101 protein-coding genes, 1 tRNA gene and 1 other RNA gene (1 of these 103 only partly in view) are annotated in these 114093 nt (G+C 66.6%); 57 read left to right on the forward strand and 46 right to left on the reverse strand.

The annotated features are described in order from the left end of the window. Positions 1-416: 416 nt before the first annotated feature. Positions 417-542: a hypothetical protein gene (locus tag DK847_RS21015; protein ID WP_280956402.1), complete on the reverse strand. Its 126-nt coding sequence runs from the start codon at positions 540-542 to the stop codon at positions 417-419. Between the two features lie 210 nt (positions 543-752). Here DK847_RS21015 and DK847_RS11600 point away from each other — a divergent pair, with 210 nt between their 5' ends. The 20 genes from DK847_RS11600 to hypF all read left to right on the forward strand — a co-directional run bounded on the left by DK847_RS11600 (position 753) and on the right by hypF (position 19576). After that, complete coding sequence (locus DK847_RS11600; protein WP_193548195.1) at positions 753-1826, forward strand: hydrogenase small subunit; 1074 nt, start codon at positions 753-755, stop codon at positions 1824-1826. After that, positions 1823-3616 (forward strand): nickel-dependent hydrogenase large subunit, encoded by a 1794-nt coding sequence (locus tag DK847_RS11605; protein ID WP_111198688.1) that lies wholly within the window; start codon positions 1823-1825, stop codon positions 3614-3616. Before DK847_RS11600 ends, DK847_RS11605 begins: the two co-directional genes overlap by 4 nt. Before the next feature lie 10 nt (positions 3617-3626). Beyond that, a complete protein-coding gene (gene cybH / locus DK847_RS11610) occupies positions 3627-4373 on the forward strand; it encodes a Ni/Fe-hydrogenase, b-type cytochrome subunit (RefSeq protein ID WP_111198689.1) in 747 nt (248 codons plus the stop codon). Positions 4374-4598: 225 nt separating this feature from the next. Further along, entirely contained in the window at positions 4599-5225 is a 627-nt protein-coding gene (locus tag DK847_RS11615) for a HyaD/HybD family hydrogenase maturation endopeptidase (protein WP_111198690.1), read from the forward strand. Next, the gene (locus DK847_RS11620; RefSeq protein ID WP_111198691.1) at positions 5225-5497 is read left to right on the forward strand and encodes a HypC/HybG/HupF family hydrogenase formation chaperone; all 273 of its coding nucleotides are present in this window, start codon (positions 5225-5227) and stop codon (positions 5495-5497) included. Before DK847_RS11615 ends, DK847_RS11620 begins: the two co-directional genes overlap by 1 nt. Continuing rightward, positions 5494-5952 (forward strand): thioredoxin domain-containing protein, encoded by a 459-nt coding sequence (locus DK847_RS11625; RefSeq protein ID WP_111198692.1) that lies wholly within the window; start codon positions 5494-5496, stop codon positions 5950-5952. The genes DK847_RS11620 and DK847_RS11625 overlap by 4 nt, the downstream gene beginning before the upstream one ends. 16 nt (positions 5953-5968) lie before the next feature. Next, a complete protein-coding gene (locus DK847_RS11630; protein ID WP_111198693.1) occupies positions 5969-6805 on the forward strand; it encodes a hydrogenase expression/formation protein in 837 nt (278 codons plus the stop codon). Next, positions 6802-7023, forward strand: coding sequence for a rubredoxin (locus DK847_RS11635; RefSeq protein ID WP_111198694.1), 222 nt, complete (start codon positions 6802-6804; stop codon positions 7021-7023). Before DK847_RS11630 ends, DK847_RS11635 begins: the two co-directional genes overlap by 4 nt. A gap of 2 nt (positions 7024-7025) precedes the next feature. Then, positions 7026-7508, forward strand: a complete 483-nt coding sequence (hybE, locus tag DK847_RS11640) for a [NiFe]-hydrogenase assembly chaperone HybE (RefSeq protein WP_161957247.1) — start codon at positions 7026-7028, stop codon at positions 7506-7508. Further along, positions 7505-8386, forward strand: coding sequence for a hypothetical protein (locus DK847_RS11645; RefSeq protein ID WP_111198696.1), 882 nt, complete (start codon positions 7505-7507; stop codon positions 8384-8386). Before hybE ends, DK847_RS11645 begins: the two co-directional genes overlap by 4 nt. Beyond that, entirely contained in the window at positions 8386-8727 is a 342-nt protein-coding gene (gene hypA / locus DK847_RS11650; protein ID WP_111198697.1) for a hydrogenase maturation nickel metallochaperone HypA, read from the forward strand. The genes DK847_RS11645 and hypA overlap by 1 nt, the downstream gene beginning before the upstream one ends. Beyond that, a complete protein-coding gene (hypB, locus tag DK847_RS11655) occupies positions 8727-9500 on the forward strand; it encodes a hydrogenase nickel incorporation protein HypB (RefSeq protein ID WP_111198698.1) in 774 nt (257 codons plus the stop codon). Before hypA ends, hypB begins: the two co-directional genes overlap by 1 nt. A gap of 9 nt (positions 9501-9509) precedes the next feature. Beyond that, positions 9510-9749 carry a HypC/HybG/HupF family hydrogenase formation chaperone gene (locus DK847_RS11660; RefSeq protein ID WP_111198699.1) on the forward strand — a complete coding sequence of 80 codons (240 nt, stop codon included), beginning with the start codon at positions 9510-9512 and terminating at the stop codon, positions 9747-9749. Next, complete coding sequence (gene hypD / locus DK847_RS11665; RefSeq protein WP_111198700.1) at positions 9746-10906, forward strand: hydrogenase formation protein HypD; 1161 nt, start codon at positions 9746-9748, stop codon at positions 10904-10906. Before DK847_RS11660 ends, hypD begins: the two co-directional genes overlap by 4 nt. Next, on the forward strand, positions 10903-11967 hold the full coding sequence (gene hypE / locus DK847_RS11670; RefSeq protein ID WP_425358691.1) for a hydrogenase expression/formation protein HypE: 1065 nt from the start codon (positions 10903-10905) through the stop codon (positions 11965-11967). The genes hypD and hypE overlap by 4 nt, the downstream gene beginning before the upstream one ends. Next, positions 11968-13464, forward strand: a complete 1497-nt coding sequence (locus tag DK847_RS11675) for a sigma-54-dependent transcriptional regulator (protein ID WP_111198702.1) — start codon at positions 11968-11970, stop codon at positions 13462-13464. It begins immediately after the preceding gene. Between the two features lie 5 nt (positions 13465-13469). Next, complete coding sequence (locus DK847_RS11680) at positions 13470-14849, forward strand: sensor histidine kinase (protein WP_111198703.1); 1380 nt, start codon at positions 13470-13472, stop codon at positions 14847-14849. Next, the gene (locus DK847_RS11685; RefSeq protein WP_111198704.1) at positions 14842-15855 is read left to right on the forward strand and encodes an NADH-quinone oxidoreductase subunit B family protein; all 1014 of its coding nucleotides are present in this window, start codon (positions 14842-14844) and stop codon (positions 15853-15855) included. Before DK847_RS11680 ends, DK847_RS11685 begins: the two co-directional genes overlap by 8 nt. Beyond that, complete coding sequence (locus DK847_RS11690; protein WP_111198705.1) at positions 15852-17300, forward strand: nickel-dependent hydrogenase large subunit; 1449 nt, start codon at positions 15852-15854, stop codon at positions 17298-17300. The genes DK847_RS11685 and DK847_RS11690 overlap by 4 nt, the downstream gene beginning before the upstream one ends. A 2-nt stretch (positions 17301-17302) precedes the next feature. Then, a complete protein-coding gene (gene hypF / locus DK847_RS11695) occupies positions 17303-19576 on the forward strand; it encodes a carbamoyltransferase HypF (RefSeq protein ID WP_111198706.1) in 2274 nt (757 codons plus the stop codon). Positions 19577-19693: 117 nt separating this feature from the next. Here hypF and DK847_RS11700 read toward each other — a convergent pair. After that, positions 19694-19770: transfer RNA gene (locus DK847_RS11700), tRNA-Arg, on the reverse strand. 84 nt (positions 19771-19854) lie between these two features. Here DK847_RS11700 and DK847_RS11705 point away from each other — a divergent pair. Then, positions 19855-20904: a zinc-dependent alcohol dehydrogenase family protein gene (locus DK847_RS11705; RefSeq protein WP_111198707.1), complete on the forward strand. Its 1050-nt coding sequence runs from the start codon at positions 19855-19857 to the stop codon at positions 20902-20904. Positions 20905-20982: 78 nt separating this feature from the next. Then, positions 20983-23913, forward strand: coding sequence for a DNA polymerase I (gene polA / locus DK847_RS11710; protein ID WP_111198708.1), 2931 nt, complete (start codon positions 20983-20985; stop codon positions 23911-23913). 242 nt (positions 23914-24155) lie between these two features. Here the strand turns inward: polA and DK847_RS11715 are convergent, their stop codons facing one another. Next, positions 24156-25577, reverse strand: a complete 1422-nt coding sequence (locus DK847_RS11715) for a protein adenylyltransferase SelO (protein WP_111198709.1) — start codon at positions 25575-25577, stop codon at positions 24156-24158. 133 nt (positions 25578-25710) lie between these two features. Between DK847_RS11715 and ahcY the strand changes: the two genes are divergently transcribed. The 8 genes from ahcY (at position 25711) to DK847_RS11755 (ending at position 40376) form a co-directional block, all read left to right on the forward strand. Further along, positions 25711-27114 carry an adenosylhomocysteinase gene (gene ahcY, locus DK847_RS11720; RefSeq protein ID WP_111198710.1) on the forward strand — a complete coding sequence of 468 codons (1404 nt, stop codon included), beginning with the start codon at positions 25711-25713 and terminating at the stop codon, positions 27112-27114. Positions 27115-27207: 93 nt separating this feature from the next. Next, on the forward strand, positions 27208-29574 hold the full coding sequence (locus tag DK847_RS11725) for a sensor histidine kinase (RefSeq protein WP_111198711.1): 2367 nt from the start codon (positions 27208-27210) through the stop codon (positions 29572-29574). Between the two features lie 11 nt (positions 29575-29585). Next, positions 29586-31088: a tRNA (adenosine(37)-N6)-threonylcarbamoyltransferase complex ATPase subunit type 1 TsaE gene (gene tsaE, locus DK847_RS11730; protein WP_245414592.1), complete on the forward strand. Its 1503-nt coding sequence runs from the start codon at positions 29586-29588 to the stop codon at positions 31086-31088. Next, positions 31085-31801: a nucleotidyltransferase family protein gene (locus DK847_RS11735; RefSeq protein ID WP_111198713.1), complete on the forward strand. Its 717-nt coding sequence runs from the start codon at positions 31085-31087 to the stop codon at positions 31799-31801. Before tsaE ends, DK847_RS11735 begins: the two co-directional genes overlap by 4 nt. 3 nt (positions 31802-31804) lie before the next feature. Further along, on the forward strand, positions 31805-34801 hold the full coding sequence (gene addB, locus DK847_RS11740) for a double-strand break repair protein AddB (RefSeq protein ID WP_111198714.1): 2997 nt from the start codon (positions 31805-31807) through the stop codon (positions 34799-34801). Then, positions 34798-38136, forward strand: a complete 3339-nt coding sequence (addA, locus tag DK847_RS11745; protein ID WP_111198715.1) for a double-strand break repair helicase AddA — start codon at positions 34798-34800, stop codon at positions 38134-38136. Before addB ends, addA begins: the two co-directional genes overlap by 4 nt. A gap of 74 nt (positions 38137-38210) precedes the next feature. Next, a complete protein-coding gene (gene trxA, locus DK847_RS11750) occupies positions 38211-38531 on the forward strand; it encodes a thioredoxin (protein WP_111198716.1) in 321 nt (106 codons plus the stop codon). Positions 38532-38687: 156 nt separating this feature from the next. After that, positions 38688-40376: an LTA synthase family protein gene (locus DK847_RS11755; RefSeq protein ID WP_111198717.1), complete on the forward strand. Its 1689-nt coding sequence runs from the start codon at positions 38688-38690 to the stop codon at positions 40374-40376. 127 nt (positions 40377-40503) lie between these two features. Here the strand turns inward: DK847_RS11755 and DK847_RS11760 are convergent, their stop codons facing one another. The 5 genes from DK847_RS11760 to DK847_RS11780 all read right to left on the reverse strand — a co-directional run bounded on the left by DK847_RS11760 (position 40504) and on the right by DK847_RS11780 (position 44230). Next, positions 40504-40782 (reverse strand): HPr family phosphocarrier protein, encoded by a 279-nt coding sequence (locus DK847_RS11760; protein ID WP_111198718.1) that lies wholly within the window; start codon positions 40780-40782, stop codon positions 40504-40506. Position 40783: 1 nt separating this feature from the next. Further along, positions 40784-41182 (reverse strand): PTS sugar transporter subunit IIA, encoded by a 399-nt coding sequence (locus tag DK847_RS11765; protein ID WP_111198719.1) that lies wholly within the window; start codon positions 41180-41182, stop codon positions 40784-40786. A gap of 78 nt (positions 41183-41260) precedes the next feature. Further along, entirely contained in the window at positions 41261-41725 is a 465-nt protein-coding gene (locus tag DK847_RS11770) for an HPr kinase/phosphorylase (RefSeq protein ID WP_111198720.1), read from the reverse strand. Next, the gene (locus DK847_RS11775; protein WP_111198721.1) at positions 41718-43502 is read right to left on the reverse strand and encodes a stimulus-sensing domain-containing protein; all 1785 of its coding nucleotides are present in this window, start codon (positions 43500-43502) and stop codon (positions 41718-41720) included. The genes DK847_RS11770 and DK847_RS11775 overlap by 8 nt, the downstream gene beginning before the upstream one ends. Before the next feature lie 29 nt (positions 43503-43531). Then, positions 43532-44230 carry a response regulator transcription factor gene (locus DK847_RS11780; protein WP_111198962.1) on the reverse strand — a complete coding sequence of 233 codons (699 nt, stop codon included), beginning with the start codon at positions 44228-44230 and terminating at the stop codon, positions 43532-43534. Between the two features lie 110 nt (positions 44231-44340). Between DK847_RS11780 and DK847_RS11785 the strand changes: the two genes are divergently transcribed. The 3 genes from DK847_RS11785 (at position 44341) to DK847_RS11795 (ending at position 47585) form a co-directional block, all read left to right on the forward strand. Beyond that, positions 44341-45051 (forward strand): HugZ family pyridoxamine 5'-phosphate oxidase, encoded by a 711-nt coding sequence (locus tag DK847_RS11785; protein WP_111198963.1) that lies wholly within the window; start codon positions 44341-44343, stop codon positions 45049-45051. A 130-nt stretch (positions 45052-45181) separates the two neighbouring features. Beyond that, entirely contained in the window at positions 45182-46789 is a 1608-nt protein-coding gene (locus DK847_RS11790) for a phosphoenolpyruvate carboxykinase (RefSeq protein WP_111198722.1), read from the forward strand. A gap of 46 nt (positions 46790-46835) precedes the next feature. Next, positions 46836-47585, forward strand: coding sequence for a sulfite exporter TauE/SafE family protein (locus DK847_RS11795; protein ID WP_111198723.1), 750 nt, complete (start codon positions 46836-46838; stop codon positions 47583-47585). Here the strand turns inward: DK847_RS11795 and DK847_RS11800 are convergent. The 10 genes from DK847_RS11800 to DK847_RS11845 form a co-directional block, all read right to left on the reverse strand. Further along, the gene (locus tag DK847_RS11800; protein WP_111198724.1) at positions 47582-48166 is read right to left on the reverse strand and encodes a MarR family winged helix-turn-helix transcriptional regulator; all 585 of its coding nucleotides are present in this window, start codon (positions 48164-48166) and stop codon (positions 47582-47584) included. The genes DK847_RS11795 and DK847_RS11800 overlap by 4 nt on opposite strands. A 45-nt stretch (positions 48167-48211) precedes the next feature. Next, positions 48212-49696, reverse strand: a complete 1485-nt coding sequence (locus tag DK847_RS11805) for a glycerol-3-phosphate dehydrogenase (RefSeq protein ID WP_111198725.1) — start codon at positions 49694-49696, stop codon at positions 48212-48214. 13 nt (positions 49697-49709) lie between these two features. Beyond that, positions 49710-50717 carry a 2-hydroxyacid dehydrogenase gene (locus DK847_RS11810; protein ID WP_204508328.1) on the reverse strand — a complete coding sequence of 336 codons (1008 nt, stop codon included), beginning with the start codon at positions 50715-50717 and terminating at the stop codon, positions 49710-49712. Positions 50718-50742: 25 nt separating this feature from the next. After that, positions 50743-52299 (reverse strand): FGGY-family carbohydrate kinase, encoded by a 1557-nt coding sequence (locus DK847_RS11815; protein ID WP_111198727.1) that lies wholly within the window; start codon positions 52297-52299, stop codon positions 50743-50745. After that, complete coding sequence (locus tag DK847_RS11820; protein ID WP_111198728.1) at positions 52296-53414, reverse strand: ABC transporter ATP-binding protein; 1119 nt, start codon at positions 53412-53414, stop codon at positions 52296-52298. The genes DK847_RS11815 and DK847_RS11820 overlap by 4 nt, the downstream gene beginning before the upstream one ends. Continuing rightward, positions 53407-54480: an ABC transporter ATP-binding protein gene (locus tag DK847_RS11825; RefSeq protein WP_111198729.1), complete on the reverse strand. Its 1074-nt coding sequence runs from the start codon at positions 54478-54480 to the stop codon at positions 53407-53409. Before DK847_RS11825 ends, DK847_RS11820 begins: the two co-directional genes overlap by 8 nt. After that, complete coding sequence (locus tag DK847_RS11830; protein WP_111198730.1) at positions 54477-55334, reverse strand: carbohydrate ABC transporter permease; 858 nt, start codon at positions 55332-55334, stop codon at positions 54477-54479. Before DK847_RS11830 ends, DK847_RS11825 begins: the two co-directional genes overlap by 4 nt. Before the next feature lie 3 nt (positions 55335-55337). Then, positions 55338-56264, reverse strand: a complete 927-nt coding sequence (locus DK847_RS11835) for a carbohydrate ABC transporter permease (protein WP_193548196.1) — start codon at positions 56262-56264, stop codon at positions 55338-55340. Between the two features lie 95 nt (positions 56265-56359). After that, complete coding sequence (locus tag DK847_RS11840) at positions 56360-57799, reverse strand: extracellular solute-binding protein (protein ID WP_111198731.1); 1440 nt, start codon at positions 57797-57799, stop codon at positions 56360-56362. A gap of 33 nt (positions 57800-57832) precedes the next feature. Beyond that, entirely contained in the window at positions 57833-58843 is a 1011-nt protein-coding gene (locus DK847_RS11845) for a sugar-binding transcriptional regulator (RefSeq protein WP_111198732.1), read from the reverse strand. A gap of 110 nt (positions 58844-58953) precedes the next feature. On the opposite strand from DK847_RS11845, the gene DK847_RS11850 reads away from it, so the two are divergent. Genes DK847_RS11850 through derI form a run of 3 tightly spaced genes read left to right on the forward strand, consistent with a single transcriptional unit; the run spans position 58954 to position 61078 of the window. Beyond that, positions 58954-59874, forward strand: a complete 921-nt coding sequence (locus DK847_RS11850; RefSeq protein WP_111198733.1) for a sugar phosphate isomerase/epimerase family protein — start codon at positions 58954-58956, stop codon at positions 59872-59874. Then, positions 59874-60644, forward strand: coding sequence for a triose-phosphate isomerase (locus DK847_RS11855; protein ID WP_111198734.1), 771 nt, complete (start codon positions 59874-59876; stop codon positions 60642-60644). The genes DK847_RS11850 and DK847_RS11855 overlap by 1 nt, the downstream gene beginning before the upstream one ends. Next, the gene (gene derI, locus DK847_RS11860; RefSeq protein WP_111198735.1) at positions 60641-61078 is read left to right on the forward strand and encodes a D-erythrulose-4-phosphate isomerase; all 438 of its coding nucleotides are present in this window, start codon (positions 60641-60643) and stop codon (positions 61076-61078) included. Before DK847_RS11855 ends, derI begins: the two co-directional genes overlap by 4 nt. 123 nt (positions 61079-61201) lie before the next feature. Here the strand turns inward: derI and DK847_RS11865 are convergent, their stop codons facing one another. Next, entirely contained in the window at positions 61202-62206 is a 1005-nt protein-coding gene (locus tag DK847_RS11865; RefSeq protein WP_111198736.1) for a dihydroxyacetone kinase subunit DhaK, read from the reverse strand. A gap of 84 nt (positions 62207-62290) precedes the next feature. Here DK847_RS11865 and DK847_RS11870 point away from each other — a divergent pair, with 84 nt between their 5' ends. Together DK847_RS11870 and DK847_RS11875 are read left to right on the forward strand one after the other, a co-directional pair. Next, complete coding sequence (locus tag DK847_RS11870) at positions 62291-63436, forward strand: acyl-CoA dehydrogenase family protein (RefSeq protein ID WP_111198737.1); 1146 nt, start codon at positions 62291-62293, stop codon at positions 63434-63436. Next, positions 63436-64251, forward strand: a complete 816-nt coding sequence (locus DK847_RS11875) for an HTD2 family dehydratase (protein ID WP_111198738.1) — start codon at positions 63436-63438, stop codon at positions 64249-64251. Before DK847_RS11870 ends, DK847_RS11875 begins: the two co-directional genes overlap by 1 nt. Here the strand turns inward: DK847_RS11875 and DK847_RS11880 are convergent. The 9 genes from DK847_RS11880 to DK847_RS20785 all read right to left on the reverse strand — a co-directional run bounded on the left by DK847_RS11880 (position 64208) and on the right by DK847_RS20785 (position 79508). Beyond that, entirely contained in the window at positions 64208-64792 is a 585-nt protein-coding gene (locus DK847_RS11880) for an NUDIX domain-containing protein (protein WP_111198739.1), read from the reverse strand. The genes DK847_RS11875 and DK847_RS11880 overlap by 44 nt on opposite strands. After that, entirely contained in the window at positions 64789-68382 is a 3594-nt protein-coding gene (glgX, locus tag DK847_RS11885; protein WP_111198740.1) for a glycogen debranching protein GlgX, read from the reverse strand. The genes DK847_RS11880 and glgX overlap by 4 nt, the downstream gene beginning before the upstream one ends. Then, complete coding sequence (locus DK847_RS11890; RefSeq protein ID WP_111198741.1) at positions 68379-69995, reverse strand: alpha-D-glucose phosphate-specific phosphoglucomutase; 1617 nt, start codon at positions 69993-69995, stop codon at positions 68379-68381. Before DK847_RS11890 ends, glgX begins: the two co-directional genes overlap by 4 nt. A gap of 5 nt (positions 69996-70000) precedes the next feature. Then, entirely contained in the window at positions 70001-71431 is a 1431-nt protein-coding gene (gene glgA / locus DK847_RS11895; protein WP_111198742.1) for a glycogen synthase GlgA, read from the reverse strand. After that, complete coding sequence (glgC, locus tag DK847_RS11900; protein ID WP_111198743.1) at positions 71428-72690, reverse strand: glucose-1-phosphate adenylyltransferase; 1263 nt, start codon at positions 72688-72690, stop codon at positions 71428-71430. The genes glgA and glgC overlap by 4 nt, the downstream gene beginning before the upstream one ends. 175 nt (positions 72691-72865) lie before the next feature. After that, a complete protein-coding gene (gene glgB, locus DK847_RS11905; RefSeq protein ID WP_111198744.1) occupies positions 72866-75061 on the reverse strand; it encodes a 1,4-alpha-glucan branching protein GlgB in 2196 nt (731 codons plus the stop codon). A 15-nt stretch (positions 75062-75076) separates the two neighbouring features. After that, positions 75077-77521: a glycogen/starch/alpha-glucan phosphorylase gene (locus DK847_RS11910; protein WP_111198745.1), complete on the reverse strand. Its 2445-nt coding sequence runs from the start codon at positions 77519-77521 to the stop codon at positions 75077-75079. Between the two features lie 77 nt (positions 77522-77598). Then, complete coding sequence (locus DK847_RS11915) at positions 77599-78465, reverse strand: DMT family transporter (RefSeq protein ID WP_111198746.1); 867 nt, start codon at positions 78463-78465, stop codon at positions 77599-77601. Positions 78466-78584: 119 nt separating this feature from the next. After that, positions 78585-79508, reverse strand: a complete 924-nt coding sequence (locus DK847_RS20785; protein ID WP_193548197.1) for a ComEA family DNA-binding protein — start codon at positions 79506-79508, stop codon at positions 78585-78587. Between the two features lie 317 nt (positions 79509-79825). On the opposite strand from DK847_RS20785, the gene DK847_RS11935 reads away from it, so the two are divergent. Continuing rightward, positions 79826-81214 (forward strand): L-serine ammonia-lyase, encoded by a 1389-nt coding sequence (locus DK847_RS11935; RefSeq protein ID WP_111198747.1) that lies wholly within the window; start codon positions 79826-79828, stop codon positions 81212-81214. A 10-nt stretch (positions 81215-81224) separates the two neighbouring features. Beyond that, positions 81225-82994 carry an acyl-CoA dehydrogenase C-terminal domain-containing protein gene (locus tag DK847_RS11940; RefSeq protein ID WP_111198748.1) on the forward strand — a complete coding sequence of 590 codons (1770 nt, stop codon included), beginning with the start codon at positions 81225-81227 and terminating at the stop codon, positions 82992-82994. Positions 82995-83125: 131 nt separating this feature from the next. Here DK847_RS11940 and pgi read toward each other — a convergent pair whose 3' ends face one another. The 9 genes from pgi to DK847_RS11985 form a co-directional block, all read right to left on the reverse strand. Next, a complete protein-coding gene (gene pgi / locus DK847_RS11945; protein ID WP_111198749.1) occupies positions 83126-84742 on the reverse strand; it encodes a glucose-6-phosphate isomerase in 1617 nt (538 codons plus the stop codon). A gap of 2 nt (positions 84743-84744) precedes the next feature. Further along, positions 84745-87138 (reverse strand): phenylalanine--tRNA ligase subunit beta, encoded by a 2394-nt coding sequence (gene pheT, locus DK847_RS11950; protein ID WP_111198750.1) that lies wholly within the window; start codon positions 87136-87138, stop codon positions 84745-84747. After that, positions 87135-88205, reverse strand: a complete 1071-nt coding sequence (pheS, locus tag DK847_RS11955; protein ID WP_111198751.1) for a phenylalanine--tRNA ligase subunit alpha — start codon at positions 88203-88205, stop codon at positions 87135-87137. Before pheS ends, pheT begins: the two co-directional genes overlap by 4 nt. A gap of 108 nt (positions 88206-88313) precedes the next feature. Beyond that, positions 88314-88670: a 50S ribosomal protein L20 gene (gene rplT, locus DK847_RS11960; protein WP_111198752.1), complete on the reverse strand. Its 357-nt coding sequence runs from the start codon at positions 88668-88670 to the stop codon at positions 88314-88316. Positions 88671-88687: 17 nt separating this feature from the next. Continuing rightward, complete coding sequence (rpmI, locus tag DK847_RS11965; RefSeq protein ID WP_111198753.1) at positions 88688-88891, reverse strand: 50S ribosomal protein L35; 204 nt, start codon at positions 88889-88891, stop codon at positions 88688-88690. Positions 88892-89266: 375 nt separating this feature from the next. Continuing rightward, positions 89267-89818 (reverse strand): translation initiation factor IF-3, encoded by a 552-nt coding sequence (gene infC, locus DK847_RS11970; RefSeq protein WP_111198754.1) that lies wholly within the window; start codon positions 89816-89818, stop codon positions 89267-89269. Between the two features lie 120 nt (positions 89819-89938). Then, positions 89939-91408, reverse strand: coding sequence for a sensor histidine kinase (locus tag DK847_RS11975; RefSeq protein WP_111198755.1), 1470 nt, complete (start codon positions 91406-91408; stop codon positions 89939-89941). Then, positions 91405-92814, reverse strand: coding sequence for a dihydrolipoyl dehydrogenase family protein (locus DK847_RS11980; protein WP_111198756.1), 1410 nt, complete (start codon positions 92812-92814; stop codon positions 91405-91407). Before DK847_RS11980 ends, DK847_RS11975 begins: the two co-directional genes overlap by 4 nt. Then, entirely contained in the window at positions 92811-93617 is an 807-nt protein-coding gene (locus DK847_RS11985; protein WP_111198757.1) for a TVP38/TMEM64 family protein, read from the reverse strand. Before DK847_RS11985 ends, DK847_RS11980 begins: the two co-directional genes overlap by 4 nt. A 227-nt stretch (positions 93618-93844) precedes the next feature. Here DK847_RS11985 and rpmH point away from each other — a divergent pair, with 227 nt between their 5' ends. From rpmH to dapE, 9 genes are all read left to right on the forward strand, one after another. Next, entirely contained in the window at positions 93845-93979 is a 135-nt protein-coding gene (rpmH, locus tag DK847_RS11990; RefSeq protein WP_111198758.1) for a 50S ribosomal protein L34, read from the forward strand. Positions 93980-93997: 18 nt separating this feature from the next. Beyond that, positions 93998-94354, forward strand: coding sequence for a ribonuclease P protein component (gene rnpA, locus DK847_RS11995; RefSeq protein ID WP_111198759.1), 357 nt, complete (start codon positions 93998-94000; stop codon positions 94352-94354). Then, positions 94351-96126: a membrane protein insertase YidC gene (gene yidC / locus DK847_RS12000; protein ID WP_111198760.1), complete on the forward strand. Its 1776-nt coding sequence runs from the start codon at positions 94351-94353 to the stop codon at positions 96124-96126. The genes rnpA and yidC overlap by 4 nt, the downstream gene beginning before the upstream one ends. After that, positions 96123-96755: a ribosome biogenesis GTP-binding protein YihA/YsxC gene (yihA, locus tag DK847_RS12005; RefSeq protein WP_111198761.1), complete on the forward strand. Its 633-nt coding sequence runs from the start codon at positions 96123-96125 to the stop codon at positions 96753-96755. Before yidC ends, yihA begins: the two co-directional genes overlap by 4 nt. Before the next feature lie 106 nt (positions 96756-96861). Then, positions 96862-97752, forward strand: a complete 891-nt coding sequence (gene argB / locus DK847_RS12010) for an acetylglutamate kinase (protein WP_111198762.1) — start codon at positions 96862-96864, stop codon at positions 97750-97752. Beyond that, the gene (locus DK847_RS12015) at positions 97749-98447 is read left to right on the forward strand and encodes a pyrimidine 5'-nucleotidase (RefSeq protein ID WP_111198763.1); all 699 of its coding nucleotides are present in this window, start codon (positions 97749-97751) and stop codon (positions 98445-98447) included. Before argB ends, DK847_RS12015 begins: the two co-directional genes overlap by 4 nt. Positions 98448-98498: 51 nt before the next feature. Next, on the forward strand, positions 98499-99335 hold the full coding sequence (gene dapD / locus DK847_RS12020) for a 2,3,4,5-tetrahydropyridine-2,6-dicarboxylate N-succinyltransferase (protein WP_111198764.1): 837 nt from the start codon (positions 98499-98501) through the stop codon (positions 99333-99335). A gap of 87 nt (positions 99336-99422) precedes the next feature. Continuing rightward, positions 99423-99776: a DUF805 domain-containing protein gene (locus DK847_RS12025; RefSeq protein ID WP_111198765.1), complete on the forward strand. Its 354-nt coding sequence runs from the start codon at positions 99423-99425 to the stop codon at positions 99774-99776. Positions 99777-99943: 167 nt separating this feature from the next. Then, on the forward strand, positions 99944-101116 hold the full coding sequence (gene dapE, locus DK847_RS12030; RefSeq protein ID WP_111198766.1) for a succinyl-diaminopimelate desuccinylase: 1173 nt from the start codon (positions 99944-99946) through the stop codon (positions 101114-101116). On the opposite strand, the gene truA is transcribed toward dapE, so the two are convergent. From truA to DK847_RS12050, 4 genes are read right to left on the reverse strand one after another with little or no spacing between them, the layout of a single operon-like run. Beyond that, positions 101095-101847, reverse strand: a complete 753-nt coding sequence (gene truA, locus DK847_RS12035) for a tRNA pseudouridine(38-40) synthase TruA (RefSeq protein WP_111198767.1) — start codon at positions 101845-101847, stop codon at positions 101095-101097. The genes dapE and truA overlap by 22 nt on opposite strands. Next, entirely contained in the window at positions 101847-102752 is a 906-nt protein-coding gene (fmt, locus tag DK847_RS12040; RefSeq protein ID WP_111198768.1) for a methionyl-tRNA formyltransferase, read from the reverse strand. Before fmt ends, truA begins: the two co-directional genes overlap by 1 nt. Positions 102753-102756: 4 nt before the next feature. After that, positions 102757-103275, reverse strand: a complete 519-nt coding sequence (gene def, locus DK847_RS12045; protein ID WP_111198769.1) for a peptide deformylase — start codon at positions 103273-103275, stop codon at positions 102757-102759. 35 nt (positions 103276-103310) lie between these two features. Next, positions 103311-103730, reverse strand: coding sequence for a BA14K family protein (locus DK847_RS12050; RefSeq protein ID WP_111198770.1), 420 nt, complete (start codon positions 103728-103730; stop codon positions 103311-103313). 126 nt (positions 103731-103856) lie between these two features. Here DK847_RS12050 and ffs point away from each other — a divergent pair. From ffs to recR, 4 genes are all read left to right on the forward strand, one after another. Further along, positions 103857-103953, forward strand: an RNA gene (gene ffs, locus DK847_RS12055) — signal recognition particle sRNA small type. A 28-nt stretch (positions 103954-103981) separates the two neighbouring features. Next, the gene (locus tag DK847_RS12060) at positions 103982-105679 is read left to right on the forward strand and encodes a DNA polymerase III subunit gamma/tau (RefSeq protein ID WP_111198771.1); all 1698 of its coding nucleotides are present in this window, start codon (positions 103982-103984) and stop codon (positions 105677-105679) included. Further along, a complete protein-coding gene (locus tag DK847_RS12065; protein WP_111198772.1) occupies positions 105663-105986 on the forward strand; it encodes a YbaB/EbfC family nucleoid-associated protein in 324 nt (107 codons plus the stop codon). Before DK847_RS12060 ends, DK847_RS12065 begins: the two co-directional genes overlap by 17 nt. Further along, positions 105986-106591 (forward strand): recombination mediator RecR, encoded by a 606-nt coding sequence (gene recR / locus DK847_RS12070; protein ID WP_111198773.1) that lies wholly within the window; start codon positions 105986-105988, stop codon positions 106589-106591. The genes DK847_RS12065 and recR overlap by 1 nt, the downstream gene beginning before the upstream one ends. A gap of 388 nt (positions 106592-106979) precedes the next feature. Here the strand turns inward: recR and DK847_RS12075 are convergent, their stop codons facing one another. The 3 genes from DK847_RS12075 to pip form a co-directional block, all read right to left on the reverse strand. Continuing rightward, entirely contained in the window at positions 106980-108104 is a 1125-nt protein-coding gene (locus tag DK847_RS12075) for a DNA recombination protein RmuC (RefSeq protein ID WP_111198774.1), read from the reverse strand. A 309-nt stretch (positions 108105-108413) separates the two neighbouring features. Continuing rightward, positions 108414-108548, reverse strand: coding sequence for a hypothetical protein (locus DK847_RS21020; protein WP_280956403.1), 135 nt, complete (start codon positions 108546-108548; stop codon positions 108414-108416). A 116-nt stretch (positions 108549-108664) separates the two neighbouring features. Continuing rightward, positions 108665-109618, reverse strand: coding sequence for a prolyl aminopeptidase (pip, locus tag DK847_RS12080; RefSeq protein ID WP_204508330.1), 954 nt, complete (start codon positions 109616-109618; stop codon positions 108665-108667). Positions 109619-109732: 114 nt separating this feature from the next. Between pip and mscL the strand changes: the two genes are divergently transcribed. The 4 genes from mscL to DK847_RS12100 all read left to right on the forward strand — a co-directional run bounded on the left by mscL (position 109733) and on the right by DK847_RS12100 (position 112534). Continuing rightward, on the forward strand, positions 109733-110176 hold the full coding sequence (gene mscL / locus DK847_RS12085; RefSeq protein ID WP_111198776.1) for a large conductance mechanosensitive channel protein MscL: 444 nt from the start codon (positions 109733-109735) through the stop codon (positions 110174-110176). Positions 110177-110247: 71 nt separating this feature from the next. Next, entirely contained in the window at positions 110248-111441 is a 1194-nt protein-coding gene (locus DK847_RS12090) for a pyridoxal phosphate-dependent aminotransferase (protein ID WP_111198777.1), read from the forward strand. A 431-nt stretch (positions 111442-111872) separates the two neighbouring features. Continuing rightward, complete coding sequence (locus DK847_RS12095; RefSeq protein WP_161957248.1) at positions 111873-112244, forward strand: DUF4112 domain-containing protein; 372 nt, start codon at positions 111873-111875, stop codon at positions 112242-112244. Then, positions 112241-112534, forward strand: a complete 294-nt coding sequence (locus tag DK847_RS12100) for a hypothetical protein (RefSeq protein WP_111198779.1) — start codon at positions 112241-112243, stop codon at positions 112532-112534. The genes DK847_RS12095 and DK847_RS12100 overlap by 4 nt, the downstream gene beginning before the upstream one ends. Here DK847_RS12100 and DK847_RS12105 read toward each other — a convergent pair. Both DK847_RS12105 and DK847_RS12110 read right to left on the reverse strand, forming a co-directional pair. Then, entirely contained in the window at positions 112512-113150 is a 639-nt protein-coding gene (locus DK847_RS12105; RefSeq protein WP_111198780.1) for a MarC family protein, read from the reverse strand. The two genes, DK847_RS12100 and DK847_RS12105, sit on opposite strands and share 23 nt — an antisense overlap. A 44-nt stretch (positions 113151-113194) precedes the next feature. Continuing rightward, positions 113195-114093: the 3' portion of a trimethylamine methyltransferase family protein gene (locus DK847_RS12110; protein ID WP_111198781.1), read on the reverse strand. Its footprint extends 649 nt past the window's final position; the window shows 899 of its 1548 coding nt (coding positions 650-1548); its start codon lies off the right edge, out of view — the gene reads right to left on this strand; the stop codon is at positions 113195-113197.

A 114093-nucleotide genomic window follows, 5' to 3' on the forward strand; every position in this document is an offset into this window, starting at 1 on the left:
GGGCGCACACGCCCGAGGGCGAAGGTCCCACCGGCTGGGGCGCGCGCGCCGGCCTCACCTTCCTGTTCCCGGAGAAGTGAACGTTTCGTTGCGGCTTACCCGACGTGGTCAAGCCGAATGACGACCTGAGTGTTGCCAGTTCTGTGGCGCCGCACACGGGACCAAGCCAGCAGGATCAGTGATTTTGAATTCTGGCGCACCGGACGAGATAAAGATGAAAAGTGAGTTGTCTGGCTCAGACCTGATGGCTCGCATCGCGCGACCCGGCAAGCGCGTCCTGTAGGCGGGGTAATCGGTTTCGCCGATGTCCGGGGGCAGCGGCCGGTCCGGCGTCACCAGTTCCATCTCGTCCGCTCGTTCCGCCACGAATTCGGCAACCGCCGTGGTCGGGTGCGATCCGTTGTTGTCGACCAAGGTCACGGAGCGCGCAGTTGGCCATGCTCGGGCATGGCGCGCTGGAAGCCCTTGCCGTCCGGCATGGAGCCGGTGGCGACAATGATCCCGTCGGCACCGAGGCTGGCGACGCCACCGCCCACAGCCATCGCGGCTGGTACTGGAAAGTTGCTTTTCAATCGTTGCTTTCATTGGAATGTCATCTTGCAAGTGCGCACCGATGAAATTCCTCAAGTATCTGATTTAACGAGCAATATCTTTTGCATCGGGTCCGGCATCGTTCTTGCGTCGGGTTTCTCGAGGGATTTGGCATGGCGCGACAATCGGCCAGCCGCCTGCGAGAGGGAGGATCGCCACCGATGCTGGAAAGCTTTTATGACGTGATGCGGCGCCAGGGCATAAGCCGCCGCAGTTTCCTGAAATTCTGCAGCCTGACGGCGGCGTCCCTGGGGCTTGGACCGAGCTTCAACGCGACGATTGCCCATGCCATGGAAAACAAGCCGCGCATTCCGGTGCTGTGGCTGCATGGGCTCGAGTGCACCTGCTGCTCCGAATCCTTCATCCGCTCGGCGCATCCGCTGGTGAAGGACGTGATCCTGTCGATGCTGTCGCTCGACTACGACGACACCATCATGGCCTCCGCCGGCCACCAGGCCGAGGCGATCGTCACCGAGATCGTCGAAAAGAACAAGGGCAACTACATCCTCGCGGTGGAGGGCAACCCTCCGCTCAACGAGGACGGCATGTTCTGCATCATCGGCGGCAAGCCTTTCGTCGACCAGCTGAAATATGCCGCCTCCAACGCCAAGGCGATCATCTCCTGGGGCTCCTGCGCCTCCTGGGGCTGCGTGCAGGCGGCCCGCCCCAACCCGACGCGTGCCACCCCGGTGCACCAGGTCATCACCGACAAGCCGATCATCAAGGTACCGGGCTGCCCGCCCATCGCCGAGGTGATGACGGCGGTCGTCACCTACATCCTCACCTTCGAGCGCTTCCCCGAGCTTGACCGGCAGGGCCGGCCCAAGATGTTCTACAGCCAGCGCATCCACGACAAGTGCTACCGCCGACCGCATTTCGATGCCGGCCAGTATGTCGAGAGCTGGGACGACGAGGGCGCGCGCAAGGGCTACTGCCTCTACAAGATGGGCTGCAAGGGCCCGACGACCTACAATGCCTGCTCCACCGTGCGCTGGAACAACGGCACCTCCTTCCCCATCCAGTCGGGCCATGGCTGCATCGGCTGCTCGGAGGAGGGCTTCTGGGACAAGGGCGGCTTCTACGACCGCCTCACCAACATCAATGCCTTCGGCATCGAGGCCAACGCCGACAAGATCGGCCTGACGGCGGCCGCCGTCGTCGGCGGCGCCGCGGCAATCCATGCCGGCGTCACCGCCGTGAAGCGCGCCCGTGAATCAGGAGACAAGCAGTCATGACCGTACAGACGCCCAACGGCTTCATCCTCGACACGTCCGGCAAGCGCGTCGTCGTCGATCCCGTCACCCGCATCGAAGGCCACATGCGCTGCGAGGTGAACATCAACGACCAGAACATCATCACCAACGCCGTGTCCTCCGGCACCATGTGGCGCGGCCTCGAGGTCATCCTCAAGGGCCGCGACCCGCGCGATGCCTGGGCCTTCGTGCAGCGCATATGCGGCGTGTGCACCGGCACCCATGCGCTCACCTCGGTGCGCGCCGTGGAGGATGCCCTCAACATCTCCATCCCCGAGAACGCCAACTCGATCCGCAACATGATGCAGCTGACGCTGCAGGTGCACGACCATCTCGTGCACTTCTACCACCTCCATGCGCTCGACTGGGTGAATCCGGTCAACGCGCTGAAGGCCGACCCCAAGGCCACGAGCGAGTTGCAGCAGTCGGTCTCGCCGTCGAACCCGCGCTCCTCGCCCGGCTATTTCCGCGACGTGCAGAACCGGCTGAAGAAATTCGTCGATTCGGGCCAGCTCGGGCCCTTCAAGAATGGCTACTGGACCAACCCCGCCTACAAGTTGCCGCCCGAGGCAGACCTGATGGCGGTGACGCACTATCTGGAAGCGCTCGACTTCCAGAAGGACATCATGAAGATCCGCACCATCTTCGGCGGCAAGGACCCGCACCCCAACTGGATCGTCGGCGGCGTGCCCTGCGCCATCAACGTCGACGGCGTGGGCGCGGTCGGCGCGGTGAACATGGAGCGCCTCAACTACGTTTCCTCGATCATCGACGCCTCGATCGAGTTCGTGAACCAGGTCTACATCCCCGATCTCGTGGCAGTGGGCTCCTTCTACAAGGACTGGCTCTATGGCGGCGGGTTGTCAGGCAAGAACGTGCTGTCCTATGGCGACATTCCGGACAATGCCAACGACTACTCCGCCAAGAACCTGATGATGCCGCGCGGCGCCATCATCAACGGCAACCTCAAGGAGGTGATGGAGGTCGACCTGCGCGACCCCGAGCAGGTCCAGGAGTTCGTGCCGCACAGCTGGTACAGCTATCCCGGCGACCAGAAGGGCCTGCACCCGTGGGATGGCGTTACCGACCCGACCTTCGTGCTCGGCCCCAACACGGTGGGCACGCGCACCGACATCAGGCAGCTCGACGAATCCGGCAAGTACTCCTGGATCAAGGCACCGCGCTGGAAGGGCAATGCCATGGAGGTGGGCCCGCTCGCCCGCTACATCGTTGGCTATGCCCAGGGCAATGCCGAGATCACCGAGCAGGTGAACGGCCTGCTCGGCACGCTCAACGTTCCGGTCGATGCCCTGTTCTCGACGCTGGGCCGCACCGCGGCGCGGGCGCTCGAGTGCCAGTGGGCGGCGGGCAAGCTCCGCTACTTCATGGATAAGCTGATGACCAACCTGAAGAACGGCGACAGCTCCACCGCCAACACCACGAACTGGGACCCGTCCACCTGGCCGAAGGAGGCCAAGGGCGTGGGCTTCACCGAGGCGCCGCGCGGCGCGCTCGCGCACTGGATCAAGATCAAGGACATGAAGATCGAGAACTACCAGTGCGTGGTTCCCACAACCTGGAACGGCTCGCCGCGCGACGACGCCGGCAACATCGGCGCCTTCGAGGCGGCGCTGATGAACACCAAGGTCGAGGTGCCGGACGAGCCGGTGGAGATCCTCCGCACGCTGCACAGCTTCGATCCCTGCCTGGCCTGCTCCACCCATGTGATGAGCGAGGACGGACGGGAACTCACCAAGGTCCGGGTGCGGTAAGGGGGCTTCCATGGCACGCAAGGCAAGTGTCGATTCAGCCGCCCTCGCCCTGGCCGCCGCCCATGGCCAGGAGCAGGAGGCTGTCTACATCTACGAAGCGCCGGTGCGGCTCTGGCACTGGGTGAACGCGCTGGCCATCCTGGTGCTGGCGGTCAGCGGCTATTTCATCGGCTCGCCCTTCCCCACGCTCTCGGGCGAGGCGTCTTCGCATTACCTGATGGGCTATATCCGGTTCGCCCATTTTGCGGCGGGCTATGTCCTGGCCATCGGCTTCCTGTTCCGCATCTACTGGGCTCTGGCTGGCAACCACCACGCCCACCAGATCTTCGTGCCGCCGGTGCATTCGGCGTCGTGGTGGGACGGCGTCATCCACGAGGCCAAGTGGTACCTGTTCCTGGCGCGCGAGCCGCGCAAATACGTGGGCCACAACCCGCTGGCGACGCTCACCATGCACTTCGTCTTCATCTGGGTGATCGTCTTCATGATCTTCACCGGCTTCGCGCTCTATGGTGAGGGCGAGGGCATGGACTCCTGGCAGTACAGGCTGTTCTCCAGCTGGATCATCCCGCTGTTCGGGCAGAGCCAGGACGTGCACACCTGGCACCATCTCGGCATGTGGGCGATTGTCTGCTTCAGCCTCGTTCACATCTATGCGGCGGTGCGCGAGGACATCGTCTCGCGCCAGAGCATCATCTCCTCGATGATCTCCGGCTGGCGCATGTTCAAGGACCACCGGCCGCCCGACGACGGCCACTGAAGACCCGCCACACCGGTCTTGCCGAAGGCGCGGAGCAATCCGCGCCTTCTGTCTTTAGGTGGATAGAATCTATTCGTATTATGAAACATAATGAAAACATACTATCCATGTGGTTAGGGAGTTTCCAGCAACCATCAATCTTATCAATGGCTTGAAGCAGCCTTGACTCTGGCATGCAAGTTGCTGGTCACTGACAAAAGACAATAATCCGGCAGGAAGCACCAAATGGGAGAGGCACCCCGTGTCCTGATTCTGGGGATCGGCAATCTGCTCTGGGCCGATGAGGGCTGGGGCGTGCGCGCCGTGGACCAGCTGCACCGCAGCTACCGTTTCCCCGACCATGTGAAGCTGATGGATGGCGGCACCCAGGGCCTCTACCTGGTGCAGCACATCTGCGCGGCGGATGTGCTGGTGGTGTTCGACGCCGTGGATTACGGCCTCGAACCCGGCACGCTGATGCAGGTCGAGAACGACGAGGTGCCGCAGTTCATGGGCGCCAAGAAGATGAGCCTGCACCAGACGGGCTTCCAGGAGGTGATCGCCTCCGCCGACCTCCTCGGCCACAAGCCGGCCGAGATGCTGCTGATCGGCCTGCAGCCCGTGGAACTTGAGGATTATGGCGGCAGCCTGCGCCCGCTGTCGCGCGCGCGGATCGACCCCGCCATCGACATCGCGCTCGGCTATCTTGCGGACCGGGGCATCCTGGCCGAGCGCCGCGCCGCGCCACTGGGCGATGCCGAGACGCTGGCCAGCCCGGAAATGGCGATCGCACTCTACGAGGGCAACCGGCCCTCGCCGGAGGAGGCCTGCCGCACCGCCGACATACGCTTTCTCGTGCCGGAACCGCGCTGATGTGCATCGGCATTCCCATGCAGGTGATCGAGGCCGGTGAATTCGCGGCCCTGTGCCGCGGCAGCACCGGCACTGAGCAGGTGGACCTCGCATTGGTGGGGCCACAGCCCGCCGGCAGCTGGCTTCTCGTCTTCCTCGGTGCAGCGCGCGAGGTGCTGACGGCAGAAGACGCCGGCCTCATCGCCTCTGCGCTCGAGGCACTCTCGGCCGTCGCTCGCGGCGAAACCAACGTCGACCATCTCTTCCCCGATCTCACCGGAGCCCGCCCATGAAGGTCCAGGACTTTTCGCCGCTTCTCAGGTCCGTCATGGCGCGCCATGGCTTCACCACCGTGTCGGAGGACACGCTCGATGCGTTCCTCGCCGCCAGCCCCCTGTCGGTCATCTTCCTCTCGGGCGACTGGGAGCGGCTGGCCGAAAGCAACGACGTGGCGGCAGTGCTCCCCGAGCTGCAGAAGCTGGCACCGGGCCTTGCGGTGGCGGTGGCCGAACGCGGCGCCGAGCGCGCCCTGCAGCTGCGCTTCCGCTTCAACAAGTTCCCCGCCCTCGTGTTCATGCGCGGGACGGGCTACCTCGGCGCCATTCTCGGCATGCGCGGCTGGAGCGAGTATGGCGCGGAGATCGCCGAGATCCTGTCCCGCGCGGCGAGCGAGCCGCCGCCCTTCAAGTTCCCCGAGGCCTGCGCGCCGAAGACGCGCGACGTGCTCGACTCCCTCCACATCCACTGAACAGGGACACCCGCCCATGACCAGTCCGCTCTCCGCCCTGCTCGGCCCCGGATCGCAGCCCGCCGAGGAGGATGCCGTCCTCGAATACATGGAAATGCCGAACGGCATGATGTCCTATCACATGCCCGCCCTGCCGGAGCTTGAGGACACCGGCGCCATCGCCCCCGCACTCGCTTGCCTCGATGCCGTTCTCGCGGCCCTGCAGTCCTTCACCCCGGGCAAGGACACGGTGGGCGTCGCCCTCACCGATCTCGACGCCGCCAACCGGGCCTTCATCGACGAGGTGCTGGGTGAGGGCGAGGTCAGCATCATCGGCGGTGAACGCATGCAGGCGCAGGAGTCGGTCCTGGCCGGCGTGTGGCGGGTGCGCGAGACGACGGCCGATGGCGCGCTGCTGAGCGACCGCATCGAGATCGGCTGCCTGCCGCGCCGCCTGGCCGAACTCGCCTTCGCCGGTGCGGCACCTGCGGTGCGGCCGCCGGACGGTGTCTCGGCCGAGGGCCTGCTCGCCGCGCCCTCGCTGCTCGCCGAGATCCACAATGTGCTGGTCACCGGCACGCCGCCGCATGCCATCAACCTGAGCCTGCTGCCGCACACTGAAGAAGACTTGCTGCTGCTCGACAGTCACCTCGGCCGCGGGCCGGTGCACATTCTCTCCCGCGGCTATGGCAACTGCCGCATCTCCAGCACCGCGACCCGGCATGTCTGGTGGGTGCGCTACTATAATTCGCAGGACACGCTTATCCTGAATTCGCTCGAGGTGGCGGAGGTGCCGGACGTGGCGCTCGCGTCGCCCGAAGACCTCGAGGACAGCGCGCAGCGCCTCGCGGAGATTCTCGGGGTCTACCGGTGAAAGACAGCTTCTTCAGCGGCAGCTTCGGCGGTGACCTGGGCAAGATCACGCCGGCCACCCGGCTCGAGTGCAATGTGTGCTGGCACGTCTATGACCCCGCCGAGGGCGACGTGACGCGCCAGATCGAGCCGGGCACGCCCTTCGCTGCCCTGCCTCAGGACTGGAGTTGCCCTGTCTGCTCGGGCGACAAGTCGAGTTTCATGGTGCTGGAGGACTGAGGGTGGAGCAGGAGGTGCGCGCCCGGGCGGAGGAGGTCGAAGCGGTGTTCCGCCACATCGCCGCCACGCGCATGGAGGGCGTGCCCATCCTCAACCCCGCCCTCGCGGTGGAAGCTGCCGCGATGGAGGTGTGGGGCGAGGGCGTCATCCTCGCGCTGGTGACACCGTGGTTCATCAATGTCATGCTGCTGCCGGGCGCCGATGAGCGCCCCCATTGGGAGGACATGGCCGTGGGCCAGAGCACCGTGCATGCGTTGCCGGGCGGGCGCTTCTCCTTCATCGCCGGGCGCGAGGAGGGGATCGGCCCCTACCGCATGTGCTCGCTGTTCTCCCCCGTGCTCGAATTCGCCGACCATGAGACGGCCTGCGCGACGGCCGGGGCGGCACTCGCCGAAATGTTGCGCGAGGAGCAGGAGCCCGAGGTGCAAATGTCGCGCCGTGACCTGTTCCGCCGCGCCGTCCGCGAGGAGGCGGAACCGGCATGATCGCCGCTGCCGGCCAGCTGACGATCGAAACCGGTGCGCGCGTGTGCATCACCTCCACGCGGCCGAAAGCCCTCGGCCAGGTCTTCATCGGGCGCAAGCCCACCGAGGCCCTGGCGCTGGCGCCGCTGCTCTTCGCCGTGTGCGGCCCGGCCCAGGCCGAGGCCAGCGCCCGCGCGCTGTCCGCCGCCGGCGCCGATGTCCCGGCGGGACCCGGCGGCCGCGCCGTGGCCGCCGAGGCGATCCGCGAGCACCTGATGCGCATAGCCGTCGACTGGGCGGGCAGCCTCGGCGAGACGACGGATGCCGCCCTGCTGAAGGCCATCCACCACATGCCCCGCGCCGCGCCGGTTGAAAGAAGCCAGCAGGCCACGCGGCTGGTGACGCTGCTGGTGGCCCCATCCGACAGGCTGGGCGAACCCGGCTGGCACGCCGGCGCGAACAGCGTCGCGGCACGTCTCATCCGCAAGGTGATCGCCGAAGGCTGGAGCACGCTCGGCGGCGTCGACGGCCTGCAGGCGCAGGAGACATCGGCGCTCACCCTTGCGGGGGCTGACACGTCGGGGCCGTCCGGCAACGGGTTGCTGGCGCGGCTTATGGCGCGGGCGGCGCATCTGCGTCAGCTGCTCGCGGAACTCGACGCCGAGGAAAATCCCGAAGGTCCCGTCGCCACCTCGCGTGGCCTCCTCCACCACCGCGCCCAACTGCGTGACGGCGTGATCGCGTCCTATGACATCACGGCGCCGACCGACGTCAACTTTGCGCCTGGGGGGCCGGCGGAGCAGAGCCTTGCGGCCTGCGGCAGCATCGCGAAGATGCCGGCACGCCTGCTGATCGATGCCTTCGACCCCTGTATCCCCTATGAACTGAGGGCCGCCTGATGCACGAGATGTCGCTCTGCGAGAACCTCATCTCCGTCATCGAGGCCGAGGCCACGCGCCAGAACTTCGGGCGGGTCAGCAAGATCTGGCTGGAAGTGGGGCCCTTCTCGGGCGCCGAGCCCGAGGCGCTGCGCTTCTGCTTCGATGCCGTGTCGCGCGGCACGCTCGCGGAAGCGGCGGAATTCGAGATCGTCCCCACGCCGGGCACCGCCTATTGCATGGGCTGTGCCGAGAGTGTCGTGATCGGCGAACGTTACGACCCGTGCCCGCGCTGTGGCAGCCACGTGCTGCAGATCACCGGCGGCACCGAACTGCGCATCAGGGAACTGGAGGTGGCGTGATGTGTGTGACCTGCGGATGCCATTCCGATGCGGTGAAGATCGGCGGCATCGACTACACCTTCCCCGCCGTGACGCAGCCGGCGCTCGGGGCGCATGCCGCCAGCACCGAGGCGCGCCGCATCGTTCAGATCGAGCGCGACATCCTGTCGAAGAACGATGCCGAGGCCGAGGCCAACCGCGCCTTCTTCCGGGCCAATGGCATCATGTCGGTGAACCTGGTCTCCAGCCCGGGTTCGGGCAAGACCACGCTGCTGGTGCGCAGCGTGGCCGACCTCATGCCCATGATACCCGTGGCGGTGATCGAGGGTGACCAGCAGACCTCGAACGATGCCGAGCGCATCCGGGCCACGGGTGCGCCAGCCCTGCAAATCAACACCGGGCGCGGTTGCCACCTCGACTCGCACATGGTGGCCAGGGCCCTGCCGCTTCTGGCGCCGCGGCCGCAGTCCTACCTCTTCATCGAAAATGTCGGCAACCTCGTGTGCCCGTCGGCCTTCGACCTCGGCGAGGGCGCGCGCGCCGTCGTCATCTCGGTGACCGAAGGCGAGGACAAGCCGGTGAAATACCCGGACATGTTCGCCTCTGCCGATGTGGTGCTGGTCAACAAGATCGATCTGCTGCCCCACCTGTCCTTCGATGTCGCCGCATTGGAGGGCTCGGTGCGCAAGGTGAACCGCCGCGCCGAGATCCTGAAGGTCTCGGCCACCACCGGCGCGGGGCTGGAAAACTGGTATGGCTGGCTCGCCGCGCGGCGCGCCGCGCTGCTGGCGTAGGAGGAAACCATGTGTCTTGCCGTACCTGCCGAAGTCGTGAGCCTCGACCTCGAGACCCAGACGGCGGTCGTGGCGCTGGGCCAGGTGAAGAAGCAGATTTCCATCGCGCTCCTGGAGAGCGTCACCGTCGGCGATTTCGTGCTCGTGCATGTCGGCTTCGCGCTGAACCGCATCAGCCCGGAGGAGGCGGCCAGGACGCTGCAGCTGATGGCCGAGGCCGGGCTCCTCGGCGAGGAGGAAGCGGCATGAAATACGTCGACGAATTCCGCTCCGAGACACTGGCGCGCGATCTCGCCGCCACCATCGCGCGCGAGGCGGATCCCGGCCGCAGCTATGCCATCATGGAGTTCTGCGGCGGCCACACCCATGCGATCTTCCGGTACGGCGTGCAGGACCTGATGCCGGGAAACGTCTCCTTCGTGCATGGGCCGGGCTGTCCTGTCTGCGTGCTGCCAATTCCGCGTCTCGACAATGCCATCGAGATCGCCGAGCGCCACAAGGCGATCCTGCTGACTTATGGCGACATGATGCGGGTTCCCGCCTCGAAGCGCCGCTCGCTGCTCAAGGCAAAGGCCGGGGGAGCGGACGTCCGCATGGTCTATTCGGTGGCGGATGCCCTCAAGGTGGCGCGTGCCAACCCGGAAAGGCAGGTGGTGTTCTTCGCCATCGGCTTCGAGACCACGACGCCTCCCACTGCCGTGGCGCTGCTCACCGCAGAGCGCGAGGGGCTCGCCAATTTCTCGGTGTTCTGCAACCACGTGCTCACCCCATCTGCCATGCAGCAGATCCTCGACGTGCCCGGCCAGTCGATAGCCATCGATGCCTTCCTCGGCCCCTCGCATGTGAGTTCGGTGATCGGCTCCGCGCCCTATGAGCGCTTCGCGCGCGACTTCCACAAGCCGGTGGTGATCGCCGGCTTCGAGCCGCTGGACGTGATGTATTCCGCCCTCATGGCCATCCGTCAGCTGAACGAGGGCAGGGCGGAGGTCGAGAACCAGTACACCCGCGTCGTCACCCGCGAGGGCAACCTCAAGGCCCAGGCCATGGTGGCGGAGGTGTTTGAACTGCGCGACAGCTTCGAGTGGCGCGGCCTCGGCGCCGTGCCCGGGAGCGCGCTCCGCCTGCGCGAGCGGTTCCGCGCCTTCGATGCCGAAACCCGCTTCGCGCTGACGCCCTCGACCGGCACCGACGTCAAGGGCTGCGAATGCCCAGCCATCCTGCGCGGCCAGAAGAAGCCGCTCGACTGCAAGCTCTTCGGCACGGTCTGTACGCCCGACAATCCGGTAGGCAGCTGCATGGTGTCCTCGGAAGGCGCCTGTGCCGCCTACTGGAGCTATCGCCGCCACCAGGCGGGCGAACACATGCCGGCGGAAGACGAGGCGTTCGGCGAAGAGGCGGTGGCATGACCGACGCCACGCCACGGCCCATGGCCCGCCGCTTCCCGGTCCGCCTCGACATTGCCCGCGGCAAGGTGGAGATGACGCATGGCGGCGGCGGCCGCGCCGGCGCTCAGCTGGTGGAGGAAATCTTCTTCCGCCACTTCGGCAATGCCGAACTCGCCAAGGCGGCGGACCAGGCGCAGCTTTCCATCGCCGGCGGGCGCATCGCGGTGTCGACCGACAGCCACGTGGTCTCGCCGCTGTTCTTCCCCGGCGGCGACATCGGCACGCTGGCCGTCAACGGCACGGTGAACGATGTCGCCATGGCTGGCGCGCAGCCGTTGTGGCTCACCGCCGGCTTCATCCTCGAAGAAGGTTTCCCGCTCGCCGACCTCGACCGCATCGCCGCCTCGATGGCCCGCGCCGCGGCGGAGGCGGGGGTGGAGATCGTCACCGGCGACACCAAGGTCGTTGATCGCGGCAAGGCCGACGGCGTGTTCATCACGACGAGCGGCATCGGCGTCATCCCCGAGGGTGTGTCGCTGGGGGCCGCGCGTATCCAGGCGGGCGATGCCATCATCGTCTCCGGCAGCATGGGTGACCATGGCATGGCCATCCTGTCACGCCGCGAAAGCATCGACTTCGACAGCCCGGTCGAATCCGACTGTGCCCCCCTCAATGGCCTCGTCGGGGTGATGCTGGCGGTCGCGCCCAACCTCCACGCCCTGCGTGACCCGACGCGCGGCGGGCTGGCGGCCGTGCTCAACGAGCTCGCCCATGACAGCGGCACCGGCATGCTGATCGACGAGCAGGCGATCCCGGTGTCCGAGACGGTCCATGCCGCCTGCGAGCTGCTTGGGCTTGACCCCGTCAACATCGCCAATGAGGGAAAGCTCGTCGCATTCTGCCCGGCAGCCGAGGCTGATCGCCTGGTCGCCGCCATGCGCACCCACCCGCGCGGACGCGATGCTGCCGTCATCGGCCACGTCACCCCCGGCCAGGCGGGCCTCGTGCGCATGAGGACGCGCTTCGGCGGCGAGCGCGTCGTCGACTGGCTCAATGGCGAACAGCTGCCGAGGATCTGCTGAATGGCGGAACGTTTGCCCGTGCTGCTCATCGTCGACGACGAGGTCCGCAGCCTCGAGTCGCTCGCCCGCATCCTGCAGGATGACTTCGACGTGAAGACTGCCGCCAACGTCACGCGGGCGCGCGAGATCCTGCAGTCCGAATGGGTGCAGATCGTGCTGTGCGATCAGCGCATGCCGGACATGACCGGCGTCGAGTTTCTCGCCCAGCTGCGCGAGCAGTACCCGGATGTCGTGCGCATCATCATCTCCGGCTACACCGACACCGAGGACGTGATCCGCGGCATCAACCAGGCCGGCATCTTCCAGTACATCACCAAGCCCTGGCAGCCCGACAGCCTGTTGCTGACGCTGAAGAACGCCGCGCACCTGTTCGACCTCAGCCGCCAGAACGAGCTGCTGGCCACCGAGCTCAAGCTCTCCACCAGCCATGTCGAGGCGACGCTGGCACAGCGCCGCCAGAAGCTCAAGGAGCGCTACCAGTTCGAGGACGGCATCATCCGCGGCGAGGCGAGCCCGATGAACCTCGTCTGCGACCGTCTCCGCCAGGTGGCGCCCTTCGATATCTCGGTGCTGCTCGAGGGCGAGTCCGGCACCGGCAAGGAACTCGCCGCACGCGCGCTGCACTACAACAGCCTGCGCTGGAACAAGCCCTTCGTGGCGGAGAACTGCGGGGCGGTTCCGGACGAGCTGCTGGAAAGCGAACTCTTCGGCCACAGGCGTGGTGCCTTCACCGGGGCGGTTGCCGATCACGTCGGCCTGTTCGAGCGCGCCGACGGCGGCACCGTCTTCCTCGACGAGATCGGCGAGGTTTCGGCCGCCTTCCAGGTCAAGCTGCTGCGCGTCCTGCAGAATGGCGAGATCCGCGCGCTGGGAAGCTCCAAGCCGCAGAAGGTCGATGTGCGCATCATCGCCGCCACCAACAAGACGCTCGAGGAGGAGGTGCGCGCCGGCCGCTTCCGCGAGGATCTCTATTACCGCATCGCCGCCATGACCATCCACCTGCCGCCGCTGCGCGAGCGCAAGGACGACGTCACGGTGATCGCGCGCGCCTATCTCGCCGGCGCGGCCCAGGGCTTCGGGCGCGCCAGCGCGGTGCTGACACCGGAGGCCGAGGCCTGCCTCGCGCGCTATTCCTGGCCCGGCAACATCCGCGAACTGCAGAACGAGCTGCAGAAGCTGCTCATCCTGTCCGGCGAGTCCGGACGCATCGGCGCCGAGCTGCTCTCGCCGCGGATTCTGCGGGCGGCCCCGGCGCACGAGCCGGCGGGCGAGAGCATCGACGTCATGGACCTCGAAGGCTCGCTCAGGGACCGGGTCGATGCGCTGGAGGAGCGCATCCTGCGTGAGGCGCTGATCAGGAACCGCTGGAACAAGAGCAAGGCGGCGAAGGAACTCGGCCTGTCGCGCGTCGGGCTCAGGCTCAAGCTGCAGCGCCACAATCTCGAGAACGTGCATGAGCTGCCGGTGAAGCGGCGCAGCGCCGCCGCCAAGGACTGAACGCCGTGGCCCCGCGCGAGACACTCCCGCAGGCATCCTCCCGCCTCATCGACAGGGCGGGTGTCGCCGATGCGCTGCACACGCCGGCCCATACCGAGGAAGCCTGGATCGACGTCATCCACCGCATGGACGAGGTCTATGCCGACCTCGTGCAGAACCAGCAGCTGCTGGAAGACAAGAACTCGGAACTCGAGGAAGCGCAGATCTTCATCGACAGCGTGCTGGCCTCGATGACCGACGTGCTTGTGGTGTGCGACCTCGAGGGGCGCGTGGTGCGCGCCAACAAGGCGGCCGAGGCGATCCTCGGCGGCGGTCACCGCGGTCTCGAGGGCCGCGCACTGCGCAGCATCTTCGCACCCGGCTCGGCGCTGGGCGCCGATGCCCTGCTGGCGCGGCTGCTGAACGACGGGCACATCGCCGATGCCGATGCGATGCTGCTGTCCGCCGACGGTGCCGCGGTGCCGCTCTCGGTCAATTGCGCCACCCGCTTCGATCACCTGGGACGGCTCGTCGGCTTCGTGCTCATCGGCCGGCCCACGGGCGAGCTGCGGCGCGCCTTCGCGGCGCTCGACCAGGCCCACCGCAAGCTCACCAAGACGCAGGCGCAGCTTGTCTCGGCGGAGAAGATGGCGGCCCTGGGCCAGCTGGTGGCCGGCGTGGCGCATGAGCTCAACAACCCGATCAGCTTCGTCTTCGGCAACCTCCATGCACTGAAGCGCTATGCCCAGAAGCTCAACACCTTCCTCGCCGCCTGCGATGCGGCCCGGTCGCTGCCGGAGGTCAGGGAGCAGGCCGAGACACTGGGCATCCGCCGCATCATGCTGGACCTCAACCCGCTGGTCGACGGTACGCTGGAGGGCGCCACGCGGGTGAGCGAGATCGTGCAGGACCTGCGCCGATTCTCTTCGAGCCAGAAGGAGCAGTGGGAAAGCTTCAACCTGGTGCGCGTCGTGCAGACGGCCGCCGACTGGGTGACGAAGTCGGCCCGCAGCAAGCCGCAGCTGGTGGTCATGCCCACGGGCGCGCTGGAGGTGCGGAGCCTGCAGCGCGCCGTGCACCAGATCGTCGTCAACCTCGTGCAGAACGCCGTCGACGTGCTGGCCGGTGGCCGCGGCGGCCGGATCGAAATCGTCTGCGGCATCAGAGACAGGCTCGCCACCGTGGCGGTGACCGACACTGGCCCCGGTCTCAGGCCCGAGCACCTGAGCCGCGTCTTCGAGCCCTTCTTCACCACCAAGCCGGTGGGTGAGGGCACTGGCCTCGGCCTCTACGTGAGCTATAATCTCGCCCAGGAACTGGGGGGGCGGATCGACGTGGAGAATGTGGACGGCGGCGGCGCGCGCTTCACCCTGAGCTTCCCCGCGGAGGGCCACGAGGATGGCTAGGGAGGCCCGCAAGAGCCTGCTCTGGCTGCAGTCCGGCGGTTGCGGCGGCTGCACGCTGTCGCTGTTCTGCGCCGAGGGGCCGGACCTGGTGACCGCGCTCGACTCCATCGGCATCGACCTCCTGTGGCACCCCAGCATGTCGGAGGACTCCGGCGCCTCGGCGCTCGCGGTGATGGAAGAGGTGATCGCCGGGCGCCGCCACCTCGACATCTTCTGCCTCGAGGGCGCCGTGATGACCGGCCCCAACGGCAGCGGCCGCTTCCACATGATGGGCGGCAGCGGCAAGCCGATGATGTGGTGGATCGGCGAACTGGCCAGGGCGGCCGATCATGTTGTCGCCGTCGGGAGCTGCGCCGCCTTCGGCGGCATCACGGCGGCCAACGGCAACGCGACGGGCGCGCGCGGCCTCGTCTTCGACGGGCGCGCGGAGGGCGGCTTCCTTGGTAGCGGCTTCTCGGCGCGCGCGGGCACGGACGTCATCAACGTGGCAGGCTGCCCCACCCACCCGGGCTGGGTCATCGAGGCGCTGAGCCAGATTGCCTCCGGCCATTGGGACAACACGGCGGCGGATGGCTTTGGCCGCCCCCGCGCCTATGCCGATCACCTCGTGCATCACGGCTGTCCGCGCAACGAATACTACGAGTTCAAGGCCAGCGCCGAGCAGCCCTCCGACCTCGGCTGCATGATGGAGCACCTCGGCTGTAAGGGCACGCAGGCCCATGCCGACTGCAACACCAGGCCGTGGAACGGCGCGGGATCTTGCCTCAAGGGCGGCTATGCCTGCATCAACTGCACTGCGCCCGGCTTCGAGGAGCCGGGCCACGCCTTTGCCTCGACGCCGAAATTCGCCGGCATTCCCGTCGGCCTTCCCGCCGACATGCCGAAGGCCTGGTTCGTGGCGCTCGCCTCGCTTTCCAAGGCGGCAACGCCGAAGCGCCTGCGCGAGAACGCCGTGTCACATCGCCAGGTGGTGCCGCCCTCCGACCGCGGCCTCACCAAGAAATGACCCGCCGCATCATCGGTCCCTTCAACCGCGTGGAAGGCGATCTTGAGGTGAAGGTCGAGATCGCCGACGGCGCAGTGCGCGAGGCCTGGGTGACCTCGCCGCTCTACCGCGGCTTCGAGCACATCCTGCGCGGCAAGCCGCCGCGCGACGCACTGGTCTATGCGCCGCGCATCTGCGGCATCTGCTCGGTGTCGCAGTCGGTGGCGGCAGCGCGCGCCATCGCTGCGGCCCAGGAGCTCACACCGGTGCCGAACGGCCTCTTCGCCACCGACCTCATGCTGGCGGCGGAGAACGTCGCCGATCACCTCACCCACTTCTACATGTTCTTCATGCCGGACGTCTGCCGCGAGGTCTATGCCTCCGAGCCCTGGCATGCGGCGGCTGTCGAACGCTTCCGCGCCGTGAAGGGCGAGGCCGTACCGCCCTTCCTCGCGGCCCGCGCCGGCTTCCTGCATCTCATGGGCATCCTCGCCGGCAAGTGGCCGCACACGCTGGCGATCCAGCCCGGCGGGTCGACCCGCCCGGTGGAGGTGCAGGAACAGGTGCGGCTGTCGCTGATCCTCGCCGGCTTCCGGCAATTCCTCGAGCGCCAGGTATTCGGCGGCACGCTGGAGGCCTTTGCCGCGCTCTCGTCGCCTGACGATCTGGACGCATGGCATGCCGCCGACCCGGGGCGCGGCGATCTCCGGCGTTTCCTCACCATTGCCCGAAGCCTGGAATTCGAAGGCCTCGGCCGCGCCGCCGACCGGTTCATGAGCTATGGCAGCTTCGGTCCGGAGGACCGGCGGCTGTTCGCACCGGGAACGCTCGTCGCCGGACGGCGCGGCGCCGTGGAGCCCGCGCAGATCACCGAGGACGTGAGCCACGGCTGGATGGGCGTCGACACCGTGGCGCGCCATCCCTTCGACGGCATGACGGTGCCCGATGCGGACAATCCCGCGGGCTACAGCTGGTGCAAGGCGCCCCGCCTCGATGGCGCCACCATGGAGGTGGGTGCACTTGCCCGCCAGGCCATCGACGGGCAGCCGCTGGCGTTCGGCCTCGTCGCGTCGGGCGGCGGCAATGTGCTGAGCCGCATCGTGGCGCGCTTCATCGAGGTGGCGCGGCTGGTTCCCGCCATGGAGTCCTGGGCCCGGGCGCTCGACCCGCGCGAGCCCTTCTGCGACACCCGGGCCATCGCCGATGAGTGTGAGGGCATGGGCCTTGCAGAGGCCGCGCGCGGTTCGCTGGGCCACTGGGTGAAGATCCGCAAGGGCTACATCCACAACTACCAGATCATCGCGCCCACCACCTGGAACTTCTCGCCGCGCGACAGGGGCGGTGCGCCGGGGCCGCTGGAGCAGGCGCTGGCGGGTGCTCCGGTGCGGCCCGGCGAAACCGATCCCGTCGCGGTGCAGCACATCGTGCGCTCCTTCGATCCCTGCATGGTCTGCACCGTGCATTGACCATGGCCCATCGCATCCGCGTCACCGGCACGGTTCAGGGCGTGGGCTTCCGCCCCTTCGTCTGGCGCCTGGCGAGCGAGCTCGGCATTCGCGGCCAGGTGCTGAACGACGGTCGCGGAGTGGAAATCCTCGCCTGGTGCGAAGATCCGGAGGCCTTCGCCACGCGCCTGCGCCGCGAGGCCCCGCCCCTGGCGCGCATCACCGCGATCACCATCGCGGAGGAACGGCTTGGCCCGCCGCCGCAGGATTTCCGCATCGTTGAAAGCCACGCCAGCGCGCCCGCCACGGCGATCGCTGCGGATGCCGCCACCTGTCTGGATTGCCTGGCCGAGATCCGCGACCCCGCGCAGCGCCGCTTCGGCCATGCCTTTGCCAACTGCACCAATTGCGGCCCGCGGCTCAGCATCCTGCAGCGCCTGCCCTATGACCGGGCCAACACCTCCATGGCGGGCTTCGCCATGTGCCCGGCCTGCGCGTCGGAATATGCCGATCCCGCCGACCGCCGCTTCCATGCCCAGCCCATTGCCTGCCCTGCCTGCGGCCCGCGGCTGTGGCTCGCGGAAGGCGATGCGGTGCACGAGGGACGCATCGCGCTCGATCGTGCCGCGGAGATCATCCGCGGCGGCGGCATCGTCGCCGTCAAGGGGCTGGGTGGCTTCCACCTCGCGGCCGATGCGCGGCAGGAGGAGACCGTCGCCCGCCTGCGCCGCAGCAAGCGCCGGCGCTCCAGGCCCTTCGCCCTCATGGCGCGTGACCTCGCGGAGATCCGGCGCTTCGCGCGGCTCGATGCGCAGGAGGCGGCCCAGCTCGGCTCATCCGCCGCACCCATCCTGCTGCTGAATTCGGAGGGTGAAGCCCTGGCGCCGTCCGTCGCGCCCGGCCAGTCGACGCTCGGCTTCATGCTGCCCTACACGCCGCTGCATCACCTGCTTCTCGCACGCCTCGATGGTCCCATCGTGCTGACTTCCGGCAACCTGACGGACGAGCCGCAATGTGCGTCCAACGCCGAGGCGCAGGAGCGGCTGAGCGCCCTTTGCGATGCACTGCTGATGCATGACCGCGACATCGTTCAGCGCGTCGACGATTCGGTTCTGCGCATGGCGCGCCATGGCCCGATCGTCATCCGCCGCGCCCGTGGCCTCGCACCAGAACCCATCGCGCTCGCGCTGCCGGACGCCCCGTCGGTTCTTGCCCTCGGAGGCGATCTCAAGTCGTCCGCAGCGCTGTTCACCGACGGAAGGCTCACGGTCAGCCAGCACCTGGGCGATCTCTCGACGCCCCTGGCCCGTGCTGACTTCGCGAAGATGGTGGAGGTGCTGCTCGCCCTCAACGGCGCACGGCCAGCGCTCGTTGCCTGTGACCTCCACCCCGACTTCCACGCCTCGCACGTCGCCGCCGGCCTCGCGGCACGCTTCGATGCACCTTGTGTCAGGGTTCAGCATCATTACGCCCATGTCCTCTCCTGCCTCGCCGACAACGGCATCACCGCCTTCGCGACACCGGTGCTCGGCGTGGTGCTCGACGGCATGGGCCATGGCAACGACGGCACGGTATGGGGTGGCGAGTTCCTGCGCGTCGATCACGCAGGCTTTCAGCGCCTCGCGCATTTTCCGGTGGTGCCCCTCCCTGGCGGCGACGCCGCGGCGCGCCAGCCCTGGCGCAATGCCGTGGCGCAGCTTGATGCCACCCTGGGGTGGGAGGCGGTGGCTGGAAGCCCGGCGCTCCGCCACCTGGCAAGCAAGAATGCCACGGCGCTGCGCCGCAGCTTCGCGCTCTCCGGCGCGCATCGCACCAGTTCCGCCGGGCGCCTGCTCGATGCCCTGGCCGCCCTGCTCGGCCTGTGCGTGGATGAGCAGAGCTATGAAGGCGAAGCCGCCATGCTGCTCGAAGCCTGCGCCGCACGGAGCACGTCCGGTGGAAGCTATGGCGCGGAGCGTTGCGCCACTGGCCCATCCTGGGCGCCACTCTTGCGCGGCGTGCTGGATGATCTTGAAAGAGGCACAGCGGCGGAGATCATCGCAAGGCGCGCGCATGACACGGTGATCGCCGGCGTGGTGAGCCAGGTGGAAGCGATCCGCGACGCACATGCCATCAACCGCGTCGCGCTCAGTGGCGGCTGCTTCAACAACGTGCTGTTGTCCGATGGCATCAGCGACGCGCTCGCGGCCCGCGGCTTCTCCGTCCTCGTCCACCGCGGCCTCCCCCCGGGCGATGGCGGCCTTGCCGCCGGCCAGGCGCTGGCGGCACTTCAGGCGCGGAGCGAAGGATTGAACTGAAGCGCCGCGACCGACCCTCCAGCCGCCTTCATGGACTGGGTCCGGCAGAAGATCGAAACCGCCGCTATCGAGGCCCGCAAGGCCGCGGCCGGAAAAGTTAGTGGTTTTGTTCGCAAATGGCGCACCCGACAGGATTCGAACCTGTGACCTCTGCCTTCGGAGGGCAGCACTCTATCCAGCTGAGCTACGGGTGCAGCGCGTGGGGAGAGCTATACCCGATTGGCATGGCGTTCGGCAATGGCTGGCGCTAAGGGGCTGGTCCGGGGAGGTATCGTCACATGAAAGCAGCCATATTCGAAGCCTATCGGGGGCCCTTGGAGATCCGCTCCGTGCCGGATCCGCAATGTCCGGCGGATGGTGTGATCCTGAAGGTCGAGGCCTGCGGCGTCTGCCGGTCGGACCATCATGGCTGGAGCGGGGTCGACCCCGACGTGGCGCTGCCGCATGTACCTGGGCATGAATTCGCGGGCACCGTGCTGGCGGTGGGGCCGGGCGTCCGGACCTTCCGGGTGGGTGACCGCGTCACCGCCCCCTTCATCCTCGCCTGCGGCGACTGCCCGGACTGCCGGGCAGGGGAGCCGACAGTCTGCAACCACCAGCATGTGGTGGGCTTTTCCGGCTGGGGCGCTTTCGCGGAGCTGCTTGCCGTGCCGCGGGCGGATTTCAACCTGGTCAGGCTGCCTGATTCGCTGGGCTTCGCCGAGGCCGCCGCCATGGGCTGCCGCCTCACCACCGCCTTCCGCGGCCTCGTCGACCGGGCGGACCTGAAGCCCGGCGAATGGCTGGCGATCCACGGCTGCGGCGGGGTGGGGCTTTCCGCCGTGATGATTGGCCAGGCGCTCGGCGCCCAGATCATCGCCATCGACATCAATGCGGAAGCCCTCGCCATGGCGAAGGCGCTGGGCGCCAATGTCACGCTGAACCCATCGACGCTCGAGGACACCGCACTCGCCGTGCGCGAGGTGACGGGCGGTGGTGCGCATGTCTCGATCGATGGCCTCGGCATCACCGCGACGATCCACAATTCGGTGAGGAGCCTCCGCAAGCTCGGCCGCCATGTGCAGATCGGCCAGCCTTTGGGCCAGCATGCGAGCCCGCCCATGCCGCTGCTCGAAACCGTCTATGCCCGCCAGATTTCGATCCTCGGCACGCGCGGCATCGCCGCCTCCCGCTTTTCCTCGCTCCTTGGCATGATCGCCGGCGGGCGGCTCGATCCCGCGCGCATGATCACGAAGCGGATCGCCTTGTCCGAGGCGGGCGCCGCGCTCAAGGCCATGGATGGCTATACCGGCGTGGGCGTCACGGTGATCGACAGGATGAACGCATAGCGTCCTCTCCCGCGCGCGGGAGAGGACAATGGCTGACATCCGCTGGCATCTGCGGGGGCACGGTGGCATACTCTCGCCATGTCCAGCACCTCCCCCCTCAAGCCCGGCGACCATCTCTATCTCATCGATGGTTCTGGGTATATTTTCCGCGCCTACCATGCCCTTCCGCCCTTGACGCGCAAGTCCGACGGGTTGCCCGTCGGCGCCGTGCAGGGCTTCTGCAACATGCTGTGGAAGCTGCTGAAGGAGACCAAGGCGGGCGAGAAGCCCACCCACCTCGCGGTGATCTTCGATCATTCGTCCAAGTCCTTCCGCAACGACATCTACCCGCAATACAAGGCCCAGCGCCCTGAGCCGCCGGCGGACCTCCGCCCGCAGTTCGGGCTCATCCGCCAGGCCACCCGCGCCTTCAACGTCGCCTGCGTGGAACAAGCGAATTACGAGGCCGACGATTTGATCGCCACCTATGCGCGCCAGGCGGTGGAGGCCGGCGCCACCTGCCGCATCGTCTCCTCCGACAAGGACCTGATGCAGCTGATCCGCCCGGGCGTGGCGCTTTATGACACCATGAAGGACCGCGAGGTGGGCGAGCCCGAGGTGCTGGAGAAATTCGGCGTGACGCCCGACAAGGTGGTCGACATCCAGGCGCTGGCCGGTGACTCGGTCGACAACGTGCCGGGCGTGCCTGGCATCGGCGTCAAGACCGCGGCCCAGCTCATCACCGAATATGGCGACCTCGAAACGCTGCTGGCCCGCGCGCCCGAGATCAAGCAGCAGAAGCGCCGCGAGAACCTGATCGAGTTCGCCGAGCAGGCCCGCATCTCGAAGAAGCTCGTGGTGCTCGACGACCACGTGCCGGTGGAGCATGACGTGAGCGGCTTCGCGGTGGACAATCCGAAGGCCTCGCAGCTCATCGGCTTCACCAAGGCGCTGGAATTCACCTCCTTCACCAAGAAGGTGGCGGGCGAGCTCGACGCCGATTCGACCGCCATCGAACCAATCCCGGTGGAGGTGAAGTTCTGGCCTCCCGAGGGTGGTGAAGGCGTCCCGCTGCCCCCGCCGCGCTTCGCCGCCAAGAAGGCGGAGCCCGCGGCGGAAGCACAAGCTGCAACGGCCGATGTGCCGCCGAGCAGTGCCGATGCGGCCCTCCTCGCCATCCCCGTCACCCATGCCGATTACGAGACAGTAACGACGCTCGCCTCCCTCGAGGCCTGGTGTGCAGCCGCTTATGAGAAGGGCTATCTCGCGCTTGACACCGAGACGGATTCGCTCGACTCGATGCGCGCCAATCTCGTCGGCGTGTCGCTGGCAACCGCCCCGGGCCGCGCCTGCTACATTCCGCTGCAGCACAAGGCCTCTGGCGGCGGCCTCTTCGGCGGCGAGCTTGTCGAAGGCCAGGTGCCGCTCGACCAGGCCATCGCCGTGCTGAAGCGCGTGCTCGAGGATCCCTCCATCCTCAAGATCGGCCAGAACCTCAAATACGACATCGAGGTGCTGAAGCGCCATGGCATCGCGGTCGCCCCCATCGACGACACCATGCTCATCTCCTACGTGCTCGAATCGGGCGACGTCGGCCACGGCATGGACGAGCTGTCGCTCCGCCACCTCAACCACAAATGCATCGCCTTCAAGGACGTCGCCGGTTCCGGCAAGTCCATGATCACCTTCGATCGCGTGCCGGTGGCCGATGCCACGCGCTATGCGGCGGAGGATGCCGACATCACGCTGCGCCTCTGGCTGCTACTCAAGCCGCGGCTGGCGGCGCAAGGCAAGCTCGCGGTCTACGAGACGTTGGAACGGCCTCTCATCGCCGTGCTCGCAGCAATGGAGATGGAAGGCATCCTCATCGACCCCGAGCTGCTGCGCCGCCTGTCGAACGACCTCGCCACCGCCTGCGCCGGGATCGAGACCCACGTCTATGAGCTGGCCGGCGAGCGCTTCAACATCGGCTCGCCCAAACAGCTGGGCGACATCCTGTTCGGCCGCATGGGCCTGCCCGGCGGCAGGAAGACCGCCACGGGCGCCTGGAGCACCGACTCCGATGCGCTCGAGGATCTGGCAGGGCAGGGGATCGAACTCGCCCGCCGCGTGCTGGACTGGCGCCAGCTGTCGAAGCTGCGCTCCACCTACACCGATGCGCTGCCCAACTACATCAACCCGGAGACGAAGCGCGTCCACACGTCATACTCGCTCGCCGCCACGTCCACCGGGCGGCTGGCCTCGACGGACCCGAACCTGCAGAACATCCCCGTGCGCACCGAGGAGGGCCGCAAGATCCGCTCGGCCTTCATCGCGCCGGAAGGCTCCAAGCTCGTCAGCGCCGACTACAGCCAGATCGAGCTGCGCGTGGTGGCCCATGTGGCGGACATCGCGCAATTGAAGAAGGCCTTCGCCGAGGGCCAGGACATCCATGCCATGACGGCGTCGGAAATGTTCAACGTGCCCGTCGAGGGCATGGACCCGATGGTGCGCCGTCGTGCCAAGGCGATCAACTTCGGCATCATCTACGGCATCTCGGCCTTCGGCCTCGCCAACCAGCTCGGCATCGGGCGGGAGGAGGCGGGCGAATACATCCGCACCTACTTCAAGCGCTTCCCCGGCATCCGCGACTACATGGAGGCGACCAAGCAGGAGGCCCGCGACAAGGGCTATGTCGAGACCATCTTCGGCCGCCGCATGCATTTCCCGCGCATCAAGTCGCCCAACCCCTCGGAACGCGCCTTCCTCGAACGCGCCGCCATCAACGCGCCGATCCAGGGGGCCGCCGCCGACATCATCCGCCGCGCCATGATCCGCATGCCCGATGCGCTGTCCGAGGCGGGGCTTTCAGCCCGCATGCTGCTGCAGGTCCATGACGAACTGATCTTCGAATGCGTGGACGCGGAAGCGGAGACGACCATGGCTGTGGTCAAAAAGATCATGGTCTCCGCCCCCGATCCGGTGGTGAAGCTGAGCGTCCCCCTCCAGGTGGACGCGCGGGCAGCCCAGAACTGGGAAGCCGCCCATTAGGATTCACAATGTCAATCAGCAGAAAGCGCGATCAGGAGAGTATGCCTAGCATAGGTCTGACTGAAAGTCAAGGAATTTATTCTATCAGGCACCGCTAATGCACCCCTGCCGCCATCCCACCCCTCTCGGCCGTCATCCCGGCGAAAGCCGGGACCCCGCTTTCTTTCAGGGTGTGCTGACCCAAAGCGGGGCCCCGGCTTTCGCCGGGGTGACGGATTGAGTGAGCGGAGTGATGGCCGCGCCTACGTCCCGCAGAACGTCCGGTAACCCCCGTCAACCTCCGCCGGCGGCGCGGCATAGCGCTCCGCTCCCGGTTGCTCCTCGTAAGGGGTCATCAGCACCCGGAGCATTTCTTCGAACGGCCGATAATCCTGCCGCTCCACGCCGGCGCTGATCATCTCCTCGACGAGGTGATTGCGCGGGATATAGACCGGGTTCACCGATCGCATGAAGGCCCGGCGCTCTTCCGCCGACTGCGGGTCCCGCGCCAGCCGTTCGCGCCACGTCGGCAGCCAGTCCCTCAGCGCCTCCGGCTCCTCGTCATTGCTCAGTGCACGGAACGTCACCGTGAAGTCCGCCCTCACCATCTGCATCGCATCGAGCATCGCCTGGATAAGGTCGAGGTCGCCATCCTCCTCCGACACGAGCCCGATCTTCTTCCGGAACCCCGCCAGCCAATACTTGGTGTAGATCGCCGGGAAGGCCTCGATCCGCTCCGTGGCGATGCGGATCGCCTCTTCGCGGTCAGGCGCGATGAAGGCCAGCAGCGTCTCCGCCAGCCGCGCCAGGTTCCACTGCGCGACGGGCGCCTGGTTCGCGTAGGCATAACGCCCATAGGTATCGATCGAACTGAACACCGTGCCGGGGTCGTAAGCGTCCATGAAGGCGCAGGGGCCATAGTCGATGGTCTCGCCGGAGATGCTCGTGTTGTCCGTGTTCATCACCCCATGGATGAAGCCCACCTGCACCCAGCGCGCGACCAGCGCGGCCTGAGCCTCCATCACCGCATCGAGAAGCGCCAGTGCCGGGTTCTCGGCACCCTTCAGCTGCGGGTAGTGCCGGTCGATCACGTGGTCGACCAGCAGCTTCAAGGCTTCGAAATCCTGGCGCACCGCGAAGAACTGGAAGGTGCCCACCCGGATGTGGCTCGCGGCCACCCGGGTCAGCACCGCGCCCGGCAGCACCGCGTCGCGGTAGACGCGCTCGCCGGTGGTGGCGGCCATCAGCGCCCGGGTGGTGGGGATTCCCAGCGCGTTCATCGCCTCGCTGACGAGATATTCCCGCAGCACCGGCCCGAGGGCCGCCCGCCCGTCACCCCCGCGCGAGAAGGGGGTGCGGCCCGAGCCCTTGAGCTGGATGTCGCGCCGGCGGCCGTTCACGTCCACCACCTCGCCCAGCAGGATGGCCCGCCCGTCGCCCAGCTGTGGCACGAAATTGCCGAACTGGTGCCCGGCATAGGCCTGGGCCAGCGGGCTCGCCCCCGCCGGAATGGCGTTGCCGACCGCCACCTCCGCCGTCAGCAGGGCCGGGTCGATCGCCAGTTCCCGGGCCAAAGGCTCGTTCACCCTGACCAGCCGGGGGGTGGAAACCGGGGTGGGGGCCACCCCCACATGCATGGAGCCGGGCAGGCGGGCATAGGAATTGTCGAAGGCAATGGCGTTCATGGCCCTCAATATAGGGCAGGAGGGCCGGAAGTTCCTCCTTAAGAGGACATAAAGAATTCTTTATGTCCTCATGGACAGGGGGGCGGACCGCTGCTATAGACCCCGGCCAAATTCAGGACAGAGGACGAGACACATGAGCCGCCACGACTATCACGTTGCCGACATCAAGCTGGCCGACTGGGGCCGCAAGGAAATCGACATGGCCGAGGTCGAGATGCCGGGCCTGATGGCGACGCGCGCCGAATACAAGGCGCTGCAGCCGCTGCGCGGTGCGCGCATCTCGGGCTCGCTCCACATGACGATCCAGACCGCGGTGCTGATCGAGACCCTCGTGGCGCTGGGTGCGGAAGTCCGCTGGGCCTCCTGCAACATCTACTCGACGCAGGACCACGCCGCCGCGGCCATCGCCGCCGCCGGCGTCCCCGTCTTCGCCTTCAAGGGCGAGACGCTGAAGGAATATTGGGACTTCACCGCCAGGATCTTCGACTGGCCGGACGGCCAGCCCTCCAACATGATCCTCGATGACGGCGGCGACGCCACGCTCTACATTCTGCTCGGCTCCAAGGCCGAGAAGGACCCGAGCCTCATCGCGCATCCGAAGAGCGAGGAGGAGGAATGCCTCTTCGCCGCCATCAAGAAGCGCATCAAGGAACAGCCGGGCTGGTTCGACAAGGTGAAGGCCGCCATCAAGGGCGTCTCGGAAGAGACCACCACCGGCGTCCACCGCCTCTACGAGCTGCAGAAGAAGGGCGAGCTGCCCTTCCCGGCGATCAACGTGAATGATTCGGTGACCAAGTCCAAGTTCGACAACAAGTACGGCTGCCGTGAATCGCTGGTGGACGCGATCCGCCGCGGCACCGACGTGATGATGGCCGGCAAGGTGGCCGTGGTCGCGGGCTATGGCGACGTGGGCAAGGGCTCTGCCGCCTCGCTGAAGGGCTCGGGCGCCCGTGTCATCGTGACGGAGGTCGATCCGATCTGCGCGCTGCAGGCCGCGATGGACGGCTTCGCGGTGCAGACCATGGAAGACGTGGTCGGCACGGCGGACATCTTCGTCACCGCCACCGGCAACAAGGACGTGATCACCGTCGATCACATGAAGCAGATGAAGGACATGGCCATCGTCTGCAACATCGGCCACTTCGACAACGAGATCCAGGTCTCGGAGCTCCGCAACTTCAAGACCACCAACATCAAGCCGCAGGTGGACATGATCCACATGCCGTCGGGCGCCCGCGTCATCCTGCTGTCGCAGGGCCGCCTGGTGAATCTCGGCAACGCCACGGGCCACCCCAGCTTCGTGATGTCGGCCTCCTTCACCAACCAGACGCTCGCCCAGATCGAGCTCTTCACCTCGGCCGGCACCGGCAAGTACAAGAACGAGGTCTACGTCCTGCCGAAGCACCTCGACGAGAAGGTGGCGCGCCTCCACCTCGAGAAGCTGGGCGTGAAGCTCACCAAGCTGCGGGACGACCAGGCCGCCTATATCGGCGTCACCCCGCAGGGTCCGTTCAAGCCGGAATATTACCGCTACTGAGGATTCCGGCCCGCCCCGCTTTTGGTTATACCGAAGCGGGGCGGATGACCGGCTGATTCGGCAGGCCATCCCGGCACTTTGACCGGAGAAGACATGGACGCCGGTTTCGGCAGCAGCTTGGCGGGCGACGGGGTCGCCCTCATTGCCGTTTTGGCCGCCGCCGGCATTTTCGTCCTTTCCCGCCGCCTGCTGCGCCGCTGGGGCGGCACCTCCGACAGGCAACGCATCGCCGATCTCGAAGCCCGGTTGAACGAGGCCGAAACCGCCATCGCGGCGGAAGCCCATGTGCTCGTCATCTGGCGCGGCAAGCAGGCGCTGCCAGACCGCGTGCTGGGCTCCATGCATGGTGCGGCCACGCTGCCCGAAACGCCCGCGGCGCTCATCGATTTTCCCGCCTGGCTCGACCGTGATTCGGCCTCGGCCCTTGCCGATTGCCTCCACGACCTCCGCCAGGACGGCACCCCCTTCAACATCGCCATCAAGAGCCTCTCCGACGAGCTCCTGGAAGCTGACGGCCGCACGGCGGGCGGCCTCGCCACGCTGCGTTTCCGCCCGCTCGCCGGCGAGCGCCGCAAGATCGCCGACCTCGCGCATGAGGCGCACCGGCTGGGCAAGCAGGTGGAGCGCCTCAGCGCCGTGCTCGACGCGGCCCCATTGCCGGTCTGGCTGCGCGGCACGGAGGGAAAGCTTCTCTGGGTCAACCAGTGCTATGCCGCCGCCGTCGACGCGCAGGACCCCGATCTCGTGGTGGCGCAGGGCACCGAGCTCGCCGGCCGCGCCGCCATGGACCGCACGGCGGCCAGCGCCACGACGGGCTGCCTCGGCCGCATCCATGCCGTGGTTCAGGGCTCGATGCGCGCCCTCGATGTCTTCGAGGTGCCGGTCACCGGCGGCACCGCCGGCTTCGCCATCGACATGACGGTGCTGGAGAATGCCGAGAAGGAGCTGGACCGCCACATCAAGGCCCATACCTCGACTCTCAACAAGCTCGACACGGCGATTGCCATCTTCGGCCCCGACCAGCGTCTTCGCTTCCACAATGCGGCTTACGCCGAGCTCTGGCCGCTCGACCCCGAATGGCTGGGCAGCCACCCGCCCGATGCCGAGATCCTCGACCGGCTCAGGAACCAGCGCTGCATTCCGGAACAGGCCAATTACCGCGAGTGGCGGGCGAAGCAGCTCACCGCCTATACCACCATCGAGCCGCGCGAGGACTGGTGGCACCTGCCCGACGGCCGCACGCTGCACGTGGTCTGCGAACAGCATCCCTTCGGCGGCGTCACCTATCTCTACGAGAACGTCACCGACGAGCTGGCGCTCGAAAGCCGCTACAACGAGCTCATCGGCGTGCAGCGCGAGACGCTGGACAATCTCGAGGAGGGCGTCGCACTGCTGGGCTCCGACGGCCGCCTCAAGCTCTACAACCCCGCCTTCGCGCGATACTGGCAGCTCGACCCCGAGGCACTGGACGCCCAGCCCCATATCGAGGAACTCGCCCAGCACGGCAGCCAGCTCGCCGCGGATTCGAGCACCTGGGACGAGGTGCGCTATTCCGTGACGAGGCTCGACGCCGAGCGCAAGCCCGTCACCGGCAAGATCGACGTCGCCGACCGCATCCTGCAATTCGTCGCCGTGCCACTGCCTGATGGCAACTCGCTCCTCACCTTCGCCGACGTCTCCGACTCCGCCCGCATGGAGCGTGCGCTGCGAGACCGGGCCGATGCGCTGGAAGCGGCAGACCGCCTCAAGAACATGTTCCTCTCCAACGTGTCCTACGAGATCCGCACGCCGCTCACCTCCATCCTCGGCTTCGCCGAAGGCCTGCAGATCGGGCTTGCCGGACCGCTCACCGCGAAGCAGCAGGACTATGTGCGCGACATCCGCCGCTCCTCCACCGACCTCAAGACCATCATCGACGCCATCATCGACCTGACCGCCATCGATGCCGGCGCGCTTGAGCTGAAGCTCGAGCATGTCGAGGTCACCTCGCTGCTCGAGGCTGTCGCCGAGAAGCTGGCGAACCAGATCGACGAACGCGACCTCACCCTCAACATCGAGGTGGGGGCGGACGTGAACAGCTTCGTCGCCGACCCGAAGCGGGTGGAGCAGATCCTCTCGAACCTCCTCTCCAACGCCATCGGCTTCTCCGACCGCGGCGCCACCATCCGCATGGGGGCGAAGAAGACGCGCGGGCAATTGCAGCTCTGGGTCTCCGACCAGGGCCGCGGCATCGAGCCCGAGTTCCAGAAGCAGGCCTTCGACCGCTTCCAGTCGCGGCCCATTCCCGGCGGCCACCGCGGCCCCGGCCTTGGTCTTGCCATCGTGAAGAGCTTTGTGGAACTGCATGAGGGGCAGGTGTCGCTCCTCTCCAAGATCAACCAGGGCACCACCGTCCTCTGCACCTTCCCGCTCGACGGGCCCGGCAGCTCGCAGCGGACGGATGTCCGCAAGTCGGCCTGAAATCCATGCAAGTGACCCGCCGATTCGAGTCCACCGCGGCGCTCGAGGGCTTCGCCGCCCAGCTCTCGCTCTTCGCGAGGCCGGGCATGGTGCTGCTGCTGAAGGGCGACCTCGGCACCGGCAAGTCGACCTTCGCCCGCGCCTTCATCCGCGCGCTGGCAGGGGGTGCCGAGTTCGACGTGCCAAGCCCCACCTTCACGCTGGTCCAGACCTATGACGAGACGCGCGTGCCGGTGGCCCATGCCGATCTCTACCGCATCGGCTCCGCGCAGGAACTCGACGAGCTGGGCTTCGATGACCTGATCAGAACCCACGTGCTCGCCGTCGAATGGCCGGAGAAGATGCTCGATCAGGCTCATGCCGACAGGCTGCTGATCGAGCTCTCCGGTTCCGGCACCCATCGCGACGCGGTGCTCACCGCCGCGGGTGCGTGGGAACAGGCACTGGCCCGCAACGATGCGATGAATGGCTTCCTCGCCACCACCCGCTGGGCCACAGCGGAACGCCGCTTCCTCGAGGGCGATGCCTCCTTCCGCCGCTATGAGACGCTGCACCTGCCGGGTGAAGCCGCGATCCTCATGGACATGCCCGCGCGGCCCGACGGCCCGCCGGTGAAATATGGCAAGCCCTACAGCGCCATCGCGCATCTGGCGGAGGACATCCGCGCGGTGATCGCCATCAACAGCCTGCTCTGCGCGCGCGGCTATTCCGCGCCCCAGGCCGAAGCTTACGACCTCGCGCAGGGCTTCGCGGTGATGGAGGACCTCGGACGCCGTGTCTATGGCGGCATGATGCGCGCGGGCGAAGACATGCGCGAGCCGATGGCTGCCGCCGTCGCCGTGCTCGCCGACATGGCACAGCGCGACTGGCCGAAGGACTTGCCGGTCGACGGCCAGACCTATCGCGTGCCGCCCTATGATGTCGAGGCACAGCTGATCGAGGTCGACCTGCTTCCCTCCTGGTTCTGGCCGCATCTCAACGGCACGGCCATTCCCGCTGCAGCGCTGGCGGAATTCGAAGCTTTGTGGATGGAATTGCTGCCGCTCACCCAGAAGGGTCATCGCGTCTGGGCGCTGCGCGACTATCACTCGCCCAACCTGCTCTGGCTGCCGGAGCGTGAGGGCCTCGCCCGTGTCGGCATCATCGACACGCAGGATGCGCTGATGGGCCATCCCGCCTATGACCTCGCCTCCATGCTGCAGGACGCGCGCGTCGACATCGACTTCGCCTTCGCGGACGAACTCTACGCGCTTTACTGCGCGCTGCGGAAGGATGACCCGAATTTCGAGCGTGCCGAATTCGACGTCGCCTATGCCATTCTCGGCGCGCAGCGGGCGACCAAGATCCTCGGCATCTTCGCCAGGCTCTCGAAGCGCGACGGCAAGCATGGCTATCTCCGCCACATCCCGCGCGTGTCGCGCTATCTCGAGCGCAACCTCGCGCACCCGCGCCTGTCGAAGCTGAAGCACTGGTTCGACACCCATCTTCCCGCGGCCCGCCGCGAGGTTGCATGACGGACGGGCTCGGCAGCCGCGCCATGGTGCTGGCCGCGGGCTATGGCCAGCGCATGCGCCCGCTCACACTCACCCGGCCCAAGCCGCTGGTCGAGGTCGCGGGAAAATCCCTCATCGACTATGGGTTCGACCGCCTGCGCGCCGCGGGCGTTGAAGAGGCGGTGGTGAATGTGCACTATCTGCCCGACCAGATCGAAGCCTGGGCGCAGCGGCAAGCCGCGCCCCGCATCGTGATCTCCGACGAAAAGGCCGAGATCCTCGATACCGGCGGTGGTGTCGCGCACGCCCTGCCGCATCTGGGGGATAAGCCCTTCTTCGTCATCAACAGCGACAGCTTCTGGGTGGATGACGGCACCCCCGCGCTTGATCGCCTGCGCGCCGCGTGGGACGATGCGGCGATGGATTGCCTCCTCCTCCTCTCCCCGCTCGAACGCACCGTCGGTTATGACGGCAAGGGCGACTTCACGCGCGGTGCCGATGGCCGCCTCGCGCGGCGCGCCACGTCGCAGGGAACGCCGCTCGCCTATATTGGCGGCTATCTCGTGCACCCCCGCCTCTTCGAAGGCGCTCCCGCCGGTGCCTTCTCGATGAATGTGCTGTGGGACCGTGCCATTGCCGCGGGCCGCCTCTTCGGCATCGAGCATACCGGCCGCTGGCTGCATGTGGGAACGCCTGACGCGATCGGCCTCGCCGAAGCGGCGCTGAAGGCATGAGCCATGACAGCCGGCATACCGCGCCTCTTCACCATCGCGCCTGACAAGCCCTTCCTCCAGGTCCTTGCCGAAGCCGTTCTGAAAGGCTTTCCGTGTACGGACGGAAAGACCCCGGGCAAGCTCGATCTCGCGCGCTGGACCATCCTGCTCCCCACCCGTCGCGCCGTGCGCGAGCTGGAGGAGATCTTCTTCCGCCTGACCGGCGGCTCCGGCGTGCTGCTGCCGCGTATCCGGCCCCTGGGCGACATCGACGAAGACCTGCTGCAGCCCGAACATGGCGTCGCGGAACTCGGCACGCCGGTGAGCGTGCCGGGCCAGCTGCTGCTGCTGATGGACCTCATCGATGAATGGGCCGCCGCCAACCCCACCACGCGGCTCGCCCAAGAAATCGCCGCGGCGCCGCACCAGGCGGGCGGCCTCGCGCAATCCCTTGCCGAGCTGCTCGATGCGCTTGAAACCGAGGACGTGGACGTCACCAGGATCGCCGATCTCTATGGCCTCGAATCCGCCCGCCACCGTGAGGCGATCCTCGAGTTCCTGGCCATCGCGCGCGAGAAATATCCCCTGCGCCTCGCCGCGGAAAATGCCATGGGCCCGCAGGCGCGGCGCTCCGCCATCCTGCGGCGCGAGGCGCGGCGGCTGGAATTCACCCGCACCGAGCGTCCCTTCATCGCCGCGGGCTCCACCGGCTCCATCCCCGCCACCTGCACGCTGCTCAAGGCCATCGCGGGCCTGCCCAATGGCGCCGTGGTGCTGCCGGGCCTCGACCAGTTCATGGATGAGGCGAGCTGGACCGCCGTCGGCCCCACCCACCCGCAGCATGCCATGAAGCAGCTGCTGCAGCGCCTCAACGCCACGCGTCCGATGGTGGAAGAACTCGGCGCGCCGCCCGGCCCGCGCGCCTGGCTTGCCAGCGAGCTGATGCGGCCGGCGGAGGCTTCGCATCTCTGGCACGGTGCGCTGAAGGGACAGGCGCCCCGCGTCGCGAAGGCGATCGAGGGCGTTGAACTGGTCGAGACGCGCTCGGTTCCGGAACAGGCGCTCACGGCCGCTCTCATCCTGCGCGAATGCCTCGAAACGCCGGGGCGCAGCGCTTGCCTCGTTACGCCGGACCGCCAGCTGGCGCGGCGCGTGAAGGTGGAGCTGCGGCGCTGGAACATCACCATCGATGATTCAGCCGGTGAGCCACTGGTGCGCTTCGGTGGCGCATCACTCCTCAACCTGCTGCTTGAGGCGCTGCTGCAAGATTTCGCGGCGGAACCGCTGGCGGCCCTGCTGCGCCACGACCTCGCCGGCTTCGGCCTGCCGCCCGAGGAGGCGCGCCACCTCGCCAGCCTCATCGAGCTGGCGCTGCTGCGTACCGGCACGGGTGCGCCCGATATCGGCAAGCTCTCGCATGCCCTGCGCATCGCCACCGAAAAGGACAAACGCCGCAGCCTGCCGCTCGTCACGCGGCATGTCGGCGATGAGCAGTGGGAAGGCGCCATCGCGCAGGCCCAGCGCATCTCCGAGGTGCTCGCCCCGCTCACCGCCCATCAGCCCGGCACGCTTGCCGGGCATCTCGACCGGCTGGCGGCGGCCTGCGAGGCCATGGCGGGCGAGGCCTTTTGGGCAGGCGAGGGTGGCGATGTGCTGTCCGATGCCTTCGCGCTGCTGAAGCAGGAGTCGCGTTTCCTCAGGCACTGTGACCTCCGCCGCACCGCGGCCATCCTGCGCCACTGGCTCCATGGCCTCCCCGTGCGCAGCCAGCAGCGCAATCCGGCGCCGCTCTCCATCCTCGGCCTGCTCGAAGCACGCCTCATCCGCGCCGATGTCATGGTGATGGCCGGCCTCAACGAGGGCACATGGCCCGGCGCCACCGACTGCGGCCCCTGGCTCAACCGCCCGATGCGCGACGTGCTGGCCATGAAGCAGCCCGAGGCGCAGATCGGCCAGACGGCGCATGACTTCGTGCAGGCCTTCGGCAATGCGGAGGTCAAGCTCCTCTGGTCGCGCCGCATCGGGGACGCTCCGGGAACGCCGTCGCGCTGGCTGCACCGGCTGCTGATGATCCTCGAAACGGCGAAGCTCAAGCCGGCCCCCAGCAACTGGCCGCTCCATGCCCGCAAGCTCTCCGCGCCCGGCTCCGTCACGCCCATCGCCATGCCCAAGCCCCGGCCCGCCGTGGCGCTGCGGCCCAGGGCGCTGAGCGTCACCCGCATCGAGAAGCTGATCCGCGATCCTTACGCGATCTATGCGCGCTTCATCCTCAACCTCGAACCGGTAAAGCCCGTCTCCTCCGTGCCTGATCCCGCACGGCGCGGCACCATCTTCCATGATGCGATCGGTGATTTCCTGAACCGCTTCCCGAAGGATCTTCCCGCCGATGTGGCGGCGGAGCTGGAGACCGACGGCAGCCGCCACTTCCAGCAGATCGCGGATTATCCGGGCCTCGTCAGCTTCTGGTGGCCGCGCTTCCGCCGCATCGCGGCGTGGATCGCCGCGCAGGAGCCAGGCTGGCGCGAGGGTGTCGAGCGCGTGGTGGCGGAGCGCAATGGCGCGGTCACCTTCCCCGTGGCGGGCGCGGACTTCACGCTCTCGGCCCGGGTCGATCGCATCGACCTGATGGCGGACGGCTCTGCCCGCATCACCGACTTCAAGACCGGCGGCGTGCCGAGCCCGAAGGAGGTGGAGGTGGGGCTTGCCCCGCAGCTCACACTGCAGGCGGCGATCCTGGCGCGCGGCGGCTTCCGGGATGTGAACCCGAAACAGACGGGCCAGATCTGGTATGTGAAGTTGAGCGGCGGCAACCCCGCGGGCGAGGTGCAGGAGCTGAAGAAACTCCCCGTCATGGATCTGGCGGAAAGGCACTTTGCCGAGCTGCAGGCATTGCTCGCGAAATATGCGCGCGTCGAGCAGCCCTACTACCCGCGCACCATCATGAAGAAGGAGGATGATCCGAGCGACTATGATCACCTCTCGCGCTTCCAGGAGTGGACGCTCTCCGGGGGCGGTGCATGAGCCTCAACCCCGCTGCCAGCCTCGCCCAGCGCAAGGCGTCTGATCCAGCAGCCACCGTCTGGGTCAACGCCAATGCCGGCTCCGGCAAGACCCATGTGCTGGTCGACCGCGTGGTGCGCCTCATGCTCGGCGGTACCGAGCCCTCGCGCATCATGTGCCTCACCTTCACCAAGGCGGCCGCCGCAGAGATGGCCAACCGCCTGTTCGAGCGCCTGAGCAAGTGGATCGCGCTGGAAGATGCCGCACTCCGCGATGAATTGAAGAAGCTCGGCCTCGAACATGCCGACGATGCGCTGCTGCAGCGCGCCCGCCAGCTCTTCACCCGCGCGCTCGAAACGCCGGGCGGCCTCAAGATCCAGACCATCCACGCCTTCTGCGAACGCGTGCTGCAGCTCTTCCCCGTCGAGGCCAGCATCGTGCCGCACTTCACCATGCTCGACGACCGCGAGCAGCTCAGCCTGCTGCAGGAGGCGCGCAACACCGTGCTGTCGTCGGCCAAGGACGAGGCGACCGAGCTGGGTGCCGCGCTGCGCGACGTCGTCAACCGGGTGAACGCCGACGACTTCGACAAGCTCTTGACCGGCCTCCTCGCCAAGCGCGCCAACCTGCGTGCCCTGTTCGAGGAGGAGAGGGGGCTGGAGCGGGCGGAAAGCCTGCTGCGCGTGCACCTGTCGCTGGAGCAGGGGCTCACGCGGGAGAGCCTCGTCTCCGGCCTCACCTGCGATGTCGCGCGCTATCGTGATCTCGCGGACGCGCTGGATGGCGGAACCGACACGGAGCGGAAGACCGCGGCGAAGATCCGGGCTGCCTGTGTTGCGGGGCTGGTGAGGCTCACCGCGCTGCAGTCCATCCTGCTCACGGGCGAGGGCGAGCCGCGCAAGGCGGTGGCCAACAAGCCCACCCTGGCGAAGCATGTCTGGATCGAGGATTTCGTGAAGGCGGACCAGCGGCGCCTCGTCGATGCATTGGGCACCATGGGTGATCTCGAATGCCTCGGCGCCACGCTGTCGCTCCTGCGGCTGGGCAGCGCCATCACCCGCGGCTTCGAGACGGCGAAGCGGGCGCGCGGCGCCTATGATTTCGACGACCTTATCATCAAGACCGGCGAATTGCTGCAGGAGAGGCCGGATGCCGCCTGGGTGCTGTTCAAGCTCGATGGCGGCATCGAGCACCTGCTCGTCGACGAGGCGCAGGACACGAGCCCCATGCAGTGGCAGATCGTGCAGGCGCTGACGGCGGAATTCTTCGCCGGCGAGGGCCGCCACGGCCAGACGCTCCGCACCCTTTTCGTGGTGGGTGACAGGAAGCAGTCGATCTATTCCTTCCAGGGGGCGGACCCCAATGTCTTCGAGCAGGTGCTGGGCGAGGTGAAGGGCCAGGTCGAGGGCGTGGGGCAGGAATTCCGCGAGGTGGACTTCAGCGTCTCCTTCCGCTCCTTGGGCGAGATCCTGACAGCCGTCGATGGCGTCTTCCCGCCGGGCTCCGCCGCGCGCACCGGGCTCGATGGCGAGACGCCGCGCGAGTGGAGCCACGTGCCCAACCGCCGCGACGCGCCGGGCACGGTGGAGCTCTGGCCGCTGGTCGAACCTGTCGAAAAGCAGGAGCCGGAGCCCTGGCAGGCCCCCGTCGACCGCGAGCCCGCGCAATCGCCAAGGCGGCGGCTGGCGGAGAAGCTGGCAAAGACCATCAAGGGCTGGATCGGCCGCCGCATGCTGCCGGGGCGCAAGCGCCCGGTTGAGGCGGGCGACATCCTGATCCTCGTCCGACAGCGCAACAGCTTCTTCGATGCCATGATCCGTGCCCTGTGGAACGAGCAGGTGCCGGTGGCGGGCGCCGACCGCCTGAAGCTGGGCGAGAACATCGCGGTGCTCGACCTCGTGGCGCTGGCGCAGTTCGCCATCATGCCGGAGGACGACCACGCGCTGGCCTGCCTGCTCAAGAGCCCGCTGCTGGCGCGGCCCCTGACCGAGGACGAGCTGATCGCCATCGCAGCCGGACGCGGCGCGCTGTCGCTGTGGCAGAGCCTTCAGGCGCAGGAGTCTGAACCCTGCTGCCGTGCTGCGGCCTTCCTCCGTCCACTGATCGACGATGCGCCTGCGGCGCGGCCATTCGAGTTCTTCTCCGCCATTCTCGGCAAGGCGCGGCTCGCCATCGTGTCACGCCTCGGCAGCGAGGCGAATGACGCGATCGATGCCTTCCTCGACCGCGCGCTTGACTACGAGGAGGCGCATGGCACCTCGCTCGCCGGTTTCGTCAACTGGTTCCAGGCGGGCGAGATCGAGATCAAGCGCAACATGGAGCAGGGGGCGGGCGAAGTGCGGGTGATGACCGTGCATGGCGCCAAGGGCCTCGAGGCGCCCATCGTCATCCTGCCGGACACGACGAGCGACGAGCAGCCGCGCGGCGGCGAGTCCCTGTTGATGCTCGAGGGTGGCGGGGGCCATGCCCGCGTGCCGCTCTGGGCGGTGCCGAAGCTCGGGGCGTCCAGGGCCGTGAAGGCGCTGAAGGCGGCGCAGAAGGACGTGGCGACGGCCGAGCACCGCCGCCTGCTCTACGTCGCCATGACGCGTGCTTGTGACGAACTCTACGTCTGCGGTTTCCGCGGCGTGCAGGAACCCTCGGAAAACTGCTGGTACAACACCATCGCCGCCGCGCTGAAGCCGGGGATGACGGAACTCGACAACGGCCAGGGCTGGCGTCTCGGCGCGGCACCGGTCATGGCGGAGGTGCCGGCCACGGCGAAGCCCGTTGAAGCCCTTGCCTTGCCGGGCTGGGTGGCGCGCGAGGTCGCGGCGGTGCCGGTGACGGCCGCACCCCAAGCGCGCAAGCGGGCGGAGGCGCGGGTGGCGCGCGGCCTCCTCATCCACCGCATCCTGCAGAACCTCCCCGACCTGCCGGAGGCAGAGCGGGCGGGCCACATCGACGTCGCGGTGCGCCGCGCCGGGCATGACGCGGCACTGGCCACCCGGCTGAAGGCGCTCATCGCCGAGCCGGTGGTGGCGGAACTTCTCTCCGCCGATGGCCATTCCGAGGCATCCCTCATCACGGTGGGGCCCGATGGCGGCCCGGAGCGCCGCCGGCTGGACCGGCTGGTGATGACCGCCGAGGGCCTGCTTGTCGCCGACTACAAGACCGACCGCGAGGTGCCGGAGACGGCGGCCGCCTGCAACCCTGAATATCTCATGCAGCTGGCCACTTACCGTGAAGCCCTGCGGCTTGCCGGGCCGGGCCGGCCGATGCGCTTCTGCCTCCTCTACACCGAGGCGCCCCGGCTCATCCTGGTGCCGGACGCGCTCCTCGACCGCATGGCGGCCCTGCGCGGCGCCCGGCCTTGACCCCCGGGAGGGGGGCTCCTACCTTCCGTCAACCCGCAACGGCGAATCCCCGCCCCAGCCCGAAAGAGGTTCCCATGGCCACCCACAAGGTCTCCGACGCGTCCTTCGAAAAGGACGTCCTGCAGTCCGACACGCCCGTCGTCGTCGATTTCTGGGCGGAGTGGTGCGGCCCCTGCAAGATGATCGCCCCGGCGCTGGAGGAAATCGCCCAAAGCCTCGGCCCCAAGGCCAAGATCGTGAAGATCAACATCGACGAGAACCCCTCGGTGCCCTCGCAATACGGTGTGCGCGGCATCCCCACGCTGATGGTGTTCAAGGGCGGCCAGGTGGCCGCCACCAAGGTGGGCGCGGCGCCCAAGAACCAGCTCCAGAGCTGGATCGAACAGTCGATCTGACCGCTCCGGTTGTCCTGAGTTGATGATGGCCGCCCGCCCGGGCGGCCATTTTCCATGGGGCCGGGCCTGCCGCCTTGATGCTGCCATGAGCAGGTCTTCATACGACTGTCGCAATTCCGGAAACTGCACTAGTTTGCCCGGCGGGAGGACGAAGACGTGACGACAGCTGAGGCGGCCGCCGGAGAGGCGCCGGGCAGGGGCCGTGCCGTGCCCACATGGCTCACGGCGGCGGGCAAGCTGCTGTTGCAGCTCTTCATCATCTATCTGGGCCTGCTCGCCATCCATGCCTATCTCGGCTGGTGGTCGCCCGAGTACCTGACGGGCCGCAGCCTTTGGCACTTCTGGTTCACCCGCATGATCGTGCCCATGGTCATGCTCGGCGTCTTCGCATCCTTCGCCCGGCTGCTGCCGGCAGGTGCCATGCTGGGCGCGGCCCTGCTCTTCGTCGGCACGCTCTCGGCCATCAAGAAGGAATCGACCGGCGAGCCCTTCCAGATCAGCGATCTGTTCCTGGCGGGCCAGTCGGTGCACCTCCTGCATTACGTACACTGGCATCACTGGCTGCTCGGCGCGCTGATCGTGCCCGCCGCGATCTGGTATGTTCTCAACCTGCGTTTCCGCTGGTGGAGCCTGCCCATGGCGCTGCTCTGCGTGGCGCTGCTCTCCACCTATCGCATCCAGTGGGTGGCCAACTGGATCCACGACAACAGCTGGTGGATCGGCGTCGAGAACCTCACCTTCAGCCAGGCCGAGAGCGAGCGCATGAACGGGCTTGCCACGCACCTCTATTTCTCCACCGCGGGACTGCGCCTCAAGACCTACACGCAAGCCGAGGTGAAGCAGGCGATCGACGCGCTGCAGGCGCCGGGCCAGCCGCCGGCCGTTGCCGCCTCCGGGCCGGCGCCCGATGTCTATGTCATCCTCGGCGAGGCCTGGTGGCGCGACCCGCATGACACGGCCTCCCCGCTCGACCAGCTGAAGGCCGCGGGCTTCACGGAATCGATGGCGGTGTCACCGGTCTATGGCGGCACCACCCCCAATGCCGAGTTCGAGGCACTCACCGGCATTTCGATCAAGACCTTCCAGGACGGCATCATCCCCTACCAGCACTATGTGCAGTACATCACCGAAGGGGCGCGCGCCCTGCCGCGCATCCTCACCGAGAAGGGCTATGCCGCCACTGCCTATCACAACTTCACCCGCCGCTTCTGGCTCCGGGACCAGATCTACCCGAAGCTCGGCTTCGCCGATTTCGTGTCGATGGACCAGATGACGCTGACCATCCAGCCCAATGACTGGCCCACCGATGAAGGCCTCTACAAGGCCGTGCTGTCACGCATTGGCGGCGACAAGCCGCAGTTCCACTTCATCGTCACGGTGCAGACGCACGGCCCCTATGAGGCCGACGAGCGCGACGTGAAGGGCCATGAGGGTGTCACCGACTATCGCACCAGGCTGGATGGCGCGGCAAAGTCGCTCGCCGCCTTCAAGGCGGAACTCGATGCCAGGGGCCGGCCCTATGCACTGGTGCTGTTCGGCGACCATCTGCCGGGACTGCGCATGCACCAGCTTCACGATGGCATGAAATCTGAGCAGGACCCGCGGCTCCACCAGGTGCCGGTGCTGATCGCGTCCAACACCGACCAGCCGCAGGTGCTCGCCGATGCCATCCGCGGCCGCCCGCTCTATTGCCTCTCGCCGCTGGTGCTGGACTGGATTGGCCGGCCGGCGGAGGAACGCTACATGACCTACCTCGATGCCAGCTGCCGCAGCGCGGAAGACCCGAAGCTGCGCCCGGCGGAAGCGGTGATCCAGAACCAGCTGTTCACGCTGGATCCGCTTTAGGGATCAGGCACACCCACCCCGTCATCATGGCCGGGCTCGTCCCGGCCATCTTTTTCGCATCGCGAAAGAGGTTCGCCGTGACAAGCCCAGCGATGATGAACGTGTGTGATGTTGCGGCGACCCGCACTCACTCCTCGTCGAACTTGCTCTCGACGAGTTGCGCCAGCGCCTCCAGTGCCTCCTCGGCCTGGGCGCCCCTCGCCTCCACCATGATCGAGGTGCCCATGGCGGCGCCCAGCATCATCAGCCCCATGATCGAGGTGGCGGGCACCGACATGCCATCGCGCGTCACCGTGATCTCGGCGTCGAAGCCTTCCGCGCATTTGACGAACTTGGCCGAGGCGCGGGCATGGAGCCCCCGCTGGTTGGTGATTGCGAGTTCGCGGGCCGCCACCGTCGCCGACATCTCAGTCCCCCAGGATCTGGCTGGCGACGTTGATGTATTTGCGTCCCGCGTCCTGTGCGGCGGTCGCCGCCTTGTCGAGCGCATAGTCCTTGCGGATGCGGGCGAGCTTGACCAGCATCGGCAGGTTCAGCCCTGCCACCACCTCCACCTTGCCGATCTCGAGCAGCGAGATCGCGAGGTTCGAGGGCGTGCCGCCGAACATGTCGGTGAGGATGATGACGCCGGCGCCGCCATTGACGCGCTCGACGGCTGCGGCAATGTCGGCGCGCCGTGCTTCCATGCGGTCATCGGGGCCGATGGCAACCGTCTCGATCGCCTGTTGCGGACCCACCACATGTTCCATTGCCGACAGGAACTCTTCCGCCAGGCGGCCATGGGTGACCAGGACGAGTCCGATCATGATGGTCGTGAAACTCCGCGCTTTTCCCGCTCAGGGTGGCGCACAATGCCTCTAACGATCGCGCGATGCAACATCGTTTCAGGGCTGGACGAACTGGTCCAGCGCCGCCCTCAGCCGGGCCGGCGCCGAGGCGCTCTGCGGGTCGAGGAGGATCAGCGGCACGGCCATTCCGAGGATCTCCATGCGCGCCGCGCCGAGGTCCGGCAGGCGCTCGATCTCTGCGGCGGGTGTCAGCCGCACGGCGAGCCGCAAACGGGCTTCCGCGACAACGGCAAGTTCCGCAATGCCCAGTCCCCTGATCTCCAGCTTTCCCTTGAGGGCAGCTGGCGCGGAGGCGATGAGCCGGCCCTCCTGCTTGCGGATCACCACCTGGTCGTCGGCCACCAGCTGCGCGGCCCGCGCCGTGCCGGTGAGGCCAAGCCCCTGCTGGTCGACGAGACGCAGCGCCAGGTCGGACTTGCCGCTTCCCGGCTTGCCCACCAGCAGCACGCCGTCACCGCCGATGGCGAGGCAGGTGCCGTGGATGAGCGCTTCCTCATGCATTGGTGGCCGCCGGAATGCGCACGGTGAAGCGCGCGCCGAGGATGGGCTTCTCGCCGCTCTCATCCGGCTTGCCAAGCCGGTTCTCGGCCCAGATGCGGCCCTTGTGCGCGTCGACGATCTGCTGCGAGATTGACAGGCCGAGGCCGGAGTTTGACCCGAAGCTGCCCTCCGGCCTGTCGGTGTAGAAGCGCTCGAACACGCGCTCAAGGTTGTCGGGCGGAATGCCGGGCCCGAAGTCGTCGACACGGAACTCGACGTCCGGTCCCACGCGGCGCACCCGGACCTGCAGCTTGGTGCCGGGCCTGGTGAAGGAGCGTGCATTGTCGATCAGGTTGCGCACCACCTGGCCCAGCCGCGAGTCATGCCCCATCACGGTATAGGCCCTGGCGCGGTCCATGCCCGGCGGCGGCTTGGCGATCTCGAACTCGACTTCCGCCTGGGCCTCCTTGCGCGTGTCGTTGGCGAAGCTGGTGATCGATTCGAGCAGCTGCGACAGGTCGAAGGCCTGGGCCTCGCCGCGGGCCAGCTCGGCATCGAGCCGCGACGCATCGGAGATGTCTGTGATCAGCCGGTCGAGCCGCTTCACGTCATGGTTCACGATCTCCACCAGCCGCTCGCGTTGCTCCGGCGTCTTGGCATAGGCGAGTGTCTCGACGGCGCTCCTGAGGGAGGTGAGCGGATTCTTGAGCTCGTGTGACACATCCGCCGCGAAGGCCTCGATGGCGGCGATGCGGTTGTAGAGCGCATTGGTCATGTCGCGCACCGCACCCGAGAGGTCGCCGATCTCGTCGCCGCGCGCCGAGAAGTCCGGAATCTCAACCCGCTTGTTGATGCCGCGCCGCACCCGCTCGGCGGCGGCGGCGAGCTTGCGCAGCGGCAGCGCGATGGTGGAGGCGAGCAGGATCGACAGCAGGATGGTGACGAGCGCCACGAAGCCGAAGGTCATCAGCACCACCTGGCGCTCGGCGCGGAGCACATTGTCGATCTCGCCGCCGGTGGTGGAGAGCACGAGCGAGCCCAGAACGGCGCGGAAGCGCTGGATCGGCACGGCAACGACGACGATGATCTGGCCCCGGTCGTTGAGGCGGACGAGGCTCACCTTGGCGCCCTTCAGCGCGGCGGCCACCTCCGGAAAGTCCTTGCCGTTGTCGATGCCGTATTCGATCTGCTTGGGGTAGTCGTAGCTGAAGGTCCAGGTGACGAAGCGGTTCCACAGCGAGCGCATGCTGTCCTGTTCGCCATTGGGCGGCGGCAGGTCGGTCTGCACGATGTCGCCGCGCGAATAGAGGAAACGGCTGTCGACGACGAGGTTGCCGTCCTTGTCGATGATCCGTGCACGGACGGTGGTGTTGGCCAGCAGCCGCTTCAGCACCGGCCCCGCCGCCTCGGGGTCGATGGGGAAGTCGAGGCTCGACATCTGCTCGGTGTCGGGCAGCAGTTCCTCGTTCGAGTCGGCCAGCGAGTCGGGGTCGATGACGATCGAGCCGGTGTCGACCGTGGCCGAGCCCGCCACGGCGGCGGCGATGATCTGCGCCTGCGTGGTGAGGCTCTGCACGCGGGCGTCGATCAGGCCCTGGCGGAACTGGTTGAAGTAGAGGATGCCGGAGACGAGAACGATGAGGCCCAGGAGGTTCAGCAGCACGATGCGGCTGGTCAGCCGGTGCGGCCAGATGCGGCGCACCAGCCCCTGCCTCGGCGCAGCCTCGCGCTCCGCGGCGTCGGCGTCTTCGGCCTCGGCGCGGTCGGCGGTCTCCGGTGGCATCACCTTGTCAAGCATCGGCGGTCACCGGGCCCGAAGGTCCGGTCCTATTGCTCCTTGAAGCGGTAGCCCACGCCATAGAGCGTCTCGATGGCGTCAAACTCGGCATCGACCGCGTTGAACTTCTTGCGCAGCCGCTTGATGTGGCTGTCGATGGTGCGGTCATCGACATAGACCTGGTCATCATAGGCCGCATCCATCAGCGCGTCGCGGCTCTTCACGATGCCGGGGCGCTGCGCCAGCGACTGCAGGATCAGGAATTCCGTGACCGTCAGCGTCACGGGCTTGCCGTCCCAGGTGCAGGAATGGCGGTCGGGGTCCATGGCCAGCTTGCCGCGCTCGATCACCTTGGCGGCCTCGGTGGGGGCCGCCGTCACGTCGCGGTTCACGACGCGGCGCATCACGGCCTTGACGCGCTCCACCAGCAGGCGCTGCGAGAACGGCTTCTTGATGAAGTCGTCCGCCCCCATCTTGAGCCCGAAGAGTTCGTCGATCTCGTCGTCCTTGGAGGTGAGGAAGATGACGGGAAGGTCGGATTTCTGGCGGATGCGGCGCAACAGCTCCATCCCGTCCATGCGCGGCATCTTGATGTCGAAGATGGCCATGTCGGGCGGATTGTCCTGCAGGCCCTGCAGGGCTGCCGCACCGTCATTGTACTTCTGCACCGCATAGCCCTCGTTCTCGAGCGCCATGCCGACGGACGTCAGGATGTTGCGGTCGTCATCGACCAGCGCAATGGTGGGCATCTTCTTGTTCATCCCTTCAACTATGTCCTTCCATTGGCAGTAGGGGCGGAACTGGAACAAAATGTGGCAGACATGATAGGCATTCCGCACCGGAATTGCGAGGTATGTTCATGAGTGAACGCAGAAGTTTCAGCGCGGACGAGGCCCGCAACCTGCTCCGGAGGGCCCGCACGGGCACCCTGGGCACGCTGAATGCCGAGGGCGGCATCCCCTATGCCTCGCTCGTCAATCTGGCGACGGACGTCCGGGGCTGCCCGGTCATCCTGGTCTCGACCCTGGCCTGGCACACCCGCAACCTGCTGGCGGATCCCCGCGGCAGCGTCATGGTGGCCGAAATGCCGCCCGAGGGCGACGCGTTGACGGGCGCCCGGGTCACCGTCATGGGCCGCTTTTCCAGGGTCGAGGGCCGCGAGGTCAGCCGCCGCTATCTCGCCCGCCACCCCGCGGCGGAGCTCTATGCCGGCTTCGGGGATTTCGCCTTCTGGCGGCTGGAGCCGGAGCTCGCCCATGCCGTGGCCGGCTTCGGCCGGATCGAGACCATCCCCGCAAATGAGCTGTTCCCCTCAGCCGATGAGATGATCGCGCTGGAGGAGGGTGCAGTGCAGCACATGAATGAAGATCACGAGGACGCCATCCAGCGGTTCGCCGAAAAGCTTCTGGGTGCCACAGCCGGAGGCTGGAAAATCATGGCAATCGACCCTGACGGCGCGGATCTCCGCCGCGGCGAGGAGGTCCTCAGACTGCCCTTCGGCACGCCCGTCTATTCAGGTGGGGCCTTGCGTTCATGCCTCGCGAAACTGGGGGAGCAGACGCGAGTTTAGGTTTTAGTCTCAGATAATGATGTACGATACCGCATACTTTTGATGTAAACTAGGCTTTTCCATCATTTTGCTCTTGCAGGACCCCCCGGGCGGACTTAACAGTTGCCCTTACGGTTCACAGGAGCACGACATGGACACAGCCGCCGACGCCCTCATCCGCGCCCAGCTTGCCGATCTTGGGCTTGCCTGGCTGGACAAGATCTCGTGGAACGCGCCGGCTGCCGTGCTGTACCAGGATGCGATTTCGCGTGGCGAAGGCCTCGTCGCGGAAGGTGGCGGCCTCGTCGTCACCACCGGCCAGCACACCGGCCGCAGCCCCAATGACAAGTTCGTGGTGCGTGATGCCACCACCGAAAACACCATCTGGTGGGACAATAACAAGGCGATGAGCCGCGAGCAGTTCGAGACGCTGCGCAAGGATTTCATGGCCCATGCCCGCTTGAAGAACGTCTTCGTGCAGGACCTCGCCGGTGGCGCCGAAATGGCCTACCAGCTGCCCACCCGCGTCATCACCGAATATGCCTGGCACGCGCTCTTCATCCAGCACCTCCTCATCGTGCCGGAGGACCAGACGGGCTTCGCGCCCAAGCTCACCATCATCGACCTGCCCTCCTTCAAGGCAGACCCCGCGCGTCACGGCACGCGCAGCGAAACGGTGATCGCGCTCGATCTCGCCAACGGCCTCGTTCTCATCGGCGGCACGCAATATGCGGGCGAGATGAAGAAGTCGGTCTTCACCGTCCTGAACTATCTCCTGCCCGAGAAGGGCGTGATGCCCATGCACTGCTCGGCGAACGTTGGCCACAAGGGCGACAGTGCGGTGTTCTTCGGCCTCTCCGGCACCGGCAAGACCACGCTCTCGGCCGATCCCTCCCGCACGCTGGTGGGCGATGACGAGCATGGCTGGTCGGAGAACGGCCTCTTCAACTTCGAGGGCGGCTGCTACGCCAAGGTCATCAAGCTGTCGAAGGAGGCAGAGCCCCAGATCCACGCCACCACCGAAATGTGGGGCACGGTGCTGGAGAACGTGAAGATCGATCCCGCAACGCGCAAGCTCGACCTGCACGACGGTTCGCTCACCGAGAACACCCGCTCGGCCTATCCGCTTTCGGCCATTCCCAATGCGTCCAGGACCGGCACCGCGCCGATCCCCAAGACCATCGTGATGCTCACGGCGGATGCCTTCGGCGTGCTGCCGCCCATTGCCAAGCTCACGCCGGCGCAGGCCATGTATCACTTCCTCTCGGGCTACACCGCCAAGGTGGCGGGCACCGAGCGCGGCGTGACGGAACCGCAGGCCACCTTCTCCACCTGCTTCGGCGCCCCCTTCATCCCGCGCGATCCGGGCGTCTATGGCGAGCTGCTGCGTGACCTGATCGCCAAGCACGACGTCTCCTGCTGGCTGGTCAACACCGGCTGGACGGGTGGTGCCTATGGCGAGGGCCACCGCATGCCGATCAAGGCCACGCGCGCGCTGCTCAACGCTGCGCTCGAAGGCCGCCTCGACAACGTGCCGATGCGCACCGATGCCAATTTCGGCTTCGCCGTGCCGGAGGCCGTCGAAGGAGTCGACACCAAGATCCTGACCCCGCGTGAAACCTGGGCTGACAGGCACGCCTATGACGCGATGGCAAGGAAGCTCGTCGGCATGTTTGTCAAGAACTTCGCCAGGTTCGAAGCCAAGGTGGGTGCCGACGTGAAGGCTGCGAGCCCCACCGTGCAGCTCGCCGCCGAGTAACCTCCGCACGCTTGCAGATTCGGGGGCACGGGCTCATGAAGGGCCCGTGCCCTCCTCGTTTGATCAGTTCAGCATCCTGACGCTCGCCCTTACCGTGCTTGTCGCCGGCATCGCCGGCCTGGCACGCGGCTTCTCGGGCTTCGGCGCGGCGCTGATCTTCATGCCCGCCGGCAGCGCGCTGGTGGGACCCGCGGTGGCGGCCCCGGTGCTGCTCGTCGCCGACGGCGTTCTGTCCCTGGGCTTCCTGCCACGCGCCTGGCTGCTGGCGCGCCGCCGCGACGTCGCGTTGATGGCCTCCGGCGCCGTCATCGGCGTGCCACTCGGCGCGCTCATCCTGCGCCATGCCGATCCGCTGCTCCTGCGCTGGGTGATCTGCGGTCTCGCCTCGTCGATGCTGCTGCTGCTGCTCTCCGGCTGGCGCTATCACGGCACGCCGCGGGCACCCGTCACCGCGGCGGTCGGCGCCGTCGCCGGCCTCTTCGGCGGGCTGGCGCAGATGACGGGCCCGCCCGTCGTCGCCTACTGGCTCTCCGGCAAGGAGACGCATGGCACCGTGCGGGCCTCCATCATCCTGTTCTTCGGCGCAACCACGGTCTTCACCTTCATCAGCTATCTCGCCTCCGGCATCATCACGGCGCAGGCCCTCTGGCTCGCGGCCCTTGTCGCACCGGCCTATGCGCTCGGGTTGTTCACGGGTTCGCGCGCCTTCCATTTCGCCAGCCCGGAGGTGTTCCGCCGCCTGTGCTTCGCCCTGATCGCCGCCTCGGTGCTGACCAGCCTCCCCGTCTGGCGCTAGCTCGCGGGCTCGTGCGCGGCGCAGATGCGGGCCGCGTCGTCATTGGACAGCGCATCCTCGAACAGCATGCAGAGATGCGGTCCCTTCGCATCCCCGTCACGCCCCTTCTCGCGGAAGAAGCGGCAACTGGCGCAGAGGCCATAGCTGGCAAGTCCCGCCCGCTTCAGCTCGCGCGCCAGCAGCTCCTCGAGCCCGCGTTGCATGCGCCGCCGGGTCTTGCCGCCCAGCTCCTCCACCCCGGAAGAAAGCTCCATCCAGGGGTCCTTCGCCAGCACGGCAAGGCCCTGCTGCGTCAGCGTCAGCTGCACCGCCTTGCGCGCATTGCGCTTCGCCTTGGTGATCAACCCCTTGCGCTCCAGCGCCATCAGCGTCTGCGAGATGGTGCCCTTGGTGGCACCCAGATAGCGCGTCAGGGCCTGCGCCGTGTTGGAGAAGCGGTTGGCACGGGCGAGGTAGCGCAGCGCCTCGCGCTGCGCGGGGTTCAGGCCGTCCTCGTGCTCGCGCGCCCGCAGCACGCGGGCCAGCCGCTCCAGCGGCCAGGCGATCATGTGGCCGTCGCCCTCATCCTCGTCACTGCTCATGGCCGCGCATGGTTCCACAAAGCGGGGTCACGTGCGAGTGGAAATTCAGCCGCCCATGTAGCGCCGCACCGCCTCGCGCTGCCCTGCCGACAGGTGAAGGCCATGCTTGGTGCGCCGGTCCAGCACGTCTTCCGCCGTCAGCGCCCACTCGGCCCGGCGGAGATAATCGATCTCCGCCTGGTACAGCAGCCCGCCGAAATGCTGGCCGAGCCCGGAAACATCGCGCGCCCCGTTCAGCACGTCCGTCGTGCGCGTGCCGTAGAGCCTGGCATAGTGGTGGGCCAGTTCATCCGGCAGCCACGGCGTCGCCTCGCTGAGGCGTGACAGGAACCGCTCGAAATCGGCGTCCGGCATGTCGCCGCCGGGCAGGGGTGCCGCTGCGGTCCAGGCCGGCTTCATCTGGGGGAAGAACGGCTTCAGCTTCTCCAGCGCATGTTCGGCGAGCTTCCTGTAGGTGGTGATCTTGCCGCCGAACACCGAAAGCATCGGCGGTTCGCCCGCCACGTCGAAGACATAGTCGCGCGTGACCGCCGAGGGGTTCTCGGCATTGTCGTCGTAGAGCGGCCGCACGCCGGAGAAGGCGTGGATCACCTTGTCCCTGGTGATCGGTGACTTCAGGTAGCGGTTGATGGCGGCGAGCAGGTAATCCACCTCGCGTTCATCGATCGCCACGTCCTCCGCACGCCCCTCATAGGGGATGTCGGTGGTGCCGATCAGCGCCATGTCGCCCTCGTAAGGATTGACGAAGATCACGCGCTTGTCGTCGTTCTGGAACAGATAGGCCTGCGGCCCCCACCAGAATTTCGGCACGATGATGTGGCTGCCCTTGACCAGCCGCACGCGCCGCGGAGAATTCGACCCCGCCACGCCATTGATGACGTTCTCCACCCACGGCCCCGCAGCATTGGCAATGGCCCGGGCGCGCACTTTCGACTGCGCTCCATCCGCTGCGGTGAACTCCACCTCCCACGCACCATCGACGCGCCGCGCCGCCGTCGCCGATGTGCGCGTCATCACCAGCGCGCCGCGCTCCTTGGCGTCGAGCGCATTGAGCGACACGAGCCGCGCGTCATCCACCCAACAGTCGGAGTATTCGAAGGCGCGGGTGAATTCATCGCGGATCGACTTGCCTTCGGGATCGCGGCGCAGATCGATGTTGCGGCAGCCGGGCAGCTTCCTGCGGCCGCCGAGATGGTCGTAGAGGAACAGGCCCAGCCGCACCAGCCAGGCTGGCCGCTGCTCGGGTGAATGCGGCAGCACGAAGCGCATCGGCCAGACGATGTGCGGGGCGGCGTTGAGCAGCACCTCGCGCTCGATCAGCGCCTCGCGCACCAGGCGGAACTCGTAGTATTCGAGATAGCGAAGGCCGCCATGGATCAGCTTGCCGGAGCGTGACGAGGTGCCCTGTGCGAGGTCATCCTTCTCGCACAGGATGACGGAGAGGCCGCGGCCCGCTGCATCGCGCGCAATGCCCGCCCCGTTGATGCCGCCCCCGATGACGACCAGATCGACCGGCTTCAGCTCCTGCATGGCACCCTGTCCATCAGCACCGGTTGAGCGCGGGCTCACCCGCGAGATAGCGACGCACTTCCTCCGCCGCGAGGCCCGCGGCATAGCTCACCGTCTTGACCGAGGCGCCCGCGATGTGCGGCGTCAGCGTGACGTTGGGAAGCTTGAGGAAGCGGTTGTCCGGCGGCACGGGTTCCACGTCGAAGGTCTCGAGCATCGCGCCCTTGAGCTTGCCCGTCACCAGCGCCTCGTAGACATCGTCGTAATTCATCAGGGGCCCGCGCGCCGTGTTGATGAGATAGGCGCCGTCCTTCATCTGCGCGAGCGTGTCCTTGTTGATCATCTTCGTGGTCTCCGCCGTCACGCGCGGGTGCAGCGACACGACGTCCGACTCGGCCAGAACGCGCTCGAGCGAGCACTGGATCACGCCGTCGTTGAGATCATCGGCCGTCAACTGCACGTAAGGGTCGCTCACCAGGATGCGGCAGCCGAAGACCTTGAGGAACTTGACGACGCGGCGGCCCACCTCGCCATAGCCGATGAGGCCCACCGTCATCTCGGAGAGTTCCTGGCCCGTGAGGTCGGCGCGGTAGAGGTCGCCTCGCCACTCGCCGCGGCGCAGCGCGTCGTGGCCCTGCGTGATCTTGCGCGTCTCGTTGAGGATGGCGCCGATGGTGAATTCTGCGACGGCGGAGGCATTGCGGCCCGGCGTGTTGACCACCGTGATGCCGCGCTCGCGTGCTGCCTTCATGTCGATGTTGACGGGCCCGCCGCGCGACACGGCGACGAATTTCAGGTTGGGCAGCCGGTCCATGATGCCTGCAGACAGCGGGGCCAACTGCGTAACGAGAATCTCCGCATCACCCGTCAGCTCCACCACCTCGTCGGCGGACCCCATGTATTCCTTCAGGCCGTCCATGCCCTGCACCGCATAGCCATGCTCCATCGGCTCGTCGGGCCAGGGCATGTCGTGGGTGCGGATCGAGAGTTCGAACAGGCGGCAACGCTCGCGCAGCGCCTCCTCGAACATGGAAGAGAGCATGAAACGGTCACCGATGACGGAGATCTTACGAAGCACGATTAGCCACCATGGTGCGCCACAGGGGGCGCATTGTCTCGCGGGTTTCCTTGTAGATGCCGAAGGCGCCGTCGTAACGCGCCGTCAGCGATGGGTCGGGAACTGTCACCGCGCCCAGCAGCGGGTTCACCCACTCGGCAACGCAGGCATCCATGTCGGGATAGAGCTTCTGCTGCACCGCGGCCATCATGGCGGCACCGGCGGCACCCGCCTCCTCGCGCTGCACGCTGCGCACATTGGCCTTCAGCGCGCTGGCCAGCATCATGCGCAGCGCAGCTGAGCGCGCGGCACCGCCGGTGACGCGCACCTCGCGCGGAATCTCGCCCATGGCGGAGTAGCAGTCGCGCGAAGCGAAGCAGAGACCTTCGAAAACAGCGCGCATCAGGTCGGCATAGCCCATGCCGAGCTCGAGTCCGGTGAACATGGCCCGCGCCGCGGGCTCCATCACCGGACCGCGCTCGCCCGCCTGCGAAATGTAAGGGTGATAGATGGCGCGTGCGGGCTCCGCCTGCATGATGCGCTCGTCGAGGCCCTTCAGCAGGTCGCCGCGCGAGCGCTCGACGCCTTGCGAGGCGAGGACATCGCGCCCCACGTCCAGCAGCCAGTCGATGTTGAGCGTGGACGCCATGTTGGACTGGATCTGCGCATACATGCCGGGCACCGGGAAGCACATGGTATAGCCGGAGAGCTCGCTGTTGAGCTTCACATGCGCGGCGGACGGCGCGATCTTCATGTGCATGCCGGTGGAACCGACGATGGTGCAGCCGGTCTCGCCCTTCGGGTCATAAAGCCCGCCGCCGAGCCCGGTGCAGAGAACGTCGACATAGCCCAGCGTGATCGGCGTTCCGGCCTTGAGCCCCGTCAGCGCCGCGGCCTCGGGCGTCAGTGCGCCTGCGACCTGTGTTCCTTCCACCATCTCCGGCAGCAGCGACTTCGCATCCGATGCGCCCAGCACGTCGAGCACGTCTGGCGCATAGCTCCGCGTCCGGTATTGCCCGAAGGTGAAATTGCCTTCGGACGGGTCGGTGGCGCGAACACCCGTGAGCTTGAAATAGAGCCAGTCCTTGCAGTGGAAGCCCGTAGTGGCGCGCGCCAGCAGGTCAGGCCGGTTGCGCGTCATCCAAACGAGCTGCATGCTCATCTGGCAGGCATTCACGCCCGTTCCCGTGCGCTGGTAATGCGCGGGATAGTCCGCACTCTGGGCGAAGGCCTCGGTGATGGCGGCGGAGCGCGCGTCGAGCCACAGCCAGGCCGGCGCCACGGGCTCGCCCGCCTTGTCGATCAGCCACATGCCGTCGCCCTGGCCCGTCACCGAAATGGCGATCAGCCGATCACGCAGGTTCGGCACCTTGTCGGAGAGTTCCTTCAGCGTCGCGGCGGTGTCAACCCAGGTGCGGGCCATGTCCTGCTCGGCACCGCCATCGGGGAAGGTCTGGTAGCGGTTGGGGATCGCGGCCGCCGCGATCTGCTCGCCCGTGGTGCTGAAGGCCACGGACTTGATGACCGATGTGCCGGCATCGATGCCGATCAGCACGCCGTCCTTCATGCCAGCGCGTCTCCATGGGCGATGGCCTTGCCGGAAGCGGGATCGAAGAGGTGCAGGTCGCGCGCCGCCACCTTCAGCGCCACATCGCTCCCGGGCGCGCGCGCCACGCGCTCCTGCGACACCGAGACGACGGTGCGGCCCGCCACATCGACGGCCACATGCGTCTGGTCGCCCAGCCACTGGCAGGCCACGACCTTGCCCTTCACGGCCCCTTCGCCGAGGTGCAGCGCATGCGGGCGGATGCCCAGCGCAATCCTCGGATTGCGCGCCAGCGCCTCGCGCAGCTGCGGCGAGAAATCGGCCGCCGGGTAGGAGAGGGTGGCACCGCCTTCGACCGTGAAGGCAACCGTCTCGCCATTTGCCTTCACGTCCGCCGTGAACACGTTCATCGGCGGCTCGCCGATGAAGGTGCCGGTGAAGAGGTTGGCGGGCTTGGCCTTCAGTTCGGCGGGTGTTGCATATTGCTGGAGGACACCGCCTTCCATCACCGCGATGCGGTCGGCCAGCGCATTGGCCTCCGTCTGGTCATGGGTGACGAGGATGGTCGTGCAGTTGTGCTCGCGCAGGTAATGCTTGATGCGCCCGCGCAAGACCGCGCGCAGCTGCGGCTCCAGCTGCCCCATCGGCTCGTCGAGGAGGTAGAGCCCGGCATCGCGCACCAGCGCGCGGCCCAGGCTGGCGCGCTGCTGCTGGCCGCCGGAGACGGAGGTCGGATACTTGTTCAGGATATCCGCGATCTCCAGCATCTCGGCCATGGCCTTGACGCGCCTGTCCTGCTCGGCTTGCGGCAGCTTCGAGGCCTTGAGCGCGAAGGACATGTTCTCGCCGATGGTGAGCGGCGGATAGAGCGAATAGGCCTCGAAGGCCATCGCCACCCCGCGCGCCGCCGGCGGCAGCGTGTGGATGGGCTTGCCGCCCAGCGTGATGGAGCCGTTGGAGACCTCCTCGAAGCCCGCGATCATGCGCAGCGTCGAGGTCTTGCCGCAGCCGGAGGAGCCGAGCAGCGCCACGATCTCACCTGGCTTCACGACGAGGTCCAATGCCTTCACCGCATGCACGTCGCCCTTGCGGGAGTGATAGATCTTGTCGACCTTGGTGATGTCGAGCTCAGCCATCGAGGCGCTCCCCGGTCTGGCGGTCAAAGAGATGGGTGCCGGCGGCGGCGAAGCTGGCGCGCACCTTGGAACCGGCCTCCGGAATGTTGCTGGCGGTCGAGGGCAGCGATGCGAGGAACTCCCAGCCATTGGGGTTCTGCAGCAGCAGCACGGTGCGCTCGTTGAGCGGCGTCACGGCGATCACCTCGGCCTCGACGCCCTCCGAACCGATCGTCACCGATTCCGGCCGCACGCCGAAGATCACTTCACGTCCGGCGAAACCGCGATAACTGTCGGCCAGCGGCACCCGCGTGCCACCGAGAACGACATGGGTGCCGCCCTGGGTTTCGATCACCGTCTCGGCCGTGTTGATCGAGGGATCGCCGAACAACCGCGCCACGCCCAGCGTCGCCGGGCGCATGTAGATGTCCTCGGGCGAAGCCGTCTGCACGAACTGGCCATTGGCCAGCACCGCGATGCGGTCCGCCAGCGCCATGGCCTCCTTGTAGTCCTGCGTCACGTAAAGAACCGTGGCACCCGACTGGCGCAAGAGGCGCGGCAGCTCGAGGCGCATCTCGAAGCGCAGCTTGGCGTCGACATTGCGCAGGGGGTCATCGAGCAGCAGGATCTTCGGCGAGGCCGCCAGCGCGCGGGCCAGTGCCGTGCGCTGCTTCTGCCCGTTGGAAAGTTCGCGCGGGCTGTGGTTCAGCACATGGTCGATCTTCAGCAGCTTCGCCACCTTGGCCACACCGGCAGCAACCTTGCTCTCGTCCGCTCCCGCCGCGCGCAGCGGCGTTGCGATGTTCTCGGACGCATTCATGTGCGGGAACAGCGCGAAGTTCTGGAAGGCCATGCCCACACCGCGGTGCTCGGGCGCGATGTCGGACACATCATGGCCTGCGATCTCGATGGCGCCTGCGGTAGGCTCCTCGACGCCCGCGATCAGGCGCAGCAGGATGGTCTTGCCGGTGCCGGAGCCGCCGAAGATCACCACGATCTCGCCGGCTTCCGCCGAAAGGTTCAGCCCGTCGAAGACCTTGAAGGAGCCATAGGTCTTGGCGAGCGATTTGATGGCAAGCTGGCTCATCCCTTCACCGCACCCATGGAAAGTCCCTCGACGAGGTAGCGCTGCGCATAGAGCGCCAGCGCCAGCGTGGGCGTGATGGACAGGATGATGGCCGCCGCGATCTGGCCATACTGGATGCCCGACGCCGTCACGAAGGCGAGCGCACCCACCGTCACCGGCTGCTTGTCGGCGGAGGCCAGGATCAGCGCGAAGACGAAGTTGTTCCAGGCGAAGATGAAGGCCAGGAGGCCCGCCGCCGCGATGCCGGGCTTGGCGAGCGGGATCGAGATCCGCGTGAAGGTCTTCCACCAGCTGTTGCCGGCAATGCGGTAGGCATGCTCGATGTCGGGGCTGATGTCCTCGAAATAGCCGCGCACGATCCACAGGATCAGCGGCAGGCAGATCAGCTGGTAGACCCAGATGAGCCCGATATAGGTGTTGGTGAGGCCCAGCGTCTTGAAATAGAGGCTCAGGGGCAGCAGCACCAGCAGGGCCGGCGCGAAGCGGAAGGAGAGAAGCGTGAAGGCGATGTCCTCACCCAGCCTGAACTTGAACCGCGCAAAGGCATAGGCCGCCGGCACGCCCAGCACCAGCGAGAGCGCCACCGAGCACACCGACAGCAGCACCGAGTTGAACAGGTTCTGCATGAAGTTCAGCTGCAGGCTGCCGGCCGCGGTGCGGAGCTGGCCGGTGACGAGGGCCGTGTAGTTGTCGATGATCGGCGTGAAGGACAGCGACGGCGGAATGCGCAGGATCGTCTCGTTGGTCTGGAGCGACATCAGGAAGATCCAGACGATGGGGAAAAGGAAGAAGACGAGCACCAGCGTGACGGCCAGGCCGCGCAGGACTTTCTCGAAGGTCGATGTATGGTCCATGGGTCAGTGCGCTCCGTGGGCGCGTTCGCGAAGCTTGAGCCATTGCTTGATGAACACGTTCGACAGCGCATAGGTGATCGCCCAGAGGATGATCATCAGTGCTGCGGACCGGCCCACATTGGTGGCCTGGAAGAAGTCGAGATAGGCCTGCACCTGGAAGACGAGCAGCTTGTCGCCGGGGCCGCCTTGCGTCATCGCATAGATGATGTCGAACTGCTGGATCGAATCGAGCAGGCGGAACAGCGTCGCGGTGATGATGTAGGGCATCAGCATGGGGAGCGTGATGCGGAAGAACACGAAGCTCCGCGGCACGCCGTCGAGTGCGGCGGCCTCGAAGGGCGCTTTCGGCAGCGAGCGCAGGCCGGCCAGCAGCAGGATCATGATGAAGGGCGTGTAGACCCAGATGTCGACCAGCACGACGGTGAAGAGGGCCGTCGCGGGGTCGGATGCCCACTTGAAGTTCTGGATGCCGACGACACTGAGGAGATAGCTGAGGATGCCGAAATCCGGATGCGTCATCAGCTTCCACATCAGTGCGGCCAATGCGGGTGCCGTCATCAGCGGCAGCAGCAGCATGATCGAGGCGATGTTGTTGAAGCGCGACGGCCGCTGCAGGAGGAGCGCGATGCCGAGGCCCAGCAGCAGTTCGAGCCCCACCGTCAGGAAGGCATAGGTGAGCGAGATGTAGACGGTGTTCCAGAACTTCGGGTCGGTGAAGAAATTGATGTAGTTGTCGAACCAGATGAAGCCCTTCATGGCGGGCAGGTTCATCCGGTAGCGCAGCATCGAGTAATAGACGGCGGTGAAGAAGGGGATGAGGATCCCGATGCACATGAGCAGTGCAGGGAGCGACAGGATGTAGGGGAGCGCCCGGCGCATGAAGCGGCTCTGCTTCACGGGGCTCTGCATCTCTGTGGTGGCGGCTGTCATGCGGGAGGCCCGGACTTCCAGAAAAGGCGAAAAGGGGAAAAGGCGCGCGAGGCGTGCCGCAGGGAGACGGCGTCTCCCCGCGCGCCAGTTGTTACTTAACCGAGACCGGCTTCAGCCAGCTTCTTGTCCATTTCGGCGGCCATCGCATCGAGGCCTTCGTCGACCGCGATTTCCTTGGCCACCATCTTCTGCAGGTTCTCGGCCCACAGCGTGGTGAGGTCGAAGAACAGCGGCTGGGCGGTGAAGTAGATCTTGGCACCCGGTGCCGAGACTTCATACTGGTTGAGGTAGCCCGGATAGGACTTGTCGATGCGTGCGCGGAACTCTTCGTCCTTCCAGACGGAGGCGCGGACCGGGTTGACGAAGTCCATCTTGCGCGCACCGAACAGGTCATGCTCGACGGAGGTCGCCCACTGCAGGAAGTACCAGGTGGCGTCCTTCTGGGTGCCGGCATTGTTCATGGCCAGCGACCAGATCCAGACGTTCGGTGTGGGCGCCGAGGCCGCCGGGTTGGCCGCGAACGGCGCATAGCCCAGGTTGCCGGCTTCCTTGTTGTCGCCGCCGTTCATGAAGTAGCCGAGGATGTCGGCGTCGAAGATCATGGCGGAAGCGCCCGCACCGAGGTCGGTGCCGACCTGGTACCAGGTATAGGTCGACCAGTTCTTCGGGCCCGACTCCTGGATCATCTTCACCCAGTCCTTGTGGAAGGACTTGGAGCCCGCCGAGTTCATCGCCGCCTTCAGCTTGCCGTCGGTGACGTTGAAGTCCTTCTCGCCGAAGTTGGCATAGCCCGAGAGGAAGCCCGGGTGGATCGTCGCCCACGAGCGCGAGCCGCGCACGCCGATGCCGTAGGGCCCACCGAGGTCCTTGGTCAGCTTGGCCGAGACCTCGATCATCTCGCCGATGTTCTTCGGCGGCTGCACGCCCACCTTGTCGAACATCTTCTTGTTGTAGGAGATGTTGTTGAGTTCGAAGCCCCACGGGATGCACCACTGCTTGGCATCCGCCGAACCGAGCTCGCCGCCCGGCACGCCGTTCCACGAGGTGGACGCGCGCAGGCCCGGCAGTACGTCTTCCCAGTTGTAGTTGGGATTGGTCTTGGCCGGGTCCTTGATGAACTCGTTGAGGTCGGTGATCCAGCCGGCCGGGCCATAGGTCCAGGTCATGTAGGCGCCGGTCATGAAGGCGTCATACTCGGTCGAGCCGGAGGAGAGTGCCGCCGTCACCTTGTCGAAATAGACGTCCTCGGGGAAGATGTCCCACGAGATGTCCATGCCGGTCATGTCCTTGAACGTCTGGATATTGGCGATCATGGCATCGGCATAGGGGTGCTTGTTGAGCAGCAGCTTCAGCTTGGTGCCCTTGTACTTCATCCAGTCGAAGTCGGCAGCCATGGCGCGGGTCTGCGCCTGGGTCAGGAACATGCCGGCGGCCGAGGCGGTGAGGCCCAGCTTAGCCGTACCGTTGATCAATTCGCGGCGGCTCATCTTCTTCGCCACGAAGGCGTCGAAGAGGCCCTTTTCTTTCTCGAACATTCCCATTCCTCCGTTGGTTGTGGGGTCTTCTTGTTAGCCCGGTGCGGGTTTTCCGTTCTTCTTGCCGGGCTCACGTCCCGGTTTCAGCGAGACGAGGCGCTTGGCTGTCGCCTCGTCGGTGATCAGGCCGAAAAGAAGTCCGTGCGCAAGGATGGCGCGGATGGCCCGAGTTTTCGACGTGCCGCCGGCAAGGGCGACGATCCTGTGGCTTTTCAGATCGGCAAAGCGCGGCGCCATGGCGCGCGCCGAAACGGAATTCGGCAGGTGCTCGCCGTGTTCGTTGAAGAAGTGGCCCAGAAGCTCGGCGCAGGCGCCGGTCTTCATCACTTCCTCGACGTCCTCCTCGTCCACCATGCCGGCGGTGGCGATGAAGCTCTTGCGGTCCACCTCGCCGATGCCGGCGATGTAGAGTTCGGCCTCCTTCGCCATGGCGATGACGTCGGAGACGCCGTACTGCGCCTCCAGCACCTGGCGGTCCTTCTCGGTATTGGCAAAGAACGGCACTGGCATCACATAGGCCTCGGCGGCGGTGCGCTCGGCCAGGCGGTGGATCACATCGAAGGGGCTCGCCGCGAAGCGCCGCGTCAGGCCGCCGAGCAGCGAGACGAACCTGGTGCCGTTCGCGGCAACACTCGGCATGAGGTCGACGGCGGTGGCCAGCGTGCGGCCATGGCCCATGCCGATCATGCGGTACTTGGCCGATTCAATGAGGTTCCGCAGGTAGCGTGCCCCGGCCATGCCGAGGGTCCGCAGCGGCAGCGAACCTTCATCGATGTTGGGAACGACTTCGCAGAAGGCGAGACCGTAATCCGCCTTCAGCTTCTCCTCCAGCGCGATGCAGCCGGAGATCGGCCCCTCGACGAAAACCCGGATCAGCCCGTCGGCACGGGCCCGCGCGATCAGCCGATGCGCCTTGGTGCTCTGCACGCCGAGAAGCTCGGCAACCTCGCCCTGCGTCTTGCCGCCCGCAAAATGCAGCCACGCGGCGCGGGCCGCGAGTGCGGCCTCCTCGTCCACCTGAGGGGCTGGCTGGTGCAGCGTCAACGTCTTCCCATTTGGTCGTGAAAATTTTTTCTTGAGGTGCAATATTTTTCAGATAAGCTCCGGCGTCAACAAAATTCGATATTGCGCTGCAAAACAGCAGGCTTCGTCACATGGGATTTTCGCTTTCGGTCAATACCAACCCCTTCGTGAACCGCTTCGCGGAACCGGAGGATCTGATTGCAACGCTGGCGGATGAGGTGGGCATCGGCCACATCCAGCTGGTGCACGAGTTCATCAACCCCTCGTGGAAAGCGGCCACCATCAAGCGCCTCACCGACCGCATGGCAAAGGCCTGTGTGCAAAAGCGGGCGCAGATCACCTCGATCATGACGGGTCCCTATGGCCGGTTGAACCACTTCGCCCATCCTGATGCCGAGGTTCGGCAATACTATGTCGACTGGTTCAAGGGCATGGCGGAGATCGCGGGCGATCTCGGCGCCCCCGCCATCGGCACGCAGTTCGGCATCTTCACCTTCAGGGATTACGATGACGTCAGCCGCCGCGCCGAGCTGATGCAGGTGGCGCTCGACTGCTGGCGCGACGTGGCCGAACACGCCAAATCGCGCGGCCTCACCTGGCTGTTCTGGGAGCCCATGTCGGTCGGCCGCGAGCTGGGCCACACGCTGAAGGACACGCAGGCGCTGCAGGACTGGATCGACGCGGCGCAGCTGCCGCTCCCCTTGAAGCCCATGGTCGACATCGATCACGGAGATGTGACATCGCCCAACCCGGCGGACGTCGATCCCTTCGCCTGGGCGAGGGACTTCGCCACCCAGTCGCCCATCATCCACATCAAGCAGTCGACCATGAACAAGGGCGGCCACTGGCCCTTCACCGCGCAATACAACGAGAATGGCCGCATCACGCCGGAAAAGCTCATCGCCGCGGTCAAGGCCGGCGGCGGCACCGACAACGAGCTCTGCCTCGAACTCGCCTTCCGCGAGCGTGAGCCCGCCGACCGCAGCGTGGTGGCGGCGCTGAAGGAATCCGTCGCCTACTGGGCGCCCTACACGAAGACAGGATACAACTGATGAAGACGCCGTGGATCGGCACCAGCTGGAAGATGAACAAGACTCGGGGGGAGGCGCGCGCCTTCGCCGAAGCCCTGAAAGCCTCGCCCTTCGCCACCACCGCGAAGGCCCAGCCCTTCGTCATCCCGCCCTTCCCCTATATCGCCGAGGTGGCCGACATCCTGTCGGGCACCAGGGTCAAGATCGGCGCGCAGAACATGCACTGGGAGACCCAAGGCGCCTGGACTGGCGAGGTCTCGCCGTTGATGGTCAGGGACTGCGGCGCCACGCTCGTCGAACTCGGCCACAGCGAGCGCCGCACGCATTTCGGCGAGACCGACGAGACGGTCTCGAAAAAGGTGGCAGCGGCGGTAAAGCAAGGCCTCATCGCACTGGTCTGCATCGGCGACACGCGCAGCGAGTATGAGGCGGGCGCCACGGCGGACGTGCTGGCGAAGCAGACACGCTACGCGTTGCGCGACGTCGGCAGGGCAGCACCCGGCAAGGTCATCATCGCCTATGAACCGGTCTGGTCCATCGGCGAGGGTGGCATTCCGGCCGACCCGGATTTCGCCAATGCCCAGCACGCAAGGCTCAAGACACTCACGGCAGAGCTCACCGGCCAGCCGCTCCCCATCCTCTATGGCGGCAGTGTCAACCCGCAGAACTGTTGCGACCTGGCGGCCATGTCGGATATTGACGGGCTCTTCATCGGCAGGTCCGCCTGGGACCCCGCAGGTTACATCGGCATCATCGATGCCGTCATACGCAGATTGGGAGAGACAGCATGAAGATCGCACTGGGCGCCGACAGCGCCGGAAAGCCGCTCCTCGACGTGATCGAGGCGCACCTCAAGTCGAAGCCCGAGCACCAGGTGACGAACCTGAGCCAGCAGGGTTTCTATGCCGATCTCTCCGCCAACCTCGCCCACAAGGTGAAGGACGGCGAATACCAGCGCGGCATCCTGATCTGCGGCACCGGCATCGGCGTCTGCATCTCGGCCAACAAGGTACCGGGCATCCGCGCCGCGCTGACGCATGACACGTACTCTGCCGAACGCGCCGCCAAGTCCAACAATGCCCAGATCATCACCATGGGCGCCCGCGTCATCGGTCCGGAACTCGCCAAGGCCATCGTCGACACGTGGCTCGCCTCGGAGTTCGATCCCAAGGGCGCTTCGGCCGCCAATGTCGAGGCGATCAACAAGCTGGATGGCAGCTGCTGAGCCTGCGAACATCCTTACGTCTCATCATGGCCGGGCTTGACCCGGCCATCCTTTTGGGACGCTCGAGAAAGGATGCGCGGGTCAAGCCCGCGCATGATGATCGTGGGGGAGCGCAGTGAGGAACTAAAGTGAGCTGAACCCGAAGCTCGCAGCCGGCAGATCCAGATAATGCTTCAACTCCTGATCCAGCTTCATCAGCGAGATCGAGAAACCTGCCATCTCCTGTGACGTCAGCCACGAGCCGACGAAGCTGCGATAGACGGTGATGCCCTCGCGATCCAGGATCTGCCGCACCCGCCGGTTGGCGATCAGCAGTTCGAACATCGTCGTCGCGCCGAGATTGTTGATCAGCAGCGCCACCTCGTCACCTGAACGATAGGGCAGGTCCCGCAGGATCGGCGCCATCATCTGGTCGACGATGTCGTCCGCGGTGGTCAGCTTCTGCCGCTTCACCCCCTTCTCGCCATGCGCGCCCATGCCGATCTCGATCTCGTCATCACCGAGTTCGAAGGTGGGCTTCCCCGACTCAGGGAGTGACCCCGGCGACACCGCGACGCCCATCGAGCGCGTGTTGGCCTCCGCTTTCGCCGCCACGCGCGCCACCGCGTCGAGATCGCCCAGCTCGGCCGCCGCTCCACCCGCGATCTTGATCACGAACACGTCACCCGCAATGCCGCGCCGCTCGTCCGGCCGGTCGGGCGCGCCCACCGCCACGTCGTCGCGCACGCGGATGGTGCGCGTCTCGATGCCCTCGGCGGCCAGGAATTCCGCCGCCATGTCGAAGTTCATGGTGTCGCCGGAATAATTGCCATAGACAAAGACCACGCCCTTGCCCCGGTGAATGGCGCGCGCCGCCTCGCAGATGGTTTGTGGCGATGGCGAGGTGAAGACTTCGCCCGCCGCCGCGCCATCCGCCAGGTTCAAACCGAGAAATCCGCCGAAGATCGGCTCATGCCCGCTGCCGCCGCCCACCAGCAGCGCCACCTTGCCATCGGGAATCTGCTTCAGGAAGAAGGCGCCGTGCCCCTCCACCTTGCCCACCTTGCCGTCATAGCCCAGCACCAGGCCTTCCATCATCTCGTCGGTGGCGCGGCGCGGGTCGTTGAGAATCTTCTTCGGCGTCTTCATGGCTTGTTCCCCGTATTTTCACGAGCCATAACATGTGAGGTCTGCCACTTGAAGCCGCCCCGCGCCAAGCCCTATCCTCAACCCATGATGCATGACGACATTCGCGCCTCCGTCGCCAAGTTGTGCGAGGCCTATCCCGGCAGCTACTGGCGCGCGCTGGACCGCGACCGCGCCTATCCGGCGGCTTTCGTGGCGGAGCTGACGCGCGCGGGCTTCCTCGCTGCGCTCATTCCGCAAGCCTATGGCGGCTCCGGCCTGCCGCTCGGCGCCGCCGCGGCGATCCTCGAGGAGATCCAGGCCGCAGGCTGCAACGGTGCGAGCTGCCATGCGCAGATGTATGTGATGGGCACGCTGCTTCGCCACGGCAGCGAGGGCCAGAAGCGCAAGTACCTGCCGCGCATCGCATCCGGCGAGCTGCGCCTGCAGGCCTTCGGCGTCACCGAGCCCGGCAGCGGCACCGACACGGCCTCGATCACCACGACAGCGCGGCGTGACGGCAATCGCTACATCATCAGGGGCGCCAAGATCTGGACCAGCCGGGCGGAGCATTCCGACCTGATGATCCTGCTCGCCCGCACCGCGCCGGTCACCGAAGGCATGAAGCGCACTGCGGGCCTCTCCGTCTTCCTGCTCGACATGCATGAGGCGAAGCAGAACGGCTTGAGCATCGCGCCCATCCGCACCATGATGAACCACGCCACCACCACGATCACCTTCGACGACGTGCCGGTGCCCGCGGAAAACCTCATTGGCACGGAGGGCGAAGGCTTCCGCTACATCCTCTCCGGCATGAATGCCGAGCGCATCCTGATCGCCGCCGAATGCGTGGGTGACGCGCGCTGGTTCATCGCCAGGTCCACGGCCTATGCCAAGGAGCGCGTGGTCTTCGGCCGCCCCATCGGCCAGAACCAGGGCATCCAGTTTCCCATCGCCAGGGCCTATGCCAACATGCGCGCCGCCGGCCTGATGGTGGCGGAGGCGCTGCGCAAGTTCGAGGCGGATGAACCCTGTGGCCCCGAGGCCAACATGGCCAAGATGCTGGCGGCCGATGCCAGCTTCGAGGCTGCCAACGTGGCGATCCAGACCCATGGCGGCTTCGGCTTCGCCGAGGATTTCGACATCGAGCGCAAGTTCCGCGAAACGCGGCTCTACCAGGTGGCGCCCGTCTCCACCAATCTCATCCTGTCTCATCTCGCCGAGCATGTGCTCGGCCTGCCGAGGTCCTACTGATGGAAGACTTCACGGATTGGATCGGCCGCAGCGCCACGCGCATCGACACGCTCACCCAGCGCCTGTTCGACAAGTACCATGCGACGATGGCGCCCTTCCTGTTCGAGCCGGGAGATCGCATTGCGCCCCCTGGCCTGCATTTCGGCCTGGCGCCGGTGACGCCCGAGGCGGAAGAGACCGGCCCCGATGGCGCCGAACTCAAGGGCCTGTTCCTGCCGCCCATTGCGCAGCCGCGCCGCATGTGGGCAGGGGGCTCCATCGAGACGCTGCGGCCCTTGCGCCATGGCGCGCTGGTGATCCGCACCTCGACCATCACCCGGATCGAGGCCAAGCAGGGCAGCAGCGGGGCCATGCATCTCGTTTCGGTCGAGCATGACATTGCCGATGGCAACGGCACCGCCATCCGCGAACGCCAGGACCTCGTCTTCCGCGATCCGCCGGCGGGCGGCGTGCCGCCCCTCGGGCCGCCGCAGAAGATCGCCGCCGAATGGCAGGTCGATGCCACGCCGCTGCTGCTGTTCCGCTTCTCGGCCTTCACCTTCAACGGTCACCGCATCCACTATGATCTGCGCCACGCCCAAGCGGAGGGCTACCCGGACCTGCTCGTCCATGGCCCCCTGCAGGCGGCGCTGATGCTCAACCTCGCGGCCGACAAGCTGGGCTATGTGCCGCAACGCTTCGATTACCGCTGCCTGGCCCCGCTCTTTGCCGGTGCCCGCTTCGGCGTCACATGGGACAGCGGCACGCTGCGCGTCCTGCGCAGCGACGGCGTCACAACGGCGGAAGGCCAAGTTCGCGCTCGAGGAACAGGCTGAGCATCACCGTCTTGGCATCGATGATGCGCCCCTCCTGCACCAGGCGGCGCATCGCGTCGAAGGCCATTTCGAGAACCTCGATGTCCTCGCCCTCATGCGCCTCCCCGCCACCAGCACCCACGCGCGCATCGTGGTCGTAATCGGCAATGAACAGCGACAGGCGCTCGGTCACCGCGCCGGGCGTCATGTAAACCGTGGTCATGAAGCGCAGGTTGGCGAGGCGAAAGCCCAGCTCCTCCTCCGCCTCGCGCTTGGCGCATTGCGCCGGGTCATCGCCATCGAGAAGCCCCGCACAGGCCTCGATCAGGAAGCCGTCATGGTCGTGGAGATAGGCGGGCAGGCGGAACTGCCGCACCAGCAGCACCGTGCCCCGCCTCGCGTCATAGGGCAGCACCGTGGCGCCATGGCCATGGTCATGCACCTCGCGCTCCAGAACGTCCTCCCGGCCATCGCTGCGCTGGTAGCGGATGGTATAGCGGTCGAGCTTCGCCCAGCGGTGCGACAGCGGTTCCACCTTGTCGATCACCACGCGGCGCTTCATGCCTCTCGCTCCTGCTTCACGGCGTCCAGAATGCCACGCGCCAGCGGGCCCTGCGCCAGTTCCTCCACCGGCACCTGCACGCGGCGGCGCCAATTGGGCCATTCGCGGTCGGTGCCGGGCACGTTCAGCGGGTCGCGCTCGCCCGCCAGGTCATCGGCCTGCACCAGCATGATCTGCGCCGGCGTGCCGGCCACGAAGCGGTGGGCCGCGGCGCTCGCCGCAAGGTCATCTTCCCCGGCATATCCGGTGCGCGCGCCCAGCAGCCGCTCCTCCTCCCGCCGTTCCGCCTTGCGCGCGGCCGCCTCCGCCGCATCGATCTGGCCGATGGCCTGCGCGATCTCGATGTCGCGCCCGGCGCGCCAGCCCATGAAGGTGGGCAGGTCATGCGAGGCGAGGCAGGCCAGCGCCCGCTGCGGATAGGCCTCCGCGGGCTTGAAGCCGGCACCCTCGCGCTCGAACCACAGCACGCGGTAGGAGAAGATCTTCGCCGCCGCGAGCCTCTCGCGCAGGCCGCCCGGCACCGTGCCGAGGTCTTCGCCGACCACGAGGCAGCGGTGGCGCCGGCTTTCCATGGCCGTCACCGCAAGCAGTGCATCGAGGGGAAAGCGCACATAGGCGCCGAAGCGGCCTTCCGCTCCCTCCGGCACCCAGAATTGCCGCGCCAGGCCCAGCACATGGTCGATCCGCAGGGCCGCGGCGTGGCGCATGCTGGCGGCAATGACGCGGCGTATCGGCTCCATTCCAAGGGCATCGAGCGCAAGGGGCGAAAAGGGCGGCAGGTTCCACACCTGCCCCGCCGCCGAGAACGGGTCCGGCGGCGCGCCGATGGATACGCCCCGGGCGAAGGCCGCAGGGTTGGCGGCAAGCTCGCCGCCATCGAAGGCGCAGCCGAGGGCGAGGTCGCCATAAAGGTTCCCGTGCCGCGCCGCCTCCGCCAGCTGCCCATCCGCCACCCATTGCAGGAAGGCGCGATAGGCGATGCGCTGTGGCGTCGGCTGCTCGCCCATGCGCAGCGCCTCGAAGCGGCCATGCGCCGCCAGCTGTTCGCCGCCCGCCGCCACGAAGGCGTCGAAGGCCGGGCTTCCGGGAAATTCCGCGAAGGCGCTCTCCAGCAGCCGCGCCTTGGCCTCCCACACTGCGGCATAGTCGACCAGCGGCAAGGCATCGAACCGTGCGAAGGCGGCGCGTGCGTCGCGCGCCAGCGCCGCCGTCCGCGGCAGCGCCAGCCCGGACAGCAGTCTCTCGATCGAGATGTAGATCGGGTCGACGTAATGCCGGTCCGACGGCTGGTAGGGGCTCGCCCGGCTGCGGTCGGACGGAAACATGTGGTGCAGCGGATTGAGCCCCGCATGGCGCCCGCCGATGCGCGCGGTCAGCGCCGCGAAATGCTGCAGCGTGGCAAAGTCGCCGATGCCCTCGCTGTTCCCATGCCGCAGCGCATAGAGGTGCGATGCCAGCCCGAACACCTTGTCGCCCGACGCGATGTCGTCGGGCACGAAGCAGGTGCCGGGACTGGTGATCACCGGCCTCGGCCGCGCCAGCACCGCCTGCGCGTGCTCGATGTCGTCTCCCGTCGCGAAGCCGAGCCCCATCGCGGAGAGCAGCGCGCGCTGCGTCTCGAGGCTGACGCGGTGGTGCGTGCCATCGACCTCCCACCACTCGGGTTCGATGCCCGCCGCCACGGCCAGCGCCGCGACCTCGGCATCGGCAACACCCTGCGACGCGATGCGCTCCTCGGCGAAGACGCAGACGGAGCGCGCGGGCAGTTCCTCGCCTCCTGCCGAGCAGAACAGCCGCGTCCACCGCCGTCCCTCGCGCTTCGGCAACACCAGTGCACGCGCCTCGCCGCGGTTGAACACCAGCGCCAGCCGCCTGGCGCCCGCGGTGAGCAGAAGCCCCAGCACCGTGGCCTGCGCATCCTGCCAGTCCATGCCAGCACCATCGGCGCCGAACCACTGCGCCGTGTCCTGCGTCAGGAAGTGATCGGCAAGGAACGGCGAAAGCGCCCGGCGCAGATGGACCAGGGCGGCGGTGAAGCCGATGAGCCGCTCGTCGGCGCGGGCCCAGTCCAGCCAGGTGATCTCGTTATCCTGCGCATAGGCATTGTTGTTGCCGCCCTGGCTGCGGCCGAACTCGTCGCCCGCGGTGAGCATCGGCGTGCCGCGCGACAGGAACAGTGTCGCCAGCAGCGCGCGGGCGTCACCGCCTGGCCAGGAGGGCTCATGCGCATTGCCGTCGCGGTTGTCCTCGCCATTGGCATGATTGTCCTTCGCGGCATAGGTCACGCAGTCGTGCAGCGTGAAGCCGTCATGCGCCGCGATGAAGTTGATGCCGGCCGACGGAGGCCGGTGCTGTCCGCCGAAGATGTCGGAGGATCCGGCGATGCGCGTGGCGAAGCCCCCGGCTCCTGGGTCGCCCCGCCAGAAGCGCCGCACCTCGTCGCGGTAGCGGTCGTTCCACTCCTGCCAGCGCGGCGGGAAGTGCCCGAGCTGGTAGCCGCCGGGCCCCACGTCCCAGGGCTCGGCGATCATGGTCAGCCGCGACAGCAGCGGGTCCTGCTCGATGGCCGCGAGCAGCGGCGCCCGCGGAGAAAAGCCGGATGCCGTGCGGCCCATCACCGTCGCGAGGTCGAAGCGGAAGCCGTCGATCCCCGTGCGCATCGCCCAGCTGCGCAAGCTGTCCATGGCGAGCTGCATCACCGCAGGCTCATCGAGGGCCAGCGTATTGCCGCAGCCCGTGTCATTGATCAGCACCTCGCCCGCGCGCGCGTAGTATAGCGCCTCGTCCAGCCCGCGCAGCGACAGGGTGGTGCCGTAGACGTCGCTCTCGCCCGTATGGTTCAGCACCACGTCCAGCACCACGCGGATCCCCGCCGCATGCAGCGCGTCGACGGTGGCACGGATTTCCGCGAGGCCCCCGGGCGCGAGGCGTGGATCGGGTGCGAGGAAGCTCACCGGATTGTAGCCCCAGCTGTTGGACAGCCCCAGCGCCGGCAGGTGCCGTTCGTCGATCCAGGCGGCCAGCGGCATCAGTTCCACCGTGTCGGCGCCGAGCCGCTTCAGGTGCTCGATGATCACCGGCTCCGCCAGTGCCGCCACCGTGCCGCGCTTCTCCGGCGGCACATGCGGGTGCAGCATGGTGAAGCCGCGCACCGGGATTTCATAGATGAATTCCGGCCGCTGCGGCGGCAGCGCCTGAGCGTCAGCAGGCACGTGACCGGCAATCGCCTTGGGCACGAGGTGCTGCGTCTCCACCCCGCGCTGCATCAGCTCCGGCAGGTGCCGGAAGGCGCCGGTGAGCTGTGTCGCATAGGGGTCGAGCAGCAGCTTCTCGCGGTCGAAGCGAAGTCCCCGCTTCGGCGCCCACGGCCCCTCGGCACGAAGCCCGTATCGCGTGCCCTCGATCAGCCCCGGAACGACGCCATAGTGCACATCGCCCAGGCGCTGCGTCAGCGGCACCCGCGCCACCTCCGCCCCGCCCTCGAAGAGCGACACGAACACCCGCTCCGCGTGGCGCGACACCACGGCGGCGTTCGCGCCCTCGGCCGAAGGCGTCACGCCGAGCGGAAAGGGTCGGGCTGCGTCTGTCAGGTGATCACCGTCGGCGCGGCGCGGCCGGTGCGTTGTTCGATTTCGGCGATGGAGCGCGACAGCGCGATCAGGTCGGAGAGTGCCTGTTGCGTCTCGACCCCATGAAAGCCGGCATGCGGCTCGTAGCGCTCGATATAGACGCGCAGGGTCGCACCCGCCGTGCCGGTGCCCGACAGGCGATAGATGATGCGTGAGCCGTCGGCGAAGATCAGCCGGATGCCCTGCTTCGTGGTGCGTGAGCCGTCGACCGGGTCGTCATAGGCGAAGTCATCCGCCGTTGCGATGCCGTTCTGCCCGGCGAGCGATGGCAGCTTCTCGCGCAGCGCCTGCATCAGCCCGTTGGCAGCCTCCGCGTCGACCTCTTCGTAGTCGTGGCGCGAATAGAAGTTCCGCCCGAACGCCGCCCAATGCCCCGTCACGATATCGGCAACGCTCTCGCGCCGCTTCGCGAGGATGTTGAGCCACATCAGCACCGCCCACAGTCCGTCTTTTTCGCGCACATGGTTCGAGCCCGTGCCGAAGCTCTCCTCGCCGCACAGCGTCGCCATGCCGGCATCGAGCAGGTTGCCGAAGAACTTCCAGCCCGTCGGCGTCTCGTAACAGCCGATCTTCAGCTTCTCCGCCACGCGGTCGGCGGCACAGCTCGTCGGCATGGAACGCGCGATGCCGGAAAGGCCTTGTCGATAGCCCGGCGTCAGCGTCGCATTGGCCGCGAGGATCGCAAGCGAGTCGGATGGTGTCACATACATGCCGCGCCCGATGATCAGGTTGCGGTCGCCATCGCCATCGGAGGCCGCACCGAAATCCGGCCCACCCTCCGGCATGACGAGGTCGACGAGTTCCTTGGCATGGACCAGGTTCGGGTCCGGGTGGTGCCCGCCGAAATCCGGAAGCGGTGTCCCGTTCATCACCGTGCCCTTCGGGAAGCCCAGCATGTCCTCGAGGATGCGCTGCGCGTATGGCCCGGTGATCGCCCCCATGGCGTCGAATTTCATGGTGAAGCCGGTGGCGATCAGCGCGCGGATCGCATCGAAGTCGAACAGCGCCTGCATCAGCTGCGCATAATCGGTGACGGGGTCGACAACCTCCACCACCATGCTGCCCAGTCGGGTCTCGCCGATGCGGCCGAGATCGACATCCGGCGATGTGGTGATGCGATAGCTGCTGATCGTCTTCGTCCGCGCGTAGATCGCGTCGGTCAGCTTCTCGGGCGCCGGCCCGCCATTGCCCGCATTGTACTTGATGCCGAAATCGCCATCCGGCCCGCCGGGATTGTGGCTCGCCGAAAGGATGATGCCGCCGAAGGCCTTGTACTTGCGGATGAGGTTCGAGGCCGCAGGCGTGGAGAGCAATCCGTTCTGCCCCACCATCACCCGGCCGAAACCATTGGCCGCCGCCATGCGGATTGCCGTCTGGATGACGTCCTTGTTGAAGTAGCGGCCATCGCCGCCGATCACCAGCGTCTGGCCCTGGAAGCCTTCGAGCGAATCGAAGATCGACTGGATGAAGTTCTCCGCATAATGCGGCTCGGCAAACACGGGCACTTTCTTGCGCAGGCCCGATGTGCCGGGCTTCTGGCCCTCGAAGGGCGTGGTGGCGACGGTGAGGATCATGTGACTCAGGCCTTCACGAGATTGCGGTAGAGCTGGGCATAGGCCGCGGCACTGCGCGCCCATGAAACGTCCTGTTCCATGCCGCGCTTCTGCAGCCCGCGCCACAGTTTCGGGTTGGCATGGCACTCGGCAACACGGCCCAGCGCATGTTCCAGCGTCGCCTCGTCGACGGGTGCGAACTGGAAGCCGGTGGCAACCTCCGCCTGCAAGGCGGCATCATTGGCGTCGATCACCGTGTCGTTGAGGCCCCCGGTGCGCGCCACCACCGGCACGCAGCCATAGCGCAGGCCATAGAGCTGCGTCAGGCCACAGGGCTCGAAGCGCGATGGCACGAGGATGGTGTCGGCTCCCGCCTGCATCAGGTGCGACAGGTCCTCGTCATAGCCGACGATGATGCCGATCCGTCCGGGGTGCCGCAGGGAGGCCTCGAAGATCGCATTCTCGATCGCCGTCTCGCCGGTGCCCAGCAGTGCCAGCCTGGCACCCGTCGCAACCAGGGCATCGAGGCTCGCGGCGAAGATGTCCATGCCCTTCTGCCAGGTCAGCCGGCTCACCACGCCATGGATGAGGCCGTCGCCGGGCTCCAGCTTGAAGCGCGCCTCGAGGGCCCGCTTGTTGGCCTCGCGCTTCTTCAGGCTCCTCGCCCCATAGGTCTGGGGAATGCGCCTGTCGCTCTCCGGGTCCCACACATCGGTGTCGATGCCGTTGACGATGCCGCGCAGCACGTTCCGCCTGGCGCGCAGCAGCCCGTCGAGCCCCATGCCATATTCCGGCGTGCAGATCTCCTGCGCATAGGTCGGGCTCACCGTGGTGATCGCATCGGCTGTCGCAAGTCCGCCCTTCAGGTAGCCGACATTGCCGTAATACTCGACGCCGTCGATGGCGAAGGCCTGTTGCGGCAGGCCCAGCAGGCCGAACACCGTGGCCGGGAACTGGCCCTGGAAGGCGATGTTGTGCACCGTCATCACGCTCCTGGGGCCGCCGAGGAAGCGCGTATAGACGGGGCCGAGGGCCGCCTGCCAGTCATGGCAGTGCAGCACGTCGGCGCGGTAACGCGGGTTGATGCCGCCAGCGACCTCGGCCGCCGCCCTGGCCAGCGCGGCGAAGCGCTGCGCGTTGTCCGGCCAGTCCTTGCCGTCCTTGCCGAGATAGGGGTTGCCCGGCCGGTCGAAGAGATGCGGCGCATCGATGGCGATGATGTCGAGGCCATGGGCCGTGCCGCGGATCAGCTGTGCGGGGCCGCCGAAGAGATCGGCATAGGCATGGAAAGCCGCTGGCCTTTCCAGCGCCGCCATCACGGCCGGATATCCGGGCACGATGGTGGTCACCGCAACACCCTGCTGGCCGAGCGCCGCCGGCAGCGCGCCGGTCACATCGGCCAGCCCGCCGGTCTTCACCAGCGGAAAGAGTTCGGACGCGGCAGAGAGAACCTTCATGACGTCAGGCGGTCGATCATCGGCTGGGTGATGAGGCAGATGCCGCTCGCCGTGCGGCGGAAGCGCTTGGCGTCGAGCTCCGGGTCCTCGCCGACGACGAGGCCCTCGGGGATGCGCACGCTGGTGTCGATCACCACCTTCTTCAGGCTCACATTGCGCTCGATGTGGACGGACGGCAGCACCACCGCCTCCTCCAGCGACGAGAAGGAATTCACCCGCACATTGGGCGACAGCATGGTGCGCTTGATGGAAGCCCCCGACACGATGCAGCCGCCGGAGACCAGCGAGGCCACGGCGGAGCCGCGCCGCCCCTCGAGGTCATGCACGAACTTGGCGGGCGGTGTCACCTCGGAGTAGGTCCAGATCGGCCATTCGGTGTCATAGAGGTCGAGTGCGGGCAGGGTCTCCGTCAGGTCGATGTTGGCCTCCCAATAGGCATCGACCGTGCCGACGTCGCGCCAGTAGGATTCCGTCTCGTATTCGGAACGCACGCAACTCGCAGTGAAGCGGTGCGCCACCGCCTTGCCGTTGGCGACGAGGAAGGGAATGATGTCCTTGCCGAAGTCGCGGCTCGAAGCGGGGTTCGCGGCATCCTCGCGCAGCCATTGCGCCAGTTTCGCCGTCTCGAACACATAGATGCCCATCGAGGCCAGCGCCATCTCCGGGTTGCCGGGAATGGCCGGCGGGTCCTTGGGCTTTTCCACGAAGGCGGTGATGCGGTCCTGCTCGTCCACCGCCATCACGCCGAAGCCCGTCGCTTCCATGCGCGGCACCTCGAGGCAGCCGATGGTGACGTCGGCGCCGGAGTTGACGTGCTGCTGCAGCATCAGCTCATAGTCCATCTTGTAGATGTGGTCGCCGGCCAGGATCACCATGTATTGCGGGCCATAGCTCAGGATGATGTCGAGGTTCTGGTACACCGCGTCCGCCGTCCCGGCATACCACTGGTCCTCGGAAACGCGCTGCGAGGCGGGCAGGATGTCGAAGCTCTCGTTGCGCTCGGGGCGGAAGAAGTTCCAGCCGCGCTGCATGTGGCGGATCAGGCTGTGCGCCTTGTATTGCGTCGCGACCCCGATGCGCCTGATGCCCGAATTGAGCGCGTTCGACAGTGCGAAGTCGATGATGCGCGACTTGCAGCCGAAGGGCACGGCGGGCTTGGCGCGCCGGTCGGTCAGCTCCATCAGCCGGCTGCCGCGTCCGCCCGCCAGCACATAGGCCATCGCATCGCGCGCCAGCGGTCCTGTCCGTCTCTGTGCCATGGCCGTCCTCCCTCTGCGTCCATCTTGTCATCCCCTCCCCCTTGTGGGGAGGGGCAGGGGTGGGGGTGATGCCGGACCGTTCTCCACGAAGGTCTGCCACGTGGCGCGACCCCCACCCCCACCCCTCCCCGCAAGGGGGAGGGGGACGAGGTGGGAAGAGCCTGATCCTGCGTCCCTATCCATCCTGCATGAAATACAAGGTTGCGAGCGGAGGCAAGGTCACGATTGCCTGTGCGGGCTTGCCGTTCAGCGGCTCGGGCTCGGCCACCACCGCCCCCATGTTGCCCATGTCGCTGCCGCCATAGATGTGGGCATCCGTGTTGATCAGTTCGCGCCAGCGCCCGGCCACGGGGAAGGGCAGGGCATAGCCCGTCCGCGGCACGGGGGTGAAGTTGCTCACCACCACCACGATGGGGTGCCCGTCTCCCGAATGGCGCGCCCAGGCGAAGACGGAGTTTTCCTTGTCATCCGCCGTCAGCCATTCGAAGCCCTCGGGCTCGCAGTCGCGCGCATGCAGTGCCGGCGTGCCGCGATAGACATGGTTCAGGTCGCGCACCAGCGACTGCACGCCATGGTGCGGCGCGTGTTCCAGCAGGTTCCAGTCGAGGCTCCGTGCCTCCGACCACTCGCCCCAGGGTGCGAATTCCTGCCCCATGAACAAGAGCTTCTTGCCGGGATATCCCCACATGAAGGCGTAGTAGGCGCGCAGGCTGGCGAATTTCTGCCACGCATCGCCCGCCATCTTGTTCAAGAGCGAGCCCTTGCCATGCACCACCTCGTCATGGGACAGCGGCAGCACGAAATTCTCCGAGAAGGCATAGAGCAGCCCGAAGGTCAGCTCGTTTTGGTGGTGCTTGCGGTGAATGGGCTCCCGCTTCAGGTAGGAGAGCGTGTCATGCATGAAGCCCATGTTCCACTTGAAGCCGAAGCCGAGGCCGCCCGCACTGGTGGGCTTCGACACGCCGGGAAAGGCGGTCGATTCCTCCGCGATGGTCACGATGCCGGGGTTCTGCCCATAGGCCTCGTGGTTCACGCGTTGCAGGAAGGCGATAGCCTCGAGGTTCTCGCGCCCGCCATGCTCGTTGGGAATCCACTCGCCCTCTTTCCGCGAGTAATCGAGATAGAGCATCGAGGCCACGGCATCGACGCGCAAGCCATCGACGTGATAGCGCTCGAGCCAGTAGAGCGCGTTGTTGAGCAGGAAGGACGAGACCTCGCGCCGTCCGAAATTATAGATCGCGGTGTTCCAGTCGGGGTGGAAGCCCTGCCGCGGGTCCTCGTGCTCGTAGAGTGCGGTGCCGTCGAAGCGCGCCAGGCCATGCTCGTCGGTCGGGAAATGGGCGGGCACCCAGTCGAGGATCACGCCGATGCCGGAACGGTGCGCCCTGTCGACGAAGCGGGCAAAACCCGCCGGGTCGCCGAAGCGCGAGGTCGGCGCATAGAGCCCCGTCGGCTGGTAGCCCCAGGACGGATCGAACGGGTGCTCGCTGACCGGCAGCAGCTCGATATGGGTGAAGCCCATCTCGGTCACATAGGGGATCAGCGTGTCGGCCAGCTCCTCATAGGTGAGGAAGCGCCCGTCATCCCAGCGCCGCCAGGAACCGAGATGCACCTCGTAGATCGACATCGGCGCGCGCCGCTGGTCGATCGTCCGGCGGCGGTCGAGGTAGCCCTTGTCTTCCCACTGGAAATTGTCGGTGCGCGCCACCTTCGAGGCCGTCTTGGGCCGCATCTCGGCCGAGAAGCCGAAGGGGTCGCTCTTCAGCGGCAGAAGCTTTCCTGCGCTGTCGAGCAGTTCGAACTTGTAGCACTGCCCCTCATGCGCGCCGGGGATGAAGATTTCCCACACGCCCGTGTCGCGCCGCTTGCGCATCACATGGCGCCGCCCGTCCCAGCCATTGAAGTCGCCGACCACGGAGACGCGTGAGGCATTGGGCGCCCAGACCGCGAAATGCACCCCCTCGTGTCCCTCGTGCCGCATCGGGTGGGCGCCCAGCCGGTCATGGAGGCGCAGGTGGTTGCCCTCGCCGATGTAATGGTCATCGAGCGGCCCCAGCACCGGTCCCAGCAGATAGGGGTCGATCACCGTCCAGCTGCCGCCTTGATTGCGCGCGAGGTAGCCCAGCGTCTGGCGGCCGGACACCGGCAGCGGGCCCTCGAAGAAGCCTGCGGCGTGCCGGCGCGGCAGCCAGACGAGCCGCTTGCCGTCCCTGTCGAGGACTTCCAGTTCTTCGGCCCCCGGCACGAAGGCGCGGGCCACCCACTCCGTGCCGGCCTCATGCAGGCCGAGCACCGCGAAGGGGTCACCGTGTCGACCCGATACGATGGCCTCCACCTCGGCGGCGGGCAGTGTCCAGTCCGGGTCGGCCATGGGTCGTCCGCCTCCTTAAGGGGTGGGCACGGTCCAGATGTCGCGGGCATATTCCCGGATCGTCCGGTCGGACGAGAACCAGCCCATGTTCACCGTATTGAGGATCGACTTCTCCGTCCAGTCCTGGGTCCGCCGCCACAGTCCGTCGACCGCGCGCTGCGCTGCGGCATAGGCGTTGAAGTCGGAGGCCACCATGAACCAGTCGCCATGGGTGATGCTGTCGACGATGGGCCGGTAGCGGTTTGCATCGCCCGGCGAGAACACGCCGGAGCCGAGTTGGTCGAGCACGATCCGGAGCTCCGGAACAGCATCCAGAAGTGCAACAACATCAACGCCAATGCGACGTCTTTCATCAACTTCCGCAGCCGTCAGACCGAAGATGAAGATGTTGTCGGAGCCCACATGCTCCAGCATCTCGACGTTCGCACCATCGAGCGTGCCGATGGTGAGCGCGCCATTGAGGGCGAACTTCATGTTGCCTGTGCCCGAGGCCTCCATGCCGGCGGTGGAGATTTGTTCCGACAAATCGGCCGCGGGAACAATGACTTCGGCGAGGCTCACATTGTAGTTCGGGATGAACACGACCTTGAGGAGATCGCGGATGTCCGGGTCGTTGTTGACGACCTGCGCCACGTCGTTGACCAGCTTGATGATGAGCTTCGCCTGCGCATAGCTCGCCGCCGCCTTGCCTGCGAAGATCTTGACGCGCGGCGCCCAGGGTCGCTCCGGGTGGGCGCGGATCGCGTTGTAAAGAGCGATTGTTTCCAGGATGTTGAGCAGCTGGCGCTTGTATTCGTGGATGCGCTTCACCTGCACGTCGAACATCGCTGCCGGATCGACCTTCAGTCCCATCCGCGCCGAGATGAGGTTGGCGAGCTCATCCTTGTTGTGCCGCTTGATCGCGGCGAAGCGCTGCTGGAACGCGGCATCCGATGCAAAGCGCGCCGCTTTCGTCAGAACCGTGGCATCATCCATCACATTGGCGCCGACGGCATCGTTCAGGAGTGCCGTAAGCTGCGGATTTGCCTCGAGAAGCCAGCGCCTGGGCGTGATGCCGTTGGTCTTGTTGTTGATGCGGCCGGGGTAGAGTTTGTTCAAGTCGCGGAACACGCTCTGCTGCATCAGTTCGGTGTGGAGCGCGGAGACGCCATTGATCGAATGCGCGCCGACGAAGGCAAGCTGCCCCATGCGCACCCGGCGCCCGTTATGCTCGTCGATCAGGGACACGGAGGCGAGAAAGTCATCGCTGGAAAAGTTGCTCTTCTGTGCATCCGCGATGAGTTTTGCGTTGATGCCGTAGATGATCTGCATGTGCCGCGGCAACACGTGTTCGAAGAGGTGGACGGGCCAGCTCTCCAGTGCTTCCGGCAACAGAGTGTGGTTGGTGTAGCCGATCGCCGCCCTGGTGATCTCCCAGGCCTGCTCCCAGTCCAGCCCATGATGATCGACCAGGATGCGCATCAGCTCGGCGACCGCCACCGCGGGGTGGGTGTCGTTGAGTTGGATCGCCACCTTGTCCGCCAGCAGCCGGATGTCGTCATACTGCTGCATGTGGCGGCGGATGATGTCCTGCAGCGAGGCGGAGGTGAAGAAATACTCCTGCCTCAGCCGCAGCTCCTGCCCCGCCGGCGTTGAATCGGCGGGATAAAGGACGCGGGTGATGATCTCCGCCTTGTTGCTCTCCGACAATGCCGCCGCATAGTCGCCGCTGTTGAAGGCATCGAGGCGGATGGGGTCCGGGGCGCGCGCCGTCCAGAGCCTCAGCGTGTTCACCCGCCTGCCGCGCCAGCCCACCATGGGCGTGTCGCAGGCCGACGCGATGAGCTTCTCGGCCGGTTTCCAGCGCCGCTGGTGGCGGTTGTTCTGGTCGATGCCGGGCACCACCTGGCCGCCGAAGCCGATCTCGTAGGCGGCCTCGCGGCGCGGGAATTCCCAGGGGTTGCCGTGCTCGAGCCAGTTCTCCGGCAGTTCAACCTGCCAGCCATCGGTGATCTTCTGGCGGAACAGGCCGTGATTGTAGCGGATGCCATAGCCATAGGCCGGGATGTCGAGGCTCGCCATGCTCTCCATGAAACAGGCGGCGAGACGGCCGAGGCCGCCATTGCCCAATGCCGCATCGGGCTCCAGTGCCTCGACGAGGTCGATGTCGACGTTGAGCCCGGCGAGCGCCTCGGTGAAAGCGGCGGTGAGTTGCAGGTTGCTCATCGCATCGCGCAGCAGGCGCCCCACCAGGAACTCCAGCGACAGGTAATAGACGCGCTTGGACTTGGCCTGGTAGGCGCGCTTGGTCGACTCCATCCAGCGGTCGATGATCCGGTCACGCAGTGCCAGGATGGTGGCGTTGAGCCAATCATGGCGCTTGGCCACGGCGGGGTCCTTCCCCACCGAATAGGCGAGCTTCTCGAGGATTTCGGCGCGGATCGTCTCGGGGTCGGTGCCGCGCGGGGCTGGCTTGATCATCTGTCGCTCTCGGGTCCTGCCGTGTCGACCCAAGGATAAATCAGGGGAGTTGATTTATCCAAGTCAATTCTGACACGTCAATTCTGGGTCACCGACATTGTTGCCACGGCAGTGACGATCATGGCGAGTCCCACCCACTGCCCGGGGGAGACTTTTTCCCGGAGGAAGATCATCGCCATGATCACCGAGAGCGCGCCATAGGCCGAAATGCCGATGCCGGCGAACTCCTTGCCCGGAAAATGGCCGGAGGCGTTGACGGCGATCACCCCGAACACATCCAGCGTTCCCATGACGAAGATGCCGATCCACTGGTTGCGGGTCAGCACGGAGCGCTTGCCATCGAGGAAGGCGAACGGCAGCAGCACCAGCAGGGCGACGGGGCGCGACAGCCAGGTGGCATCCACCTCGCCCACGCTCAGCGCCGCCTGCTGGCCCAGCACGATGGAGGAGGAATAGCCCAGCACAGCCATGACGGCGAAGAACAGCAGTGCCGGCATCTTGCCCGGAGCCACGGCATTGATGCCGCCATCGGGCTCTCCCGAACGCGCCACGATGATGGCGCCGAGCAGGGTGGCCCCGACACAGGCCCATTGCAGGGCCGTCGGCTCCAACCCGTTGAAAACGCCCCACAAGACCGCCAGCACGGGGTAGCCCGCCGTGATCGGGCCCACCAGCGACACCGGGCCGAGGCTGAAGGCCTTGAACAGCCCGCCCACGCCGAAGCCATAGGCGAAGCCCAGCAGCAGCCCGGAGAAGATGGCGGGGCCGGAGGCCTGCCACACCGAGCCATCCCACAGCACATAGGCCGACAGCACGATGAAGCCCGACACCATGACCCAGGCTGCCGTGCGGAAGCCGCCCACCGAACCGGCGATCGACCGCGCGATCACGTCATGGATCGACCAGCACAGCGCGGCAAACACGCCGAAAAGCACGGCAATCATGGTGGCCTCAGTCCCCTCGTCAGCTCCCTGCCCGGTATTTGAGCACGGGCAGGGGAGGGCGGGAACTGCAATTCCGGAATGGCGGGCGGCGTTCGGCCACCCCGGGCGGAAAAGGCGGCTCAGTAGCCCCGGTTCTTCAGCGCGATGTTGCACTGGCTCCAGAACTGCGGCCAGGTGATGCCCTCGGGGATCTTGCCCTCCGCCTTGGCACCGCGCCACTTGGCACCGCACATGCGGATGCGCTTCTGGGCGGCCTCGCGGCCCGGCGTACCCGGCGCGGCGGCGGCCTTGCCGGATACCGCCACGACCTCGGTGGCGCTCTTGAACTTGTCGAAGACGCCCGCCGGGATGACGGCCTTCTGCTCGAACTGGGCGAGCGAGGCATAGGGGCGCCCGTCCACGATGGCCTTGGCGCGTGCCGGGCCAACACCCGGCAGCACCTCGAGTTCCTCAGGCGTTGCCGAATTGAGGTCGATCTTGCCGGTGGGCTCCGGCACGTTCCTTTCCTCGGGCGTGTCCGCCGCCACCGGCTTCGGCTTGGTGACGGTCACGTCGCCCTTGAACTTCTCGACGGTGGAGGCCGCGACGATGTTGCGGGCCTCGAAATCCTTCAGCGACTTGTATGGGCGGCCCTCGACGATGGCCTTGGCCTTGGCGGGCCCGATGCCGGGGAGCGACTGCAGCTCGTCCACCGTGGCGGTGTTGAGGTCGATCCTTTCGGCCGGTGCCGCTGCTTCGGCGGCCGTGGGCTTGGCCTTGGCCACCGTGACCTGGCCCTTGAGCTTATCCGCCACGGCAGGGGCGACGATGTTGCGCGACTCGAAGTCCTTGAAGGATTTGTAGGGGCGACCCTCGACGATGGCCTTGGCCTTGACCGGCCCGATGCCGGGGAGCGCCTGAAGCTCCTCGAGGCTGGCCGTGTTGAGGTCGACCTGGGCGGTGGCGGCCGTCGCCGATCCAGTCCCGACCAGGCTCAGCTGCGGAGCGGCGACGAGGGGGAGGGCCAGGAGCAGGCCGATGGACAGCCATTTGCGGAGCGACATTGGGGGTTCCTTGGACGTGAATTGTGAAATCGATTGTTTTCGACATTACGCCCGGTTGTGCAACCGTTCAATATCCGGAGGTTGAGTTGCCTGGGTGGGGACCAGCCTAACCTTCGAGCCTCGTCCCTCCTCCGTATCGTCACCCCGGCGAAGGCCGGGGCCCCGCTTCGGGCGGCCGTCACGGGGAAAGCTGGGCCCCAGCTTTCGCTGGGGTGACGAACTGTGGGGGTGTGCCGACCCGCCAGCCAGACGTTTATGGCGCAAAAGGCGGCAGATCCGGCTATGCTGCCGGTTCCGAACAATGATTTCTGGTTGCTATGTTCCTCTCCGTCTTCGACATCTTCAAGATCGGCATCGGCCCCTCCTCCTCCCACACGGTGGGGCCGATGGTGGCGGCCGAGCGGTTCCTGGCCCTCGCCTCCGCCGCCTCGCTCCCGCGCACCGGGCGGCTGACGGTGACGCTGCATGGCTCGCTCGCCTTCACCGGCAAGGGGCACGGCACCGACCGCGCCGTGATCCTGGGGCTTGCCGGAGAGCGGCCGCAGACCATGGACCCCGACCGGGTGGACGACGTGCTGCGCCAGATGGCGGAGATCGGGCGCATCCAGATCGGCGATGACTTCGCGGTGGCCTTCAACCCGGCGACCGACGTGATCTTCGACTTCGGGCCGGCGCTGAAGGGCCATGCCAATGGCATGGTGTTCCGCATCCTCGACGACGACAACAACGTGCTGCTCTCGGAAACCTATTTCTCGATCGGCGGCGGCTTCGTGCAGACCGAGGCCGAGCGCGCCCAGAGCATCGCCGCGGGCAAGAGCGAAAAGCCGTCCGTCGACGTGCCATACCCGTTCCGCACCGCGGCCGAGATGCTGGAGATGGGCAGGCGCTCCGGCCTTTCGATCGTCGCGATGAAGCGCGCCAACGAACAGGTGGCGCAGACGCCGGACCAGCTCGACGCCAATCTCGACCGCATCTGGCACGCCATGCGCGACTGCATGAACCGTGGGCTTCGCCAGACCGGCACGCTGCCGGGCGGGCTCAAGGTGAAGCGCCGGGCCGCAGAGATCTACAAGCGGCTGAAGGAAGAGAAGGGCAACAACGCCATCCAGCCGCACCAGCTGATGGACTGGCTCTCGGTCTATGCCATGGCGGTGAACGAGGAGAATGCGGCAGGCGGCAAGGTCGTCACCGCGCCCACCAATGGCGCGGCGGGCGTGATCCCCGCCACCATCCGCTATTACCTCGACCATTGCCTTGGCGCCGACGAGAAGGGCATCCGCACCTTCCTGCTCGCCGCTGCGGCAATCGGCGGCCTCATCAAGCACAATGCCTCGATCTCGGGTGCCGAAGTGGGCTGCCAGGGCGAGGTGGGCTCGGCCTCGGCCATGGCGTCCGCCGGTCTGTGCGCGGCGCTGGGTGGCACGAACGAGCAGGTGGAGAACGCAGCCGAGATCGCGCTCGAGCATCACCTTGGCATGACGTGTGATCCCGTGGGCGGCCTCGTGCAGGTGCCCTGCATCGAGCGCAATGCCTTCGGTGCGGTGAAGGCCGTCACGGCGGCCTCGCTGGCGCTGCGCGGTGACGGCACGCATTTCGTGCCGCTCGACACCTGTGTGGAAACCATGCGCCAGACGGGGCTCGACATGAGCGAGCGGTATAAGGAGACCTCCACCGGCGGCCTTGCGGTGAACGTGGTGGAGTGCTGAAATCCGGGGCATGCCTGTCTTTGCCCCGCCGATCGCCGACCACCTCTTCACCCTCTACGAGCTTCTCGACTTCGAGAGCCATGCGCAGCTCCCTGGCTTCGAACACTGCACGCGCGACGTGATCGCCGCTGTGCTGGAGCAGTCGGCACGGTTCTCCTCCGAAGTGCTCTATCCGCTGCATCGCACGGCCGACGAGGAGGGCGTGCATTTCGACAATGGCACGGTGACGACGCCGAAGGGCTTCAGGCAAGCTTACGCGCAACTCGTCGAAGGCGGCTGGCCCGCACTCACCGCGAGCCCGGAACACGGCGGGCAGGGCATGCCGCACATGGTGAACTTCCTGTTCGAGGAGATGCTCAACGGCGCGAACCTGTCCTTCGGCCTGTTTCCCGGGCTCACGCGCGGCGCCTATGTGGCACTCGCCCAGCATGGCAGCGCGGAGCAGAAGGCGCTTTATGCACCGAAGCTGGCAAGCGGCGAATGGGCGGGTTCCATGTGCCTGACCGAGGCGCATTGCGGCACCGACCTCGGATTGCTGAAGACCCAGGCCATGCCGAAGGGCGATGGCTCCTATGCGCTCACCGGCACCAAGATCTTCATCTCGGCGGGCGAGCATGACCTGACCGAGAACATCATCTATCTCGTGCTGGCGCGGCTGCCGGATGCGCCGAAGGGGACGAAGGGCATCAGCCTGTTCGTCGTGCCGAAATTCCTGGTCGATGCCGCTGGCGCGCTGGGCGCGCGCAATGCCGTCTCCTGCGGCTCCGTCGAGCACAAGATGGGCATCCATGGCTGCCCCACCTGCGTGATGAATTTCGACGGCGCCACCGGCTGGCTGATGGGCGAGGCGAACCAGGGCCTGAAGGCCATGTTCGCCATGATGAACACCGAGCGTATCGCCGTCGGCATCCATGGCCTCGCCATTGCCGAGGCTTCCTACCAGAATGCGGTGGCCTATGCGCGAGAGCGGCTGCAGGGCCGTGCGCCGTCGGGCGCGCGCGATGCGGCAAAGCCCGCCGACCCGATCATCGTCCACCCCGACGTGCGCCGCATGCTGATGACGCAGCGCGCCTTGACCGAAGGCTGCCGCATGCTGGCGCTGTGGACGGCGCAGGCCCTCGACGTGAGCGAGCGGCATGGCGATGCGGAGGTGCGCGCCAAGGCCGATGCCATGGTGCAGCTGATGACGCCGGTGGTGAAGGCCTTCCTCACCGACTGCGGCGTCGAGGTGGCCAATCTCGGCGTGCAGGTGCTGGGTGGGCACGGCTTCATTCGCGCCAATGGCCAGGAGCAATATCTGCGCGACGTGCGCATCACGCCGATCTACGAGGGCACCAATGGCGTGCAGGCGATGGACCTGCTGGGGCGCAAGGTGCTGCACCTCGACCTGTTCCACCATTTCGCCGTGCCGGTGCAGGGCTTCGTCGAACGCCATGAGGGCGACGAGGCGCTGGCCGAATTCGTGGAGCCGCTGGCCGCGAGCTTCGACCTGCTGGAGGACTCGACACGGATGATCCGCGAGCGGGCGGGCCTGCATCCGGAAGAAACGGGTGCGGCGGCGGTCGACTACATGCGGCTCTTCGCCTTGACCGCGGTCGCCTATCTCTTCGCCCGCGCGGCGGAGGTGTCGCTGCCCAAGAGCAATGATGCGTTCCACCGCGCCAAGCTCGCCACCGCGCGCTTCTACATGCAGCGCGTGCTGCCGGATTCGGCGGCACTGCATGCGAAGATCCTCGCCGGTGCCGGGCCGGTGATGGCGATGGATGAGGCGATGTTCTGACCCGCGGCGTCACCCACACCTCCATCATCGCCGGGCTTGTCCCGGCGATCCTTTTTGGTAGCCGGGAAAAGGATGGCCGGGACAAGCCCGGCCATGATGACGAAGTGGTGGTGAGCGGGGAGTGAGCGTGCCTAGCCCAGCTTCCGCAGGAACTTCACCAGCCCAGCCGTGGAGGAATCGAGCCCCTCCGTGCCCTTCTTGCCCTCGACGACAGGCTGCAATCCCGTCGCCAGTTCCTTGCCGAGTTCCACGCCCCACTGGTCGAAGGCGTTGATGTTCCAGATGGCGGCCTCCACAAACACGCGGTGTTCGTAGAGCGCGATCAGGCGGCCGAGCGTGAAGGGATCGAGCTGCCTGTAGGCGAGCGTCACCGACGGGCGGTTGCCGGTGAAGACACGGTGCGGGGCCAGCGCCTTCGCCTCCGCCTTGCTTTTCCCCATGGCGAGGAGCTGGGCTTCCGCTTCCTTCTCGGTGCGGCCCAGCATCAGCGCCTGGCTCTGCGCCAGGCAGTTGGCGACAAGCAGCGCGTGGTGCTCGCGCATCGCCTTGTCCTCATGCGGGTCGGCCGCGATGAGGAACTCGACCGGGATGATGCCGGTGCCCTGGTGCAGCAGCTGGAAGAAGGCGTGCTGGCCATTGGTGCCGGGCTCGCCCCAGACGATGGGGCCGGTGTCGCCCTTCACCGGCTTGCCGCTCTTCGTCACCCGCTTGCCGTTCGACTCCATGTCGAGTTGCTGCAGATAGGCGGGAAAGCGCGACAGGCGCTGGTCGTAAGGGATGATGGCACGCGAGGGATAGCCGCAGATGTTCCGGTGCCACACGCCCAGCAGGCCCATGAGCATGGGCAGGTTCTCGAGCACGGGCGCCTCGCGGAAGTGGCGGTCCATCGCGTGGCCGCCCTCGAGGAAGTTGATGAAGCGTTCCGGCCCGATGGCGATCATCAGCGGCAGGCCGATGGCCGACCAGATCGAATAGCGCCCGCCCACCCAGTCCCAGAAGCCGAAGATGCGGTCTTCGGAAATGCCGAAGGCCTTGACCTTGGGAATGGCGGTGGAGATGGCGGCGAAGTGTTCGCCCACATGGGCTTCGCCCAGCTTTTCCGCGATCCATTTGCGCGCCGTCTGCGCGTTGGTCATGGTCTCGATGGTGGTGAAGGTCTTCGACGCGATGAGGAACAGCGTCGTCTCGGGTTTCAGCAGCTTCAACGTGTCGGCGATGTGGGCGCCGTCGACGTTCGAGACATAATGCAGTCGCGGGCCATCGTGGTAGGGGGCGAGTGCCAGCGTGGTCATGGCGGGGCCGAGGTCCGAGCCGCCGATGCCGATGTTGACGACGTCGGTGATCTTCGACTTGCGGATCTTGCGGGCGAAGGCGGCCATGCTGGCGAGCACGGCGTTCACATCCGGCATCACGTCCTTGCCACTCACCAGCACGGGCGTGTTGGCGCGGTTGCGGAGGGCCGTGTGCAGCACGGCGCGCTGCTCGGTGCTGTTGATGATGGCGCCCGCAAACATCTGGTCGCGCTTGGCCTCGACGTCGCAGGCTTTCGCGAGCTGTGCGAGCAGCTTCATGGTGCGCGTGTTCACCGCGCATTTGGAATAGTCGAGCAGCAGGTCGTCGGCCTTGGCGGAGAATTCCGCGAAGCGTTTGGGGTCGCGCTCGAAGGCGCGCCGCATGTCGATCGGCGCGCCCTTCCTGCGATGGGCCTTCAGATCGGCAAGGATTTTGCGGCTGTCGGCCCTGGCCATGGTCAGCTCCTCAAGCTTCCGCCGGTGGCCTTGGTGACGGCCTGCACGATCTTGGCCGAGACGGCCTCGATCTCCGGTTCGGTGAGCGTTTTGTCCTTCGGCTGCAGCGTCACCTCGATGGCGAGGGATTTCTTGCCGCCCTCGAGCTTGTAGAGGTCGAAGACCGACACATCGGCGATCAGCGCCTTGTCGGCACTCTTTGCGGCCTTCACCAGCTTGTCGGCCTCCACCGCATCATCCACCACGAAGGCGAAATCGCGCGACAGCGGCATGAGGTCGGAGATGACCAGAGGCGGCCGCGTGGCGCCCTTCGACTTCGATCCCGGAATGGCGTTGAGGATCAGCTCGAAGGCGACGAGCGGGCCCTTCACGTCCATTGCCGCGAGCACGCGCGGATGGATTTCGCCGAAGAAGCCGAGCTTGTTCTGCGGGCCCATCTGGATCGTGCCGGAGCGGCCGGGGTGGAACCAGGCGGGAGCGCCCGCCACCACCTGCAGCGTCGCCACGGGCGCGCCTGCAGCCTCGAGAACGGCGAGCGCATCGGCTTTTGCGTCGAAGGCATCGACCGCGCGGGCGCCACCATGCACGTTGCGGCCGGTGAAGGCGCCACGGCGGATGCCGGCGGCGCGCAGCGTCTCGTCTTGAGGGCGGTCACCGGCATAGGCATGGCCCACTTCGGCCAGCATCATGTCGGCGAAGCCGCGGTCCATGTTGCGGCCGGCGGCTGCGATGAGGTTCGGCAGCAGCGAGGGGCGCATGTCGGAGAGTTCCGACGAGATGGGGTTCGCCAGCTTCAGCTCCGGCTGGCCGCCGCCGAAGAGCTTCGCCTGATCTTCGGGCAGGAAGGCCCAGGTGATCGCCTCGTTGAAGCCGCGCGAGGCAAGTGCGCGGCGTGCGCCGAGCATGCGCTTCTGCAGCGGGTTCAGCACCGGCTTCGCGATGGCGCTGGTGCGCTCCATCGGCTGGGGCGGAATGTTGTCGAGACCCCAGATGCGGGTGACTTCTTCCACCAGATCGGCCTCCCCGTGGACATCCGGCCGCCAGGAGGGAACAGCGCAGGTGAAGGTGTCTGCATTCTCGGTGACACCGTAGCCGAGCGCCTGCAGGATCTCCTTCTGCCGCGCGACGGGAATGTCGGCACCGGCGAGCGAGGCGACGCGGGTCTTGCGCAGGTCGTAGCTGCGCGACGTGTCGGGCACCGCACCGGCGACGACGACATGCGAGGCCTCGCCGCCGCAGAGGTCGAGGATCATGCGGGTCGCGATCTCGGCGCCCACGGGCGTGAAGGCCGGGTCGACGCCGCGCTCGAAGCGGTAGCGCGCATCCGAGGTGATGCCGAGCTTGCGGCCCGTCGCGGCGGTCTTCAGCGGGTCGAAATAGGCGGCCTCGAGGAAGACGTTGACCGTCTCGTCGGTGCAGCTCGACGGAATGCCGCCGATGATGCCGGCAATGGCCTCCGGCCCTGCGTCATCCGCGATGACTGTCATGCCCGCTGACAGCGTGTAGGTCTTGTTGTCGAGCGCTTCCAGCGTCTCGCCATCCTTCGCAGGCCGCGCACGGATACTGCCCTTCACCTTGTCCGCGTCGAAGACATGCAGCGGGCGGCCATAGGCGAAAGTGATGTAGTTGGTGACGTCGACGAGCTTGGAAATCGGACGCAGGCCGATGGCCTTCAGCTGGCGCTGCAGCCATTCGGGCGAGGGGCCGTTCTTCACGCCCTTGATGTAACGCCCGACGAAGAGCGGGCAGGGCTTCATGTCGCCATCGGGGAAATCGAGCGACACCTTGATGGGCGACTCGAAGCTGCCTTCCACCTTCTTCGCATCGAGCGGCTTCAGTGTCCCCACGCCCTTCGCCGCAAGGTCGCGCGCGATGCCGTAGATGCCGAGCGCATCGGGGCGGTTGGGCGTGACCTTGACGTAGATCATCGGGTCATCGAGGCCCAGCGCCTTCGCCGCCGGCGTGCCGACCGGCCAGTCGCCCTCGATCTCGATGATGCCGTTGTGCTCGTCCGAGATGAGAAGCTCGCGTTCCGAGCACAGCATGGCCTGGGATTCGACACCGCGTATCGTGGCGGGCGCGAAGACCGCTCCCGTCGCCGGAATGGTGACGCCGGGGAGTGCGATGATGGCCTTGATGCCGGTGCGCGCATTGGGGGCGCCGCAGACGACCTGCTTCGTCCCGTCCTTCGTTTCCACCACGCATTGCCGCAGCTTGTCGGCATTGGGGTGCTTCTCGGCAAGCGTGACATGCGCCACGCTGAAGTCGGCGAGCAGCTTCGTCTTGTCGGTGACCTCCTCCACCTCGAGGCCAACGCCGACGAGACCCTCGCAGATCTCGTCGAGGCTGGCTGTGGTGTCGAGATATTCCTTGAGCCAGGAGAGGGTGAATTTCATGACAGGCCTCCGGCAAGTGTCGGCACCTGGAGTGCCTTGAATCCATAGTGGCGAAGCCAGCGCAGGTCGGCTTCGAAGAAGGCGCGGAGGTCGGGGATGCCGTATTTCAGCATGGCGATGCGGTCGATGCCCATGCCAAAGGCCCAGCCCTGGACCTGGTCCGGGTCCATGCCGCCAGCGCGGATGACGTTCGGGTGCACCATGCCGGAGCCCAAGATCTCCAGCCACTTGTCGCCGGTGCCGATCTTCAACTGGCCGCCCTCGCGCGAATACTGGATGTCGACCTCCATCGAGGGCTCGGTGAAGGGGAAGTGCGAGGCGCGGAAGCGCATCTTCACGTCGTCGACCTCGAAGAAGGCCTTGCAGAATTCGGTGAGCACCCATTTCAGGTTCGCCAGCGTCGCCTTCTCGTCGATGACGAGGCCCTCGACCTGGTTGAACATCGGCGTGTGCGTCATGTCCGAGTCGCAGCGGAAGGTGCGCCCCGGCGCGATGATGCGGATCGGCGGCTTGGAGGCCAGCATGGTGCGGATCTGCACCGGGCTCGTGTGGGTGCGCAGCAGCATGCGCGAGCCGCCGGCCTTCTCGTTGAAGAAGAAGGTGTCGTGTTCCTGCCGTGCCGGATGCTCGGGCGGAATGTTCAGCGCATCGAAATTGTGGAAGTCGTCCTCGATGTGCGGGCCTTCCGCCACCGAGAAGCCGAGGTCGCCGAAGATCTGCACCACTTCTTCCCAGACCTGGGAGACGGGGTGCACCGTGCCCGACACCTGCGGGCGGCCGGGCAGCGTCACATCGATCTTCTCGGAGGCCAGCCGCGCTTCCAGCGCCACTTCCTGCAGCTTCGCCTTGCGGGACGACAGGGCGTCGGCGACCTTGTCCTTGAGCACGTTCAGGGCGGCACCTGCTTCCTTGCGCTCCTCGGGGCTCATGGCGCCAAGGCCCTTCATGCGCTCGGAGATCGAGCCTTTCTTGCCGAGGGCGGAGACGCGCACCGCCTCGAGCGAAGCCTCATCGCTGGCGGCTTCGATCTCGGCGAGGATCGACTGTTCGAGAGTGGCGAGACTCATTCAGGATGTTCCTCTGGAAACGACATGACCGGGCACAGGTGCCGTGGAAGACACGCTGTGGCCCGGTCAAGGCAATCGGAATTCGACGTGGTGATCTACGAGGCTTGATTAAGCCTGCGCAGCCTTTGCCTTCTCGACGAGAGCGGCGAAGGCGGCCTGATCATGCACGGCGAGATCGGCGAGAACCTTGCGGTCCACCTCGATCCCGGCCTTGGCCAGGCCATGGATAAATCGGCCATAGGTGAGGCCGAGTTCGCGGGTCGCGGCGTTGATGCGCTGGATCCACAGGGCGCGGAAATTGCGCTTCTTGGTGCGGCGGTCGCGATAGGCATACTGCTCGGCCTTCTCGACGGCCTGGACAGCGACGCGGAAGATGTTCTTGCGGCGGGAGAAGTAACCCTTCGCAGCCTTGATCACCTTCTTGTGGGACTTGCGGGCGACGACGCCGCCTTTTGCACGTGGCATTGGTCTATCTCCTCGGCTTACTTGGCGATGTAGGGCATGTGGATCTTGACGAGGCGCTCATCGCCTGCCGCCAGAACCATGGTGCCGCGCTGGTTGCGGATCTGCTTGTTGGTCCGCTTGATCATGCCATGGCGCTTGCCGGCCTGACCTGCCTTGATCTTGCCGGAAGCGGTGACCTTGAACCGCTTCTTGGCCGAGGACTTGGTCTTCATCTTGGGCATTTTGCTTAATCCTTTCAAAGCGTTATAAAGCCGCCATGGCATGCCCTTTACAGGCCAGGCGGCTAGAACGGGCGGGTTTAAGCAAAAACAGGCCGGAAAAGCAAGGGTGAGGGCGGGACGGCACCCAACCTCTGGTAACCTCCCGTTAGGTCAAGGGAGCTAATGGGTTGGATGAACATTGGGATTGGGGAGTGGAGCGGCGGATGCTTGAAGCTGTGTTGCTGTTTGCCAGTGCCGTCTCAGCTGCCTTCGTCGTCGGCCTTGCCTATCTGGCCTCGGTTTCCTGAGGGGGCCGGCGCTGCGGTGAGCCGCGTCCCCCAAGGAAAATGCCCGGGACGGGGCCCGGGCATGATCGTGCGGGAACAGGGATAAGCCTTACTTCGGCGCCAGGACCATGACGATCTGGCGGCCCTCGAAGCGCGGCTCCGACTCGACCTTGGCGATCTCGACGACGTCCTTCTTGACGCGGTCGAGGAGCTGCTGGCCGAGTTCCTGGTGGGCCATTTCGCGGCCGCGGAAGCGCAGCGTGATCTTGACCTTGTCGCCTTCCTCGAAGAAGCGCCTGATCGCCTTCATCTTCACGTCGTAGTCGTGATCATCGATCATCGGGCGCATCTTGATCTCCTTGATCTCGATGACCTTCTGCTTCTTGCGAGCCTCGGCGGCCTTCTTCTGTTCCTGGAACTTGAACTTACCGTAGTCGAGGATCTTGCAGACCGGGGGCTTGGCGTCCGGCGAAATCTCGACGAGGTCGAGGTTCGCTTCCTCGGCCATCATGATGGCCTGGCGGATCGGCACGACGCCGACATTGGCGCCATCGGCGCCGATCAGACGCACTTCGCGCGCGTCGATGCGGTTGTTGATCCTGTGTCCTTCTTCCTTTTGCGGGGGGGCGGCTCCGCGGATTGACGGCCTCCTGGGTGGCATTGGCAAGTGGTCTTCAGCTCCTGTGAAAGGGGGTCCGGCATGAATCCTCCCCCTGTGGTTTGGTTGCGACCGCTATAGACATTGAATGGGGCACCCCCGTCAAGCGCGGAAAAACCGGGTTTATGCCCGGTTGCGGGCGCCGCGGCGGCCGGGGCGGAGCTCCACCACGGCATCCGGCACCACCACGTGGAACACGGTGCCTGCGGGGCCGGTTCCGTTGAGCCTGATCTCGCCGCCATGGGCCCTGATCAACTCCGCCGCGATCGCCAGCCCCAGCCCCACGCCGCCGGGCTTGGCGGCACTCTGGAAGGCCTCGAACAGCTTCGGGCGCACCCGCTCCGGAATGCCGGGGCCATTGTCCTTCACCTCGATCACCACCACCGCGCCCTCGCGCCATGAGGAGAGGGTGACGCGGCCGTCCTCCTCCGAGTCCTGGGATTCCAGCGCCTGGATGGCGTTGCGGACGAGGTTGGTGAGCACGCGGTTCAGGTGCTCGCGGTCGGCATCGATGAGCAGGCCCGGCGGCACGTGGTTGAAGAGGACGACGCGGGAGGAGGCCTGCAGCACCGCGGTGTCGATCACCTCCTCGGCGATGTCCTTGAGGGGCAGGCGCTCGCGCATCGGCGGGGCCTCCTCGGCGCGGCCGAATTTCAGCGTGGCGGTGAGGAAGGAGATCGCCCGGTCGAGGCTGATGATGAGCTTGGGCGCAAAGCGCTTCACCGTCGGGTCCTCCGCCATCGCCAGGCGGTCGGAGATGATGTGCGCGGAGGACAGCATGTTGCGCAGGTCATGGCTCACCTTCGACACCGCTAGGCCCAGTGCGGCAAGCCGGCTCTTCTGCTGCAGCATGGCGGCGAGTTGCGACTGCATGTCATGCAGTTCGCGCTCGGCAATGCCGATCTCGTCCTGGCGCGCCGAGGGCACGATGATGCGCGAACGGTCCTCCGGGTTCTGGGCGAAGGCCATCATGTTGCGGGTCAATCGCTTCATCGGGCGGATGAGCGCGAAGGTGAGGGCGAGGTAGACCAGCCCCGCGACGATCACCGAGAGCACGACGGAGAGCAGGAAGATGTTGAAGCCGAAGCGCAGCATCGCCTCGCGCAGCGGCTTCTCGAACAGCGCCACCTCGATCACGTCACCCGACATGTTGGGCGGCTTGTCGATGACCCCGATCACCCGGTCGGTGGGCCGCAGCAGCACGGCGAAGGCATCGGTGACGGCGGGAAGCCACGGCACGTCGCGCAGGTCATAGGAGGTATCGATCATGTGATCGGTCTCGCTCCGCAGCATCAGCTTGCGGGTCTCGCCGCGGGTGAGTGAGACGACGAGCACGCCAGCGCCCTTGAGGATCTCGGTGCGGAGGTCGGGCGACAGGATGCGGTCCGGTGCGGCTTCGGCGGCCAGCGCCGCGATCTCCGCCTGGGCGATGCGGCCCTTCAGCCACTGGATGCGGAAATTGGCGATGGAGGGCAGGAAGATCAGCACCTCGCCCAGCATGACGAAGAGGATGGTCATGACCAGCACCTTGCCGGACAGGCCCCGGAACGGGGGCGGCCCTTCGCGCCGCACGGTCTCGCTGCTGCCCGTCATGGAATGATCCTGCTCACCAGCCCCATTACGTGCCGGAGCAGCCGGTTGGATGCGAGGCCGGCGAAATATCCGATGGCCGCGCGGCGGGAGGCCTCGCCCCGCGTCGGATAGGGCAGCACGGAGGAGGCCAGCGCGCTGATCTTCAGCCTGCCCTGCAGCGCCAGCACCCAGGGTTGGATGAGGTCGCCCGCGCCGGCCCCGGCGATGCCGGCACCGAGGATGCGGCCGCGCCGCGTGGTGATCACCTTCACCAGGCCCTCGACCTCCGCCTCGGTCACCGCCCGGTCATTGCCGCTGAAGGGCGCGCGCAGCACGCGCACGCCGTCGCCATGGGCAGCACGGGCTTGGCGCTCGGTGAGGCCCACCTGCGCCAGTTCCGGGTCGGTGTAGGTGACATGGGGAATGGCGGCCGTGGCCCTGGCGGGAAGCCCGAACAGCGCGCTGCGGATGACGATGCCCGCCTGGTAGCCCGCCTCATGGGTGAAGCGCCCGCCCGCCACGTCGCCAATGGCATAGGCGCGGCGGTTGGAGGTGCGCAGCCCCCTGTCGACGGTGATGCCCCGGGGCGTGACGGCAATGCCCGCGGCTTCGAGGCCCAGCTTCTCGATGTTGGGCCTGCGCCCCGTAGCGACCAGGAGGTGCGAACCGGTGATGCTGCGGCCGCCGACCTCGAGGGTGATGCCGCCGCCGCTGGAAGAGACGCGCGACACGGCCGCGGAGGTGATGATCCCGACCCCCTCTCTCGCGAGGTGGCCGAGCACCACGGCGGCGAGTTCAGGGTCGTCCTGTGCGAGCGGGGCCGCGGCTTCGATCACGGTGACCTCTGATCCCAGGCGCCGGTGCGCCTGCGCCATTTCCAGCCCGATGGCGCCGCCACCGATGACGAGAAGATGCGACGGCAGCGTCTCGCTGGCGAAGAGCGTCTCGTTGGTGAGGTAGGGGACCTCCGCGAGCCCCGGGATGGGCGGAATGGCGGGACGCGAGCCGGTGGCGATGATGAAGCGGCGGGCAGTGTAATGTTCGCCGCGGGCCTCGACGGTGCGGTCATTGACGAAGTGCGCCGCAGCCCGAATGACGCTGACGCCGAGGGCCTCGAAGCGCTGCTGGCTGTCATGCGGGGCAAGGGTGGCGATTGTCCGCTGCACATGGGCGCGCACCGCCGCGAAATCGACCGTGGGCGCCACCGGCGTGATGCCGAAGCGTGCCGCAGTCCGCATCGCCTGTGCCTGGCGTGCCGCGGCGATGAGCGCCTTCGAGGGCACGCAGCCGGTGTTGAGGCAGTCCCCGCCCATGTCGCCCGCCTCGAACAGCACCACCCTGCAGCCGAACTGCGCCGCCGCCGCCGCTGCCGAGAGGCCGCCCGAGCCCGCGCCGATCACCGCGATGTCGAAATGCCGGGCCCTCATCGCGGGCGGTTCCGCCACAGCCGCAGCAGGGTGGGCAGCAGCGCCACGACGCCGAGGCCCGTCAGCCCCCACAGCAGTTCCGGCGAGATCAGCATGCCGGGGCTCAGGGTGAGGTGGCAGTTCTCCGCCCCGTTCTGCTCGGCGCAGACCTTGAAGGCGAGGAGCTGGTCGTCGATCACCCCGTCGAGCCCCGCCCCGATCAGCGCGAAGGCAATGGAGCCCGGAATGATGCCGATCAGCGTGGCGGCGAGGAAGGTGGAGAGCGGCATGCGGCTCAGCCCTGCCACCGCATTCACCGCCCAGAACGGAAACACCGGCGTCAGCCGCAGGAACAGCAGCAGGCCGAAGCCATTCTCCGCAAAACCCCTCGACAGCCGGGTGAGGAAGGGGCCGGAGCGCTCCGCCAGGGTGGCGCCGAGCGAGGTCTTCACGATCTCGAAGACGATGGCCGCCCCCGCGGTGGCGGCCAGCGTGGTGACCGGTGCACTCACCATCCAGCCGAACAGGAAGCCGCCGGCGAGGCTCAGCGCCGCGGCCGCCGGCAGCGACAGGGCGACAACGGCGACGTAAAGGGCGGCGAAGCCCGCCAGCGCCAGGGTGAAGTGGCCCTCCACCCAGCCCCTGATGGCATCGCGGTGCTCGATGAGGGCGGGAAGCGACAGGCGGTTCTGCAGCCCGAGGCCATAGCCCAGCCCAATGGCGAGCAGCAGCAGCAAGGCCGGCAGCCAGCGCCACAGACGGCGGGGCTGGGCCGGGCCGGGCAGGCTGTCGGTCGGGTGGGGCGGGCTGGCCTCGGTCATCATCAGGATGCCATGCTTGGACCATATGGCGCGCAGGCGAAAGGGGGCTCACGCCCACGTGACCGGTGGCCACGAAGCGTGTTCAGCGCCTCGTTGACTTCCCCCGGCTTTTCGCCCATAAGCGCCCTCCAACTTCCCGACGTGGCCGGAGAGGCCCTCGGGGCATGCCTGTTTCAGCAGGTCATGTTGTTGAAAACATTGGCTGAAAAGCCTAATTCGGAGTACCGATCGTGAAGCGCACCTACCAGCCGTCCAAGCTCGTCCGCAAGCGCCGCCATGGCTTCCGCGCCCGCATGGCGACGGTTGGCGGCCGCAACGTCCTCGCCCGCCGCCGCGCCAAGGGCCGCAAGCGCCTCTCGGCCTAAGCGCCGGACCGCCTGACAATGGAGCGCCTGAAGCGTCGGCAGGATTTCGTTGCCGCCGCCCGGGCGCTTTATGCCGCCATGCCGGGCATGGTCGTGCAGATGCGCGCCCGGGGTGACGAGGCGCCCCCCCGCGTCGGCTTCACCGCCACCAAGAAGATCGGCAATGCCGTGGTCCGCAACCGCGTCAAGCGCCGGCTGCGGGAACTGGCCCGGTTGCAGCTGGCCACGGTGGCCCGCCCCGGCCATGACTATGTGCTGATCGGCCGCGCGCCCACCTTCGAACGCGCCTTCCCCGATCTCGCGAAAGATCTGAGCTCCGCCTTGAAAAGGCTGCACCGCACCGCCCACATCGCGGCGGACAAGGGAACACCATGAATTTCGAGAACAAGAATTTCATCGCGGCCATCCTGCTGTCGATGGCGATCATCTTCGGCTGGCAGTATTTCTATGCGGCACCCCTGCAGAAGAAGCTGGCCGAGACCCAGACGGCGGAGACCCAGCAGGGCACCACCGCGCCCGCCACCGGCGGCGCCGTGCCCGGCACGACCGCCCAGGCCGCGCCGGTGAGCCGCGAGGAAGCCCTGGCCGCCTCGCCGCGCCTGCCGATCAAGACCGACTTCGTCTCGGGCTCGATCAACCTCAAGGGCGCGGTGATCGACGACCTGCACCTGCTGCGCTACCGCGAGACGATCGACCCCAAGAGCCCGACCATCACCTTCCTGTCGCCGTCGGGCACGCCGGGTGCGCTGTTCGCCGAACAGGGTGTGGTTCCCGCCACCGGCACCACGGCGAAGCTCCCGGACTCGAACACGGTGTGGACCGCCCCCGCCGGTGCGGTGCTGAGCGAAGACAACCCGGTGACCCTCACCTGGGACAATGGCGCGGGCCTCAAGTTCTCGCGCAAGATCCAGATCAGCGACGAATATCTCTTCACCGTCGAGCAGACGGTCGAGAACACCTCCGCCGCCGCCGTGGCGATGATCCCCTATGCCCGCATCCAGCGCCAGGACACGCCCGTCGTCTCCGGCTACTGGGTGTTCTTCGAGGGCATGCTGGGCTGGCTCGACGGCAGCCTGCACGAGATCCACTACAAGGACGTGAGCGAGCAGAGCGAGCCTGACCGCCGCGACACCACGGGCGGCTGGATCGGCTTCACCGACAAGTACTGGGCCGCCGCCATCGTGCCGGACCAGGCCATGCCCGTCACCGCGAGCTTCATCCACACCAAGCGCGACAACCGCGACCTCTACCAGACCGACTATCTCGCCAAGGATGCGATGGTGGTCGAGCCCGGCAAGTCCGCGTCCTCCACCGGCCGCCTGTTTGCCGGCGCCAAGGTGGTGCGCACCATCAATGCGATCGAGAGCCTCTACCAGATCCAGGGCTTCAGCTACATCATCGACTGGGGCTGGTTCTATTTCCTGACCAAGCCGTTCTTCTACCTGCTCGACTGGCTGAAGGGCATCGTCGGCAATTTCGGCATCGCCATCCTCGTCGCCACGGTGCTGGTCAAGGCGGCGGTCTTCCCGCTGGCCAACAAGTCCTATGCCTCGATGAGCAAGATGAAGAAGCTCCAGCCGGAGATGGAGCGGCTCAAGAAGGAATATCCCGAAGACAAGATGAAGCAGCAGCAGGAGATGATGGCGCTCTACAAGCGCGAGAAGGTCTCGCCGCTGTCGGGCTGTCTGCCTGTGGTCGTCCAGATCCCCATCTTCTTCGCGCTCTACAAGGTGATTCTCACCTCGATCGAGCTGCGCCATGCGCCGTTCTTCGGCTGGATCCATGACCTTTCGGCGCCCGATCCGACGAGCCTGTTCAACCTCTTCGGCCTCATCCCCTGGACGCCGCCGCACATGCTGATGATCGGCGTGTGGCCGATCATCATGGGCATCACCATGTGGCTGCAGATGCGCCTCAACCCGGCCCCGCCGGACCCGGTGCAGGCGAGCCTGTTCAACTGGATGCCGGTGATGTTCACCTTCATGCTCGGCTCCTTCCCGGTGGGTCTCGTCATCTACTGGGCGTGGTCCAACACGCTCTCGATCCTGCAGCAGTCGCTGATCATGAAGCGCCATGGCGTGGACATCGACTTCTTCGGCAATGTGAAGAACAGCATCCCCTTCCTGAAGAAGAAGGCCACCAGTTGAGCGAGCGTTTCAACGAGGACCAGATCGATGCGGGCCGCCGTCTGTTCGGCGGCCCGTCCCGTTTCCTCAAGGGTGTGGCGAAGCTCGAGCAGCTGCCGCCGTCGGACGGCGTCGAGATCGCCTTCGCCGGGCGCTCCAATGTCGGCAAGTCGTCGCTCATCAATGCGTTGACCAACGTCAATGGCCTGGCGCGTGCCTCCAACACGCCGGGCCGCACGCGCGAGCTCAATTTCTTCGACGTGAACGAGGCGCTCACCCTCGTCGACATGCCGGGCTATGGCTATGCCAAGGCGCCCAAGCACGAGGTGAAGCAGTGGCAGGCGGTGCTGAGGGGCTATCTCCGCGGCCGCCCGGGCCTGACGCGCGCCTTCGTGCTGATCGACAGCCGCCATGGTATCCTGAAGGCCGACGAGGAGATGTTCGATCTTCTCGACGAGGCCGCCGTGACCTACCAGGTGGTGCTGACCAAGACCGACAAGATCAAGCCCGCCGAGCTCGAGAAGGTGAAAGAAAAGGTCGCTGCGGCGATCAAGAAGCACCCTGCCGCCTTCCCCGAGATCCACGCGACCTCCAGCGAGAAGGCACTCGGCATCCCCGAGCTCCGGGCGGAGATCGCGGGGCTGCTCTAAGGAATTGTCTTCTCCCGCTGAACAAGCGGGAGAAGACCTCCAACGACCCTTTGAAACCTTCACATTTCTCCTGTAATGCGCTTCGCCACTGACCCGGGGGAACTTCATGGACGAAATCGCCGCGACGGCCCGAATCCTTTCCGAGGCGCTGCCCTTCCTGCAGCGCTATGACGACCAGATCATCGTGGTGAAATATGGCGGCCACGCCATGGTGGACCCCAAGCTCGCCCACCAGTTCGCCCGCGACATGGTGATGCTGAAGGTCTGCGGCCTGAACCCCATCGTCGTCCATGGCGGCGGCCCGCAGATCAACAAGATGCTCGACAAGCTCGAGGTGCAGCCGGAGTTCCGCGAGGGCCTGCGGGTGACCGACGAGGCCACCATGTCGGTCGTCGAGATGGTGCTCTCGGGCTCGATCAACAAGTCGATCGTCGCCTCCATCCAGCAGGCGGGCGGCCGCGCGGTGGGGATTTCCGGCAAGGACGGCAACCTGATGATCGCCGAGAAGCTGACCAAGAAGAAGACCGACCCCGAAACCGGCAAGGTGGTCGAGATCGACTTCGGCTTCGTCGGCGAACCGGTGAAGGTCAACACCGAGATCCTCGAGACCATCATGAAGTCCGACGCCATTCCGGTGATCGCACCCGTCGGCGTGGGTGCGAATGGCGAGACCTTCAACGTCAATGCCGATACGGCGGCGGGAGCGGTGGCCACCGCCACCAGGGCCAAGCGCCTGCTGCTCCTCACCGACGTTGCCGGCGTGCTCGACAAGGACAAGAACCTGATCAGCGAGCTCGCCGTCGAGGAGCTTCCCAACCTCATCGCCAACGGCACCATCACCGGCGGCATGATCCCCAAGGTCGAGAGCGCGGCGGATGTTGTGAAGTCCGGCGTCGAGGGCGTCATCATCCTCGATGGCCGCGTGCCGCATTCGGTGCTGCTCGAACTGCTGACGCCGCACGGCGTGGGCACGCGCATCTCGCGGGCAGGGGCATGAACGACTTCTCCCACGTCGACACCTGGGTCTTCGACCTCGACAACACGCTCTATCCGGCCTCCTGCCGGCTGTTCGACCAGATCGACGTGAAGATGGGGAATTTCGTCTCGAAGCTCCTCAATGTCGACTATGCCGAGGCCAAGCGGCGCCAGAAGGAGATGTTCTACAAGTATGGAACGACACTCCGCGGGCTGATGACCGAGCATGGCATCACGCCGGACGACTTCCTCGACTATGTGCATGACATCGACCATTCGCCGGTGCCGCTGAACAGGCCGCTCGACGAGGCACTCCATGCGCTGCCGGGCCGCAAGCTGATCTTCACCAACGGTACGGTGGCCCATGCCGAGAAGGTGCTCGCCCGCATTGGCATCACCCACCATTTCGGTGACATCTTCGACATCGTGCATTCGGATTTCATCCCCAAGCCGGAGATGGAGCCCTACCGCAAGTTCGTGGCCCAGACGGGGATCAACCCCGAAACCTCCGCCATGTTCGAGGACATCGCGCGCAACCTCGAGGCACCGCATGCGCTGGGCATGCGCACCGTGCTGGTGGTGAGCCCGGAAAACCACGACGCCGAGCACCTGAACAAGGCCACCGGCGGCACCGCCCAGCCGCACATTGACCACGTGACCGACGACCTCGCCAGCTTTTTGGCGGGATTGACGAAGGACCTCCAAACCCGGTCTTGACCGGGCCTGCCTTTTTGGCGAAAGCCAGCCGAAACGAGTGAGGGGACAGCCATGACCGATCTTCAGAGCACCATCGAACAGGCCTGGGAGGGCCGCGACAAGGTCAACCTCGAAACCAAGGGCCCGGTGCGCGACGCCGTGGTGGCCGCCCTCGAACTGCTCGATTCCGGCAAGGCCCGCGTCGCCGAGAAGCGTGACGGCGAGTGGCACGTGAACCAGTGGCTGAAGAAGGCGGTGCTCCTCTCCTTCCGCCTCAACGACATGCAGATGATCTCCGGCGGCCCCGGCGGGTCCTCGTGGTGGGACAAGGTGCCCTCCAAGTTCGATGGCTGGGCGGAGAAGGACTTCCGCGCCGCGGGCTTCCGCTCGGTGCCCAACTGCGTGGTCCGGAAGTCGGCCTATGTGGCACCCGGCGCCATCCTCATGCCGTCCTTCGTCAACCTCGGCGCCTATGTCGACACCGGCACCATGGTGGACACCTGGGTGACGGTCGGCTCCTGCGCCCAGATCGGCAAGAACGTTCACCTCTCGGGTGGCGTTGGCATCGGCGGCGTGCTGGAACCGATGCAGGCCGGCCCCACCATCATCGAGGACAACTGCTTCATCGGTGCACGCTCGGAGGTTGTCGAGGGCGTGGTGGTGGGCGAGGGCTCGGTCATCTCGATGGGCGTGTTCATCGGCCAGTCCACCAAGATCATCGAGCGCGACACCGGCAAGGTGCACATGGGCAAGGTGCCGCCCTATTCCGTGGTGGTCTCCGGTTCCCTGCCGCAGAAGCCCTATGCCGACGGCTCGCCTTCGCCGTCCCTCTACTGCGCGGTGATCGTCAAGCGTGTGGACGAGAAGACGCGGTCGAAGACCTCGATCAACGAGTTGCTGCGCGACTGACAAGGCGGCTTCCGCGAATCTCCGATCTCGTTCATAGTTCAACCTGCGGGTACCGGCGCATCACGCGCCGCGCAAAGGGGGTTGGACATGGACTGGAAATATCTGTTCACGAGCCTCGAGGGCCGCATCGGCCGCCAGAGCTACTGGATGGGGGTGATCGCCATGACGGTGATCACCATCATCGCAGCACTGATCGACATGGTGCTGGGCACGGCCGGCGAGAATGGCTACGGCATCGTCAGCATCATCGTGGCGCTGGCGCTGATCTATCCCGCCATCGTTCTCTATGCCAAGCGCTGGCATGACCGCGGAAAGTCCGGCTGGTGGACGCTCATCGGCCTCGTGCCGATCATTGGCGGCATCTGGATGCTGGTCGAGCTCGGCTTCCTCCGGGGCACGGATGGCGAGAACCAGTATGGGCCGGACCCGCTGAGATACTGAGGCCTCAGGAGTTTCATCATCGCCGGGCCGGTCCCGGTGATCCGTTGTGCGCCCGGGAGACGGATGCCCGGGACGAGCCCGGGCATGATGGGGCGGGGTGATCTCTCCCGCCTCCCGGCAGATCATCGGGGGTGCATGTCCGTGGCCGATGCAATAGACTGATCCCCATGAAAAACACCCCCACCGATCCCGTTCCGCTGCTGCAGGACCTGATCCGCTGCAAGTCCGTCACCCCTGCCGAGGGGGGAGCACTCACCTATCTCGAGAACCTGCTCTCGACCCATGGCTTCGTCTGCCAGCGGCTGATCTTCCGCGAGGCGGGCACGCCGGATGTCGAGAACCTCTTCGCGCGCATCGGCTCCGGCAGCCCGCATCTCTGTTTCGCCGGCCACACCGATGTGGTGCCGGAAGGCATCGTCGAGAGCTGGACGCACCAGCCCTTTGCCGCCGAGATTGCCGATGGCTTCGTCTACGGCCGCGGCGCCACCGACATGAAGGGCTCGGTCGCGGCCTTTGCCGGTGCCGCCATCGACTTCGTGCGGAATGCAGGCAAGTTCAAGGGCTCGATCTCCTTTCTCATCACCGGTGATGAGGAAGGCCCCGCCATCAACGGCACGGTGAAGGTGCTGCAGTGGATGGCAGAGAACGGCCACATCCCTGACCATTGCATCGTGGGCGAGCCGAGCTGCGTGGAGACGCTGGGCGACACCATCAAGATCGGCCGCCGCGGCTCCTTGAGCTTCACCGTCACGGTGGAAGGAAAGCAAGGCCATGCCGCCTATCCGCACAAGGCGGACAACCCGATCCCCAAGCTCGCCCGCTTCGTCGACCGCATCGCGCATGCGACACTCGACGAGGGCAACGACCATTTCGATCCCTCGACGCTGGCGGTGACGACCTTCGACGTGGGCAACCCTGCGGGCAATGTCATCCCCTCGCGCGCCACCGTGAAGTTCAACATCCGCTTCTCGCCCGTGCATTCCTTCGCCTCGCTCAAGACATGGGTGGACGAGCAGATCGCCGTGACCCGGCAGGAGATGGGCGGCACCTGGACGGTATCGGCCACCGAGGGCGCCGATGCCTTCATCACCGAGCCCGGCCGCTTCGTCGGGCTCGTGCAGGACGCGGTGGAGCACGAGACGGGCGTGCTGCCGAAGCTTTCCACCAGCGGCGGCACGTCGGATGCGCGTTTCGTGAAGGATTACTGCCCGGTGCTGGAATTCGGCCCCACCAATGCGACGATCCACCAGACCGACGAGCGTATCTCGATCGACGAGCTGCGCGCCACGCAGGCGATCTACGCCCGCATCATCGCGGATTATTTCTCGGCGGAACTGTAGCCGACGCGGAGGAGATAGAGCCCGTCCGGCGGCGCCACCGGCCCGCAGGCGCTGCGGTCCGCCGCGTCGAGGGCCTTCTTCATGTCGCGCGGGCTCCACTTGCCCTCGCCGACGAGGCGCAGCGAGCCCACCATCGAGCGCACCTGGTTGTGCAGGAAGGAGCGGGCGTCCGCCCGCACCTCGATCAGCTCGCCGTAGCGCGCCACCTCGAAGTGATCGAGCGTCTTCACCGGCGAATTGGCCTGGCACTGCGCGGCCCGGAAGGTGGTGAAGTCATGCTTGCCGACGAGATGGCCCGCCGCCTCGTGCATCGCATCCGAGTCGAGGTCGACCGGCAGCCACCAGACCTTGCCCCTGTCGAGGGCCGGCGGCGCGCGCCGGTTGAGGATGCGATAGAGATAGTAGCGCCTGGTGGCGGAGAAGCGGGCGTGGAAGTCATCCGGCACTTCCTCCGCCTCCAGCACGCTCACCGGGTGTTCGCGCATGTTGCCGTTCAGCGCGTTGCGAAGCTTGAACGGGTCCCATGATTTCACGAGGTCGACATGCGCCACCTGCGCCAACGCATGCACACCCGCATCGGTGCGACCCGCGCCATAGACCATCGAATGACCGCCGTTGATGATGGCGACCGCGCGCTCCAGCACGTCCTGCACCGAGGTCCCGCCGGCCTGGGATTGCCAGCCGGTGAAGGGTGTGCCGTCATACTCGATGGTGAGGCGATAGCGCGGCATCAGGCGGCCTCCGTGCCCTTGGCGATGGGAAAGCCGCGCAGGAAGTCGGTGGCCTCCATCGCGCCCTTGCCCTCGCGCTGCAGCCTGAGAAGGCGGATGGCCCCGGTGCCGCAGGCGATGGTAAGGTTGTCGTCGAGGAAGGTGCCGGGCCTGCCGCTCGCTTGCACCACCTCGCAGAGCAGCGCCTTGAGGCGCGTAGCCTTCACCGGGAACCATGCGCCGGGGAAGGGCGAGAGGCCGTGGATGTGGTTGCGCACCTCCTCCGCGCTCCGCGTGAGGTCGATGCGGGCCTCGGCCTTGTCGATCTTCCTAGCATAGGTGACGCCGTCCGCAGGCTGCGGCGTGCAGCTGATCTCCGGCTGCGCCAGAACCTCTACCATCAGTCGCGCGCCGAGCGCGGCGAGTTCATCATGCAGCGACTGCGCGGTGGTGGTGGGCGTGATCGCATGCCTGCGCACCTTGCACATCGGCCCGGTGTCGAGGCCTTCCTCCATGCGCATGATGGTGACGCCGGACTCGGCATCACCCGACATGATGGCGCGCTGGATGGGCGCGGCCCCGCGCCAGCGCGGCAGCAGCGAGGCGTGAACGTTGAAGCAGCCGAGCCGGGGGGCCGCGAGCACGGGCTTGGGCAGCAGCAGGCCATAGGCGACGACCACCGCGGCATCGGTTTCAAGCGCCGCGAAGCGGGCCTGCTCGTCGGCCGACTTCAGCGAGGCGGGCGTTCGCACCTCGATGCCTTGTGCTGCCGCGAAGGCGTGGACGGGCGAGGGCCGTTCCGCCATGCCGCGGCCGGCGGGGCGCGGCGGCTGCGAGTAGGCACAGGCGATGTCGTGCCCGGCGGCGATCAGCGCCTTCAGCGTCTCGACCGCGAAGTCCGGCGTGCCCATGAAGACGAGGCGCATCGGCCTAGAGCTTTCCGAGCTTGTGGGCCTTCTGGAATTTCTTCACCACCCGCTCGCGCTTCAGTCGCGAGATGTGGTCGATGAACAGGATGCCGTTGAGGTGGTCGATCTCGTGCTGCAGGCAGGTGGCCATCAGGCCGGTGGCGTGCATCGTCCTGGCCTCGCCCTGCCGGTCGACATAGTCGATGCGGATCTCGGCGGGCCTGGTCACCATCTCGTAATACTCCGGGATGGAGAGGCAGCCCTCTTCGTAGTCGCTCTGCTGTTCGCTCATCCAGGTGATCTCCGGATTGGCGACGAAGAGTGGGGTCTTCGGCTCCCCGTCCTTGGCGAGGTCGATGACGAGCAGGCGTTGCGGCACGCCCACCTGGATGGCGGCCAGGCCGATGCCGGGGGCGCGGTACATGGTCTCCAGCATGTCGTCCCACAGTTTCTTGACGTGGGAATCGATCGAGGCCACGGGCTTCGAAACCTCGCGGAGGGTCTTCTCGTCGGGAAGCGTTACGATGGGGAGCAGCGACATGGCCGTCCCTTAGTCAAGCCTTGGCCGCCGGTCAATCAGCCGCCATAGGGGCTGCGGCACTTCATCAGCTGGTAGCCGCGGCCCTTGTAGAAATTGGTGGTGGGGTCATAGGTGCGGTAGTGATCGCTGCACCACGCCACATGGGCGGCGGAGTAGCGGCGGCCCCAATGGGCGCGCTGCGGCTTGAAATCGCCATAGCGGTAAACCTGGAAGGGCTTCTGGTACCAGTAGCTGCCCGGCCGCGCCACCATGGAGCGCTGGAAGGGGGCATAGTCCATCCGTGCCCTGCAGTGGTAATACCAGTCACCCGAGCAGTTCTTCTCGATCACATAGGGCTTCCAGATCCGAACATAGCCGTCGTCATTCGTGCCGTAGGGGTCGGAGGCCAGCGCAGCCGTGGTCAGGGCCGCGAGGCCGAGGAGGCCCAGAAGGGGTGTGACGAGCGTCCTGAACATGCGGAAATCTCCCTGAAAGCCCCGATGCGGCGGGGAATCTGCCTCTCCGGCAGAATGCAGCCGCGCCCGGCGCTTTGCAAGCCGTGGTGCTTGCCTTTTGTTCCCGTTCCCCCCATATAGCCCCCGGGAGGTTGGCGGCGGACGTGCCGCTCGCCAACCGGGTCAGGTCCGGAAGGAAGCAGCCCCAACGAGACCGGAACGGGTTGCCCGTCCAGCCTCCCACCCTTTAAGCTGCCCCGCGGAAGCCCGCCATGGACGACACTCAGAGCGGCGCGAACGCAGCAGGGTATCGCGTTCTTGCCCGGAAATACCGCCCGCGCACCTTCCCTGACCTCATCGGCCAGGAAGCGATGGTGCGCACCCTCACCAATGCCTTCGCCTCGGGCCGCATCGCGCAGGGCTTCATGCTGACCGGCGTGCGCGGCGTGGGCAAGACGACGACCGCCCGCCTCATCGCCCGCGCCCTGAACTATGGCGACCGGCCAGCCATCGACATGCCCGACATGGGCCCGCACTGCGAGGCCATCCTCGAATCGCGCCACATGGACGTGATCGAGATGGACGCCGCCTCCAACACCGGCGTCGACAACATGCGCGAGATCATCGACAGCGTGCGCTATGCACCCGTCCAGGCGCGCTACAAGGTCTACATCATCGACGAAGTGCACATGCTCTCGAAGAGCGCCTTCAACGCGCTGCTCAAGACGCTGGAAGAGCCGCCGCCGCATGTGAAGTTCATCTTCGCCACCACCGAGATCAACAAGGTTCCCGTCACCATCCTGTCGCGCTGCCAGCGCTTCGACCTGAAGCGGCTCGATGCCGCACTGCTCGCTTCGCACTATGCCGGCATCGCCGTGAAGGAAGGGGTGGAGGCCGAGGCCGATGCGCTGGCCATGATCGCGCGTGCGGCGGAGGGCTCGGTGCGTGACGGTCTCTCGCTGCTCGACCAGGCCATCGCTTACGGCGAGGGCAGGGTGAAGGCGGCGGACGTCGCCTCCATGCTGGGCCTGATGGACCGCTCGCGCATCATCGACCTGTTCGAGACGGTGATGGCGGGTAACGCGAAGGGCGCCATCGAGGAGATCGAGGCGCAGTACCAGGGCGGCGGCGATCCGGCCACCATCCTCAGCGACCTTGCCGATTACGTGCACTGGGTGACGCGCCTCAAGGTGGTGAAGGAGGGGGCACTCGCCGACTCCTCGCGCACCGAGGCGGAGAAGACGCGCGGCGCCGAGCACGCCCAGAAATGCGGCATCGCGCATCTGACGCGCGCCTGGTCCATGCTCTTGAAGGGCATCCGCGAGACCGAGCTTCATTCAGATCCGCTGATGGCGGCCGAGATGGTGCTGATCCGCCTCTGCCACGCGGCGGACCTGCCGGGCGGCGAGGAACTGGCGAAGATCGTCAAGCAGGCGCAATCCTCCGAGCGCGTGGTGCCGATGAGTGCCCGCGAACTGCTGCGCAACAATTCCGAGACGCCGGTCGAGTCGCAGGGTTCCCTTGCGGTGAAGCCGCAGGTGGCGGCCCCCACCGAGACGCGCGCCTTCTCGAGCCTCAAGGACCTCATCGCGCTCGCCACCGAGAAGCGCGACATCAAGCTCAAGACCGACCTCGAAAGCCTGATACGCCCGATCCGCGTTGCGCCGGGCCAGTTCGAGCTGGCGCTGGAACCCGGTGCCCATGCAGGCCTCGCCAACGAGATCGGCCGCAAGCTCGAGGCCTTCACCTCCATGCGCTGGATCGTGATGGTGGCGAAGGACGGCGGCGACAAGCCCGTCGCCCGCCAGCGCCAGGAGGCCAAGGACAATCTGTTCATGACCGCGCGCGAACACCCGGACGTGCAGGCGGTGCTGAAGCGTTTCCCGGGGGCGGAGATCATCGACGTCAAGCTGCCGGATGACAGCCTGCCGCCCCCCAACATGAGTGAGAGCGATGAAGAACCTCGGTGACATGATGAAACAGGTCCAGGCCATGCAGTCCCGCATGGCCGAGATGCAGGCCAAGCTGGAGCAGGCAACCGTCACCGGCCAGTCTGGCGGCGGGCTTGTGAAGGTGACACTCTCCGGCAAGGGTGTCATGACGGCGCTGTCGATCGACCCCTCGCTGATGAAGGCGGACGAGAAGGACATCCTCGAGGACCTGATCCTCGCCGCCCACACCGATGCCAAGAACAAGTCCGAAGCCATGATGGCGGAGGAGATGAAGTCGGTGACCGGCGGGTTGCCGCTGCCGCCGGGCTTCAAGCTGCCCTTCTGATGTCGCGCCGCACGACAGGACCCGAAATCGAGAGGCTGATCCAGCTGCTGGCGAAACTGCCGGGGCTCGGCCCCCGCTCGGCCCGGCGTGCGGCCCTGTTCCTGATCAAGAACCGCGAGCGGCTTCTGGCCCCCATGGCGCTCGCCATGGCGGAGGCGCAGGAAAAGGTGACAATCTGCACCGCATGCGGCAACGTCGACACCGTCGATCCCTGCACGCTGTGCACCGATGCGCGCCGCGACCGCACCACGATCTGCGTGGTGGAAGAAGTGGGCGACCTCTGGGCGCTGGAGCGCGCAGGTGCCTGGGGCGGGCTCTATCATGTGCTCGGCGGCACGCTCTCGGCCATCGAGGGTGTGAGGCCGGAGGACCTGAGCATCGGCGCGCTGATCGAGCGCGCCGGGGCGGGCGAGGTGAAGGAAGTCGTGCTGGCCTTGAACGCCACCGTCGAGGGGCAGACCACGGCGCATTACATCACCGAGCGGCTGAAGACGCTGGGGATTGCGGCGTCACGGCTGGCGCATGGTGTGCCGGTGGGGGGCGAGTTGGATTATCTCGACGAGGGGACGCTGACCCAGGCCATCCGGGCGCGGCGGCCGCTGTAGGGCGGAAGGCCGCTCACGTCTGCTTCAAGGCAGCCTCATTCATTCACCGCATCATGCCCGGGCTTGTCCCGGGCAACTTTTTTGGGTCCGCGAAAAGGATCGCCGGGTCAAGCCCGGCGATGATGAGAGGAAGGGAGGGGCGCAGAAATGAATTCGTAACGATTGCTTTTTGGAAAGTCAGATGAAGGCTAGTCCCCTAGCGACTTCTGCATAAATCCCCTCTGCGACATCCCTGAGGCCTCTACATGTGTGGCCACGGCCCAGAGCTGGATCCCGGCCTTCGCCGGGATGACGGCATTGAGGGTGGCGTCAGGGCCTTGAGGGCCGGGTGACGGCAATGAGAGCCGGGTGACGGCATTGGGGAGGGATGACTGGAGGAGAGTGGGACCTAGCCCCGCTCCACCAGCTTCGGCCGCACGATCTCCACGCCGCCTTCCGGCTCCTGCAATTCCAGGCTCTCGATCCGGGCGCTGCGCCGCGTGATCTTGTCGGCGGAGACGGCGAGCTTCTCGAGGTCGTTGGAGGCGGCGCCGAAATGCTTCTGCAGGTCGCCGACGCGTTCCCTGAGGCGGTCGACGTCCTCGAGGAGCTTGGTCACTTCCACCTTGATGAGGCCGGCCTGCTCGCGCATGCGGGCGTCGCGGAAGATGGCCTGCAGCGTTTGCACCAGCAGCATCAGCACGTTGGGCGAGGCGAGGATGACGCGCGCGCGATGCGCCTTCTGGATCACGTCCTCGAACTTCTCGTAGAGCTCGGCATAGACCGACTCCGAGGGCACGAACATGATTGCCGTCTCATGCGTCTCGCCGGCGAGCAGGTATTTCTCGGCAATGTCCTTGACGTGCTTCAGCACGTCGCCCCTGAGCCGCGCCTCGGCATTGCGGAGTTCGGTCTCGCCGGTCGCGGCCTTCAGCGCGTTGAAGGCTTCCAGCGGAAACTTGGCGTCGATGACGAGCTTGATGTCCGAGTCGGGGAGCGAGACCAGGCAGTCGGGCCGTGTGTTGTTGCTGAGCGAGCCCTGGAAGGCATAGGCGGTTGAGGGCAGGCCGTCGCGGATGATCGCCTCCATGCGCGCCTGGCCATAGGCGCCGCGCGCCTGCTTGTTGGAGAGGATGTCCTTGAGGCTCAACATCTCGCCGGACAGTGCCGCGATGTTCTTTTGCGCGGCGTCGATCACCGCGAGGCGCTCGTGCAGCTGCTTCAGCGACTGGCCGGTGCGTTCCGCCTGGTCGGTGAGGCGTTCGTCCAGCGTGGAGACGAGATGGATCTGCGAGCCCTGTGACTGTTCCGCCAGGGTCCGCAGCGCGCCGGAAAGCTCGGCGATGCGGTATTCCAGTTCGGCGGCGCGGCGCTGGGTGGCGATGCTGTCGCCCAGCCGGGCCGCCTGGGCCCGCCACGACAGGATGACGGCCGCGACCAGCAGCAGCAGGGCGAAGAGCCCGGCGACGAACAGGAGATGGAGGAGCGTGACGGGGGCGCCGCCGATCTCAAGCAGGGTGCGGTCGAGGTCCATGGCGCGAGATTACGCCGATTCGGTTCCCAGAACGTAAGTGGCCCGCCCATACCGGCAGGGTATGGACGGGCCGATGGCCTTCACGACTCGGGACGGCGACAGGAGCCATGCGGGCCAAACTGGTGGCAGGTTGCGTCTATCAACGCTTCCGCTTCGGGGTGGTTCCGGGAATTCCGCAGAAAAGTTGCATCGCCCCGACCGCCCCTCTGGAAGTGACAATGCCCTCCAATCCGGGCCGGAGCGGGGAGGGCACGTGGCATTGTGGTGGCGGGACTGGTGAATTCCCGCCCAAACGTCGGAATGTGAACCCTAGCGGCGGGTGCCGCGCTTCACCGGGGTCGGGTTGATGCCGCGGGCGGTGGTGTCCTGGCGCTCGCTGAAGAACAGGCCGAAACCGCGGGTCAGGCCGTCGGCCAGGTCGCGCATGGCGGAGAAAACGATCATGGGTTGCCTCGAGACGTTGGAGTGGTGCGTTTCTTCTGTTGACCCTCCATATGGCGATCAATTGTGAACAGATTGCAGCAATCGTGCTGCACTGCACACAGAGCCAGCCATGCAATTCACGCATGGCGAAACTGGTCCGTCGCCCGCACCAGCGCATCTGCGATGCCAGGCTCGGTTGCCGTATGGCCGGCATCGGGCACCATGATGAACCGGGCCTCCGGCCAGGCCTTGTGCAGGTCCCAGGCGGTGACGGGCGGGGTGACCACGTCATAGCGGCCCTGGATGATGACGCCCGGAATGCCGGCCAGCCTGCGGGCCTCGGCGATCAGCTGCCCGTCCTGCCGGAAGAAGCCGTGGTTGACGAAGTAGTGGCACTCGATGCGGGCGAAGGCCAGGGCGAAGTGGTCGCTGCCGAATTCCGCCACCCGTTTGGGGTCCGGCAACAGGGAAATGGTCGCTCCCTCCCACTGGCTCCACGCCCGGGCGCAGGCGATTTGCGCCGCCTTGTCCGGCCCGGTCAGGCGGCGGTGATAGGCCGAGAGCAGGTCGTGCCGCTCGTCCGGGGGGATGGGGGCGATGAAACCCTCCCACAGGTCGGGGAAGAGCTGGTCCGCCCCTTCCTGGTAGAACCAGCGGATCTCGCTTTTCCTCAAGGTGAAGATGCCCCGGGTGATGAGTTCGGTGACCCGGTCGGCATGGGTCTCGGCATAGGCCAGCGCCAGGGTGGAGCCCCAGGAGCCCCCCACCACCTGCCAGCGCTCGATCTTCAGGTGCCGGCGCAGCGCCTCCATGTCGGCCACGAGGTCCCAGGTGGTGTTCTCGGCGAGTTCCGCATGCGGCGTCGACTGGCCGCAGCCGCGCTGGTCGAACAGGATGATGCGATAGGCCCTCGGGTCATGCAGCTGCCGCAGGAAGGGCGAGATGCCGCCGCCGGGCCCGCCATGCAGCACCACGGCAGGCTTGCCCTTCGGGTTGCCGCACTCCTCGAAATAGATCTCGTGCAGAGGCGAGACCCTGAGGCGGCCCCGGCTGAAGGGCTGCAGGTCGGGGTAGAATGTGCGGCGTTCCAACATCTGATTCGCTGTCCTGCGCTATGGGGCCTTTGATTTTGCCAGCATCGGCAGGATAATGGCAGTGACAGATCATCAAACCCGGGATGCAGATCCCGACTCGAGGGGGACGACATGGCAGGCGATACGGTGCGCAGGGAATGGAGCGACTTCAAGTCCTTCGCCTTCAAGGGAAATGCGTTCGACCTGGCGGTCGGCGTCATCGTCGGCGCGGCCTTCAGCCGGATCGTCGACGGCATCGTCAATCTTCTCATCATGCCGATCATCGGCGCGCTCACCGGCGGGCTGAACTTCGATGACTATTTCCTGCCGCTCAATGCCAACGTCACGGCCACCACGCTGGCCGCGGCGCAGAAGCAGGGCGCGGTGCTGGCCTATGGCGCCTTCATCACGGTGGTCATCAACTTCCTGCTCGTCGCCTTCGTGCTGTTCCAGCTGGTCAAGGTCTCGAACCGGCTGAAGCGCGAGGAGCCCGCCCCGCCGCCCGCTCCGCCTACCAAATCGGAAGAGCTGCTGGCCGAAATCCGCGATGCGCTGAAGGCCAAGAACCCCGCCTGATGCGGGCCCAGCGATGCAGCCTTGCGCGCCGGGGTGGTGGACACCCCGGTGCCTTTGTTTAAGTTCCGCCCATGACCGATGAGAAGCTTCTCGCCGCACTGACACCGCAGGCCCGCAACGAGCCCGACAGCGGCATCGTCAAGGCCGCCATGTATGGCTTCACCGTGCCCGGCATCATCCCGCTGTGGTCGGGCGAGGGCAACCAGCCCACGCCCGAGGCCTTCGCCAGGCCCGCCGCCGAGGCCCTGCTCAACGGCGAGACATTCTACACCTGGCAGCGCGGCATCCCCGAACTGCGCGACGCGCTGGCGCGCTATCACACGCGCAATTTCGGCCGCAGCTTCGAGCCTGAGAATTTCTTCGTCACCTCGGGCGGCATGCATGCGATCCAGACCATCGTGCAGATGATCACCAGCGATGGTGACGAGATCGTTCTGCCCACGCCGGCCTGGCCCAATTATGCCGGCGCACTGCGCATCTCGGGTGCGAAACCCGTCGAGGTGCCAATGAACTTCGCCAATGGCAAATGGACGCTCGATCTCGACCGGCTGTTCGACGCGGTGACGGAGCGCACCCGCGCCATAGCACTCAATTCGCCGTCGAACCCCGTGGGATGGACGGCAACGCGCGACGAGCTCGTCGCGGTGCGCGACTTCTGCCGCAGGCGCGGTATCTGGATCTTCGCCGACGAGGTCTATACCCGCTTCTATTATGGCGACAACGGCGAGACGCGCGCGCCCTCCTTCCTCGACATCTGCGAGGACGAGGAGCAGCTGCTGCTCGCCAACACCTTCTCCAAGAACTGGGCGATGACCGGCTGGCGCGTCGGCTGGCTGCAGGCGCCCAAGGCGCTGGGCCCGGCGATCGAGCGCATCGTGCAGGTGTCGTCCTCCGGCACGCCGGCTTTCCTGCAGCGCGGCTGCGTGGCGGCACTCGACCATGGCGACGCGTTCATCGAACGCCAGGTGCTGATGGCCCGCCACCGCCGCGACCTCACCGTGCTGATGCTGAAGGAATTGCCGGGGCTGCAGTTCGAGGTGCCGCAGGGTGCCTTCTACCTGTTCTTCGGCATCGACGGCATGACGGATTCGGCGGCCACCGTCCGCCGCCTGATCGACGAGGCCAAGGTCGGCTTCGCGCCGGGCAGCACCTTTGGCGCCGGCGGCGAGGGCCACCTCCGCATGTGCTACCTGAAGGACCTGGGGCCCCTCGAGGAGGCGCTGGGCCGCTTCGTCGACTGGATGCGCAGGCACGGGCCGGTCTGACCGTTTGCTGAAAAGACAGGCGCTGCACTGCACAATGAGGGGGCAGCCAGTGCGCGGGCTCGATATGGTTAAAGCATCTTTTACGACCTAAAATCTCATTATTACAAATATTTAGCCTGATATCCCCGGTGACGCCCGGTCTGGCACCGCCTTTGCAATGCACAAAGCGGCGCACACGTCTTTCTTGGGTCCTCCCATTCTCAAGCGAAGAGTACTCGGAGCGTCCCGGCCTTGGGCCGGCTCAGGGGTGAACGGTTGTTGGTTGCTGCCGTTCACCCCTCTTTTTTTGCCCGCGCGCGCTTGTGCGGCGGCGAAGCATCCCCACATGGTCATCAGACGGGTCCGGGCCCCTCTGGCAGCCACGCGGCTGCGATGTCGGACTCTTCCACCTTGAAGGCGCGTCTCGCGCCGCAATCTGGGAGATGAACGCAATGACCAGCCCCTCGATCACCCTTGACCTCACGCCACAGGGCACCATGCAGCGGCTCGAATGGCTCGCCTGGTTTTCCGACTCGGCCCTGCGCATTCCCGGCACCTCGCGCAGCGTGGGTGCGGATGGCGTGCTGAGCCTCGTCCCCGGTGTTGGCACGCTCGTCGGCACCGGCATGTCGCTCTATGTCATCGGCGAGGCCGTTCGCCATGGCGTGCCGGCGCGCCTTCTCACCCGCATGGGCCTCAACATCGCGGCGGACACCGCACTCGGCGCCATTCCGGTGATCGGCTTTGTCTTCGACATGGCCTTCAAGGCCAATACGCGCAACCTCAACCTGCTGCGGCAGCACCTCGCGGAGACTCATCGATGAAGACCCTCGTCTGGACCCTCACCACTGTGGTGATCGCGCTGTGGTCGCTGGTGGCCTGGATCACCCATGGCCTCGTGGGCGTGGCCGGCGGCCTCGTTGCCAGCAATGCCGACATCCTCCCGGCGGATCCGATGCTGGTCGAATGGGCCTCGTGGCTGGCCTCGGCCGGAGCGGGCGTGGGCGAGTGGCTGGTCGTTGCCCTCTGGGGCTTCGTGACGCTGGTGCTCGTGGCGCTGGGCTTCGTGGCGACGAAGCTGGTGCCGCGGCTCAGTTCAAGTGCCAGGGCGTGATGGCGGAGACGCCGTCGATCACGAACTGCACCGCGAGTGCGGCGAGGATGATGCCGAGAAGCCTGGTCAGCACGGCGCGGCCTGTCACGCCCATCAGTTTCGAGATGCGCTCGGCCATCAGGAAGGCGACGAAGCAGGCGGCCATGACCAGGGCCGCCACGCCATAGAGCGACACGAGCCAGGTGATGCGCCCCTCGGCGCGGCCCGCCAGCAGGATCATGGCGGTGATGGCGCCGGGCCCCGCCATCAGCGGAATGGCCAGCGGAAAGGCCGCGATGTTCTTCACATGGTCGACGGTGATGGCCTGTTCGACGGTGCTCTTCAGCCGCTCGCTCCTCCGGTCGAACACCATCTCTGCCGCGGCTGACAGCAGCAGCAGCCCGCCCGCGATGCGGAAGGCCGAGAGCGAGATGCCGAGCAGGTCGAGGAGCTTTGCGCCGCCGAGGCCCGCCGCCAGCAGGATGCAGAAGGCGATGATCGAGCCGCGGAGCGCCACCTCGCGCCGGTGCTCCCGGGTCATGCCATGGGTGATGCCGAGGAACAGCGCGCTCATCAGCACCGGGTCGGCAACGACCAGCAGTGTGGCGAGGGCGGAGGTGATGTAGTCGATGAGCATGGCCGACCCCTGCTAGCACGCGGGGGTGCGTTCCGCCACCGGCCTCAGTTTACCGTGTCGGGCAGCACTTCCTCGCGCTTCGCGATGAAGTCCTTGAGGCCCTCGGCGATGCCCTCGTCCATTTTCGGTGGCTCGTAGGCCTGCAGCATCTGGCGGGCCTTGTCGCGGCCGCGCGTGGCGTGGTCCTTGGCCCCTTCCGCCGACCACTGCTCGAAGGAGTTGAAGTCCATGATCGAGGGGCTGAAGAAGGCCTTCTCGAAATGCTCCAGCGTATGCTGCGTGCCGAGGAAGTGGCCCTGCGGACCCACCTCGCGGATCGCCGCCATGGCATCCTTGAAGTCGGCGAAGGAGACGCCGCCCGCATATTTGTACCAGCCGACCAGCTGCTCGGCATCGGTGACGAACTTGGAATAGTCGCAGCACAGGCCCGCTTCCAGCCAGCCTGCCACGTGCCAGATGTAGTTGGCGCCCGACAGGATCGCGGCATGCATCAGCATGTTGGATTCATAGCCCGCCTGCGCGTCGTTGAGCTTGGAGCCGACATGGAAGCCCGAGGTACGCCACGGCAGCCTGTACTTCCGCGCCAGCTGCCCCATCAGGTACATCATCTGGGCGGCTTCCGGCGTGCCCCCCATGGGGGCACCCGACTTCATGTCCACCGCCACCATGAACTGGCCATAGATGACGGGCGAGCCCGCGCGGATCAGCTGGGTGAAGGCCACACCCGCCAGCGCCTCGGCATTGACCTGCGCCACCGCCCCCACCGCCGAGGCCGGCGTGGAGGCCCCGCACAGCGCGAAGGGCGCGCAGATGACGGGCTGGTTGTGCGCGGCATAGACCTTCATTGCATCCAGCATGGTGGCGTCCCACACCAGCGGCGAATTGCAGTTGGTGATCGAGACGACGACCGTATTGTCCTTCACGTAGTCTTCGCCGAAGACGA

Source organism: Aestuariivirga litoralis, from assembly GCF_003234965.1.
Taxonomy (GTDB): Bacteria; Pseudomonadota; Alphaproteobacteria; order Rhizobiales; family Aestuariivirgaceae; genus Aestuariivirga; species Aestuariivirga litoralis.

What these genes read in the sequence shown, in the direction of transcription:
- DK847_RS21015 (WP_280956402.1), bottom strand. Translation starts at nt 542, where the DNA reads ATGGCTGTGGGCGGTGGCGTCGCCAGCCTCGGTGCCGACGGGATCATT.
- DK847_RS11600 (WP_193548195.1), top strand. Translation starts at nt 753, where the DNA reads ATGCTGGAAAGCTTTTATGACGTGATGCGGCGCCAGGGCATAAGCCGC.
- DK847_RS11605 (WP_111198688.1), top strand. Translation starts at nt 1,823, where the DNA reads ATGACCGTACAGACGCCCAACGGCTTCATCCTCGACACGTCCGGCAAG.
- cybH (WP_111198689.1), top strand. Translation starts at nt 3,627, where the DNA reads ATGGCACGCAAGGCAAGTGTCGATTCAGCCGCCCTCGCCCTGGCCGCC.
- DK847_RS11615 (WP_111198690.1), top strand. Translation starts at nt 4,599, where the DNA reads ATGGGAGAGGCACCCCGTGTCCTGATTCTGGGGATCGGCAATCTGCTC.
- DK847_RS11620 (WP_111198691.1), top strand. Translation starts at nt 5,225, where the DNA reads ATGTGCATCGGCATTCCCATGCAGGTGATCGAGGCCGGTGAATTCGCG.
- DK847_RS11625 (WP_111198692.1), top strand. Translation starts at nt 5,494, where the DNA reads ATGAAGGTCCAGGACTTTTCGCCGCTTCTCAGGTCCGTCATGGCGCGC.
- DK847_RS11630 (WP_111198693.1), top strand. Translation starts at nt 5,969, where the DNA reads ATGACCAGTCCGCTCTCCGCCCTGCTCGGCCCCGGATCGCAGCCCGCC.
- DK847_RS11645 (WP_111198696.1), top strand. Translation starts at nt 7,505, where the DNA reads ATGATCGCCGCTGCCGGCCAGCTGACGATCGAAACCGGTGCGCGCGTG.
- hypA (WP_111198697.1), top strand. Translation starts at nt 8,386, where the DNA reads ATGCACGAGATGTCGCTCTGCGAGAACCTCATCTCCGTCATCGAGGCC.
- hypB (WP_111198698.1), top strand. Translation starts at nt 8,727, where the DNA reads ATGTGTGTGACCTGCGGATGCCATTCCGATGCGGTGAAGATCGGCGGC.
- DK847_RS11660 (WP_111198699.1), top strand. Translation starts at nt 9,510, where the DNA reads ATGTGTCTTGCCGTACCTGCCGAAGTCGTGAGCCTCGACCTCGAGACC.
- hypD (WP_111198700.1), top strand. Translation starts at nt 9,746, where the DNA reads ATGAAATACGTCGACGAATTCCGCTCCGAGACACTGGCGCGCGATCTC.
- hypE (WP_425358691.1), top strand. Translation starts at nt 10,903, where the DNA reads ATGACCGACGCCACGCCACGGCCCATGGCCCGCCGCTTCCCGGTCCGC.
- DK847_RS11675 (WP_111198702.1), top strand. Translation starts at nt 11,968, where the DNA reads ATGGCGGAACGTTTGCCCGTGCTGCTCATCGTCGACGACGAGGTCCGC.
- DK847_RS11685 (WP_111198704.1), top strand. Translation starts at nt 14,842, where the DNA reads ATGGCTAGGGAGGCCCGCAAGAGCCTGCTCTGGCTGCAGTCCGGCGGT.
- DK847_RS11690 (WP_111198705.1), top strand. Translation starts at nt 15,852, where the DNA reads ATGACCCGCCGCATCATCGGTCCCTTCAACCGCGTGGAAGGCGATCTT.
- hypF (WP_111198706.1), top strand. Translation starts at nt 17,303, where the DNA reads ATGGCCCATCGCATCCGCGTCACCGGCACGGTTCAGGGCGTGGGCTTC.
- DK847_RS11705 (WP_111198707.1), top strand. Translation starts at nt 19,855, where the DNA reads ATGAAAGCAGCCATATTCGAAGCCTATCGGGGGCCCTTGGAGATCCGC.
- polA (WP_111198708.1), top strand. Translation starts at nt 20,983, where the DNA reads ATGTCCAGCACCTCCCCCCTCAAGCCCGGCGACCATCTCTATCTCATC.
- DK847_RS11715 (WP_111198709.1), bottom strand. Translation starts at nt 25,577, where the DNA reads ATGAACGCCATTGCCTTCGACAATTCCTATGCCCGCCTGCCCGGCTCC.
- ahcY (WP_111198710.1), top strand. Translation starts at nt 25,711, where the DNA reads ATGAGCCGCCACGACTATCACGTTGCCGACATCAAGCTGGCCGACTGG.
- DK847_RS11725 (WP_111198711.1), top strand. Translation starts at nt 27,208, where the DNA reads ATGGACGCCGGTTTCGGCAGCAGCTTGGCGGGCGACGGGGTCGCCCTC.
- DK847_RS11735 (WP_111198713.1), top strand. Translation starts at nt 31,085, where the DNA reads ATGACGGACGGGCTCGGCAGCCGCGCCATGGTGCTGGCCGCGGGCTAT.
- addB (WP_111198714.1), top strand. Translation starts at nt 31,805, where the DNA reads ATGACAGCCGGCATACCGCGCCTCTTCACCATCGCGCCTGACAAGCCC.
- addA (WP_111198715.1), top strand. Translation starts at nt 34,798, where the DNA reads ATGAGCCTCAACCCCGCTGCCAGCCTCGCCCAGCGCAAGGCGTCTGAT.
- trxA (WP_111198716.1), top strand. Translation starts at nt 38,211, where the DNA reads ATGGCCACCCACAAGGTCTCCGACGCGTCCTTCGAAAAGGACGTCCTG.
- DK847_RS11760 (WP_111198718.1), bottom strand. Translation starts at nt 40,782, where the DNA reads ATGTCGGCGACGGTGGCGGCCCGCGAACTCGCAATCACCAACCAGCGG.
- DK847_RS11765 (WP_111198719.1), bottom strand. Translation starts at nt 41,182, where the DNA reads ATGATCGGACTCGTCCTGGTCACCCATGGCCGCCTGGCGGAAGAGTTC.
- DK847_RS11770 (WP_111198720.1), bottom strand. Translation starts at nt 41,725, where the DNA reads ATGCATGAGGAAGCGCTCATCCACGGCACCTGCCTCGCCATCGGCGGT.
- DK847_RS11775 (WP_111198721.1), bottom strand. Translation starts at nt 43,502, where the DNA reads ATGCTTGACAAGGTGATGCCACCGGAGACCGCCGACCGCGCCGAGGCC.
- DK847_RS11780 (WP_111198962.1), bottom strand. Translation starts at nt 44,230, where the DNA reads ATGCCCACCATTGCGCTGGTCGATGACGACCGCAACATCCTGACGTCC.
- DK847_RS11785 (WP_111198963.1), top strand. Translation starts at nt 44,341, where the DNA reads ATGAGTGAACGCAGAAGTTTCAGCGCGGACGAGGCCCGCAACCTGCTC.
- DK847_RS11790 (WP_111198722.1), top strand. Translation starts at nt 45,182, where the DNA reads ATGGACACAGCCGCCGACGCCCTCATCCGCGCCCAGCTTGCCGATCTT.
- DK847_RS11800 (WP_111198724.1), bottom strand. Translation starts at nt 48,166, where the DNA reads ATGAGCAGTGACGAGGATGAGGGCGACGGCCACATGATCGCCTGGCCG.
- DK847_RS11805 (WP_111198725.1), bottom strand. Translation starts at nt 49,696, where the DNA reads ATGCAGGAGCTGAAGCCGGTCGATCTGGTCGTCATCGGGGGCGGCATC.
- DK847_RS11810 (WP_204508328.1), bottom strand. Translation starts at nt 50,717, where the DNA reads ATGCTCTCTTCCATGTTCGAGGAGGCGCTGCGCGAGCGTTGCCGCCTG.
- DK847_RS11815 (WP_111198727.1), bottom strand. Translation starts at nt 52,299, where the DNA reads ATGAAGGACGGCGTGCTGATCGGCATCGATGCCGGCACATCGGTCATC.
- DK847_RS11820 (WP_111198728.1), bottom strand. Translation starts at nt 53,414, where the DNA reads ATGGCTGAGCTCGACATCACCAAGGTCGACAAGATCTATCACTCCCGC.
- DK847_RS11825 (WP_111198729.1), bottom strand. Translation starts at nt 54,480, where the DNA reads ATGAGCCAGCTTGCCATCAAATCGCTCGCCAAGACCTATGGCTCCTTC.
- DK847_RS11830 (WP_111198730.1), bottom strand. Translation starts at nt 55,334, where the DNA reads ATGGACCATACATCGACCTTCGAGAAAGTCCTGCGCGGCCTGGCCGTC.
- DK847_RS11835 (WP_193548196.1), bottom strand. Translation starts at nt 56,264, where the DNA reads ATGACAGCCGCCACCACAGAGATGCAGAGCCCCGTGAAGCAGAGCCGC.
- DK847_RS11840 (WP_111198731.1), bottom strand. Translation starts at nt 57,799, where the DNA reads ATGTTCGAGAAAGAAAAGGGCCTCTTCGACGCCTTCGTGGCGAAGAAG.
- DK847_RS11850 (WP_111198733.1), top strand. Translation starts at nt 58,954, where the DNA reads ATGGGATTTTCGCTTTCGGTCAATACCAACCCCTTCGTGAACCGCTTC.
- DK847_RS11855 (WP_111198734.1), top strand. Translation starts at nt 59,874, where the DNA reads ATGAAGACGCCGTGGATCGGCACCAGCTGGAAGATGAACAAGACTCGG.
- derI (WP_111198735.1), top strand. Translation starts at nt 60,641, where the DNA reads ATGAAGATCGCACTGGGCGCCGACAGCGCCGGAAAGCCGCTCCTCGAC.
- DK847_RS11865 (WP_111198736.1), bottom strand. Translation starts at nt 62,206, where the DNA reads ATGAAGACGCCGAAGAAGATTCTCAACGACCCGCGCCGCGCCACCGAC.
- DK847_RS11870 (WP_111198737.1), top strand. Translation starts at nt 62,291, where the DNA reads ATGATGCATGACGACATTCGCGCCTCCGTCGCCAAGTTGTGCGAGGCC.
- DK847_RS11875 (WP_111198738.1), top strand. Translation starts at nt 63,436, where the DNA reads ATGGAAGACTTCACGGATTGGATCGGCCGCAGCGCCACGCGCATCGAC.
- DK847_RS11880 (WP_111198739.1), bottom strand. Translation starts at nt 64,792, where the DNA reads ATGAAGCGCCGCGTGGTGATCGACAAGGTGGAACCGCTGTCGCACCGC.
- DK847_RS11890 (WP_111198741.1), bottom strand. Translation starts at nt 69,995, where the DNA reads ATGATCCTCACCGTCGCCACCACGCCCTTCGAGGGCCAGAAGCCCGGC.
- glgA (WP_111198742.1), bottom strand. Translation starts at nt 71,431, where the DNA reads ATGAAGGTTCTCTCTGCCGCGTCCGAACTCTTTCCGCTGGTGAAGACC.
- glgC (WP_111198743.1), bottom strand. Translation starts at nt 72,690, where the DNA reads ATGGCACAGAGACGGACAGGACCGCTGGCGCGCGATGCGATGGCCTAT.
- glgB (WP_111198744.1), bottom strand. Translation starts at nt 75,061, where the DNA reads ATGGCCGACCCGGACTGGACACTGCCCGCCGCCGAGGTGGAGGCCATC.
- DK847_RS11910 (WP_111198745.1), bottom strand. Translation starts at nt 77,521, where the DNA reads ATGATCAAGCCAGCCCCGCGCGGCACCGACCCCGAGACGATCCGCGCC.
- DK847_RS11915 (WP_111198746.1), bottom strand. Translation starts at nt 78,465, where the DNA reads ATGATTGCCGTGCTTTTCGGCGTGTTTGCCGCGCTGTGCTGGTCGATC.
- DK847_RS20785 (WP_193548197.1), bottom strand. Translation starts at nt 79,508, where the DNA reads ATGTCGCTCCGCAAATGGCTGTCCATCGGCCTGCTCCTGGCCCTCCCC.
- DK847_RS11935 (WP_111198747.1), top strand. Translation starts at nt 79,826, where the DNA reads ATGTTCCTCTCCGTCTTCGACATCTTCAAGATCGGCATCGGCCCCTCC.
- DK847_RS11940 (WP_111198748.1), top strand. Translation starts at nt 81,225, where the DNA reads ATGCCTGTCTTTGCCCCGCCGATCGCCGACCACCTCTTCACCCTCTAC.
- pgi (WP_111198749.1), bottom strand. Translation starts at nt 84,742, where the DNA reads ATGGCCAGGGCCGACAGCCGCAAAATCCTTGCCGATCTGAAGGCCCAT.
- pheT (WP_111198750.1), bottom strand. Translation starts at nt 87,138, where the DNA reads ATGAAATTCACCCTCTCCTGGCTCAAGGAATATCTCGACACCACAGCC.
- pheS (WP_111198751.1), bottom strand. Translation starts at nt 88,205, where the DNA reads ATGAGTCTCGCCACTCTCGAACAGTCGATCCTCGCCGAGATCGAAGCC.
- rplT (WP_111198752.1), bottom strand. Translation starts at nt 88,670, where the DNA reads ATGCCACGTGCAAAAGGCGGCGTCGTCGCCCGCAAGTCCCACAAGAAG.
- rpmI (WP_111198753.1), bottom strand. Translation starts at nt 88,891, where the DNA reads ATGCCCAAGATGAAGACCAAGTCCTCGGCCAAGAAGCGGTTCAAGGTC.
- infC (WP_111198754.1), bottom strand. Translation starts at nt 89,818, where the DNA reads ATGCCACCCAGGAGGCCGTCAATCCGCGGAGCCGCCCCCCCGCAAAAG.
- DK847_RS11975 (WP_111198755.1), bottom strand. Translation starts at nt 91,408, where the DNA reads ATGACGGGCAGCAGCGAGACCGTGCGGCGCGAAGGGCCGCCCCCGTTC.
- DK847_RS11980 (WP_111198756.1), bottom strand. Translation starts at nt 92,814, where the DNA reads ATGAGGGCCCGGCATTTCGACATCGCGGTGATCGGCGCGGGCTCGGGC.
- DK847_RS11985 (WP_111198757.1), bottom strand. Translation starts at nt 93,617, where the DNA reads ATGATGACCGAGGCCAGCCCGCCCCACCCGACCGACAGCCTGCCCGGC.
- rnpA (WP_111198759.1), top strand. Translation starts at nt 93,998, where the DNA reads ATGGAGCGCCTGAAGCGTCGGCAGGATTTCGTTGCCGCCGCCCGGGCG.
- yidC (WP_111198760.1), top strand. Translation starts at nt 94,351, where the DNA reads ATGAATTTCGAGAACAAGAATTTCATCGCGGCCATCCTGCTGTCGATG.
- argB (WP_111198762.1), top strand. Translation starts at nt 96,862, where the DNA reads ATGGACGAAATCGCCGCGACGGCCCGAATCCTTTCCGAGGCGCTGCCC.
- DK847_RS12015 (WP_111198763.1), top strand. Translation starts at nt 97,749, where the DNA reads ATGAACGACTTCTCCCACGTCGACACCTGGGTCTTCGACCTCGACAAC.
- dapD (WP_111198764.1), top strand. Translation starts at nt 98,499, where the DNA reads ATGACCGATCTTCAGAGCACCATCGAACAGGCCTGGGAGGGCCGCGAC.
- DK847_RS12025 (WP_111198765.1), top strand. Translation starts at nt 99,423, where the DNA reads ATGGACTGGAAATATCTGTTCACGAGCCTCGAGGGCCGCATCGGCCGC.
- dapE (WP_111198766.1), top strand. Translation starts at nt 99,944, where the DNA reads ATGAAAAACACCCCCACCGATCCCGTTCCGCTGCTGCAGGACCTGATC.
- truA (WP_111198767.1), bottom strand. Translation starts at nt 101,847, where the DNA reads ATGCCGCGCTATCGCCTCACCATCGAGTATGACGGCACACCCTTCACC.
- fmt (WP_111198768.1), bottom strand. Translation starts at nt 102,752, where the DNA reads ATGCGCCTCGTCTTCATGGGCACGCCGGACTTCGCGGTCGAGACGCTG.
- def (WP_111198769.1), bottom strand. Translation starts at nt 103,275, where the DNA reads ATGTCGCTGCTCCCCATCGTAACGCTTCCCGACGAGAAGACCCTCCGC.
- DK847_RS12050 (WP_111198770.1), bottom strand. Translation starts at nt 103,730, where the DNA reads ATGTTCAGGACGCTCGTCACACCCCTTCTGGGCCTCCTCGGCCTCGCG.
- DK847_RS12060 (WP_111198771.1), top strand. Translation starts at nt 103,982, where the DNA reads ATGGACGACACTCAGAGCGGCGCGAACGCAGCAGGGTATCGCGTTCTT.
- DK847_RS12065 (WP_111198772.1), top strand. Translation starts at nt 105,663, where the DNA reads ATGAAGAACCTCGGTGACATGATGAAACAGGTCCAGGCCATGCAGTCC.
- recR (WP_111198773.1), top strand. Translation starts at nt 105,986, where the DNA reads ATGTCGCGCCGCACGACAGGACCCGAAATCGAGAGGCTGATCCAGCTG.
- DK847_RS12075 (WP_111198774.1), bottom strand. Translation starts at nt 108,104, where the DNA reads ATGGACCTCGACCGCACCCTGCTTGAGATCGGCGGCGCCCCCGTCACG.
- DK847_RS21020 (WP_280956403.1), bottom strand. Translation starts at nt 108,548, where the DNA reads ATGATCGTTTTCTCCGCCATGCGCGACCTGGCCGACGGCCTGACCCGC.
- mscL (WP_111198776.1), top strand. Translation starts at nt 109,733, where the DNA reads ATGGCAGGCGATACGGTGCGCAGGGAATGGAGCGACTTCAAGTCCTTC.
- DK847_RS12090 (WP_111198777.1), top strand. Translation starts at nt 110,248, where the DNA reads ATGACCGATGAGAAGCTTCTCGCCGCACTGACACCGCAGGCCCGCAAC.
- DK847_RS12095 (WP_161957248.1), top strand. Translation starts at nt 111,873, where the DNA reads ATGACCAGCCCCTCGATCACCCTTGACCTCACGCCACAGGGCACCATG.
- DK847_RS12100 (WP_111198779.1), top strand. Translation starts at nt 112,241, where the DNA reads ATGAAGACCCTCGTCTGGACCCTCACCACTGTGGTGATCGCGCTGTGG.
- DK847_RS12105 (WP_111198780.1), bottom strand. Translation starts at nt 113,150, where the DNA reads ATGCTCATCGACTACATCACCTCCGCCCTCGCCACACTGCTGGTCGTT.